The 115,343-nt window shown below is 56.5% G+C and carries 94 protein-coding genes and 14 pseudogenes (2 of these 108 only partly in view); 45 read left to right on the top strand and 63 right to left on the bottom strand.

What is annotated here, in order from left to right:
• The 6 genes from pobA to ACA070_RS11255 all read right to left on the bottom strand — a co-directional run.
• Positions 1-238 carry the start of a 4-hydroxybenzoate 3-monooxygenase gene (pobA, locus tag ACA070_RS11280; RefSeq protein WP_497451168.1) on the bottom strand. The gene continues 929 nt to the left of window position 1, outside the view, so only the first 238 of its 1,167 coding nucleotides appear in the window; it begins with the start codon at positions 236-238; its stop codon lies off the left edge, out of view.
• 307 nt (positions 239-545) lie between these two features.
• On the bottom strand, positions 546-1,253 hold the full coding sequence (locus ACA070_RS11275) for a 4-carboxy-4-hydroxy-2-oxoadipate aldolase/oxaloacetate decarboxylase (RefSeq protein WP_497451167.1): 708 nt from the start codon (positions 1,251-1,253) through the stop codon (positions 546-548).
• Positions 1,250-1,984 (bottom strand): 4-oxalmesaconate hydratase, encoded by a 735-nt coding sequence (gene galB, locus ACA070_RS11270; protein WP_497451166.1) that lies wholly within the window; start codon positions 1,982-1,984, stop codon positions 1,250-1,252. The genes ACA070_RS11275 and galB overlap by 4 nt, the downstream gene beginning before the upstream one ends.
• 26 nt (positions 1,985-2,010) lie before the next feature.
• Positions 2,011-2,904, bottom strand: coding sequence for a transporter (locus tag ACA070_RS11265; RefSeq protein ID WP_497451165.1), 894 nt, complete (start codon positions 2,902-2,904; stop codon positions 2,011-2,013).
• Positions 2,905-3,026: 122 nt separating this feature from the next.
• Positions 3,027-3,983, bottom strand: coding sequence for a PDR/VanB family oxidoreductase (locus ACA070_RS11260; RefSeq protein WP_497451164.1), 957 nt, complete (start codon positions 3,981-3,983; stop codon positions 3,027-3,029).
• Positions 3,976-5,316 carry a Rieske 2Fe-2S domain-containing protein gene (locus ACA070_RS11255; protein WP_497451163.1) on the bottom strand — a complete coding sequence of 447 codons (1,341 nt, stop codon included), beginning with the start codon at positions 5,314-5,316 and terminating at the stop codon, positions 3,976-3,978. Before ACA070_RS11255 ends, ACA070_RS11260 begins: the two co-directional genes overlap by 8 nt.
• A gap of 281 nt (positions 5,317-5,597) precedes the next feature.
• Here ACA070_RS11255 and ACA070_RS11250 point away from each other — a divergent pair, with 281 nt between their 5' ends.
• From ACA070_RS11250 to ACA070_RS11230, 5 genes are all read left to right on the top strand, one after another.
• Complete coding sequence (locus ACA070_RS11250; protein WP_497451162.1) at positions 5,598-6,542, top strand: LysR family transcriptional regulator; 945 nt, start codon at positions 5,598-5,600, stop codon at positions 6,540-6,542.
• Positions 6,543-6,843: 301 nt separating this feature from the next.
• Entirely contained in the window at positions 6,844-8,031 is a 1,188-nt protein-coding gene (locus ACA070_RS11245; protein ID WP_497451161.1) for an OmpP1/FadL family transporter, read from the top strand.
• A 28-nt stretch (positions 8,032-8,059) separates the two neighbouring features.
• Positions 8,060-9,535 carry an aldehyde dehydrogenase gene (locus tag ACA070_RS11240; RefSeq protein WP_497451160.1) on the top strand — a complete coding sequence of 492 codons (1,476 nt, stop codon included), beginning with the start codon at positions 8,060-8,062 and terminating at the stop codon, positions 9,533-9,535.
• A 21-nt stretch (positions 9,536-9,556) separates the two neighbouring features.
• Positions 9,557-11,158 (top strand): GMC family oxidoreductase, encoded by a 1,602-nt coding sequence (locus ACA070_RS11235; protein ID WP_497451159.1) that lies wholly within the window; start codon positions 9,557-9,559, stop codon positions 11,156-11,158.
• A 28-nt stretch (positions 11,159-11,186) separates the two neighbouring features.
• Positions 11,187-12,317 carry a methyl-accepting chemotaxis protein gene (locus tag ACA070_RS11230; RefSeq protein WP_497451158.1) on the top strand — a complete coding sequence of 377 codons (1,131 nt, stop codon included), beginning with the start codon at positions 11,187-11,189 and terminating at the stop codon, positions 12,315-12,317.
• A gap of 262 nt (positions 12,318-12,579) precedes the next feature.
• Here the strand turns inward: ACA070_RS11230 and zapE are convergent, their stop codons facing one another.
• Entirely contained in the window at positions 12,580-13,590 is a 1,011-nt protein-coding gene (gene zapE, locus ACA070_RS11225) for a cell division protein ZapE (protein ID WP_497451938.1), read from the bottom strand.
• A gap of 108 nt (positions 13,591-13,698) precedes the next feature.
• Positions 13,699-14,778, bottom strand: a complete 1,080-nt coding sequence (locus ACA070_RS11220) for a Rieske 2Fe-2S domain-containing protein (protein ID WP_497451157.1) — start codon at positions 14,776-14,778, stop codon at positions 13,699-13,701.
• Between the two features lie 641 nt (positions 14,779-15,419).
• Here ACA070_RS11220 and ACA070_RS11215 point away from each other — a divergent pair.
• Both ACA070_RS11215 and ACA070_RS11210 read left to right on the top strand, forming a co-directional pair.
• The gene (locus ACA070_RS11215) at positions 15,420-15,761 is read left to right on the top strand and encodes a MarR family winged helix-turn-helix transcriptional regulator (RefSeq protein ID WP_497451156.1); all 342 of its coding nucleotides are present in this window, start codon (positions 15,420-15,422) and stop codon (positions 15,759-15,761) included.
• A gap of 582 nt (positions 15,762-16,343) precedes the next feature.
• A pseudogene (locus ACA070_RS11210) lies at positions 16,344-16,598 on the top strand (arylsulfatase); the annotation flags it as partial.
• A 282-nt stretch (positions 16,599-16,880) separates the two neighbouring features.
• Here ACA070_RS11210 and ACA070_RS11205 read toward each other — a convergent pair.
• Complete coding sequence (locus ACA070_RS11205; protein ID WP_497451155.1) at positions 16,881-18,158, bottom strand: OmpP1/FadL family transporter; 1,278 nt, start codon at positions 18,156-18,158, stop codon at positions 16,881-16,883.
• Positions 18,159-18,717: 559 nt separating this feature from the next.
• Here ACA070_RS11205 and ACA070_RS11200 point away from each other — a divergent pair.
• From ACA070_RS11200 to ACA070_RS11170, 7 genes and pseudogenes are all read left to right on the top strand, one after another.
• Positions 18,718-21,252 (top strand): arylsulfatase, encoded by a 2,535-nt coding sequence (locus tag ACA070_RS11200; RefSeq protein ID WP_497451154.1) that lies wholly within the window; start codon positions 18,718-18,720, stop codon positions 21,250-21,252.
• 116 nt (positions 21,253-21,368) lie between these two features.
• Complete coding sequence (locus tag ACA070_RS11195) at positions 21,369-22,511, top strand: formylglycine-generating enzyme family protein (protein WP_497451153.1); 1,143 nt, start codon at positions 21,369-21,371, stop codon at positions 22,509-22,511.
• Positions 22,498-22,653: pseudogene (locus tag ACA070_RS11190) on the top strand (transporter); the annotation flags it as partial. The gene ACA070_RS11195 and the pseudogene ACA070_RS11190, both read left to right, overlap by 14 nt.
• A gap of 48 nt (positions 22,654-22,701) precedes the next feature.
• Positions 22,702-23,387: pseudogene (locus ACA070_RS11185) on the top strand (DUF3313 domain-containing protein).
• A 111-nt stretch (positions 23,388-23,498) separates the two neighbouring features.
• Positions 23,499-23,880, top strand: a pseudogene (locus ACA070_RS11180) (hypothetical protein).
• A gap of 13 nt (positions 23,881-23,893) precedes the next feature.
• Positions 23,894-24,352, top strand: coding sequence for a glycine zipper 2TM domain-containing protein (locus ACA070_RS11175; protein WP_497451152.1), 459 nt, complete (start codon positions 23,894-23,896; stop codon positions 24,350-24,352).
• 307 nt (positions 24,353-24,659) lie between these two features.
• Positions 24,660-25,415, top strand: a complete 756-nt coding sequence (locus ACA070_RS11170; RefSeq protein WP_497451151.1) for a bestrophin-like domain — start codon at positions 24,660-24,662, stop codon at positions 25,413-25,415.
• Positions 25,416-26,022: 607 nt separating this feature from the next.
• Here the strand turns inward: ACA070_RS11170 and ACA070_RS11165 are convergent.
• From ACA070_RS11165 to ACA070_RS11155, 3 genes and pseudogenes are all read right to left on the bottom strand, one after another.
• Positions 26,023-26,469, bottom strand: coding sequence for a GNAT family N-acetyltransferase (locus tag ACA070_RS11165; protein WP_497451150.1), 447 nt, complete (start codon positions 26,467-26,469; stop codon positions 26,023-26,025).
• Positions 26,470-27,001: 532 nt separating this feature from the next.
• Complete coding sequence (locus ACA070_RS11160; RefSeq protein ID WP_497451149.1) at positions 27,002-27,313, bottom strand: hypothetical protein; 312 nt, start codon at positions 27,311-27,313, stop codon at positions 27,002-27,004.
• Positions 27,314-27,871: 558 nt separating this feature from the next.
• Positions 27,872-28,033: pseudogene (locus ACA070_RS11155) on the bottom strand (con-10 family general stress protein); the annotation flags it as partial.
• 263 nt (positions 28,034-28,296) lie between these two features.
• Here ACA070_RS11155 and ACA070_RS11150 point away from each other — a divergent pair.
• From ACA070_RS11150 to aac(6'), 3 genes and pseudogenes are all read left to right on the top strand, one after another.
• Positions 28,297-28,854: an ATP-dependent Clp protease proteolytic subunit gene (locus ACA070_RS11150; protein WP_497451148.1), complete on the top strand. Its 558-nt coding sequence runs from the start codon at positions 28,297-28,299 to the stop codon at positions 28,852-28,854.
• A gap of 115 nt (positions 28,855-28,969) precedes the next feature.
• Positions 28,970-29,220: pseudogene (locus ACA070_RS11145) on the top strand (DUF1652 domain-containing protein).
• Between the two features lie 124 nt (positions 29,221-29,344).
• Positions 29,345-29,800 (top strand): annotated as a pseudogene (aac(6'), locus tag ACA070_RS11140) (aminoglycoside 6'-N-acetyltransferase).
• Between the two features lie 447 nt (positions 29,801-30,247).
• Here the strand turns inward: aac(6') and ACA070_RS11135 are convergent.
• The 7 genes and pseudogenes from ACA070_RS11135 to ACA070_RS11105 all read right to left on the bottom strand — a co-directional run bounded on the left by ACA070_RS11135 (position 30,248) and on the right by ACA070_RS11105 (position 35,244).
• Complete coding sequence (locus ACA070_RS11135) at positions 30,248-31,279, bottom strand: sensor histidine kinase (RefSeq protein WP_497451147.1); 1,032 nt, start codon at positions 31,277-31,279, stop codon at positions 30,248-30,250.
• A gap of 9 nt (positions 31,280-31,288) precedes the next feature.
• Complete coding sequence (locus ACA070_RS11130) at positions 31,289-32,764, bottom strand: ATPase domain-containing protein (protein WP_497451146.1); 1,476 nt, start codon at positions 32,762-32,764, stop codon at positions 31,289-31,291.
• Positions 32,761-33,195, bottom strand: a complete 435-nt coding sequence (locus tag ACA070_RS11125) for a hypothetical protein (protein ID WP_497451145.1) — start codon at positions 33,193-33,195, stop codon at positions 32,761-32,763. The genes ACA070_RS11130 and ACA070_RS11125 overlap by 4 nt, the downstream gene beginning before the upstream one ends.
• 100 nt (positions 33,196-33,295) lie before the next feature.
• Positions 33,296-33,832 (bottom strand): hypothetical protein, encoded by a 537-nt coding sequence (locus tag ACA070_RS11120; RefSeq protein ID WP_140678747.1) that lies wholly within the window; start codon positions 33,830-33,832, stop codon positions 33,296-33,298.
• Positions 33,833-34,015: 183 nt separating this feature from the next.
• Positions 34,016-34,144 (bottom strand): annotated as a pseudogene (locus tag ACA070_RS11115) (transcriptional regulator); the annotation flags it as partial.
• Between the two features lie 181 nt (positions 34,145-34,325).
• Positions 34,326-34,520, bottom strand: a complete 195-nt coding sequence (locus tag ACA070_RS11110) for a hypothetical protein (protein ID WP_497451144.1) — start codon at positions 34,518-34,520, stop codon at positions 34,326-34,328.
• Between the two features lie 484 nt (positions 34,521-35,004).
• Entirely contained in the window at positions 35,005-35,244 is a 240-nt protein-coding gene (locus ACA070_RS11105; protein WP_497266481.1) for a DUF1652 domain-containing protein, read from the bottom strand.
• 175 nt (positions 35,245-35,419) lie between these two features.
• Here ACA070_RS11105 and ACA070_RS11100 point away from each other — a divergent pair, with 175 nt between their 5' ends.
• Positions 35,420-35,629: a hypothetical protein gene (locus ACA070_RS11100; RefSeq protein ID WP_497266483.1), complete on the top strand. Its 210-nt coding sequence runs from the start codon at positions 35,420-35,422 to the stop codon at positions 35,627-35,629.
• Positions 35,630-36,182: 553 nt separating this feature from the next.
• Positions 36,183-36,620, top strand: coding sequence for a PRC-barrel domain-containing protein (locus ACA070_RS11095; RefSeq protein ID WP_497451143.1), 438 nt, complete (start codon positions 36,183-36,185; stop codon positions 36,618-36,620).
• A gap of 297 nt (positions 36,621-36,917) precedes the next feature.
• Here the strand turns inward: ACA070_RS11095 and ACA070_RS11090 are convergent, their stop codons facing one another.
• From ACA070_RS11090 to ACA070_RS11080, 3 genes are all read right to left on the bottom strand, one after another.
• On the bottom strand, positions 36,918-37,229 hold the full coding sequence (locus ACA070_RS11090) for a hypothetical protein (protein WP_497396778.1): 312 nt from the start codon (positions 37,227-37,229) through the stop codon (positions 36,918-36,920).
• A 274-nt stretch (positions 37,230-37,503) separates the two neighbouring features.
• On the bottom strand, positions 37,504-38,199 hold the full coding sequence (locus ACA070_RS11085) for a VIT1/CCC1 transporter family protein (protein WP_497451142.1): 696 nt from the start codon (positions 38,197-38,199) through the stop codon (positions 37,504-37,506).
• A gap of 498 nt (positions 38,200-38,697) precedes the next feature.
• On the bottom strand, positions 38,698-39,867 hold the full coding sequence (locus tag ACA070_RS11080; RefSeq protein ID WP_497451141.1) for a sensor histidine kinase: 1,170 nt from the start codon (positions 39,865-39,867) through the stop codon (positions 38,698-38,700).
• A 499-nt stretch (positions 39,868-40,366) separates the two neighbouring features.
• On the opposite strand from ACA070_RS11080, the gene ACA070_RS11075 reads away from it, so the two are divergent.
• From ACA070_RS11075 to ACA070_RS11065, 3 genes and pseudogenes are all read left to right on the top strand, one after another.
• Complete coding sequence (locus tag ACA070_RS11075; protein WP_497451140.1) at positions 40,367-41,059, top strand: DUF421 domain-containing protein; 693 nt, start codon at positions 40,367-40,369, stop codon at positions 41,057-41,059.
• A 68-nt stretch (positions 41,060-41,127) separates the two neighbouring features.
• Positions 41,128-41,355: pseudogene (locus ACA070_RS11070) on the top strand (DUF4062 domain-containing protein); the annotation flags it as partial.
• 1 nt (position 41,356) lies between these two features.
• Positions 41,357-41,899 (top strand): MFS transporter, encoded by a 543-nt coding sequence (locus ACA070_RS11065; protein WP_497451139.1) that lies wholly within the window; start codon positions 41,357-41,359, stop codon positions 41,897-41,899.
• A gap of 14 nt (positions 41,900-41,913) precedes the next feature.
• Here the strand turns inward: ACA070_RS11065 and ACA070_RS11060 are convergent.
• A pseudogene (locus ACA070_RS11060) lies at positions 41,914-42,879 on the bottom strand (GlxA family transcriptional regulator); the annotation flags it as partial.
• 314 nt (positions 42,880-43,193) lie between these two features.
• Here ACA070_RS11060 and ACA070_RS11055 point away from each other — a divergent pair.
• Together ACA070_RS11055 and ACA070_RS11050 are read left to right on the top strand one after the other, a co-directional pair.
• A complete protein-coding gene (locus tag ACA070_RS11055) occupies positions 43,194-43,478 on the top strand; it encodes a hypothetical protein (RefSeq protein ID WP_497451138.1) in 285 nt (94 codons plus the stop codon).
• Positions 43,479-43,880: 402 nt separating this feature from the next.
• Positions 43,881-46,238 (top strand): annotated as a pseudogene (locus ACA070_RS11050) (tetratricopeptide repeat protein).
• Positions 46,239-46,342: 104 nt separating this feature from the next.
• On the opposite strand, the gene ACA070_RS11045 reads toward ACA070_RS11050, so the two are convergent.
• Together ACA070_RS11045 and ACA070_RS11040 are read right to left on the bottom strand one after the other, a co-directional pair.
• Complete coding sequence (locus ACA070_RS11045; protein WP_497451137.1) at positions 46,343-46,732, bottom strand: DUF4345 domain-containing protein; 390 nt, start codon at positions 46,730-46,732, stop codon at positions 46,343-46,345.
• 91 nt (positions 46,733-46,823) lie between these two features.
• The gene (locus ACA070_RS11040; protein WP_497451136.1) at positions 46,824-48,857 is read right to left on the bottom strand and encodes an alkyl/aryl-sulfatase; all 2,034 of its coding nucleotides are present in this window, start codon (positions 48,855-48,857) and stop codon (positions 46,824-46,826) included.
• Between the two features lie 169 nt (positions 48,858-49,026).
• Between ACA070_RS11040 and ACA070_RS11035 the strand changes: the two genes are divergently transcribed.
• From ACA070_RS11035 to ACA070_RS11010, 6 genes are all read left to right on the top strand, one after another.
• Entirely contained in the window at positions 49,027-49,986 is a 960-nt protein-coding gene (locus ACA070_RS11035; protein ID WP_497451135.1) for a LysR family transcriptional regulator, read from the top strand.
• Positions 49,987-50,145: 159 nt separating this feature from the next.
• The gene (locus tag ACA070_RS11030) at positions 50,146-50,946 is read left to right on the top strand and encodes a PaaX family transcriptional regulator C-terminal domain-containing protein (protein ID WP_497451134.1); all 801 of its coding nucleotides are present in this window, start codon (positions 50,146-50,148) and stop codon (positions 50,944-50,946) included.
• A 45-nt stretch (positions 50,947-50,991) separates the two neighbouring features.
• The gene (locus ACA070_RS11025) at positions 50,992-51,987 is read left to right on the top strand and encodes a fatty acid desaturase family protein (RefSeq protein WP_497451133.1); all 996 of its coding nucleotides are present in this window, start codon (positions 50,992-50,994) and stop codon (positions 51,985-51,987) included.
• Positions 51,988-52,105: 118 nt separating this feature from the next.
• The gene (locus ACA070_RS11020; RefSeq protein ID WP_497451132.1) at positions 52,106-52,555 is read left to right on the top strand and encodes a hypothetical protein; all 450 of its coding nucleotides are present in this window, start codon (positions 52,106-52,108) and stop codon (positions 52,553-52,555) included.
• Positions 52,556-52,878: 323 nt separating this feature from the next.
• Entirely contained in the window at positions 52,879-54,537 is a 1,659-nt protein-coding gene (locus tag ACA070_RS11015; protein ID WP_497451131.1) for an arylsulfatase, read from the top strand.
• Between the two features lie 140 nt (positions 54,538-54,677).
• Positions 54,678-55,685: an HAD family hydrolase gene (locus ACA070_RS11010; protein WP_497451130.1), complete on the top strand. Its 1,008-nt coding sequence runs from the start codon at positions 54,678-54,680 to the stop codon at positions 55,683-55,685.
• Positions 55,686-55,741: 56 nt separating this feature from the next.
• On the opposite strand, the gene ACA070_RS11005 is transcribed toward ACA070_RS11010, so the two are convergent.
• Positions 55,742-56,527, bottom strand: coding sequence for a transporter (locus ACA070_RS11005; RefSeq protein WP_497451937.1), 786 nt, complete (start codon positions 56,525-56,527; stop codon positions 55,742-55,744).
• Between the two features lie 233 nt (positions 56,528-56,760).
• On the opposite strand from ACA070_RS11005, the gene ACA070_RS11000 reads away from it, so the two are divergent.
• From ACA070_RS11000 to ACA070_RS10985, 4 genes are all read left to right on the top strand, one after another.
• Complete coding sequence (locus ACA070_RS11000; protein ID WP_497451129.1) at positions 56,761-58,029, top strand: OmpP1/FadL family transporter; 1,269 nt, start codon at positions 56,761-56,763, stop codon at positions 58,027-58,029.
• A gap of 47 nt (positions 58,030-58,076) precedes the next feature.
• Positions 58,077-58,754, top strand: a complete 678-nt coding sequence (locus ACA070_RS10995; RefSeq protein ID WP_497451128.1) for a DUF3313 domain-containing protein — start codon at positions 58,077-58,079, stop codon at positions 58,752-58,754.
• A gap of 63 nt (positions 58,755-58,817) precedes the next feature.
• On the top strand, positions 58,818-59,246 hold the full coding sequence (locus ACA070_RS10990) for a YajG family lipoprotein (RefSeq protein WP_497451127.1): 429 nt from the start codon (positions 58,818-58,820) through the stop codon (positions 59,244-59,246).
• A gap of 14 nt (positions 59,247-59,260) precedes the next feature.
• The gene (locus ACA070_RS10985) at positions 59,261-59,719 is read left to right on the top strand and encodes a glycine zipper 2TM domain-containing protein (RefSeq protein WP_497451126.1); all 459 of its coding nucleotides are present in this window, start codon (positions 59,261-59,263) and stop codon (positions 59,717-59,719) included.
• A gap of 21 nt (positions 59,720-59,740) precedes the next feature.
• On the opposite strand, the gene ACA070_RS10980 is transcribed toward ACA070_RS10985, so the two are convergent.
• Positions 59,741-60,796, bottom strand: a complete 1,056-nt coding sequence (locus tag ACA070_RS10980; protein ID WP_497451125.1) for an AraC family transcriptional regulator — start codon at positions 60,794-60,796, stop codon at positions 59,741-59,743.
• A gap of 83 nt (positions 60,797-60,879) precedes the next feature.
• Between ACA070_RS10980 and ACA070_RS10975 the strand changes: the two genes are divergently transcribed.
• Both ACA070_RS10975 and ACA070_RS10970 read left to right on the top strand, forming a co-directional pair.
• Entirely contained in the window at positions 60,880-62,472 is a 1,593-nt protein-coding gene (locus ACA070_RS10975) for a GMC family oxidoreductase (RefSeq protein WP_497451124.1), read from the top strand.
• Between the two features lie 291 nt (positions 62,473-62,763).
• Complete coding sequence (locus ACA070_RS10970) at positions 62,764-63,519, top strand: bestrophin-like domain (protein ID WP_497451123.1); 756 nt, start codon at positions 62,764-62,766, stop codon at positions 63,517-63,519.
• A gap of 446 nt (positions 63,520-63,965) precedes the next feature.
• Here ACA070_RS10970 and ACA070_RS10965 read toward each other — a convergent pair whose 3' ends face one another.
• The 4 genes and pseudogenes from ACA070_RS10965 to ACA070_RS10950 all read right to left on the bottom strand — a co-directional run bounded on the left by ACA070_RS10965 (position 63,966) and on the right by ACA070_RS10950 (position 68,402).
• Positions 63,966-64,298, bottom strand: a complete 333-nt coding sequence (locus tag ACA070_RS10965; RefSeq protein ID WP_497451122.1) for a hypothetical protein — start codon at positions 64,296-64,298, stop codon at positions 63,966-63,968.
• A 490-nt stretch (positions 64,299-64,788) separates the two neighbouring features.
• Complete coding sequence (locus tag ACA070_RS10960) at positions 64,789-65,097, bottom strand: hypothetical protein (protein ID WP_497451121.1); 309 nt, start codon at positions 65,095-65,097, stop codon at positions 64,789-64,791.
• A gap of 706 nt (positions 65,098-65,803) precedes the next feature.
• Positions 65,804-67,032, bottom strand: a pseudogene (locus tag ACA070_RS10955) (nucleoside recognition domain-containing protein).
• 164 nt (positions 67,033-67,196) lie between these two features.
• Positions 67,197-68,402 (bottom strand): MFS transporter, encoded by a 1,206-nt coding sequence (locus ACA070_RS10950; RefSeq protein WP_497451120.1) that lies wholly within the window; start codon positions 68,400-68,402, stop codon positions 67,197-67,199.
• A gap of 153 nt (positions 68,403-68,555) precedes the next feature.
• Here ACA070_RS10950 and ACA070_RS10945 point away from each other — a divergent pair, with 153 nt between their 5' ends.
• The gene (locus tag ACA070_RS10945; protein WP_497451119.1) at positions 68,556-69,482 is read left to right on the top strand and encodes a LysR family transcriptional regulator; all 927 of its coding nucleotides are present in this window, start codon (positions 68,556-68,558) and stop codon (positions 69,480-69,482) included.
• 201 nt (positions 69,483-69,683) lie between these two features.
• On the opposite strand, the gene ACA070_RS10940 is transcribed toward ACA070_RS10945, so the two are convergent.
• Positions 69,684-71,114, bottom strand: coding sequence for an IS1182 family transposase (locus ACA070_RS10940; RefSeq protein ID WP_497451118.1), 1,431 nt, complete (start codon positions 71,112-71,114; stop codon positions 69,684-69,686).
• 494 nt (positions 71,115-71,608) lie between these two features.
• Here ACA070_RS10940 and ACA070_RS10935 point away from each other — a divergent pair, with 494 nt between their 5' ends.
• Positions 71,609-72,202, top strand: a complete 594-nt coding sequence (locus ACA070_RS10935) for a papain-like cysteine protease family protein (RefSeq protein WP_497451117.1) — start codon at positions 71,609-71,611, stop codon at positions 72,200-72,202.
• A 663-nt stretch (positions 72,203-72,865) separates the two neighbouring features.
• Here the strand turns inward: ACA070_RS10935 and ACA070_RS10930 are convergent.
• The 7 genes and pseudogenes from ACA070_RS10930 to ACA070_RS10900 form a co-directional block, all read right to left on the bottom strand.
• On the bottom strand, positions 72,866-73,015 hold the full coding sequence (locus ACA070_RS10930; protein ID WP_497451116.1) for an NAD-binding protein: 150 nt from the start codon (positions 73,013-73,015) through the stop codon (positions 72,866-72,868).
• A gap of 313 nt (positions 73,016-73,328) precedes the next feature.
• Entirely contained in the window at positions 73,329-73,805 is a 477-nt protein-coding gene (locus ACA070_RS10925; RefSeq protein WP_497451115.1) for an Xre family toxin-antitoxin system antitoxin, read from the bottom strand.
• 187 nt (positions 73,806-73,992) lie between these two features.
• Complete coding sequence (locus ACA070_RS10920; RefSeq protein WP_458509467.1) at positions 73,993-74,211, bottom strand: BPSL0761 family protein; 219 nt, start codon at positions 74,209-74,211, stop codon at positions 73,993-73,995.
• 704 nt (positions 74,212-74,915) lie between these two features.
• Positions 74,916-77,735 carry a TrlF family AAA-like ATPase gene (locus ACA070_RS10915; RefSeq protein WP_497451114.1) on the bottom strand — a complete coding sequence of 940 codons (2,820 nt, stop codon included), beginning with the start codon at positions 77,733-77,735 and terminating at the stop codon, positions 74,916-74,918.
• A gap of 443 nt (positions 77,736-78,178) precedes the next feature.
• A complete protein-coding gene (locus tag ACA070_RS10910) occupies positions 78,179-78,382 on the bottom strand; it encodes a hypothetical protein (RefSeq protein ID WP_497451113.1) in 204 nt (67 codons plus the stop codon).
• Positions 78,383-78,827: 445 nt separating this feature from the next.
• Positions 78,828-79,187 (bottom strand): XRE family transcriptional regulator, encoded by a 360-nt coding sequence (locus ACA070_RS10905; protein ID WP_497451112.1) that lies wholly within the window; start codon positions 79,185-79,187, stop codon positions 78,828-78,830.
• Between the two features lie 467 nt (positions 79,188-79,654).
• Positions 79,655-80,212, bottom strand: a pseudogene (locus ACA070_RS10900) (class I SAM-dependent methyltransferase); the annotation flags it as partial.
• Between the two features lie 179 nt (positions 80,213-80,391).
• Between ACA070_RS10900 and ACA070_RS10895 the strand changes: the two are divergent.
• Positions 80,392-80,778 carry a hypothetical protein gene (locus tag ACA070_RS10895; RefSeq protein WP_497451111.1) on the top strand — a complete coding sequence of 129 codons (387 nt, stop codon included), beginning with the start codon at positions 80,392-80,394 and terminating at the stop codon, positions 80,776-80,778.
• 3 nt (positions 80,779-80,781) lie between these two features.
• Here the strand turns inward: ACA070_RS10895 and ACA070_RS10890 are convergent, their stop codons facing one another.
• The 5 genes and pseudogenes from ACA070_RS10890 to ACA070_RS10870 form a co-directional block, all read right to left on the bottom strand.
• Positions 80,782-82,209 (bottom strand): sigma-54-dependent transcriptional regulator, encoded by a 1,428-nt coding sequence (locus ACA070_RS10890; protein WP_497451110.1) that lies wholly within the window; start codon positions 82,207-82,209, stop codon positions 80,782-80,784.
• A complete protein-coding gene (locus ACA070_RS10885) occupies positions 82,178-83,671 on the bottom strand; it encodes a sensor histidine kinase (RefSeq protein ID WP_497451109.1) in 1,494 nt (497 codons plus the stop codon). The genes ACA070_RS10890 and ACA070_RS10885 overlap by 32 nt, the downstream gene beginning before the upstream one ends.
• 102 nt (positions 83,672-83,773) lie before the next feature.
• A complete protein-coding gene (locus ACA070_RS10880; RefSeq protein ID WP_497451108.1) occupies positions 83,774-84,805 on the bottom strand; it encodes an SCO family protein in 1,032 nt (343 codons plus the stop codon).
• Between the two features lie 26 nt (positions 84,806-84,831).
• A pseudogene (locus ACA070_RS10875) lies at positions 84,832-85,131 on the bottom strand (copper oxidase); the annotation flags it as partial.
• A gap of 184 nt (positions 85,132-85,315) precedes the next feature.
• Positions 85,316-86,764: an ATP-binding protein gene (locus tag ACA070_RS10870; RefSeq protein ID WP_497451107.1), complete on the bottom strand. Its 1,449-nt coding sequence runs from the start codon at positions 86,762-86,764 to the stop codon at positions 85,316-85,318.
• A gap of 292 nt (positions 86,765-87,056) precedes the next feature.
• Between ACA070_RS10870 and ACA070_RS10865 the strand changes: the two genes are divergently transcribed.
• The 6 genes from ACA070_RS10865 (at position 87,057) to ACA070_RS10840 (ending at position 94,926) form a co-directional block, all read left to right on the top strand.
• Complete coding sequence (locus ACA070_RS10865) at positions 87,057-88,403, top strand: hypothetical protein (RefSeq protein ID WP_497451106.1); 1,347 nt, start codon at positions 87,057-87,059, stop codon at positions 88,401-88,403.
• Positions 88,404-88,438: 35 nt separating this feature from the next.
• The gene (locus ACA070_RS10860; protein ID WP_497451105.1) at positions 88,439-90,685 is read left to right on the top strand and encodes an Ig-like domain-containing protein; all 2,247 of its coding nucleotides are present in this window, start codon (positions 88,439-88,441) and stop codon (positions 90,683-90,685) included.
• 61 nt (positions 90,686-90,746) lie between these two features.
• On the top strand, positions 90,747-91,208 hold the full coding sequence (locus ACA070_RS10855; protein ID WP_462026623.1) for a curlin: 462 nt from the start codon (positions 90,747-90,749) through the stop codon (positions 91,206-91,208).
• Positions 91,209-91,235: 27 nt separating this feature from the next.
• Entirely contained in the window at positions 91,236-92,684 is a 1,449-nt protein-coding gene (locus ACA070_RS10850; protein ID WP_497451104.1) for a curlin, read from the top strand.
• Positions 92,685-93,211: 527 nt separating this feature from the next.
• Complete coding sequence (locus tag ACA070_RS10845; RefSeq protein ID WP_497451103.1) at positions 93,212-94,552, top strand: hypothetical protein; 1,341 nt, start codon at positions 93,212-93,214, stop codon at positions 94,550-94,552.
• Positions 94,549-94,926, top strand: coding sequence for a hypothetical protein (locus ACA070_RS10840; protein ID WP_497451102.1), 378 nt, complete (start codon positions 94,549-94,551; stop codon positions 94,924-94,926). The genes ACA070_RS10845 and ACA070_RS10840 overlap by 4 nt, the downstream gene beginning before the upstream one ends.
• A 914-nt stretch (positions 94,927-95,840) precedes the next feature.
• On the opposite strand, the gene ACA070_RS10835 is transcribed toward ACA070_RS10840, so the two are convergent.
• The 19 genes from ACA070_RS10835 to mnxG all read right to left on the bottom strand — a co-directional run.
• Complete coding sequence (locus ACA070_RS10835) at positions 95,841-96,707, bottom strand: CsgG/HfaB family protein (protein ID WP_497451101.1); 867 nt, start codon at positions 96,705-96,707, stop codon at positions 95,841-95,843.
• 31 nt (positions 96,708-96,738) lie between these two features.
• Entirely contained in the window at positions 96,739-97,158 is a 420-nt protein-coding gene (locus ACA070_RS10830; RefSeq protein WP_462026621.1) for a curli assembly protein CsgF, read from the bottom strand.
• Complete coding sequence (csgE, locus tag ACA070_RS10825) at positions 97,155-97,550, bottom strand: curli production assembly/transport protein CsgE (protein ID WP_462026620.1); 396 nt, start codon at positions 97,548-97,550, stop codon at positions 97,155-97,157. The genes ACA070_RS10830 and csgE overlap by 4 nt, the downstream gene beginning before the upstream one ends.
• Positions 97,547-98,086 carry a type II secretion system protein gene (locus ACA070_RS10820; protein ID WP_497451100.1) on the bottom strand — a complete coding sequence of 180 codons (540 nt, stop codon included), beginning with the start codon at positions 98,084-98,086 and terminating at the stop codon, positions 97,547-97,549. The genes csgE and ACA070_RS10820 overlap by 4 nt, the downstream gene beginning before the upstream one ends.
• Positions 98,061-98,435: a type II secretion system protein gene (locus ACA070_RS10815; protein ID WP_497451099.1), complete on the bottom strand. Its 375-nt coding sequence runs from the start codon at positions 98,433-98,435 to the stop codon at positions 98,061-98,063. Before ACA070_RS10815 ends, ACA070_RS10820 begins: the two co-directional genes overlap by 26 nt.
• A 4-nt stretch (positions 98,436-98,439) precedes the next feature.
• Positions 98,440-98,913, bottom strand: a complete 474-nt coding sequence (locus ACA070_RS10810) for a type II secretion system protein (protein ID WP_497451098.1) — start codon at positions 98,911-98,913, stop codon at positions 98,440-98,442.
• Positions 98,914-98,915: 2 nt separating this feature from the next.
• Entirely contained in the window at positions 98,916-100,766 is a 1,851-nt protein-coding gene (locus ACA070_RS10805; RefSeq protein ID WP_497451097.1) for a secretin GspD/PilQ domain-containing protein, read from the bottom strand.
• Positions 100,763-101,281, bottom strand: coding sequence for a hypothetical protein (locus ACA070_RS10800; RefSeq protein ID WP_497451096.1), 519 nt, complete (start codon positions 101,279-101,281; stop codon positions 100,763-100,765). Before ACA070_RS10800 ends, ACA070_RS10805 begins: the two co-directional genes overlap by 4 nt.
• Complete coding sequence (locus ACA070_RS10795) at positions 101,281-101,829, bottom strand: GspMb/PilO family protein (protein ID WP_461958248.1); 549 nt, start codon at positions 101,827-101,829, stop codon at positions 101,281-101,283. The genes ACA070_RS10800 and ACA070_RS10795 overlap by 1 nt, the downstream gene beginning before the upstream one ends.
• Complete coding sequence (locus ACA070_RS10790; protein WP_497451095.1) at positions 101,816-102,361, bottom strand: PilN domain-containing protein; 546 nt, start codon at positions 102,359-102,361, stop codon at positions 101,816-101,818. The genes ACA070_RS10795 and ACA070_RS10790 overlap by 14 nt, the downstream gene beginning before the upstream one ends.
• 1 nt (position 102,362) lies before the next feature.
• The gene (locus ACA070_RS10785; protein ID WP_497451094.1) at positions 102,363-103,166 is read right to left on the bottom strand and encodes a hypothetical protein; all 804 of its coding nucleotides are present in this window, start codon (positions 103,164-103,166) and stop codon (positions 102,363-102,365) included.
• On the bottom strand, positions 103,147-104,853 hold the full coding sequence (locus tag ACA070_RS10780) for a GspE/PulE family protein (RefSeq protein ID WP_497451093.1): 1,707 nt from the start codon (positions 104,851-104,853) through the stop codon (positions 103,147-103,149). Before ACA070_RS10780 ends, ACA070_RS10785 begins: the two co-directional genes overlap by 20 nt.
• Before the next feature lie 84 nt (positions 104,854-104,937).
• Complete coding sequence (locus ACA070_RS10775; RefSeq protein ID WP_497451092.1) at positions 104,938-105,471, bottom strand: response regulator; 534 nt, start codon at positions 105,469-105,471, stop codon at positions 104,938-104,940.
• Between the two features lie 219 nt (positions 105,472-105,690).
• Positions 105,691-106,644 (bottom strand): peptidylprolyl isomerase, encoded by a 954-nt coding sequence (locus ACA070_RS10770; protein WP_497451091.1) that lies wholly within the window; start codon positions 106,642-106,644, stop codon positions 105,691-105,693.
• Between the two features lie 14 nt (positions 106,645-106,658).
• On the bottom strand, positions 106,659-108,209 hold the full coding sequence (locus ACA070_RS10765; protein ID WP_497451090.1) for a cytochrome c/ABC transporter substrate-binding protein: 1,551 nt from the start codon (positions 108,207-108,209) through the stop codon (positions 106,659-106,661).
• A gap of 9 nt (positions 108,210-108,218) precedes the next feature.
• Positions 108,219-108,839 (bottom strand): SCO family protein, encoded by a 621-nt coding sequence (locus ACA070_RS10760; protein ID WP_497451089.1) that lies wholly within the window; start codon positions 108,837-108,839, stop codon positions 108,219-108,221.
• Positions 108,836-109,492, bottom strand: coding sequence for an SCO family protein (locus ACA070_RS10755; protein ID WP_497451088.1), 657 nt, complete (start codon positions 109,490-109,492; stop codon positions 108,836-108,838). The genes ACA070_RS10760 and ACA070_RS10755 overlap by 4 nt, the downstream gene beginning before the upstream one ends.
• 13 nt (positions 109,493-109,505) lie before the next feature.
• Positions 109,506-111,458, bottom strand: a complete 1,953-nt coding sequence (locus ACA070_RS10750) for a YncE family protein (protein ID WP_497451087.1) — start codon at positions 111,456-111,458, stop codon at positions 109,506-109,508.
• Between the two features lie 185 nt (positions 111,459-111,643).
• On the bottom strand, positions 111,644-115,343 hold the 3' portion of the coding sequence (gene mnxG, locus ACA070_RS10745) for a manganese-oxidizing multicopper oxidase MnxG (protein WP_497451086.1). 2,132 nt of this gene lie beyond the right edge of the window; only the last 3,700 of its 5,832 coding nucleotides appear in the window; the start codon falls outside the window, past its right edge; its stop codon occupies positions 111,644-111,646.

Below are 115,343 nucleotides of genomic sequence, written 5' to 3'. Positions count from 1 at the left end.
TAAAGAACAATTCAAAACCTTCTTGAACCAAACCATCGCGATCCATGCGTTCACCGACTCCGGCTTCACGCAGAATGTCGACCGTACACTGTTCTAGAACACCCGCACGAATCCGACCAAGGACATAGTCTTTGCTTTTAGCCTCAATAATTACATTATCGATACCTTGGTTTTGTAACAGTTGACCCAGCAGATGACCTGCCGGCCCACCGCCGACAATAGCAACTTTGGTTTTCATCGCAACCCTCTCTATTATTGTTGCCATATCACAACTGACAAGGAAAAAATCCATGCGCGGTTTGAAGCGAAACCGCCATTCAGACGTCCACACCCAAACTAGCGTTTTACTTATGCGGGGCGATACCGAGCCAACCGCGAATAAAATCGATACCTACTGAGCACCGTAAAACCTTCCGTTCCTACGCCACACCAAAGAAGATCTTCCGATAAGTATTAAGTATAAATTTGTTTTCGGCAGTAATATTCAATGCTCGATGACTTACTAAAGACTGGCGCCCGACATTCAGCTTGCCGAGCCCCTTTAACTAACACCCTGACTTTTGGTACTGATTCAAGTCGTCGTAATAAACCAACCCATGTTCCTGCAAAGTTGGGCGCATATTATAAATGTCCAGCCCGAGCTCGCCGCTGGACAGTCGATTACGCTTGCCGATCTCCATTGCTTCGCGTTGCCTGGCTGCAACACGGACTTCTTCCACGCGTAGGTGAGGCACCACGACCACTCCATCATCGTCTGCCACGATGGCATCACCCGCAACGATGTAAGCCCCAGCGCAGACAATTGGAATGTTGACCGATCCCAGGGTCGCCTTGATCGTACCCTTGGCATTGATCGATCGCGACCAGACTGGAAAACCCATTTCAGTCAGCGTCGAAACATCTCGACACCCCGCATCAATAATCAAGCCGCGTACGCCTTTTGCCATAAGTGAAGTCGCGAGCAGATCACCGAACATACCGTCATGGTTTTGCGAGGTACAACCTACAACCAGGATGTCTCCGGGTTTGCACATTTCCACCGCCACATGGAGCATCCAGTTGTCACCAGGCTGGGCCAGGACCGTCACCGCCGGGCCAGCAATCGCTGCGCCCTTGTAGATCGGCCGCATGTAAGGCTGAAGCAGGCCGCTACGACCCTGCGCCTCATGCACCGTAGCCACGCCCAACTTCGCCAGTTCCTCGCCAATTTGAGTGGAGAATCGTGGAAGGTTTCGGATCGCGACCCCGCTCATGACAAATCTCCTGTTACCCGCGGAAAGGCACTCTGATAGCCCTCGGCGTAAATAATGTCACGCTGGGCCGAAATTCCGATATTTCGCTTGGCCTGAACTCCACGCTGCAAAGCGACTCGGGTGTAGTACTCCCAAAGATGCTCCTGCCCGGCCATGCATTTGATAGCGGCCAGTTTCTGATCCCACACTGATGTGATATCCAGCAGCACGTCGGGTTTCCACTCGCACTGTTCCGGTTGGTGCGGTTCGAAACTGTAGACCGGTGGGGCGCCAACAATTTTTTCTCCGGGACGATAACCTTCCGCCTGAGCAATGATGCGCGCTTCCTGGGTGAGGTGCGTGGCCAAGGGATGGTCGTAGTTGTAGGGATCTTTGAGAGAGTGACTTAATGCAAATGCCGGCTGCACCCGACGAAACACATCTGCCAGGCGAAACAACACTTCCTTATCGGCGCGCATCGGATAATCACCGATGTCAAAAAACTCGATACTGGCGCCCAAAATGTCCGCTGCGGCCTGGGCTTCCGCCTGGCGCCCGGCCTTGACCTTGTCTTCGGTCATTTCACCCTTGCGCCACATTTTTGCCGACTCACCGCGCTCGCCAAAGGACAAGCACACGATGTGAACCTTGTAGCCCTGTAGGGTATGCAGAGCAATGGCCCCAGCGGCGCGCCAGACAAAATCGGCGGAGTGAGCGCTCACCACCAGGGCGGATTTTTGTTCGTTTGACATGTTGGAGTTCCTTTGTCTTTCAATAATCAGAAGAGGTAGCCAATACGTACAAAGCCTGAGTAATCGAACTTGTACCCGCCATCGACTTGCAGGTCGCGCGTGAGCTCGGTGTACAGCTGCACGTCGGGCCTGATCCAGTAACCCAGTCCGACACGCGCCCGGGTAGAATCCGAACGCCTGCCGGTATCAAAGCCGTCCAGTGTCGAATCCCCTCCCCAAGTTCGGGTCAGCCCTACTGAGCCGGTGACCTTGTTGGCAAAGGTGTAACTGAGCCAGGGTTGCAGAGTGAAGACAGGTTCTTGCTTGAACGTGCGATTGACTGGCGTAGATTCCTTATTATCGCTATGCCAAATGACGTCCCCGGTCAGCTCGGCACGCCAGGCACCGAAGCTCTCTGAATAACCGGCTTGCAGTGCTGCGGAAAAGCGGTTCTGTCCCATATTGACGCTGCTGTCATTGTCATAGCCGCCCGCGGGCAGGAACAGATAGCCAGTGATCCCCAGATAACGCTTATTCACCGTGTCGTTGAGAGGCCATGCGGTGAACGCTACGAATGGATCAGCCAGGCCGGAATCATCACCGATGTGGTTGCCGTTCACTTTCAGTTTTTGCGAACCGAAAGGAAGCCCGAGTTGCACCTGAACCCTCGTCTGGTCTATATCGAACATGTGGAACAACCGAACCAGTCCGATCCGTGTGTCCAGCTGCGTGTCGTGGTCGACGGTCGCGCCCTCTTCCGGGTGATATTCAGTTGCCCGTCCACCTCCCAGGTAAAGCATTGCAATGCTGCTACCGGCCGGGGCCGGCACGTAGGCACCGGGAGAGACGTCCAGCGCCAAGACCTCCGGAAGAAACCCGAGTGCAGCGACAGCGCCGATCGGGACAGTGGTTTTCCGTATGCTGCGAGGTATAGAAATCATGCGTTGTTCTCCGTTGTTGTTTTTGTTCGGAATACACGATCGTTGTACTGGTGACGGCGAGCCAGGCCACCAGGCTAAGGAGCAAGGCCGACGAGCGAATGTGATCACTCGCCGGTTGCCGATTAAAGATCGAGGACCAGACGCTTGCTTTTGGCGCGTGAGCAGCAAGGTGTGAACTGGTCGTTGGTGGCTTTTTCGCGATCACTCAAGTAGAAATCCCGATGATCCGGAACCCCTTCCAACACCTTCGTTACACAGGTGCCACAAATGCCTTGCTCACAGGAAACCGGGATCTCGATACCCGCCTCCAGCAACACACTCAGGACCGTTTGCTGTGGTCCGACCTCTAGTACCTGGCCAGTGCTCGCCAGTTGGATCTCGAACTGATCACCACCTTGTTCTTCACCGCTAACTGGGGCGCTGAAATACTCGCGGTGTAGATTTGACTCTGGCCAATGCAGCTCGCGCGCAACACCGAGTACGAAGTCCATGAACCCGCCGGGCCCGCAAATGTAGAGGTGCTTTTTTGGGTCCGGGTTACAGAGCAAAAGCCTGACGTCCAGCCGTGCCTGACCGTCATCGTCGTCGAACTGGCATTGACTGCTATCGCAATAGGGCCCCGCCTCCAATCGTTTGACGAACGCTGCGCTGGAGGCGTTGCGGGCGAAATAAAAGAGGGAAAAATGTTGTCCTCGGTCACTCAGGAATTCCGCCATGCTGAGGATCGGGGTGATGCCAATACCTCCCGCGAATAACAGCGACTGACCAGCGCTCGCGTCCAATTCGAAAAGGTTGCGTGGTGCACTGATCAATACTCTTTGACCGACGTGCAGCTCTTCATGCATCCCTTTGGAACCGCCTCGGGATTCTGCCGTTTTCAAGACACCCAACTGATAGCGATGGCGTTCTTGCGGGTTATTGCAGAGCGAGTACTGACGGATCAGTCCGGGCCGGATTTGAACGTCGATGTGCGAGCCCGCCGTGAATGGTGGTAAAGCGCTGCCATCGGAGGACTGGAACTCGAACAGGAAAATGTTCTCTGCTTCCAGTTCCTTATGGGTGAGGATGACCTCAAACATCACGACCTCCACTCGCTTGCGGGGCGAACAGGTGCTCGTCCTCGGCGTGGATACTGCAGAACGCCTCTTGGCTGGTATTGGGATCAATGATGCCGGTGATCACTACCATGTCTTTGAAATTGTTTTCTTCATGGGTGCGCACGACTCCACGTGGATCCTTGCCTTCGAGTACATCTCGAGCGCCCTCGTCGAGCATCCGGCGGGCACGCATGATCGCCACATCCGTGGTGCCCAAATGTTCATGGATATGGTCGTGGATAACGCCTTGGGATTGCGTAATGGCAACATCGTGCACCGAGAAACACTCGCCCATGCCCAGGTAAGTGGCCTCTTGCATCGACCCGCGATCTTGCATGAAGAGCGGATCTTCGGCTCGCAGCATGCGATCGCTCTCGTCTTTCTCCGCACTGTATTGCTTATCCAGGCTTTCCTTATCAAGTTGCCCGCTGCGGTGATAGATGAACTCCCAACGCCAGTGCGCGTGATCATCGATTGGGACATCCCACAACATGGTGAGGCCGCCATCTCCCAGATAGCCTTCGTATCCACCGACGGCGCAGGCGTTAGGCATGACGTAATTGGTGATTCGGATTGAGGTATCGCGGGTTTCACCAATTGTGCGCTTGGTATAAAGACGAACACCGAACCGGGTGTCTTCGATACTGATGATCGGACGTGCCTTGTTTGAAAATACACCCCACCGCGCCTGCATGGTTTCATCGGTAAGATTCACCTGATGCAGATAGGAGGTATGCACAGGGTCAATGTTGCCTTCACTGGCTTGAAGCCAATTGCAGTCACCGCGCCAGCGGCAGGTGTAACGGTGCTCATTGCCGCCTGCCAGCGCCGGATAACGTGGAAAAAGCGGCGGCTCGCCTGGCCCCATATAGGCCCAAAACGCACCTGCAGCTTCATGCAGTGGATAGGATTTAATTCGTACCTTGTCCTTGGCGGTCGGGGAGTTTTCAGCCGGTTGATCCAGGCATTTACCTTTACTGTCGAACAACCACCCGTGATACGGACAGCGCAAGCCTCCGTCTTCGATACGGCCCAACGCCAAGTCTGAACAGCGGTGCGCGCACTTACGATTGATCAGGCCGACCGTCCCTTCATTGTCGCGAAAGAGCACCAGGTCTTCGCCCATGATCCGCACGGGAAAGGGCGCCGAGCCAAGCGGCACTGCGCCCGCCAAAGCGATGGGCTGCCAATAGCGGCGCAATAGTTCACCGGCCGGCGTTCCACGATTGGTGCGCGTCAGATATTGATAGCGCCCAGGACCGCGTTCCTTGGGAATGCTGTCTTGAACCACAGAGGTCAGGCTGGTCGGGTCCATCGGTTAAATCCTGTTATCAAGTAACTCGCCACCGGAAGGAGGAACTCCTACGCAGGCGAACGGTTACGTTTTTATTGGAGACTTACGTGTCGTTGGCTGAGGTCAACAGTGAGGCCTGGTGACGGGCCCGATCAATGGCGCCCAATGACTAGCAGCTATGCAGAATTTGATAGCGCTGCTCGATCTACTGACAGTTGTGATAGGTGCCGCAGGGGTGCATCCTGCTTTGTATCGCAACGACAAAATCAACCAAGTCCGACAAGAAAAAAAACAGGAGTGGAATGGACATCAAGCAGCTTGAATACTTCAGGCAGGTCGCCGAACTCGGCAGTTTCAGCCGTGCATCGGCGTTTCTGGATATCGCTCAGCCGGCACTAAGCCGTCAGATCCGACAGCTGGAAATCGAACTGCACGCATCACTGTTCGAACGCACTGGCCGTGGCGTTACGCTGACGGCGGCAGGTACTCGGTTGCTAAAGCATTCGCGAGCCATCCTTCGGCAAATCGATCTTGCGCGAGCAGATATCGATCAAAACCGGGATATAGCCGAAGGGCGACTGGTGCTGGGTTGGCCTCCCAGTTTTAGCCGCACCGCCACGGTGCCGTTGGTGGAAGCGTTTCGGGAACAATTTCCACGTGTGACGTTGTGCTTGGTGGAAGGTTTGTCGACGCATATTCTCGAGTGGCTGAGCATTGGCCGCCTCGATTGCGGCGTGGTGTACAACACCACGCCGACGGCGAATGTGGATCTTTTGCCACTTTCCGAGGAACCCCTATTTCTGATTTCTCCGCGTGCCCCTGATGACACCTCCACTTTCGGAGGATCCATCAAGCTCGAAGCGCTCGCAGAGCTGCAATTCATCATGCCACCGCATCCGAACAACATTCGTCTCTTGCTTGAACAGGCGCTGGCGACGGTAGAGAGAAAAGTCAAAATTCGTTATGAGATAGAAAGCATTCCTGCGGCCCACGAACTGGTGCGGCGCGGATACGGCCATGTCGTCCTGCCCATGAATGCCATAGATGTGGACCTCTGTCGCGTAGACAACCTGCTCAGTGTTCGGGCGATAGAGCCTGAACTGGTCACTACCCTTTGGCTGGCCACCTCTACTCACCGCCCCTGCAACCTGTTGACCCAGCAAGCTTTGAGGATTATCGACTCCGTCATTCGAGAAGAGATCCGGCACCGTTCGGTTGCCCTGCGTTCGTTGATGCTCCCCAGCTGAGCCATGCTTTTGTTCGATAACAGCGATGCGCCAGATCGCATTGCTGGTGTCCATAGGCCTCCCTACCATCGGTACGTGTCTAATTCCTCTTGCGGACAAGTATCTAACGGCAACTAAGCAATAGCTTAGTTGTTGTCCTAGATCGCTTTTCCACGGATCTGACACTGATGGGTATCAGAATGCTTACGCAGGTTGAGCATTTCAGCTACCTGCGTTCGCCCCAAAAATCAAACTAACGCCTACCCGGTTCTCGGCGTAGTCACTTGCTGTCGCCTCACCATAAAAATAAAAGAGAGGAAACATGAACACTGCGTTCAAGCATCGCTTTGTCCGAAGTTTTGCATGTTGCATGAGCGGACTCGCGTTGGGTGCTTCAGCCCTGACGCACGCTTCAAACGGTATGTACTCCGATGGTCAAGGACTAAAAAGCACGACGATGGGGGGGGCTGCAATTGCATTACCGCAGGACGCCATGGCCGCGGCGTCCAATCCGGCAGGCATGGCGTATGTAGGCAATAGAGTTGACGGCGACGTTCAGATATTCATTGGCAGCAATGAGGCAAGTTATGGCTCCCCTGACAACCGTCTGCGAGGTCATAAAACTGCCGTCATTCCCGAATTCGGTTTCAACTACGACCTTTCACCAAAGTGGAGCGTCGGCGTGTCTTCGATTGGAGCTGGAGTGGGCTGGGATTACGATGGCCCGCTGTTTCAGAATCAGGGATTGCCACGGTTTCAGGCAATGTTTAAACAGGCCGGCATCGCGCCTACGGTAGCTTACAAAGTCACTGACAGCTTTGCGCTGGGTGTTTCAATAACAGCAGCCTATCAGTCTCTTTTTATTCGTGGCGCCGCGCTGCCGACACCCGTCGGACCAGTCATTTTGCCGAATCATGGCACTCAAGGCGCCTGGAGTTATGGGTTCCGCTTGGGCGCCTTGTGGACACCCATAGCGCCCTTGACCCTGGGTCTCTCCTATATCAGCAAGCAGAAAGCGAGCAGCTTCGACGGTTACAAGGATGATCTGTTGGCAGTGGCCGACGGGAAGCTCGACAGCCCCGAGATCCTCGGTGCCGGCTTGGCCTGGCGACCCACCGGCAAGCTGACCGTTGCCTTCGATTATCGGTTGATCCGCTGGTCTGGTGTTGAAGCATTAAACAGCGACCAGACCTTTGGCTGGCGTGATCAGCACAACATGCGCCTGGGGCTGGCCTATCAACTCAATGAGCAGTGGACGGTTCGTACGGGTATCAACTACGCCAACCGTCAATTAGCCAGTGATTCCCTCGTCGCCAACATCCTGGTGCCCGGGATGCTGCACAAATCTTACAGCGCCGGTGTGACACGCACGGTAGGTGATAACGGAGAAGCGACCTTCGGCCTGGTCAAGGATATCAGTGAGCATGTCACCGGCACTGGCAAAAGCAGCGGATCGACCCTCGACATCAAATACGGCTACGTCGTAATGGGTTATGGCTACAAATTCTGATCAATATCGCCAATCACCGGGAGTTGCCATGAAACAACCTATCTTCGACTTTAAAAAAGAACTGTCGGACAATGTTCGCTCACGATTCTATATCGCGGGGAAGTGGATGCCGGCGCACGGAGTTCAGCGCTGTGTGCTGATTGACCCTTCGACCGAGGCACCCTTATGCGATGCACCTTTGGCGAATTTTTCCGACATAGATGAAGCCGTCACTGCAGCCCGTGAGGCTTTCGATGTCGGACCTTGGGCGCGTATGACAGGCCCGCAGCGAGCAACACACGTGCGCAATTTTTCAGAGATCGTCAATGATCGATTGCAACTGCTGACTCGTCTTTGGACAGCCCAGGTTGGAGCGCCGGTGGCTTTTGCGAACCTTTTCACCAGCTTCGCGCCGACTGCGTTCGACTACTATGCGCATTTGGCTGAAACATTCGATTTCACTCAAGTACGCGAGACGCACCAAGGCAGCGCCAATGTTGTCCATCATCCAGTGGGAGTAGTCGCTCTTATTGCCCCCTGGAATGCGCAGTTACCTATCCTGGCTTTCAAACTTGGAGCCGCACTCGCAGCGGGTTGCACGGTAATTATCAAATCCCCCCCTGAATCCCCCTTCGATGCCCTGGTGTTGGCCGAGTGCGCCGAAGAAGCGGGCATTCCCGCCGGCGTGATTAATGTTGTCACAGCAGATCGTGAAGAAGGCGCCTACCTTGTGGCGTCGTCCGGGGTCGATAAGGTCAGCTTTACCGGCAGCACTGCTGTAGGCAAAGACATCGCGAATGTCTGTATCAAGCGCATGGCACGGTTTACCCTGGAGCTGGGCGGCAAGTCAGCCGCGATTATGCTAGATGACGCCGACCTGCAAACGACTGTCGGAACTCTGGTCAATTTCAGCATGCCGTTTTCTGGGCAAATATGTTTCTCTCAGACGCGGCTTCTGGTGCCCCAATCCCGATATGAAGAGTTCGTGGCCGCCTATACGCAGGCAATCGCCAGCCTGACAGTCGGCGATCCTTGGGACGATGCGACTCACATGGGGCCGGTGGCCAGCGCTGTCCAATATGAGCGGATCCTGGCCTACATTCAGATCGGCCTTGAAGAAGGAGCGCGCATCGCCGCAGGTGGCGCGCGGGTCGAAGGGTGTGAGCAAGGTTACTTTATTCAACCAACCGTATTCGTCGATGTAACACCTGAAATGACGATTGCACGCCAGGAAATCTTTGGCCCTGTGGTGGTGATCATGGCCTATGAAGATGAAGCACACGCGTTGCGCTTGGCCAATGACAGTGACTTCGGATTGAGCGGAAGTGTATTCAGTGCCTCTACCGAACGAGCCGCTGCCTTCGCCCGCCAGATCAAAACCGGCAACGTGAGTATCAACGGCTTGCAGTTGGCGCCCAACGTGCCCTTTGGTGGTTTCAAGCAATCAGGCATGGGACGTGAAGGCGGCCCGGAGGGGTTGGAGGCATTTCTCGAATCTCAAGCTATCTACTTCCCCGCTGCCTGAGCCTCCAATCGTAGGTAAATTATGAAATACGACTACATCATCGTCGGAGGGGGCAGTTCTGGCTGCGTCGCGGCGAACCGTCTGGTCGTGGACCACGGCAAGCGAGTGTTGTTGCTCGAGCAGGGCGCAGTGGACAAAAGCATCCTTCTAAAAATGCCTGCCGCAACATTCAAGATGCTTTTTGAAGGAAGTCCTTACGTCAAGCAATATGAATCCGAACCGCAGCTGCGAATGAACGGACGGATAGTGCGAGTGCCACAAGGTAATGTCATGGGCGGCGGCAGCTCCATCAATGCCATGGCCTACACACGTGGCTCGCGCCAAGACTACGAGCGTTGGAACACGGCGCTCGGACAACCGCAATGGGGCTGGGACGTTTTGCTGCCCTATTTCAAACGCCAGGAAGGTAATCAGCGTTTCGATAACGATGCTCATGGTGCCGAGGGGCCGTTGAAAGTTTCCGATCCTCGTTACCGGGTTGAGGCCGCCGACATTTTCGTGCGCACGATGCAGCGGATGGGCCTGCCGTTCCGGTCTGATTTTAATGCCGGAGATCTCTATGGCGTCGGTTACTTGCAGACGTCCACTTGGCGCGGTGAACGTAGCAGCGCCTCAACCGCGTTCGTCAAACCGATTCTGGCCAACCCGTTGCTGACAGTCATTACCGGCGCTCGCGTTGATAAAATCCTCTTCGACAATAACCGGGCCGTGGGAGTCGAGTATCAGCTCAAGCGAACGATGCATCAGGCTTATGCCGAGTCGGAAGTACTCTTGGCTGCTGGGGCTTTTGCGACGCCGAAATTGCTCATGTTGTCCGGCATCGGTCCTGCCCGGCACCTGAGCCAGCACAGCATCGACGTGCGAGTCGATTTACCGGGGGTCGGGGAAAATCTGCAAGATCACAACACGGCATTGCTGACGATGACCACCCAAGGCGCCTACGGCTACTACGGTGAAGACAAGGGCTGGGCAGCGGTGCGGAACGCGCTGCGTTACTTTGCGTTTCATGATGGCCCCGTTTCCTCGAATGGAGCCGAAACGATGGCTTTCATCAACCTGCAGGATCCGCTATCGGATCCGGATTTGCAGATTTACGGGGTCGGTGTGATGTGGCCCATGGAGGATGAAGAGAATGTAACCCATGGTTTCACCTTGATGGCCAATCTGGTGAAACCGCTGTCACGAGGAACTGTGCGTTTACGCTCGGCTAACCCTGGTGACGACCCGCTGATCAATCCTAACTGGCTTAGCGATCCCCGTGATTGTTCGCGCCTATTGCGGGCGCTCAAATACTTGCGCTCGATTGCCGCGACGGAACCATTGGCCGGCATTATCCGCAAAGAGATTCAACCGGGTGCTGATGTGCAGACGGACGAGGCGCTGCTGGCGTACATCAAGCGCACAACCGAGAGCAATTACCATCCTGTCGGCACATGCAAAATGGGCCCTGATTATGATCCGATGAGTGTACTGCACGGGGATTTGCGTGTGAGAGGGGTGACGGGCTTACGGGTCATTGATGCCTCCATGATGCCCAACATCATCAGCGCCAACACGAATGCAGCGGTAATGGCCGTGGCGGACAGGGCCATCAATCTGATGATGACCGTCACACCCATCTGAACACCATCGTTTTCGCAGGGAATCTCGAATGAATGTACGAATGAAACAAGCTATGGCTGTCGTGACATTCGCGCCGGCGTCAGTCGCCGTCTTCGGCGCAGTGAACACTGAAGAACTTTTTTCACGATGGACTTTCATGCTGCTGGCCATTGGATTGTTCTTGTCATCATGGCAAGTGAACCGGTATTTGACGAAGCTGCTGGTAGCCTTTGAACACGCGGTAACTGTCGCGCAGAGAATGGGCTGCGGCGATTTCAGCCAGGAGCCAGTTGCGGCAAGTTGGGGTCGTGGGTGGCAGCTTGCTCAGTCGCTACTGGATGCGCAGTTAAGTTGGCACGCGCAGTGTTTCCAACGCAGCGAAAAGAATCAAACATTGCGGGTCTCGGCCCGATCACTGAATGACCAGGTTCTTTCCATCGCCCACAACACCGGGAGCCAGGCGAATGGCGCTCAGACAATGGTGCAATTGTTGGACTCTATGGGTGTCGCCATCAGTCATATTGCCGGCCAGGCAAGCAACGCAAAAGGTATTTCAAGTCAATCGGAGCTCTTGGCCGATAAGGGTAGCGATGTAATCGCCAATGTTATCAGTGGAGTGGAAGGTATTGTCCAGGCTGTCCATCAGTCTTCTACCCGGATTGTTGCCCTCGGGCAATCCTCCGAGGAGGTCCGGTCAATTATTCAGGTCATCAGAGGCATCGCCGAACAGACCAATCTGTTGGCATTGAATGCTGCCATTGAAGCGGCGCGGGCAGGAGATGCGGGGCGTGGATTTGCAGTAGTAGCCGATGAGGTTCGTCACCTGGCTGCCCGCACCGCGCAGTCCACCAGGGAAGTGACTGACATGATTGAGCGCATAAGGACCCATACAACGCAGGTGGTCGACAGCATGCAAGCTGCAGTAACGCGTGCGAATGATGGCGTCGCACTGGCAACAGAGGCGGGACTCGCCATGCAGCATATCCGCGAAGGCGCACATCGCTCAGCAATAATCGTCGACGAAATTTCTCAGGAACTGAGTAATCAGACGCATACGGCAGCCGAAATATCTTCGCGGGTAGATGGCATGGCAGTAAGGTCTCGCAACAATAACCTCTCCATACAGAATCTAGCATTAGCCTTACAACAACTGGAAGTGGATGTTTTGTCAGCCAGTTAGTTAATGTGGCAACCGATTGCCTACATAAACTTGTTTATAAAACACACATATAAACGTTACGTTAATAGTGTGTGGTCGCCGAGATCTCTCGCAGTGTTTGGGATACTCATGAAGCTTATGATTTTTCTATTACTGTACATTCAAGTAGTAGATCATCCACACAGCGCGCGCCCCCCAGAAATTGTGACGGGTCTCAGTCGACGATTGGTTAGCCCCACGAGCGAATAGCGTTTCTGTAGAGCTTCCTGCCAGCTTTGAGCAGTCACTCCAGTATCCGCAATTGCTGAAGCCGACTGCATGTTCGTGCGGAGTCGACATGTGCGCTAGCCATCAACAGTGCCTGCGGAACAACATCGGTCACTAAAACTAACTGAATACCGCCGTCGTAAAGAATGTCGACTAAATTGAGGAAGCGCTGCTGAACGTCGACCCGCTCACAATTAATTATCGGTACGCCGGTTATGACCAATCGTTCGAAGGTTCGATTGAGCCAGAGGAAATCGGAGCTGGAACGTGGCATGCGGCATAGTTCATCAAAGTCCACCCAAGCGGTGGCTTGCTGCCAGGCCAACAACATCATCAGGCGATGATTGACCTCAACCGGCACGTTACGCCGGGCTGAGGAATCGAGCTGCAAGCGTCGCTCAACCCAGACCGCCTGAGCATCAGCTGCGACCTGAGCCAATTCACCCCAAATATAGCCGCCGTCAGCATCAAGCCGGTAATCCTTGCCACCGTCCAAATGATAAATTTCAAACCGGAACTCAATCATCTCGATTGTCGGCTTGAAGCGGTCCCGATAAAGAGGGTTTGGACACAGCGTTTGAGGGGCGTAGTTGGATGTTGCAACCACTCCGACACCGTGATTGATCAAAAGCGCGAGAAGACGGCCGAGCAAGATCGCGTCACCAATATCGTGCACGTGAAACTCGTCAAAGCATAAAAGCCGGGTGCCCGCTGCTATTTCGCTCGCGATAAGCACCAATGGATCTGGCTGACCCATGATTTGTTTGAGACGTTCCAGAACGTCTTGCAGAAAGGCATGAAAATGCACGCGCCGTTTCTTCTCTACCGGAGCAGCGGCGAAGAAGGCATCCATCACAAAACTCTTACCGCGCCCTACTCCACCCCACAGATAAACGCCAGCTTTCGGAGCACGGAGCCGAACCCGCCGCTCACGTCGCCAGTCAGCAAGCCAATGCTCGAGAACCTTTATGGCGGCCCGCTGGGAGGGGTCGATGCCATAGCCTCGAGCGGTGAGCCTTGCTTCCATATCCTGTTCGACTTGCGACGAGATGGGCTCACCCTCTTTTTGCACTGCAGCTGTAGGCCTTGAAATAAAAAGGAATCAGGACGGGCCTCAGCCGCGCCGAAAGCACTCTCAGTCGGATACCTCGCACAGCCGCTGAATGATACGGCGGGCCCGATTGGCCCCAATATCCACATGGATGTCGATCATCGGCGAGGCATCGAATTTGCGCATGTTCTGATACTGAGACTCGATGACTACCTTGTCTTCCTCAAAGGTCATCACTGTCTGCTCAAGTACTTTCGCCATGATCACATCCTGGTCCTGTGTCGGATTACTGGCCATAGTCCAGAAGTAGTGGCAACTAGTTTCAGTTTCTGGAGTGATACCGTGGAAACCGCGCATATGAAAACCGCCGCGCTCAGGATCGTCCATAGACTCCGTTCCCTGATCCACACCCCCCGTCCAGATACGTAGATGGTTTACGAAAAACTCGATCTCCTGCCAGCGGTCGATCCGCCCCTTGAACGGATAGGCCGCGCTGTACGTCGGCGGGGGCTCGGATCCGGGCATATGGCGCACCACTCGTACAGTATCGCCCTCGGCTTCCACCTTCATCTGAGCCTTCATGTGGACGCTGGCATTGCCACCGATAGTGCGAAGATGGACATATCCCAAATGGCTAAGATCCATCAAGTTGTCGTGAACAAGCTGCCACGGCGCGTCGTAGTGAAAGACACCGCCATCAAACAGATATTTACCACTGCCATGGACGTCGTAATCAGGCGGCTCATGAGTCGGAGCGGGATTCCCTTTGCTGCCAAACCACATCCATACAATGTGATTTCGCTCCCGCACATGCCAGGCCGATACCAACGCCTTAGTAGGGATTTTATCTTGCCCGGGAATCTCGATACACATGCCCTGTCCGTCGTACAGAAGGCCGTGATACCCGCAGCGAATACCCTGCGCTTCTAGCGTTCCATCGGACAACGGAAGCGCGCGGTGACAGCAACGATTTTCCAGTGCAGCCACTTGCCCATCGGCCGTTCTAAACAGCACTACAGACTTATTCAGAAGCATTCGACCCACTGGTTTATCTTTCAGCTCCGAGCCGAGCGCAGCGACATACCATTGATTCAGAGGAAAACTAGAGGGGCGGTGCTCGACTTGGCTCGACTTTATATCGAGTTTTTCAATGGATACAGACATGATGCTTCTCCACTTTTTATGATTATTAAAGGCATAGACCTGCACACGGAGGTTAGAAGTCAGGCCAAGGACCCTCAGACTCCGCTTCACGCTCTGGCCAGCAGGTTCAGACCAGAGCTTGACACTGCGCCGACCGACTTGAGTGTGGCGTTTTGGCCACGGGTAGCGCATCGCGAAACTGGCGACGCCGGGGCGGCGCTCACCAAATCAAAATGCCGAGTCACGTTCTGGCGGCGATCTTGTTATTAACTACACCCATGCAGACCAATAAACAGCACTTTCTCAATCAGCAAAGCGCTGGCGGACGTTTTTTACGACACCGTGGCTTTTTATTGCCATGGCACCGACTAGGTAGAAACTGATACTCAGTCAATTTGGTTGCGGTGTCAACCATTTCTGCATGAATAAATATTCTTTCGCTTCCGTCTCCCCGTGGCTGATTGTGCCGAGGTAACATCCCGCCCCAGCGTGGCTAACCCAGCCCGTCGTTCCTTAATCAGAGAAGCAACATGCCTCACTCTCCGCATCTCAACTTGTCCCGTTATGTCCCTGGGCTACTCACGTTCCTTTCGAACAAGCTCTCGTCAGGTGCGTCGACTTGCTACCGAAAACACTTCGGCGTAGGGGTAGTGGAATGGCGGATGCTGTCGATGCTGGCTGTGGAAAACCCCATATCCGCCAACCGGATCAGTCAGGTGATTGGGCTCGACAAGAGCGCGGTGAGTCGTGCGCTTCAGGATTTGGCAAATGCGGGCTACGTAAAAGTACAGGCCGATGAAAAAGATGGACGCCGCAATATGGTCAGTCTTTCAGTCGAAGGTGAGGCACTTCATGACCAAATTTTCGCAGTAGCGATTGAGCGGGAAAAGCGACTTCTAAGTGATCTCTCCCCAGCCGAAATCGATACTCTGGTGAACTTGCTCGGGCGCTTGCACGCACAGGTAGGGTACGTTAACGAGTACGAGCCAGAGAACGACCACTAAGCGCTCTAATGGTGGCTCGAAGAGATTTCTGTGGATGTGAGCTCTACCAATCTGTCTCCGTCGCACTGCGCACCTCACTAGGTACGACGCTCGACACTCAGTGGCTCATTCGCCGAGAGTCATTTCCCGCAGTGTCAATGCGCGAGGTGTATGGCAACTACCGTAGAGGCCTTCCATACATCGGGATCGGGCTCGAACGTTTCACGCCAATCACGAACGGAGGGATCTTGGCGCTGGAGGTGTCGGTAGCTTTTGTTTTGTAGCTGACGCACACGAGTGTTGCAGCCGGTTACTAGGATGGATCAAACAGCCCTGATAGAAAAAGGTCGTACCGAAGCCGGTCGGTATCCGATCGGCTTTCTTTCTCGGATGCAAATTGCACCCTTGACCACCCGTTTGCGTTACATATGCCCCCATTTGCGTTCGACCTGACCAGTCAAATGCACCGTATTTGTACAGCAATATTCGCGGAGACATGACCGGCAGAGAACGGCCAAAAGCAGTCAGTCCGACTGGACACTCGGCACTCTCGTTTCAGCCATCGATGTCCAAATAAGAGCCACAAGTGCTGGTGGAAACCAGCTTGCAATTCTGACCAAGTTGCGACTTGACCCGTTTGAACGTACCGGCTGGCCGGAGAACCAGACGGCTGAGGGTTCCCAGCAGTATTTCGACTGGTTCAAGTATCAGTTCTGGCGTTTCGTGTTTGTCCAGCAGCAAGTCGCCAAACTAGCTGAAACGGCGATTGAATACCCACCTATGCAAAAAGGCGCGAGCTTCAATCTCGATTCTGTCAAAGCCAAGATCGAAGCGGCCCGGGCGGCGATGGCCAAGTAAGCGGTCGAATACAAGGGTGGCTGGTGCTGGCCACCCGCGTTCGTGACTGATATTGCTGAGGTCACCCTATGCGAATAAATGCATCCGCCCTGCCCGCACCCAACCTGTTTGCCATGCGCTGGGTGAGTCCGTCGTGGAACCCGAATGCTTAGGAGGGTTGAACCGCTTACTTCAGAAGCACCTGCGTATCGTTTGTCTCAACGCGACACCAACACACCATTTATGGGACAGGTTGATGGGGCCGTACTCCTCGGGTGGAAGTTATCTGTTCGATTGTCCGGTTCAGAAACGCCAGGTCATGTTGCCCGTGAGGGCATGAATCCAGGCATCGCTGAACTCGCCCGAGGTGCGATCGCCAGACAAGGTTTTTGTCTGATCTACAGCCATATCGCCCAGCCAGAGGGAGACCCAGCTGAAGTTCACGTCAGTGTTCTGGTCCAGGGCATAGCTGAGTCCGGCAGCAAAGCGCCAGGCATCACCCATAGGAACAGTAAAGGTCCGGTTGCCATCGGAGACTGCCGAGGTGTCATAGGCGATACCGAAATTCCATAACAGATTTTGCGTCTGCTGGTATTGCGCACCCACAGCCAGTTGATAAGTGTCCTTGAAGTTGGCATCAACGGTACTCGATTGCGCACCGGCAACTGAAGTATCAACTTCGACGTTAATCTCACCAAACTCTGACCAGTCTTGCCAGTTCGCCGTGGCCAATAATGCCCATTGACTGTCAAGTTGCTGATACAGACTAAGGCTGGCAGTTTGTGGAACTTGCATATCAAGCTTGGTATTAAGACCATTGAGTCGATCCATCGATGGGCCAGTGCCGTTCACATCCAGACGATCCTCGAAGTCCAGATCGACCTTGCTGGTATAGGCCAGGCCAATCCGTGTACCAGGCTGTGGCGCATAGATCACGCCAAGATGGGCGCCATAGCCCAAAGTGCTGTCTTCGTACTTGTATTTACCGTCCGAGCGCTCAGTCAGACCGAATGGCCCGCGATTGATCGCCGCCTCTGATTGCAACATGCCGTACATGGCCTTGAACCCGCCCCCCGCCGACCATTCATCGTTGAAGCGATAGGACACGCTGGGGACCAGTGACAGACCGGCAATACTGGCGTTTTGCACGAAATAACGTCCGGACCAGTCATTGTCGTAGTTTTCTGCCAGCCCGAAGTCGCCATAAGAGCCAAAGCCGACGCTCCACTGCTCATTCAATTGGTGGCTGATGAAGAAGCTGGCGGCCGGTATCGGGTCGAGCACATTGCCGCTGCCGGTACCTGGAGTATTGGTTGCACCGTCCCGGTCAAACGTCAGGTTGCCGAAAAGAATCTGGGCGCCGGCGCTGATCTGAGTGCCAGCCAAGTAACTCAAACCAGCAGGGTTACTGGCGATCGTTGAAGGGCCCTGCGCCCTAGCCGCTGCGCCGGCGTTGGCCAGCCCGGTGTTGTCCGTGGCGATCTCATACAACATGAGCCCGCCGGCAACTCCCCGCTCACTGATGGAAAGTGTCAGCAGTGCAAGGGCAGTGATCGACAATGCAATTTTGTTCGACTGCATGACGCCCCTCACTGAGGATTTTTAATCACTATGGTTCAGGTAAAATTGCAACCGGTTTCTTTTGGCGAACTTAAGTATTGCTGAGGATTCGATATTGTCCATATGTCCATATGTCCATGTGTAATAACGGCGCCCAGCACCAAATGTGGCTGACCTGATATCAATGGCTGATGCTCTCGAATGAGTGAAACTGTTAACTAAATGAGACACCGAAAGGCGTTATGGCCGTGCACATTAGAAATACTTAAAGCGCTGAAAAAATCGCAGAGGTCATTTGTCTGTTGTGACGAAGAGCGCCTGAAACAAACTCAGCCCACTTGGCTGGACGAGCGAGATTATTGATCTATGCTGAATCATCAATATCGTCCACAAGCGGGTGTGATATTCGATGTTTGCGTTGATCGTGTTTTCCGCGCCATATAAATACGCGGTATGCGTAACGCACCTTCTTTAGGCCCATCAATTCCAAAACAGAATTAAAGCTATAGCGACTTAAGTGTGTTGCCTGGTTCGGCGTCGCACGCCGCCTGGGTGATGGATCAAACATCTAGGAGGTCCTATGCGCAACGTCAAACTGGACATCGACTCACCAAAAGGCGGACTGCTCAGCATCTTGGTATTCGCTATTTCCGCAATCGTCATGCAGCAGGCCAGTGCGGGCACCGATGAGATTAACGGTGTACCGGGCTCGCCCAGCGCCACGCTGAATATCAGCGGTGAACAGATTCCTGCACCTCCCTCAAAATTCGAAGGCAAGATCGAGCGTAACGCTGCGCAATCCAAACCCTACTGGCCGCCTCGTATCGAGCCACACAAGGGAGCGCCAAACGTATTGCTCATCATCACTGACGACACAGGTTTTGGCACACCCAGCACTTTTGGTGGGGTAATACCCACTCCTACCCTTGATCGGGTCGCTCGGGAAGGACTGCGCTATACGAACTTTCACTCGACAGCATTGTGCTCGCCCACTCGCGCGGCGCTACTTACTGGGCGTAACCACCATTCAGCTGGCTTCGGCGTCATCTCTGAGCAATCATCTGGCTACCCTGGCTATAACAGCATCATCCCACGCGATAAAGCGACAATCGGACGAATGCTTAAAGACAACGGCTACCGCACTGCGTGGTTCGGCAAAGATCACAACGTTCCCACCTTTCAGGCGAGCCAGGATGGCCCCTTCGACCAGTGGCCGGTCGGAATGGGCTTTGAATACTTCTATGGCTTCATCGGTGGCGACGCCAACCAATGGGCGCCGAACCTGTTCCGTAACACCACCCAGATCTACCCGTTTGTAGGCAAACCCGGCTGGAACTTGACCACGGCGATGGCCGACGACGCAATTGCCTATGTGAACCGCATCAATGCGCTTGCACCCGACCAGCCGTTCTTCGTCAAGTACGCCCCCGGAGGTGTCCACGCGCCACACCACCCGACACCCGAGTGGATCGAGAAAATTAGCAAGATGAGGTTGTTCGACCAGGGCTGGAACAAGCTCCGGGATCAGATTTTCGAAAACCAGAAAAAGCTCGGCGTGATTCCAGCCGACGCCAAGCTCACGCCGTGGCCTAAAGACCTGCTCAAAGATTGGGACACGCTATCGCCGGACGAACAAAAAATGTTCATCCGCCAGGTCGATGTATTCGCAGCGTACGTCGCTTATACCGATCACGAAATCGGCCGTGTCATCCAGGCAGTCGAAGACATGGGCAAGCTCGACAACACCCTCGTCATTTACATTAGCGGCGACAATGGTGGTAGCGCCGAGGGCACGTTGCTCGGCACGCCAAACGAGGTCGCAAGTTTCAACGGTGTGGACGTGCCGGTCGCCGACCAGCTCAAGAGCTTCTACGATGATTGGGGCTCCGACAAAACCTACAATCACATGTCGGTGGCGTGGTCTTGGGCATTCGACACCCCCTTCTCCTGGACCAAACAGGTTGCCTCACATTTCGGCGGCGTGCGGCAAGGCATGGCGATCATGTGGCCGAAGGTGATCACGGACAAGGGTGGTATCCGCAACCAGTTCCAACATGTCATCGATGTCGTACCGACAATCCTCGAAGCGACGCAGGTCAATCAGCCCAAAGTGGTCGATGGCATCACGCAGAGTCCCATCGAGGGGACCAGCATGATGTATACGTTCAACAAAGCAAATGCCGACGCGCCCTCGACCCACAAAACTCAATACTTCGAAATGATGGGCGACCACGCGATCTATAACGACGGTTGGATCGCCAGCTCGAAAGTAATGCGACCACCATGGATCATCGTCGGTAACGTGAGCCAGGACCCGGCCGCTTTTCCCTGGGAGCTCTACGACCTCAATAAGGACTGGACTCAATCCGAAGACGTCGCCGCCAAATATCCAGAGAAGCTGAAGGAAATGCAAAATATCTTTTGGGCAGAAGCGGAGAAATATCAGGTGCTGCCACTCGACTCGACGGTTGCGACGCGATTGGTGACGCCGCGTCCGAGCCTGACTGCCGGACGTAACGTGTTCACATGGACGTTGCCGCTGACGGGTATTCCGAACGGTGATGCGCCCTCCGTTCTCAATGCCTCTTACACTTTCAAGGCCGAGGTCGATGTGCCAACCGGCGGTGCCGAAGGCATGTTGATCACCCAGGGTGGTCGTTTCGGTGGGTACGGTTTCTACCTGCTGAAGAACAAACCGGTGTTCCTATGGAATCTGGTGGACCTCAAGCGTCAGCGCTGGGAGGGACCCGAGCTCACGCCCGGCAAACACACACTGGAGTTCGACTTCAAGTACGACGGCCTTGGTATGGGGACGCTGGCGTTCAACAATATGTCCGGCATCGGACGCGGTGGCACCGGAGTGCTGAAAGTGGACGGCAAGTCCGTTGCGGAGCAGAAGATGGAGCACACCATCCCTCTGATCCTGCAATGGGACGAAAGCCTCGACATTGGTTCAGACACGCTTACCGGGGTGGCCGACCAGGACTACCAGCCGCCATTCGCCTTCACCGGCAAGATTGACAAGATCACGTTGACGATCAACCGGCCAAAGCTGACGCCTGAAGACGAACAGAAGCTGTTACAGGCGCAACGGGATAACAAGACCAGCGAGTAACGGGTACCGATGGTGATCCGAAGACGAGGGGGCTGGAGGACGTTTCGGTCGTGGCACCGGGCGATGGCCAATAGTTTTGCAGTGGTCACCGCCAACAGACACCAAGGGGAACGCAGATGCTCATCAGGAAACGGAGTTTAGGCATCGCTTTAGTCGCAATCGGAATAGTGTCTGCCTGCCTGGCTTTTACTGTGTACCAGGACATTCGCGGTCCGTTGCCTTTGACACTCGGTGATGGGAAAAATGGCCCCCTGGATATGGTCTGGATTCCTGCTGGCGAATTTTTGATGGGTAGCGATCATAAGCAGGCGCGACCCAACGAGGGGCCGGCTCACAAGGTTCGACTCGATGGCTATTGGATCGACCGCTACGACCTCACCAATGCCGATTTCGCCCGTTTCATTTCTGAAACGCATTACGTCACCACCGCCGAACGCAAACCCAAATGGGACGATCTGAAAGTTCAGCTACCGCCGGGTACTCCTGAGCCGGACGACAGTGTAATGGTACCTGGGGCATTGGTTTTCGTGGGCACAGACAGACCAATCCCGCTGAATGACTTCAGTCAGTGGTGGGCATTTGTCCCAGGGGCCGACTGGCGCCACCCGTTAGGCCCCGACAGTACAATCGAGGGCAAGGAAACCCATCCGGTTGTTCAGGTTTCACGCGAGGATGCACAGGCGTACGCGGCATGGGCTCATAAGCGCCTACTGACGGAGGCCGAATGGGAGTACGCCGCCAGAGGCGGACTGGAACAAGCGAACTATGCGTGGGGGAATGATTTCTCGCCCGGTGGAGAAAAGATGGCCAACACCTGGGACGAGGTACAACCGTTTCCCGTGACCGAGTCCAGCAATAAATTCAAGATCGGTACCAAACCGGTAGGCAGTTACAGACCTAACGCCTACGGGCTGTACGACATGTCCGGGAACGTTTGGCAATGGGTCGCCGATTGGTATCGTGCCGATGCGTTTAGAGTTGGGCTCAAGCGTCAGTCGGCTGGTGAAGTAGCGGTTAACCCGGTGGGTCCATCCGATAGCTATGACCCAGATCTCGGGGTAACGGCCAACGCACCGCAGCGTGTGATTCGCGGTGGATCCTTTCTTTGTAGCGACAGTTACTGCACGAGCTTTCGAACCAGTGCCAGGCAGGGCGCGGATCCTATGAACTCCATGTCGCATCTCGGGTTTCGCTTGGCGATGAGCAATGACCAATGGGAAAAGAACCAGACTCAGCCACGCGCGGGACCAGGACACTGACGTGAACTTCAGCGGGGTCTCCCTCTGGCTCGGCGACATGCCGGTGGATCAGACAAAAACCTTGTCCGGCGATCGCACCTCGGGCGAATTCAGCAATGCGTGGATTCATGCGCTCACGGGCAACATGACCTGGCGTTTCTGATGTTCTGTTGACGACTAATACGACTTAATCCAAGGAGCATAAAGCACTATGAACCAGTCCCGAAAATTGCTCGTCGGCGCCGCTCTGACCGGGGTTCTGCTCGGCGGTTGCACCTCGAAAGTCACCGAGCGTGAGCAGTACTCCGGCTACCTGTCCAACTACAACAACCTACAAGAAGTCACCACCCCCCAGCGGCGGCACTGCGATGCGTTGGGTGGGTCCGTCGTGGTACCCGAATGCGTATGACACAGTGGCGTTCAACCGGCTGGAACTCTATCCGGCACCTAAGCCCAATGAGCGGGTCAACCAGCAGACACTTAACGATATCCAGAACTACATGACCACAAAGGCCAAAGGCGTGCTAGGTCAGAAATACCGGCTGGTATCCACTACGGACGCAGCACCGGCCGGGTCGAAACCCTTGATCCTCCGCGCGGCCATCACCGGGGTAACCGCTTCGAACGAAGGCATGAAGTGGTATGAAATAGTTCCGGTCGCTGCCGTGGTCGGGGCGACACAAGCGGCCACCGGCCACCGGCCACCGGGACCAAGACACTAACTTGTTCATCGAAGCTGAGTTTATAGACGCAAACACCAATCAGACCGTTGCCAAGGTGGTGCGCAAGGTGTTCGGTAGCCAGCTTTCGAACGAGAGCGAGAAAATCACCACCAAGGACTTCAAAGCCGCGATCGACAAATTGAACGCCGATCTCTGGGCTTTCATCCGTAGCTAAGCCACGCTTCAATCGTCAACACTCGTTGGCGGTTGAATATCCCTCAACGAGAGGACACCCGACATTTGAGCTTGTTCATCGCTTCGACTCTAAACATTACACTGGCCATTACTGAGCGCAGCGCTCTTCGCGAGCGTACTCGCGCTGAGTGCTTGCGCAACGGTCGATGCCCAGACGACTGCTTATGTCAGGGTTGAACACCCTGCGCCAACGTTGGCCAGCGAAGTACAGATATTACGTGTGGAGCCCCTTGGCCCAATGTGCGACTGGGCGAAATACTGATCGATGCCAGGTGTCGACCCGGCGGCGCCGATCACGCAGGTCGAACAGAAAATTGCGTGAACAAGCAGCCACTCTCGGCGCAGACGCAGTGGTCGTCGTTTACGACCAGATTCAGCCCGTCGCCGCCTACGTGACAGGCCCACTGTAGAGCCGTGACATAGAAACGATCCAGGGACGCAAGCTCAAAGGCATTGCCATCCGATTTCAATAATGAGGTGCACAGAATGAAAACAATCTTGTCCTGGCTGACGCTTACGTTGGTGGTTGTGCTGATCAGTGCCTGCTCCACCGTGGGATCAACCGATGGCGGTGCCGGTGAAGTCGAGATTCGCTCAGGGAAGATCGAGCATATCTCGCTGACGCAGATGCAGACCAATCACGACAGTGGCGTAGGCGCTGTTCTCGGTGGCCTTGGCGGTCTTGGTATCGGTAGCCTGATCGGTCGTGGCACCGGACGCGACGTCGCCATGGTTGCGGGCGCTCTCGCTGGCGCTGTCGGCGGCAATTACGTGGAGAAGAAAAAATACGACCAACCGATAGAAGCGCAACAGATCATCGTGCGGGTCAAAAGTGGCGTGCTGGTATCGGTTACCCAGCCGATCAATCCATCCCTCGGTAAAGGCATGAATGTTTATATCCAAGGCTCAGGTAATGACGCTCGAGTGGTACCGCAAGGCGGTTAAGGTTCACTAGGTGTTCGGTATTCCTCCGAACAATATGCCTTCAACAGTTACACTTGGAAATCACCGTATTAGTACCATGACAAGCAACCTCCGAAGACATGAGATCGAGGTCGACAACTGATGGGCATGGAAGGTTTGGCGCTGAAATCGCACTACACTCCACCACAGCAGTAAACGATTTATACGCGCCGCTCGCAACGCGGTTCGAACGGACTGCTTGGCATGGTTGACTCGCGATTTGCATGCGGCGCGAGCCTTCCTCACTACGGCAGGAATTCCGAGGTGATTCGATGCGCAATTTTCTCTCATGAGCCATGTAGCTATCGGACTCATCGCCTTCGTCGCTATCTTCGGCGGCGCTCTTGTTGGCATCTTTTCTGCGAGGGTTTTGCCCGAGCATCACCTCAGCAATGAGTCGCGCAATGCGATCTCCGTTTCAGCGGCGATTGTCGGCACGCTTTCGGCCTTGGTGATCAGCCTGATGATCTCGACGGCAAACAGTTCGTTCTCGACACGGTCGAGTGAAGTATCCAGGATTGCCGTCGACATCGTCCGTATTAACCGAGTGATGCTGCGTTACGGACCAGAGGCGGAGGATGCCCGCACTAAGCTGCGCCTCTACGCGAGGGCGAAAATGCAGGAATTGTTTCCAGCGACGGGTAAACCCTTACATTCAACTGAAACGACTGTCGGAATGATGGAGGCGATACAGGAATCGATTCTATTGCTTGTTCCGACTGATCCGAGACAGCGCTGGCTTCGCTCGCAGGCGCTCACACTTTCAGACGATGTTTTACAGGCGCGCTGGCTGCTGGCGGAACAGCGTGCCAGCAACATTCCGATGCCGTTCCTGATCCTGTTGATCTTTTGGCTTAGCCTGGTTTTCGCCAGCTTCGGTTTGTTCGCACCTCGAAATGCCACGACTATCGCCGTTTTCTGCCTCTGTTCGGTTGCGGTTTCGGGAGGCATCACAATGATTCTGGAGCTGGACTCGCCCTTCTCCGGCCTCGTCCATGTCTCCGGTGAGCCGATGCGCCAAGCGCTGGCCGAGATCATCCGTTGATTAATTAGTCGAGGACGGGGTCGGTCAGCACATAAAATTCGCTTAGCCGAAGACCTCGTTATCCCCGGAACCGAGACACTCGAATATCTCCTTTTAGCGGTGACTGCATGGCCGGATCGATTGTGGACTGTCACGATGGACCTGTTTGGGTCGTTCTCTGCCGGTCTGGGCCACGAAACGTGCTGGTCAAATCCGATGCAAATGACTGGTCAGGTCAAATGCAAATGGGTGGGCAAGTCTGTGCAATTACCCAGCAGGCAACATAGGTCGTTTAGCGGACAACGGCGGCCTGAAATATGCCCTAATTTTGCCCTAAACGTCTCAGTGCGATTGGCGGCATTCGGCCGGTCGTGACAGGCAGAAAACGGCCAATTCCCGCCGATGCTGACCGGCAGCTATGGCTCGATTGCTGCCCTTCGCAACAGGCAGGAAACGGTAATCTGTGCTGACCACTGATTGCGTCCGAGGCGATCTCACTGTATCGACGCAACCGGCGAAAAACGACCCATAGCTGCCCGTCCCGGGATGCAGCAATCGACCCTAAGCAGCCATTCAGGACTCTCCTGCACGCATGAGTGATCGTAAGCATTGAAAGACTATCCATTAGTCATTTGATATGTCGGTAGACCTTTGTTGTGCGCAACGAGAATCCTGCCCCCTCGTATAAACGATGGGCAGATTCACGATCTGGGTTGGATGTTAAATCCAGTGTTTTCGCGTCGAGGTCATGGCTTTTTTCTATTGCTGCTTCTATGAGTGCTTTGCCGATCCCTTGGCCTCGAACACTGGCATCTACTACGACGTCTTCGATCCACGCACGAACGCCTGTCGGAATACGAAAATGAATTAAGGTTAGCGCCCCCAAAATGCTTCCTCCACTTGCTGCTCTCACGACTAATAAATGGGAGCATTCGGAATCCACGATCTGCTTCAAATCTTCCATTGTCATAGCTTGAGCGTTTTTGGAAAGCTGCAGGAGAAGGTCATTCAGAGATCTGAGCAGTATAGGATCGGTCTCTTGAACCACCTCGACAATAGCGGATTGGTTTGTCATTAGAGATCCTCAAGTGAAGGGGGGGTAAAGCTTCAACGGTTCATTCGACACATTATCCCAAAGGTTCTGCGAGTGACCGCTTCTGGCCGTTTCTGCCTATCGCGAATTACCGGTTTGGCTCGATTACAGCCGTTCGTGGCGGGCAGAAAAACATCGCTCGCAGGGTTGCTCCGTGGCGTATGGAACCCGATCGCTGCATATATGACTAACGAGTGAATCTTAAAAGTCAGCGAGTAATCACATGCATATGTCAGAGACGTACCAGATCATGGAAGCACTATCTGCCAATGACGCGAACCTAAAGCTTCACGAGGGATGGAAGCTCATTAGCGTCGTGGTGACCACACATCCAAATGGCCAGCTTCACCCATGCTACATCCTTGGTAAATCAAAAGCGGTGCATGAAGCCCCTTCATCAGATTGATCGTGGTTAGATACGAAAAGCTATTCGATTGAAGCCCAAAAGCTCGCGCGTCATGCGGGCTTTTTTGATGCGACATCTAGGCTCATCACGTGACTCTAACGATTTTGGCTAGCGAATGAGACTAACGGCGGTGGCACGGATCAGAATTTCTTCCTGTTGAAAACGCTCTTCAAGATCGCGCTTGAAGCTTTGCCACCAAAGCCGATCAACAGCTTCAACTATGACCTCATAAACGATGATGTCGTCCTCTGCACGCTCGTTATCTTCCTGCAGTGAAATACCTTTCGCCGGATTGCGAGTGAAAGCAGTCACTCCTCCGAACTGCTCGGCCAACTGCTCGCGTACACGGCGAAAAAGCTCGATGGGCTGAGGCGTGCCATCGTTCGTGTTGAGCGGCAAAAAAATCTCGATCAGGTGCATTTGGATAACCTCGATATCTTAAGAGGTCGTTTCGTGAAGGCAGATGCCTGTTCATAGGATCACTTATGCCGCCTCTCGCAGGAAAATTTCGATGGACGTTGAGCACCAATTCCTTCGAAAGCGGTAAAGCGATGTTTAAAATCCTGGTGATCGGCACGCGCCGCTACGATAGTGCCCACACCCCAACATATACGTTGCTGAGTTTTGAGCCAAGACTCGGATCTCAGTATTGGCCGGTAATACGAAATCAAGCCCCAAAGGTTCGGGGCTTGATAGCGTAAGACGGCATCAGGATTTGCGTCCTCCACCTCCGCTCATCCCATCGTCCTTGCTCCCCATATCAGATGATTTATCGCGGTCATCGGAAAGAGTGCTATCGCGTCCGCTTCCTTTTCCACCGGGGTTGGATTGATCAGCCTTATTGGATTGTTGTCCGCCTGAAGCCTGGCCGCCTTTTTGGCCTCGTTTGGACATGTTTTCTTTATCGTCGGCGAATTCGCCTCCGCGATTCGTACCCTGCCCGCCTCCGGACATGCGATCGCTATCGCGGGATTGTTGTCCGCCGGAAGCTTGACCACCTTTTTGGCCTGCTTCGGACGCGCGTTGTGGATCGTTGGCAAAATTTCCGCCTGAGGCTTCTCCACCTTTCTTACCGGCTTCGGAAGCCTTGTCACGGTCATTAGAAAAATTGCCTGGATTTTTGTTTCCTGTATTAGCCATTTTTGTTCACCTCTACATCGTTCGCACGAGCATGGGCTCGTCTAATTCGGAGGACGCACAAAACAGAAAGTTTGAACGGATTATTGGGCTTGCGACGAGTGGATTTGGACATTTGGTTCCATAGAAAAAGCGTGCATTCGATGGATGGCGTGTGCCTAATAGACGCGCAACTGACGTCGGATTCAGATCAGAAGGATCGATGTTTACTAGACTTAATAATTCGTAGAAGTCCTCCATGTTCATCACACTCAGGAGGTCAATCGATGACTGAACACATCGTGCACTTTCATTGCCAGATAGATCAGGGAACGACTGAACGCTTCCGGGACTGTTGCCTCGAAGCCATCGATCACGGCGCCACCTCTTTGCTCCTCAATCTGTCTACAAGCGGGGGCAGCACCAACTTTGGCTTCACCCTCTACACGTTCCTGAAATCATTGCCAGTACCGCTATGCGCGATCAACGCGGGCAACATCGAATCAATGGGCATCATCATGTTTTTGGCAGCAGGCCGCCGTATCACCTCGCCCCACTCACGCTTCCTGATTCACCCGATGAATTGGTACTTCAGCCAAAAATCAGTCGACCATCAGCGTCTGCGTGAATACCTGTCGAGCCTCGACAACGACCTAGCGCGTTACGTACAAATTTTCACACTCGAAACTGCTGACGCAGAGACCAAACTCGATATTTTCCATTGCCTTTCGGCGGAAGAGAAAGTTATCGCTGCACATGAATCCCTGGCCTACGGCATTGCTCATGAGATGCAGCAGATGGTATTCGCCGATGATGTAAAACACTGGAAAGTAAGTGGTGGATGAGGGCGCTGCGGTCGTCATAAGCAGGCAGTTTAGAAAGACCGAAACACTAGCGCTTCCTTACCATAACCACATAAGACAAAAGTCATTTGGATGACTTCCGTCGAAACAAGCGGCCATGCTATCGACTTTAGAAATCCGCCACTTAGTGGAGCAAAGTTTTCTGCCCTCTCGTTGCGAATGCACCGTTGATCCAGGAGCCGCTTTGACGGCACGTTTTTTCACGATGCTTCGAATCAAGAATTACTCGTCGTCACTGAAATCTCGGTGACTCAGCTCAAAAATGGGGACGCCATCGCAAACCTTGTTGCTGGACTAAAACAAAATCTTGAACTCGTTACTACTGCTCCTGGCTATACAGCCCCTTAAACTGATTCTAATGCTACGCTTTGATTTCGTCGAATAAAGATGAAAGGACTCCAATCGGAACCTCATTCCTCAGATGGAGGATAACCTATGATCTTGGGCAATTATTCCTTCGCATGTTCCCTCAGTGATCAAACGCTGCACTTTGCTCAACCATAACGGTTGGCTGCCCCTACGTGTTGCCTTGTGGCCTGATTCCGCCCCGGACAATGACCATGACAAACGAACGATACTGAGCGAGCCAGAGCGCTATCTGGTACTGATCTTCGTTAATAAGAACGGCAACGCTCTAGGGTTTGCCGAGGCGTCGATCCGAGCGGACTACGTCAACGGTACAAGCTCCTCACCCGTGGCCTTTCTCGAAGGTCTGTACGCCCGGCCCGCCGGTCGGGGCCAAGGCATAGCACGGCAACTCGTGGTGGGTATCCAACTGTGGGCAGAAGAAATGGGCTGCACTGAACTGGCTTCGGATGCACTGCTGGATAATTAGGGAAGCCATGCCATGCATGAGGCCTTGGGCTTCGCAGAGACCGAACGGGTGATTTACTTTTTGAAGCCTTTGGGGCTATCAAAGCGTAGTTAGTAGCATTCAAGGCCTGACCCGTTGGCCACACGACCGCTCTTTTTTCGCTCAGTGACCCAGAAGTTTTCTCCGACCTAAAGGATAGGAGAGTTCGGTAGCGATGACTCATTCAGTTGAGAATTCCAAGCTGCACACGCGTCCGAATGTTGGTTACAGCGGCACACCATCTTTCACCGGAAAGCTCGCGAGTTGCGACCAACATCATCATTCGGTTAATAGCCGCATCCAGGTCTAAAAGCAGCTCATGAGATTTAAATCTAAAGTCGTCCGCTGCGTTCATGTCGGATCCTGTGCTCAGCGGGTCTGATTCCAAGTTCCGCGTCGCAGTCCCACCAAGAATCTAATTGCGGTTTTTAATGGATCAGCCCGAGCGATGGACGTAATCATTTTTTCTGGCTGGAACAGGGCGTGTCCCCTGGAATCAAATGAATCGCTGTCCACGCCTTTTTATCCGCTTGAATGGATCACCATCGGTAACGTGACCACGAATTCGCTACCCATGCTATCACCCTCGCTCATACCGGTAACTTCGCCGCCGTGCGCCTCAACCAACTCGCGGACTACTGTCAGTCCGATGCCCAAGCCAGAGCCATTGAATCCGACGGCATGCACGTCTTGAACATAGGAGTCGAAAATAAACGGGAGTGTATTAGCGGAAATGCCTATTCCATTGTCGGAAATGGTTATCTTCAAAACGTCGGACGCTACCGTTACGGATAGTTCGATTCTACCGTGGGTCGGTGTGTATTTAGCCGCATTTGCCAGAAGGTTGTGGAGAATCTGCGCGAGGCGCCCCGGGTCACCATTGACCATCAAGATGCCGTTGGGAAGATGGGCGTTGAAATGCTGCTCTTGTGCGTCCATTAAAGGGCGGCACGCATCAATGGCCTCACGCAGAATTTGAATCATGTCGACATCGCGGCGATTGAGTCGTAACTTACCAGTGCTAGCACGGGAGACGTCCAGCAGATCGTCCACCAGCTGTGACATATGTTGCACTTGGCCTTCGATCAACTCCCGCATCCGAGGCAGCTCGTCGCTAGGCATCCGCACCATACGCTCTGCAATCATACTGATGGGTGTTAATGGGTTACGTAGCTCATGGGCCACCGTCGCCAGTATGCTTTTTTGCTGACTCAGTGCGCGCTCGGCTACAGCCTGAAGGTCTTGAGCACTGAGCGCGGCTATGACCAGTTGTGCATTAGCTTCACGCAGCTCCTGGTACAACCGTTGCTCTTCCAAGCGTGGGGCGACTATAGCGTCAGACTGCACCAGCAGTTTCGCCGGTACTGGCTGCTGATTAGCCTCAATCACCTGCTCGACCTGCTGACTATCCACCAGCCGGCTGCTGGCGTCGCTCAACTCTTTTTGAAGTGCTGCCAGCACGGCGCGTGCTTCAACGGTTTTCTGGCCAAGCAGGAAGAGTTCGTGAGCGGCATTAGCGATCTCACGCTCATTCGTGCCATCGACATTACTCATGAGTCGGGCTCAAGCATTTTTATCTCCTGGATTTGATACACCTGAAATCCGCTTTGTGGGTCGGCCTCCGAGCAGACCTTCTTGTTCATGAAGCATTTCGCCAATCTGCAAGCCGTTTTCATCGACGCGGTACAAGCGCAGCTCATCGGAGTGGGCACTGGCCCGCATCTTGACCACGGCCATGATGCGCAGTAAGCGGCTCTCTACTTCAATATAGCGTTGGACAATGATGGCGTCAGTGAGAAATGCCGTGCCGTAAGGGCTGAAACGCAAGTCGGTGTAGCGGTCTTCCAGCTCTGAGGTCATCAGCACACTGACCCCGGCACTGGTCAGCGCGGTGACCATACGCGACAGCGATTCACGGAAGTCTTCGCGGAAGGTCGGCGCCAGCGCCAGTTCGAAGCCCGACAACGAATCGATCACCACCCGGGTGGCTTTCAGTCGGCTGATCTCGCTGAGCAGCAACTGCACGATTTCGTCGATGGACAAGTCCGGTGCGCGACTGTCCACCAAGCCGACCTGACCGTTTTGGATCAATTGAATGAGGGCGGCATTTTGAAAATGATTGGGCCGTTGTTCGAACACCGCGATGACGCCGGTTTCGCCGTTGCGTGCGCCTTCGGCCAGGAACGTCGCCGCCAGGATGCTTTTGCCCGACCCCGACGGCCCAGCCACCAGCAAGGAATAACCCCGAGGTAGGCCTCCACCGAGCATTTCGTCGAGCTGCGGGACACCCATTTTTAGGCGTTTGATCGGGAACTCCAGAGGCACTTCCGTCAGATTTGACGCTGCAGGCGAGAAGACCTTTATCCCCGAGGGGCCGATGCGGAAGGTGTGCAGCCCCGGTAATGTTGGCTGTCCGCGCATTTTCATGATTTCTATTTTGCGCACCATCGAGTTGCGCTGAACGCTCTGGCGCAGCCAGATCAGGCCATCGGCCACGGTGAAAATCGGGTTGGTGTCGGTTTCGTTGAAGTATTCGCCAATCAGGAAGGTCGTCGCCTGCCAGGTGGTCATCAACATGCCCAGTTGCTGAACGAACTGCGGCAGGTTGTTGTTGGGGTTGTCCTGAGTCTGGCTGGCCAGCACCACCGAACGGAAAGAGTCGACGAACACCAGCGCCGGGGAGTAAGCCTCCACCTCGCTGACGATGCGCCGCAGCACTTCGTCCAGATTTCCGGCCAGGGTGTCGTCGGTCAGGTTGATATAGCGGATCGACTGGTTGATCGCTTCGCTGTCGAAAAAGTCGAATTGCTGCTGATAACGCAACATCTTCAGCGGCGGCTCGCCCAGTACGGTAAAGAACAGCGCCGGGCGCTCGGGCGTGGCCAGGGCAAACATCATCTGGTGCGCCAGGGTAGTTTTGCCGCAACCCGGCGGGCCGGCGATCAGGTTGAACGAAAACTCCGGCAGTCCTCCGCCCAGCACCTCGTCTAGCCCTGGCACACCGGTGGCCAGGCGGTTGATAGTCACTTTGGTGCTCATAGCGAATTTTCCTGCGAAGGGGTGTCGCTCAATAAAGGTTCCCACATACCACGAAGCAAACGTGCGGTGAGCGAGGGTCCGATCAGCGTGGTCAGCAGTGCGTAAAAGGTAGTCAGCAACACTTCACCTAAAAACAGCGCATCGGCGTCGCTTTGCTCAACGATTACGGATTTGAGGGCAATCAGATCCATGCCTGCCTGCGCTCTGTCACAGGTGCCGGCCAGTCGCGGATGAGTGGAAACGCACAGATTGAGGCTGCGGCGATAAAGCGCGACAACCCCTTGCTGGCCGATGATGGGCCTGAGGGCTGCGTCCATATCCTGCAAGGTTGAAATAATTGCGTGGGCGGTCTTTGCAAGATCAGCAATGTCACCGACCCGGCGCGCCAGAGAAGCTACGATCTGGCGGCCCTCTTCGCTTTCCCTGGACATGGCTCACTAATTTTTGATGGGCACCTATCGATGGTACACCCTATAACCTGTGATCGAGTTTTCATTTGGGCGCAGAGCTGATGATGTCCGAATATCTCTCTCAAGCACCTAGTTTGGTGATTTGAATACAAACCGACCAAATGCCAAGCAATACCCAGAACGTCGCAAAGATCCAAGGTGTGCGCACCGAAAACAGCAACGCCTTTCGATACCCCTTTTGCGTGGACTCTCTCTCACAAAATAAAGGCGATTCGTCATACGCCAACCCCATTAAAGGCTCGCTATGCAATAGCTCACTCTGCTTGAAATGCCAATGGCCGATAATGTCGTATGCCGCACGAATACCGGGCCAAGCATTCAACGAACTTAGCACTCCAAGCAACGTAAGAAACGGTGGTACTACCAGCGTGAACAACTTGCCCCATTCGGGGTTGAGATTGCCCATAGAAGAGGCAAATGCGATGACCAAAAAAGACTGAGATGCCAAAAAGGCGTCAGTTCGATTAGCCAAGATGCTGGTTTCGTACTGAATCTCTCTTCGGTAAAAATCCAAGCGCTCCTTTGGCGACCCGAACATCCTTGCATTGTGCTCGTTTAGTGCGGTGTCACTTATCTGGGAAGTCAAAATTCTCGGCACGGTGGGTTCATCCTTATCAAACATGTGAAGCCGGCTTACCACCCATCCCAACCTAATTGAACTGGATTTCTCCCACGTTAGCATTGGTACTCACTAACATCTGTGTTAGCCGGACGTTTATCCGCATTCCCCGCAACGCCAACAAAAATGGCCCTCTCGGGCCGTTTTGTACTCAAACTAAACTCACTTGGAAAGCCGGGACTCGACGGTGTCGGAGCCGTGTTCAGCGTTCCATTCTTTAAGACCCTTGTGGTTACCGCCTTTGGTTTCGACGACCTCGCCAGTATGCGGATTTTTGTAGAATTTTACCCGCGAGGCTTGCTCAGCATGTCGCAGATGACAACTGTCGCCACTTCGTACTCATGATGTATTTCTAACGCTTTTGCTAAAAACACTCCTTGCCGACTCATAGGACTCTCTTGCATCAGACAAAAAGCATTGATCGAAATTGTCAATCTCAGCTAGTGAGCCCGTCCTTTTCAGAATCTGCAATTTAAATATTTGTGTTATGCGTATTCATAAAGGCATCCCAGCTTTCATAGGCGTCGTGCTGCCTCTTGCTGGCAAAATCCCAGTCGGGGCCTGAAACGCATTTGGATGTGACCAGCGTCATCATTTCCATCGTAGCGGCGTCGAGTTCTATCAGGAGCTCGTGTGATTTCATCCTGAAATCTTCGATCGATGCCATTAGCTTTGCCTCGGCGCGGAGGTCACCGCCATTGAGAAACAACTGCTCCTCGAGCGGTGGAGTACGAACACGCCAAATAATTCATACCTTCTGATCGCTGGTTCGTTTAGCCCCGAACCTTCTCCGTCAAAGTCAGCCGCTATAGCAGGACGGAAGAGTCGTGCATGAAATAAGGGAGCGGCCCGATCTTTGTCCCCGCGTTTGAAAGCGACGCGGATCAGTCGATGTCGCCGACAATGCGCACAGCGCGCTGGACGCCATCGACAGAAACGAAAAGTTCATCAAACTGACGCTCGCGGTATTTATCTGATAGACCCCGCAACGGTACCGCCATCAACCACCTACCTGCACAAGCCTTGGTCATTGGACGACTTGGTAATCGCGGTAGCGTCTCTCCTGCAGCCTGATTACCCCATTCGTAAGATTTGAGTCGTTGTTGGCCTGTTAGCTCTGATGCTCCCAAGTCCACCATTTGCCCTCGGGCTCACGCACAGATCGCTTGGCGCGCTGCCATTTCAATTCTGAGTTCGCCAATCAAATTTGAAATCGCCCGACTGGACGTGAGATCCGATGCCAACACGCCGGGGACAAACAGTTCCACGCGGCCAGAGGAAGGCTCAATCATCTTGATCAATAGCGAACCTTTGGGATTCACGGAGCAGGTGCAGGAGCGAGGTAATAAACCGCTTTCAATGATATGTCGGAGCTCAAGAGAAGAAATCATGGGGTACGTCCGAAGGAAAAATTCCTTCTCAGTCTTGTCTATGAAGCCCAGTAGTCAAGGAACGCGCCGGAGTAAATTCACGACCAATTGTTTCCCGTCCACTGGCCTTGAGCTGACGCGGCTGACTATTCATTTTTTATACTGCTAGGCTTGGCGTTTTCATGGAGGAACCTTGATGCCAAATTCAGATTTGCTCCCTTCCCTGCTCTTCAAAATCAATCAAAACCAATTAGCTCTTGAGGCCGCCATCATGGAGCTGACGCTCTGGGTCGAGCAACGTGGTTCTGCTGAAGTCGCCGGCAACGTTCGCGGTGCTTTAGACACGATTAGCAAAAACGAGGAATTCATCAATATGAGTCTTGCGGTGCTTATGTCACCTGAGTGACCTGGCCAAAACGCTATCAGTGGCGTCGTTCAGTCAATACTGCGCCAAGGATCGCGTGAGTAATGAGACAAGCTGCCGAGGCTATGTATCGTCCTCGTGGCCGAAGAATTTGGGATCAAGCACCAACGCGCGTAATGGCTTCAAACGTTTCTCGGCGAGATCAGCTTGCCGGGAGCATTCAGTGGCGTCCCCGGCAGCGCCCACAGCCGTCGCCTACTCATTCAAATAAGTTTGGTCACAGCAGTGACCAAAACTTAATCTTTATATTTATGAAGTTATATTCAAGCCGGAGACGTAGTTGCCATAATGGGAAATCGTTTAATCTAGATGTCTACGATATCGATCTAGTTAATACCCATAATAAAAACAAAGCATCACACATGGATAGCACACTAATTAAAAGCTGATTAACTTTTTTACTTCCAATTTGCCATTCGTCGTCATGCAGAAGAAAAATTCAACTTTTTCGAAAGCGGGTGACTCTCACTAATACAGCCATCAAGGTGGTGGGTGCATTTTCTGATTGATTGGCGATTGCTGATAGGAGATAGTAATGAACTACGAAGATCGTGATACCTATGGCATGTACAAAACCAACCTCCTACGAGATACCAGCTCTGAGGAACAGGGGCCTGGCCCCGACCTGATGGGGGCAGACACACTCATTGGAAATGATGTTTATAACCATAATGAAGAAGACTTGGGAGATATCAAGGAAATCATGCTGGATGTTCGCAGCGGTAGAGTGAGTTATGCTGTTCTCTCTTTTGGTGGCTTTCTTAGCATGGGAGAAAAACTGTTTGCGGTACCCTGGAATGCATTCACACTCGATACAGTAAATAAGCGCTTCGTACTAAACGTAGAGAAAGAACGCTTGGAAAACGCACCAGGTTTTGACAAGGACAATTGGCCTAATATGGCCGACGAATCTTGGGCAACTGAAATCCATTCTTTCTATGGAACTAAACCGTTCGATTACGATAATGTCTAGATACAAAGTATCGACAAAAGCTAACTGTCCATAACCAAAATGAAGAGTGATGCGCGCCGAGCAAACAACGACATGTTAAGATTGGTCGTTGGTGGCCAAACCCTAAGGCGCGCATTGCGGTGAAAAAGCGCTAACAACAAGGGTTTAGGGTGGATTCTGCTGACCGCCGTCGAATCTAAGGCTAGCCCAGCCGCATCGTACCGGAAAGCTATTCGTTTGAAGTCCAAAAGCTCGCGCGTCACACGGGCTTTTTTTGATGCGACATCTAGGCTCATCACGTGACTCTAACGATTTTGGCTAGCGAATGAGACTAATGGCGGTGGCTCGGATCAGAATTTCTTCCTGTTGAAAACGCCCTGCAAGATCGCGCTTAAAGCTTTGCCACCAAAGCCGATCAATAGCTTCAACCATGACCTCATAGACGATGATGTCGTCCTCTGCTCTCTCGTTATCTTTCTGCAGTGAAATACCTTTCGCCGGATTGCGAGTGAAAGCCGTCACTCCTCCGAACTGTTCGGCCAACTGCTCCCGTACACGGCGAAAAAGCTCGACGGGCTGAGGCGTGCCATCGTTCGTGTTGAGCGGCAAAAAAATCTCGATCAGGTGCATTAGATAACCACAGCAGCCCACGGCTGTAAGTAATGCGATTCCCCTTGGGCCCCCAAGGCCTGCGTTTCAGTTTCAGCTTCTGTTCCAGCTTTCAATCCTGTGGGATTAAAAAGCTAAAGAAAACAGAAGAAAAACCGGCGGCATCCTATCGGATAAAGGTGTGTGGGGGCAGCGCTGCTTTTCTCTTGCCTTCAAATATATAAACCCTGTTCCATCCTTGTATAAAGGCCCACTCTCACCATCAAGAATTTAATTCTGGAACCCGCTCCGGGTTTTATACTGTGGTTCCCAACAGGGTACCGACTCCTGCTGCCACCGCCATCGAAAGTGCACTCCAAAAAGTCACACGTAAAACCCCATTTTTAATATTTGCCCCGCCGACCTTGGCCGCCAAGCCGCCAAGGATAGCAAGGAAGACCAACGACGCGACGACGATGACTGGGATGAGATGTTCTTGTGGAACTACTACGACCACGAGTAATGGTAGTGCTGCACCTACGGCAAAGCTTAGCGCAGATGCAAGAGCAGCCTGTAATGGCTTTGCACTCATCGCATCGGTGATTCCCAACTCATCTCGGGCATGCGCCCCCAAGGCGTCGTGATCCATTAGTTTAGTCGCGACTTCTTCTGCAAGCGGCACCTCAAGTCCTCGCTCAACATAAATTCCTGTCAGTTCACGATTCTCGCCCTTCGGATTTTCCTGAATCTCAATTCGCTCCGCCTCTAGGGCAGCCGCTTCCGTGTCGGCTTGGGACTGCACGGAAACGTACTCTCCGGTAGCCATCGACATAGCACCGGCGACGAGAGCAGAGACACCCGCTATAAGGATGCTGTTGTGAGTTGCGTGAGAGGCGGCTACGCCCAGAATCAGACTTGAAGTTGAAACGATTCCGTCATTGGCCCCCAATACGGCAGCGCGCAGCCAACCAATGTTGTCTATTGGGTGTTTCTCTTTATGATGCGCTGCCATTCTGGAATTCTCCGTGTGAAAAATTGCATTAGGTCAGGTCTCTGGCGTCATGAGCACCGTGAGATTCATGTTGATGAACGGAGATCCAATCACCGGTAATGACTGAATCAACCGATTAAATTTCAGAAAGATGCTTTACGCTGCCAGCATGTCCAGAACATACCGATCACGGCAAAAAGCCATTACGATAGTACATCGTGTTTAACAAAAAAGGCCCTCGAAGGGCCCTTTTGTACTCAAACCAAAATCACTTGGTCAGCCAGGACTCGATCTTGTCTGAGCCGTATGTCGCTTTCCGCTATTTCAAATTTTGTGATAGTCGCCCTTGGTTCCACGACCTCACCCGATTCCGGATTCTTGTAAACCTACCTCGCGAGGCTTGCGGGTGCCCGATTGCGGCAGGCAGCCGGAGCGCGACGACCAGCCTGTAGATCAGGCAGGTTGAAGATGTCCTTCAAGCTGTTGCCGTACTTGGTAAGTAAAGCGAGAAGCTTCGTTTCAAATTTGAGGACGCAAACTCAACATCGGAGAAAAAATTATCTGAAACGCGGTGCCGCCGATGTTTGCGTTGGGCTGGTGACTTAGCGAGCCACCCAGATTTTTAACAAGCGAAGTAATTACTTTCATTCCCAACCCTGACATTTTATCCACACCAAAGTCGGCTGGAAGTCCCTTGCCATTGTCACTTACGGTCAGGCAATACTGATGTTCATATGGTGCCAATTGTACATCGACCTTGGTGGCCCCATATTTTAAAGCATTTGTCACCAATTCATTTACGATAAGGCCGAGTCGACTGAGTTGTTCGCTCGCCAAGGCGAGTGGAACGGCTTCGACCGAGATAGCTACCTGATCCCTACAACCTAACATTGCTGATAAGCCAGAACACAGTTGAACCAGATAGTCAGCACTATCGAGCGTCGTGGCAGCCTTACCGACGTTAATATGCTGATGCACATTTGCTACTGCAAATATTTTGGCAGCCGCTCTTGAAATCTCCTTAGCCGCTTCAGAGTTGCCCAGCTGAACACTCTGAATGCTCAGCATTGACACAATCAAATGGAGGCTATTCATGACTCGATGGTCAATTTCCTCGGCCATCAAGTGGGAATGATTCAGCGCTGCTTCCTTCTCAGCTATGGATCGCATGGCGGAAAGGCGCAGTTCAAGCTGATCCATTACAACGCTAGCAAGATCCGCCAACGTGTCTATCTGATCTTGGGTAACCGTGCGCGGCTGCGTGTCCAGCACACATAACGTACCGAGATTGAAGCCGTCGTGAGTATGCAGCGGCACACCCAAATAAAATTGAAGACCAAATTCGCCTGCGACAAGGGGATTAGAAAGCGTTCGAGGATCATGCCTAGCGTCTGTTACTAACCAAGGCCCATTCTGTAAGATCGCGGAGGCACAGAGTCCTGGATTGCGGGAAATTTGATTTGCGTCGAGCCCATGATGGGATTTGAACCAGATTCGATCTGTATCGACGATGCTCACGATTGCTATCGGAGTACCGAGAAGGCGCGCTGCTATTGCGGTCACACGATCAAATGCGCCGTCCGGAGGGGAATCAAGGATGGCGTACCTACGAACGACGTTCATTCGAAGGGATTCATCTGGAGCTGTTTCACTGGAGCTAACGGAATGAGGCGTGGTGTTCGCAGTCATTTTTACTCCCGAACGGCTCAAGGTCACTGCTTTAAGTGGGTTATCCGATGGAATGCCCGCTTTCAAACCGTTGCACCAAGGTCGCACTCGATTGATGGTCTGGATGGCAGCAGAACGATGTATGGTCTCACGTTTGTATAAGCCATGTCAGGCACGCACACAAACCGCTTCAATCAGTGGGGTGGTGGCAATGATCCCGCTGCCCGCAGGTCACGCCCTTACCCACCTACCGGATTGTAAAATCCGTGCCAGGGAACCGACAAGCACCAACAGGGCAGATTCCGCGCTTGCGCGAGTAAGCCTTCCGGTGAGTAACGGATGGTGCAAACTGGCTCACCATTCTTTGGCGAATCGAGGCTAAGGTTCATGTATTGGAGATTCATTCCACGACTAGCCCGTTTTCATCGCCCCCGTGGAGCTACTCAGAGGATGTAACGCTTTAGATGGGCAGGACTCACACAATTCAATGATTATCTAAAAAACCAAAAAAGAGGTGATGATGTCTCCCTTTGATATTCAACGGATGTTGATAGATGAGTTTCCACTAACATTTTTGCTAGAGGTAGGGTTTCGGGCAGCTTTTGCCTTTCTTGCCGTTTTCTTGTTCTTAAAATCAAGTGGCCGACGCGGGATAAGACAGCTCTCACTTTTTGAGTTGGTCGTGATTTTGACGTTGGGCTCCGCTGCCGGAGACGTGTCCTTCTACCATGATGTACCACTGTTGCCCGTTGCAGTCGTTTTCCTCACGCTGTTGCTGCTCTATCGCATGACGGTTTGGATCATGACCAAAAGCAAGAAATTTGAAGCATGGATTGATGGTCTACCTGTAACCGTCATTCGCAATGGCTTATATGAACTTAAATCCTTAGAGAAGCTGAATATTTCATCGAGCGAAATATTGATGGAGCTTCGACAACGGGGCGTTGAGCACTTAGGCCAAGTAAGATTGGCGCTTATGGAAACAGATGGCGACATCAGTCTTTATTTTTACGATCAAGAAGACCTGCGCCCTGGCTTGTCAGTCCTACCTTTAGAACATCGTGCGGAGTTTATAAAAGTGCCCGCTTCGGGACTTTATTGCTGCGTGAGTTGTGGCTTTGCACAATCTATTCTTGAAGAACACGAAGCACGCTGCTCGCGGTGCGATCATGACATCTGGTCAAAGGCGCTGAGCACCCAACGCTGTAGGTGATGGTTGCTGGAAACAATCCCACCAGGCATCAGTCAAATCCACAGGCGCCAGCATTTTGAGGGGAACAGATGAAGGTATTCATAAGCTCGGTGGTAAGGGGATTTGAGCAATTCAGAGCGGCTGCCAAGGACGCCGTAGAAGCTCTGGATATGAAGCCGGTCATGAGCGAGCATTTTGGAGCCCGCACCTATTCTTCCGTGCATGCCTGCCTGACAGAGGTTGATCAGTGCGACGTCTTTGTCCTCATCTTGGGCGCTAACTACGGCTACGAGCCTGAGCCGGGTCTGTCGGTTAGCCTTGGCGATTGCCTCTCACCACACTCTAGAATTCGACATTAGCCCCTTCGTGCTGGGCCTTCTGCTGTCCTCCTTTTTATGGCTTTACCTCTTCGCACTCATACCCATGGGAATGCTGGAGGATCGATACGATACTCGGCTGGTCAACGCCTGGGGCATCGGCGTCTGGTCTGTCGCCCCCCTCCTCTCTGCAGCATCAGAGGGTTTCTTCTCCATGCTGATCACTCGTTTGCTAATGGGTGTCGGAGGGTCGACTTCGTACCCCGCCGGGGGACGCGCTCTGCGCGAATGGGTACCTGCCGGCGAGCGCGGAATGGCGACCTCACTGTTCCATGCCGGTAGCCTGATAGGCCCGGGGATTGCTGCGTTGGGCCCGAGCATTGTCGTCAACAGTTACGAATGGCGTGTTGCCTTCGTCATAACTGCCGCTGTTCGATTCTTATGGCTGGCTGCCTGGCTGATATGGTTCAGGCAACCTGAAGTCGCGCGCTGGTTACATCCGCTTCAGGCGCTGCTCGCTGTCGTTAGGAATCTTGCTGCCTGAGCTAAGAGGCATAATTAAAACTTTAGCTGGGAAGGGGTGGATGGCTCGGCAATGTGCTCACTGCCGCCCGCCTTCGGGCCTGGCCTCATTTCACGGAAAAACATTCGCCGATACTCAGAAGGCGATGTGCCGAGGTGAACGCCGAACTGTTGTCTCAACGACAAAGGCGTTCCGAAACCCGCCTCACCGGCGACACACTCGATAGGTAGGTCGGTCGTTTCGAGCAGCTGTTGTGCTCTGGGGACTCGCTCAGCATTCAACCATTTAGAGACGGTACTGCCAGTGGCCTCCCTAAAGCGACGAGTAAACGTGCGCCTACTCATTTTCGCCATGTCTGCCAGGACGTCGAGCGATAGATCACTGGCTAGGTTCATTCGGGCCCACGCCAGTACTTCAGACAAATGAGTCTCACTAGATAGTTGCGGCACAGGATGTTCTACGTATTGAGCCTGGCCTCCTTGCCTATGCGGCGGCGTCACCAGCATCATCGCGGTGCGATTCGCCACATCAGCACCGAGCCGCTGGCGTATCAGATGCAGGCAACAATCGATTGCCGCCACGGTTCCCGCAGAGGTCATGATATTGCCATCAATGACATAGAGCACCTCGGGCCTGAAACGAACTTCAGGGAAGCGACGCGCAAACTCGTCTCTGACTGCCCAGTGAGTGGTTGCTTCTTTGCCATCAAGCAGCCCGGCATCTCCGAGCACGAATGCTCCCAAACATAACCCGACTATGAGCTTTCCTTGGACATTAGCGAGCTGTAAGGCTTTCACAAGCTGTGCAGATGCAGCGACCGATTGATCGCCCCACGCTGGAATGACAATTACATCAGATGCCTCCATCAGTTCCAGGCCATGAGTGACCTCCAAGCCGATGCCTTGGTCGCTACTCACCATACCCGGCGACTCTGCGCAGTAGCTGACCTCGTATTGAGGTTCACCAGGTGCGGATTGAACTGTCCCCAGCACCACTCCCGGCCATAAGGGGACGTTCAACGATCAGCCCGGCTAGAATCTACGACTTCTTCTCACTAGCTAAAGAGGTACTGCTCTGTGTTTAACCGCTATGTAGCCTCCCGCGAGAGGATGACCCAGGACTTAGGAAATGCGCGTTTGCTGCTGGGTCAGCGACTTTCCGTGATATTGCATGACCAGTACTACTTCAACGATGAGAAATGTCCGGAAGACATAGGATCGTTAGAATGGCGGTTTGGCGAACATCAGACCGTTTCGATGTACTTGCTAGCTGACGGGGAAGTGTCGGGGCTGACCTATCAGACCTGGAACCCCCCATGCCCTTCGAGCTTGACGCAGCTAGCGCCTGTTCGTGGCGTAGAGAAAATCTGCTTTCCGGTTTATCCGCACTCTCTCTTGAAGGAAAGATCATCACTGAGGTTCAAGGAGTTGTCGACAAAGGATGGGACCAGGAGGCTCGGCTTGTAGCCTTCAAAATAACCTTCGAGACCGGCGACTACCTGATCTATCTCAACCAGGGTGACGATGCAGTCGTGCTGATCAACGAATCGCCCGAGAGTGTGGCGCGTATCGAAACCAGCTTGGTGACTTCGCTGGAATGACAGCTTTGGCTCGTTTTTCGCCGGTTGCGTCGATACAGTGAGATCGCCTCGGACGCAATCAGTGGTCAGCACAGATTACCGTTTCCTGCCTGTTGCGAAGGGCAGCAATCGGCCAATAGCGGACGTTGGACCGAGTCCGCTGCCGGTGGATTCGGACATTCATAGGGTCTACGCTTGGGTCTGGGCAGAGCCATAGCGAGACAGAACTAGACAGCTTTTGTGGATCGATCCAAAGTCTCAAGATTAATCGCGGGAAGGAGTTGAAACTGAGTACGGCATCGCGATCAATAGGATTGATCCGACTATCACATAGATTTTTGACAGTCACCGGCCATCCGGCAAGGCTGTTCTGAACTTGAACGCGCGCTTGATAACAAACGCATCTGGGCTATGGAAGTCGTAATGCCGAAAGATAAAAATAAAACGGTTATCGATTCGCAACCGACGACGATTAACAGCTATCTGTTTCCCGTCACTATCGGCGTTCTGCTCATGGCCGTTGTGGGCATCGGGTGGTTCCTGTTCAGCAGCAAACCTGCTCCTGTGACTTATGCGCCGGTTGGCACACCGGTCGTCCAACCGGCCACTCCACAACCTGTTGCCGTAGTGCAGGAAAAAGCGCTGGCAAAAATGGTTGATGAGCAGCAATGTCAGGGTTGCCACAGCGCCCAAGTCAAGGACTGGCAAGGCTCCCATCACGAACTGGCGATGCAGGTAGCCAACGCTGAAACCATGCTGGGCGACTTCAACAACGTCACCTTCCATGCGGAAAAAGAAACCACCCATTTCTCCCGCAAAGGTGACGGATTCTGAGTCAACACCCCCGGCATCGATGGCAAGAACGCGGACTTCCAGGTCGCTTACACCTTTGGAATCTCGCCGCTACAGCAATACCTGATCGAGGTTGGCGACGGTCGCTTGCAAGCTCTGGGCGTGGCTTGGGATACCGAAAAAAACCGCTGGTTTCACCTCTATCCAGGCCAGGGCGTGAGCTTTAAGAACCCGATGCACTGGAGCAAACCGAGCCAAAACGCCAATTTCATGTGCGTCGAGTGCCACACCACTGGTTACAAGCGCAATTTCGATGCGGCAAAAAATACCTTCGACAGTCACTGGAACAGCCTCGGTGTCGGCTGCCAGGCGTGCCATGGCCCAGCCTCCAATCACCTGGAATGGACGGCGAAAAAAGGTGACTTGATCCACGCCGGGTTTGCCGTCGACCTCAAGGACAAGAATGCCACCGTCGAAATCGAAACCTGCGCACGCTGCCACTCCCGCCGCGCGCCGCTGGGCGATGGTTTCACCGTCGGCAATCGCCTGATGGATGACTACCTACCGAGTCTTCTGACCCGTGAACTCTATGCCCTAGATGGCAAGATCAAGGATGAAGTATTCGAACATGGCTCCTTCGCCCAGAGCAAAATGTCCGACAAGGATGTGCGTTGCAGCAATTGCCACAACCCCCATAGCAACGAACTCAAGCCGCCGGGTAACGGCGTATGCCTGCAATGCCACGACACTGCCGGCAGGACCTCGGTGGAAGGTGTTGATGGCAAGGGCCTGCAAGCGAAGAATTACGATTCCATCGAACACACCCGCCACACCATGGGCCAACCCGGCTCGCAGTGCGTGGATTGCCACATGCCCGGCAAGTTCTACATGGGCAACGACTTCCGGCATGACCACAGCTTCAGCATCCCTAACCCGGAACACGCAGCGAAACTCTGCACGCCGGACGCCTGCCTGACCTGTCATCAGGGCAAGGCCGGCAACAAGGTCACCGCACAGTTCAAGCTGTGGAACGCCTCAACCAGCCCGCAAGCGCCGCACTACGATGAAAGCCTGTGGCTGATCCGCAACGGCCAGCCCGGCGCGGCACAAGCCTTGTACGAGCAACTGCAACGCAGCAACCTGCCGTCGATTCAACGGGCAACCTTGCTGGCGGAACTGGCGCTTTATCCCAGCGGACAGGCGATTAAACTGGCCACCAAGGACTTGAGCAACCCGGCACCGCAAGTACGCGAAAGCGCCGTTCGGGCGATAAGCGCGCTCCTGCCACCCCCGGACCGCGCGCCACTGTTGACGCCGTTGCTGGGTGATCCCGTAAAGGCCGTACGCATCGCCGCAGCCCGAGATTTGTTGAGCGTGGCTCGCACTGGTTTAGACAGTGCACAGAACAAGTGGAATGCGGCCATTGCCGAATACGAAGCGGTACAGAAGAGCCTAGCCGAACGCGCCGAAGCCAATCTCAACCTGGCCATGCTCTACCAGGCCAGCGGTCGCAGCGGCGAAGTCGAAGCTCTGCTGCGCACGGCCCTTAAGCGTGACCCGGATTTCTACCCGGCACTGGTGACGCTGGTGCAATGGCTGGAAGCGGGCGGACGCAGCCAAGAAGCTCAGACGCTGCTCGCGCAAAGCCTGAAAGAACACCCGGCGGCCGCCCTGCTGCACCATACCAAGGGTTTGTCGCTGGTGCGTGCGGGTAAAATGGATCAAGCCATGCTGGCTCTGCGCAAAGCTGCGCAACTGGAACCCGAGAACGCCCAATACGGCTACGTCCACGCCGTGGCGCTGCATGACAGCGGCAAGGTTGAGGCGGCGTGTGAGGAACTGGAAAGGCTGTTGAAGGTGCAGCCCGCCAACCGCAATGCGCGGCAGGCGTTGATCCATTACTACCTCAAAGGTGGGCAGGAACCGAAGGCGCAGATGCTCTTGCAGGGCTGGAAGAAAATGAACATGGATGATCCATCGTTGAAATGATCCGTCGCGTCCGCCTTACTCACTGGCGTTCCGCACTTTGCCCACTGCATCCTGGCCCCTGGTTCTTTGAGGGGTAACAGCTTAGATTTTCGTTAAGCGCGGATTTATTCGCTGTCGCGAAGTCGCAACAACCAATAGGCGACCGGTATGACCGCCAACTCTATTCCTGCATAAAGTTGAAGCAGCATCGAGGGTAATCCATCAATCATGAAGCTGATTAAGCGACCAAGAAAAAGTCCACTGCAAAAAATGAGAACCGTGAGGATGGCGGTTCTGTGCAGTTTTGGTTGAAAGGCACAGACCAGCCAGAATGTACCTAACGCGAGGTACAGGCACATAACAGCGCGGAGAATGTGAGCGATGTTGAGGTCGAGTGCATCCATACCTAAAAATGTAAGGGCGAACCAGGTTGGGCCCACGCCGTAGATCAGCGCAATGCTGCCTACAGTGAGGAATGAGATGATCAGAAAATACTTTTTCAATGCAGCGTTCATGAAAGTCCTTCGCAGGTGTTGAATGGGCGCATCCAAATAACGGACGCACCCAGGTTGCTGACTCTTTGGCGGAATTAAGTTCGCCGCCCCGTTACTGCCGAGTGCCCGGCAGCAGTTCAAAGTCCGTGGTAAACGGCGTCATGGCCGCCATTAGCCGTTTGAACGGTGTGTGATTACCTTCGAAGCGGGCCTTGCCGTCCTTGACGAGCTGATCGAAGTTGGTCTTCCTCGCCATCACGCCTTCAAGCGCAGAGCGATCGAGGGTGATGGTCAGGTCGGCGTTTTTGGCCTGCTGCCCCTTGATGCTGGTCAGTGTCGAGTTGCTCAACTCGACCACGAATTGCTCACCATTGTCCGGCGTCTGGAGATTCAGGATGAAGTGTTCACCCGCGACTTTGCTGCCATCCAGGCTGATGCCGAGGTACTCCAGCCACAACTCTGTGCTCATGGCGCGGATCATGTCAGGTCCACCGGTTTTTGGCGGTACGCCTTTGGGCACGCCGTGGCGCAGTTCGTAGGCCGCGGCAAGGAAGCTGTTGCGCACGCCGGCACTTTCCTTCTGATAGCCGACCTGCTCATAGACATCCGCCAGCAGGTCCTTGGCCTGGCTGTTTTGCGGCTCTGCATACACCAGTTTATTGAGGATCTCGTAGGCTTCGCGGTATTTGCCCTGGTCGAACAGGGATTTGCCCTTGGCCATGATCTTGTCCGCCCCCCCCATCATTTCGACATACAGCGGTGCCGAATCTTTCGGTGAAAGCGGCATCAGCGTCGCAGGGTTGGCATCCCAATAGCCCAGGTAGCGGTTGATCACTGCACGGCTATTGTGCTCTTCCGAGCCGTGGTAGCTGTGCGTCGCCCAATTGTTTTTCAGGCTTTCGGGCAGCTTGTAGACGTTTTGAATCTCGTTGACGGTGACGCCCTGGTTAGCAGCGTGCAGCACGGCATTGTTCAGGTTGGCGTAGGCATCGCGTTGCGCGCGCATTACTTCTTGAATCCGCTCATTGCCCCAACGTGGCCAACTGTGGGACGCGAGCATGACATCGGCCTGTTGTCCGTAACGATACAGGGCGTTGTTGATGTTCTTCGACCAGACCAGCGGATCACGGACCAGGGCACCGCGCAGCGTGTAGATGTTATGGATCGTGCCGGTTATGTTCTCGGCGGCCCAGAACGCCTTGAACTGCGGAAACCAGGTGTTCATTTCCGATGGCGCTTCGGTGCCCGGAGTGTTCTGGAACTCCATCACCACCCCGTCAACGGTCAGGATCTCGAAATCTTTCTCGATATAGCGATTGGGCTCAATCAGCCCCATGGCGCCAATCGAGGCATTTTTCCCTATGGCCATGTCGACATGGCCGTATGGGCTGTGCGGCAACGTCACACCGTACTGCAAGAAGGCGCGCCGGGTCATGGCAGTACCGGCGTAGACGTTTTCAGCCACGGCATGCTCCATGAAACCTGTCGGTGCTATCAGCGGGACCTTACCGCTGCGCACATCTGCTTCATCGACCACTCCGCGGATACCACCGAAATGGTCGGCATGAGAGTGAGAGATTACTACCGCCACGACCGGGCGCTTGCCGAGTTTTTCATTAATGAAGTCCAGGGCGGCCTTGGCGGTTTCCTTCGACATCAGGGTATCGAACACAATCCAGCCGGTATCGCCCTTGATGAAGGTGATGTTGGCCAGGTCAAAACCGCGCACTTGGTAAATCTTCTCCGGAACGACCTCATACAGACCGAAGGCCGTGTTGAGTACTGCCTGGCGTTGCAGGGACGGATTGATACTGTCGTAGTCCTTGCCTTCCAGCAGGAAGTTATAGCTGCCCATGTTCCAGGCGACATTCCCGGCCTCGGCCATGATCTTGTCGTAGGACGGAGCAGCGATGAAGCCTTTTTTCGCTTCTTCAAAGTCGCGCTTGTCCGCAAACGGAAGTGCCTTGCGCAAACCATTTTGCAGCTCGATCGTGTAAGGCGAAGGCGCTTTGCCCTTGCTGTCGAAATGCGCATTGGGTGTTGAGGCTGGATCAGAACTTGCGCCGTTTGCATCGGCAGCAAAAATGGCCTGGCTGACGCCACCAAGTGTGATTGCCAGTGCCAGATGAAGGGTCTTGTTGTACATGAAATGGTTCCTGCGCCAGAAGGTTTGCCAATGAGCGTCAATGCCGTTGAGTGCCCATAGCGCTTGTTTATGTGCGTCGTCAGCTTGACCAGTACGGCCATGAATAGCATATTCATTTCATTACGAAAAATTCCGTTTTGATGCTTTTAGATAACACAAAGGTTATGAGATGACGCCACGTCGCTTACGTCAGTTTTTGGCATTGATTGAACATGCGCACTTTGGTCGGGCAGCAAAAGCGTTGGGGGTTTCCCAGCCGGCACTGAGCAAAAGCATCCAGTTACTGGAGAGTGAACTGGGGGTCACGCTGTTCGATAGACGCACCGAAGGCGTCGTGCCGACTGCGTTTGGTCAATTGCTTCGTGAAAAGAGCCAGCGCCTGTTGATGGCAGAGGAGGACCTGCGGCGAGATATCGCCTTGCTGGCGGGAGGCGATATTGGAGCACTGAGGGTCGCGTTGGGTCCCTACCCAAGCATCGCCAGCGGTTATGCCAGCATCGCGCGATTGCATGCTCGGCATCCTCAAATCAAGGTCACTGCACATGTCGCCGGTTGGCGCGATGTTGCTCATCAGGTCGCCACAGGGGCAGTGGATCTGGGGATCGCCGAAATCAGCACGTTGCAAGGCAGGGAAGAGTTCACCTGTGAGCTGTTGGGCGAGCATGAGGGTCGTCTGTTTTGCCGTCCCGGCCATCCGCTGCTGTCGCAACGTCGTTCACTGACGTTGGCGCAAACGCTCGATTACCCGTGGGTGGCCTCGCGCATTCCGCTGCGGCTGGCGACCCATTTGCTCCCGGCTACATTGGGCTGCGCCGGTGCTTATGATGCGGTGACGGGGGATTTTGTACCGGCGATCGAAATAGACGTGCCGATGCAAATCGTTAGATTTGTCGAGAACAGTAATGCCCTGGCTTTAGGGAATTTATCGACTTTTGAGCAGGAAATCATGGCGGGAGAAATCGTACCGTTACCCATCCATGACCTCGCACTGCGCACCCGTTACGGCTTCATCTACCTTAAAGAGCGCTCACTGCCAACCGCGGTAGAGGTTTACATGAGGGAAGTGAGGGCCGTGGAACAAGAAATCTGTCAGCGGGAAATCCTTCTCGCCAAAATGAGGACGGAGTGAATACAGCGGTACACCTGAAGGACATCACCCGATAGTCGCTATAGCTTGCTGCACCTCTTCCCGCGTCGCCCTTGATCATTACTGAATTAATATTTTATTTGCCGATTGTGTAATGTTACCGATCGCGCTAAATTCCATCCAATAGCGTAATGACTTGGTATGACTATGAAACCTTGCGTAAAAAGCCTGGTGCTCGAACTGCTGGTCGCTAAAAACGGCATTCCCTTGCAGGTCAGGGAAGCCATTGCCGCGTGTGAGCTATTTGGAATCAGTGAAAACAACGTCCGGGTCACCCTGGCGCGGCTCACTATTGAAGCACTGCTTGAAGGTGCGGGGCGCGGAAGTTATCAGCTGGGACCACAGGCCAAGGACATTTCGGCGCAGTTGTTTGGGTGGCGTAGCGTGGATCAGCATCTGCGGCCGTGGGACGGTAGTTATCTGATGGTCGCGTGCAACGCCTTGGGGCGCAGTGACCGCAACATCTTGCGCCAGCGTGAACGTTCGTTGCACATGATGGGTTTCGCTGAGCTGGACAAGGATCTGTACGTGCGCCCGAACAATGTCGAGCCTGATGTCGAGTCGTTGCGCCGACACTTGATTGACCTCGGTCTGGAGCCCGCCGCCTTGGTTTTTCAGGCCATGGGCTTCGAAGATACGCAAGCACAGCGAATACAAGGTCTGTGGAATGGCGAATTGCTTAACGACAGCTATCGCCACAATTGCCAGCAAATGGAGAGCTGGGCATTGCGCGCCGAGCAACTGAGGCTTGATGCGACCGCACGCGAGTCTTTCATCCTCGGCCGCGAAGCCATCCGCCAGATAGTCTTCGATCCCCTGCTGCCGGAACCCTTGGTCGATGTGGCTGCGCGCACTGAATTTTTTGCCTGTACCAAACGTTTCGTGGATCAGGGTCACCAGATCTGGCGCACCTTTTTGCAACAGCCCTTAAGACTCAACTGACTCATCACCCAGGCTGGCTACAGGCCTTTGATGTAGAGGATAGACATGCATAACAAGACTAAGATCAGCGATATTCTCAGCCGCGATGAAATCAAATCTTTTAGCGAACGCTCAGACTGCTGGGGCGCCTGGGCGGTGGGTTCTACCTGGGGTGTGCTGGCCTTGACCTTTATGGGTCTGGCCTGGGCCCGCGAACTTTTGCCCGGGTGGGGATTCAGCCTCGCCCTGATCGTGGGTGTCGTCATTATTGCCGGACGGCAGTTGTGCTTCGGTATTTTGCAGCACGACGCTGCGCACGGCACTTTATTCAAGACCAAATGGTGCAATGATGTTTTGGTTGACTGGTTGTGCGCCCGGCCGATCTGGAATGAGCTGCGCAAGTACCGTCCCTATCATCTTACCCATCACGCCAAAACCTCTACCGTCGACGATCCCGATCTCTGTCTTGTGGCGGGGCTGCCTACGACTCGCCGCTCATTGATGCGCAAGTGTTTGCGTGATCTTTCTGGTGTTACCGGCCTCAAGTTCCTAGTGGGACGATTGCTGATGGACGCCGGCGTACTGCAATGGTCGCTGACCAGTGATATCCGCCGCCTGCCACAGGAAGGTCGTCATTGGTGGGACTACCCACGGACTTTCTTCAGAAACGCCAGCGGTATGCTGCTCACCAATGGCCTGCTCTTCGCTGCATTCTGGATCAGTGGAAATGCCTGGATGTACGGCGTTTGGGTGCTGGCCTATATCACACCGTTCCCGCTGTTCATCCGCATTCGCTCCATGGCGGAACATGCCTGTCTGGAATCAAGCCCGGACGTACTTCGCAATACTCGCACTACACAGGCTGGTTTGATCGCCCGCGCTTGCGTGGCACCTATTCGGGTCAACTTTCACATTGAGCATCATCTAATGGCGTCAGTGCCGTATTTCCGCTTGCCACAGTTACATGCGCTTTTGCGCGACCGTGGCGCCGTTCCGAAACCACCCACTTACTTGCAGGTGCTCCGGCAGTTGAGCGTTCGGGTTTACAAGTCTGATCGATAAACCGGGGTTTTCAGGAATTTGGGGGGCTATAAAAGTAGATGCTCATGAGCGCAACGCTATTAATGAGCTATACCCAATAGTCCCCCCACCGCTCTTCTTCCATTATTGGAGGTTGGCAATGAAACCCTGCTCCCCCCTGGCTACGCTGTTCGTCACCGCGATCCTCTTTGGCTGCACCAGCTCATCAAACCATTCAATGAACCTTCCTCTGGCAGCGACTCACAAAAATCCGGGGCATGTTGCCAATACCACGTTGACCGGCGTAGGCAATCAAACTAACTTTGACTTCAACGTTACAGGCGTTCCAATCGGAACCATCATGCCTCCGCGCTTGTACACGTTCATCAATAAAGGCAGTTGTCAGCAACCAGGACCAGCCGCCTACGCAATGAACGACAAGGTCGACACTCAATCCGCCACTGGTGACGGCGGTTGGAGCTTTTACAGAAGCGCGCCGATAACAATGCCAGATCTGCTCTCGGGTAATTATTCGGTTGTCGTGCGAACCTCACCCGAAGATGGCAACGTCGATATTTTTTGCGGCGATATAGCGCAAGCAACTCGATGACGCTGCTTAGTTCGTTTGGAAATAGAGACACCACCATATCCGGTGATTTCAGTGCGGTTTATTGGATTAATAGTGGGTGTACATACAGCTTGTAACCCTGGCTTTACATGCTGCCCCAAAAACATTACGAGCGACATGTTCAACCGAAAAAATCGCACTAGACTCCTTCTGCGCCTTAACCCGTGCAAGGTCAGGCAAATAGCGGGAATGATTCTGTACGCAGTAACTAGGCGAATTGCTCGGTGGTCAATGCACCAAGAATCAATGTAGATGTGCACTTATCACCTGGTTGATAACACCATGAAACAACGAGGAATCCTGGTATGGAACAGCTATCGGATCGTTTCAGGCTATCTATCGTGTTTGCTGCACTTTTGTCACTGAACGGACTTGCCCACGCGGCTCAAACGGAAAAGACCAATATCCTGTTTATCGTCTCCGACGATACCGGCTACGGCGACCTCGGTCCCTACGGAGGTGGGGTCGGTCGAGGAATGCCTACGCCGAGCATCGATGAGCTGGCGGCAGAGGGGGTCACTTTTTATTCTTTTTATGCCCAGCCAAGCTGCACGCCTGGTCGGGCGGCCATGCAAACCGGGCGTATTCCCAATCGTAGCGGCATGACCACCGTCGCCATGCAGGGCCAGGGCGGTGGCTTGCCGGCGGCCGAATGGACCTTGGCCTCGGTGCTCAAGACCGGCGGCTACGACACCTATTTCACCGGTAAATGGCACTTGGGCGAAGCGGATTATGCCTTGCCCAATGCGCAAGGCTACGACGTGATGAAATACGTCGGCCTGTACCACCTCAATGCCTACACCTATGCCGACCCCGAATGGTTCCCCGACATGGACCCGGAAACCCGCGCGATGTTTACCAGGGTGACCAAGGGCGCGATGTCCGGCAAGGCGGGCGAAAAGCCGATCGAAGAATTCAAGGTTAATGGACAGTACGTGGACACGCCTGTCGTGGATGGCAAACCCGGTGTGGTCGGTATCCCCTTCTTCGACAACTATGTCGAAAAAGCCGCACTTGAGTTTCTCGACACAGCGGCCAAATCGGACAAGCCGTTTTTCATCAACGTCAACTTCATGAAGGTGCACCAGCCGAACATGCCGGCACCGGAGTTTGTTCATAAGTCCATGTCTAAATCCAAGTACGCTGACTCCGTGGTCGAACTGGATACCCGCATCGGTCGCATTATGGACAAACTCAAGGCGCTTGGGATGGATAAAAACACCCTGGTGGTTTACACCACTGACAACGGCGCCTGGCAGGACGTTTATCCGGATGCTGGCTACACGCCGTTCCGCGGGACCAAGGGCACAGTGCGTGAAGGCGGTAACCGAGTTCCGGCGATTGCCGTCTGGCCAGAGAAAATCAAACCAGACACAAAAAACCACGAGATTCTTGGTGGCTTGGATTTGATGGCGACGTTCGCCTCTGTTGCTGGCGTGAAGCTGCCTGAGAAAGATCGCGAGGGTCAGCCGATCATCTTCGACAGTTACGACATGACACCCGTGCTCACCGGCACTGCCCCTTCGCCACGCAAAGAGTGGTTCTACTTTACCGAGAACGAATTGACCCCGGGTGCGGCCCGTGTTGGAAACTATAAGGCCGTGTTCAACTTGCGCGGTGACGATGGCGCGCATACCGGTGGTCTGGCGGTGGACGCCAACCTGGGGTGGAAAGGCGCAGAAAAATATGTGGCCACCGTGCCGCAAGTCTTTGACTTGTGGCAAGACCCGCAAGAGCGCTATGACCTCTTCATGACCACCTTCACGGAGCGTACCTGGACGATGGTGCCGATCACGGGCGCGATCATGAAACTGATGAAAACATACGTCGATTACCCGCCGCGCAAACTGCAAAGTATGGGTTATGACGGTCCTATCACGCTCTCGGAATACCAGAAATTCCAATCCGTGCGTGAGGCTCTGAAGAAAGAAGGCGTCAACCTGCCGATGCCAGCCGGCAACTGATCAATCAGCCGAAAAATGGCGATCTCAATAGAGGTCGCCACTTCGCAGCTTGAAGTTGGCGAACATCCACCACGCGTGAAAGATAAAGCAGTGGATATTTAATGGTCCACCTTCTCGCCCGGTTTTAAGGGGAGTAGTCCATGAAAGACATCTTGTTGGTTCGTCCGGCAATGCGTTGGCTCTGGCTTGTCTTGTTGTGGCCGATGCTGCTGCAAGCGGCCGAACCTTTACCCTCTTGGCATGAAGGCCCTTCCAAAAATGCCATTATTGAATTCGTCCAGGCAGTGACGGCGGATGGCTCCAAGGATTTTGTGCCACCGGCTGAACGCATTGCAGTGTTCGATAACGACGGCACGCTGTGGAGCGAACAGCCCATGTATTTTCAGATGCTATTCGCCCTTGAAGAGGTCAAACGCCTGGCACCCCAGCATCCTGAATGGCAACAACAGCAGCCGTTCAAGGCAGTTCTGGAAAACGAACAGAAAACGTTGGCTGGCAGTGGTATGGAGGGACTGATGAAGATCATCGATGCCACCCATACCGAGATCAGTACTCAAGCCTTTTTGGCCAATGTCCGAGCATGGCTCGCCAAGGCCGTGCACCCCAAAACCCATAAGCCCTACACCGAAATGGTTTATCAGCCAATGTTGGAATTGCTCGCCTATTTGCGAGCTAACGGCTTCAAAACCTACATCGTGTCCGGAGGCGAAGTGGAGTTCATGCGCGCCTGGGCAGAGGAAGTGTATGGCGTTCCACCGGAGCAGGTGATCGGGACTACCTTCACCGCTGAGTATCAATATAACGCAGGCAAGCCGGTGATCATGCGCATGCCCAAGCTCGCTCATAACGACGATGGGCCGGGTAAACCCGTCAGTATTGACGCCGTTATAGGCCGCCGCCCGATCTTCGCTTTTGGTAACTCCGATGGCGATCAGCAGATGTTGCAATGGACCGCCGCGGGCGACGGAAAACGCTTCATGGGACTTGTGCATCACACCGATGCACAGCGTGAATGGGCGTACGACCGTGATTCAAAGATCGGCAAGTTGGACAAAGCGTTGGACGAAGCCCAGGCGCAGAACTGGACGGTGGTGGATATGGCGAAAGAGTGGGTGAAAATCTACCCTTTTGATACCGCGGCGCCGTGAAACCTATTGCCTCTACCGCTTCACTGCGGCTTGGGCTGTGACGATTGTAATTGGAGTTATTTGGGAAACAACAGCGTAAATGCCACCCGAAATCCCCAGCCCTCAGCACCGTCTTTCGGGCTGTCAACCCAGTAACGAGGACCTGCTTGCAGGCTCATGGGTTGATGACCCACTTTGAACAACTGGGTGACGGAGAGATTGATCGGCACTGACCATTCGCGGGTTTGCCAGTCGTAGGTGGATTCGGTGTTGATGCCATAGGTGGTGTAGGTATGGGTGGTGTAACTAAAGAACGGTTGCAGGAAGGTTTGGTTGATTTTGTCTTTGTCATCGGGCGGGCTGTTTTCCAGCGACCAGATGTGGTTAGCCAGAATGCCGCGGGTCCAGCCATTACTTTGTTTGAGGGCAACCACAGTGGGACCCGCCCCCCATTGTTCACCGCTCAACAGGTCATCGCTGCCGGTCGGCACCAGAATTGCCGGCCCCGCCCCCCAGATCCACCCGCTCGCGGTTGGGTGCTTGGGTGAAAAAAAGAAGCTCTGGGTCACGTCACCGATACCGGATTTGTCCGCCTGCCCACCAGGTACCAGGCCATGCTGATCGATAACGGGCAGGATGGTTCGGGAAATAAGATTCCACTTGTCGTTGAGGCTGAATGGCAGCACGGGCTGGATATTGGTGACGCTTTGATACCCCTCGCCACTGGGGCCAAGTTTCTGGTTCCAGTTGTATTGAATAGGCACGCTGTAAAGCGCAGCAACCGGATTCAGGGCTTGTTTCGCCAGCTCGGCCTGGCTATCGGCGGTAAGACCGATCGTGGGCCAAATCACTGTCAAAGCCATAGGAGTCGTGAGGAGAATGCAAATTTTCATCAGTAGCTCCTTCTCGATATCGAGAATATGGACTACGAATTAAGGGGGGCGTGGGCGAATAAACCGGCCCCAGTCAGCGTAGTTCAGGTTCTCCCGACACATGCCAATTCGCCTTCAGAAGTGCGTGGGGCAACGGGTGGTGAATCCAAGGACAGGAGGCCGCCAGCATCCCTAATTCGGAAACGATGTTTGTCGAGGTTCATATGCAAACCAGAACAACAGCCTTACCCGCCCTTACGCTTCTTGCGCTGTGCTCTCAGCAAACCTGGGCTGGCGGCATCATGCTTTACGAAATAGGCACGGATAACGTCGGCTTGGCCAACGCCGGTGCCGCCGCACGGGCTCAAGGCCCATCGACCATCGCCAGTAATCCGGCGGGCATGAGCTACCTGCCGGGCACGCAGATCACCGGCGGTTTGCAGGTGCTTTATGGCGACCTGACCTTCGACCGCGATTCCGATACCAACGTCTCGGGCAGCGGCAGTGGCAACGCTCTTGATCCCATTCCCGGCGCCAGCTTTTTCATCAGCCACGAACTGGATGACCACTGGAGCGTCGGCTTCGGTCAGTACGGTGACTTCGGGTTGGCGGTCAATTACGACAACGCATGGTCAGGTCGTTACTTCGCGCAGAACGCCAGCCTGCTTGGTTTGTCGATGGTGCCGAGCGTGGCGTACCGCTTTAACGAGCGGTGGTCAGTGGGGCTCGGCGTGAGAGCCATGTACGGCATGTTGCAAGCACAGACCGCCATTGACCGCTCGCCGTTCGGCTTCACCGACCGCAGCGACGGGCAGTTCAAGTACAAGGACCAGGATTGGGGTTTTGGTGCCAACGCGGGCGTGATCTACGCCCCACAACCCGGCACGCGCATCGGTCTGACTTACACCAGCAAAGTCGACCTGGAATTCGAAGACGGGCTGGACGTCAAGGGCGATGGCCGGTTGCTGGAGCGGGTCAATGGCACCAACACCCAACTGGATATGACGGTGCCGCAAACCGTCACCTTGAGTCTGTTCCAGCAACTCGACCGGCAATGGGCGTTACTGGCTTCGGTCAACTGGCAGGACTGGTCGGAGTTCGGCGACATCGCCGTGCAGGTCGATACCACCGCGCTGGGATCGCAATCGAGAACCGTCGATGCCAACTTCAAGGACACCTGGCATCTCTCCCTCGGCACGCAATACCAGGCGACCGAGCAACTGTTGTGGAACTTCGGTGTGGCGTATGACAGCAGCGCCGTCTCGGACAGCAACCGTACCTTTACCGTGCCCATGGGCGAATCCTGGCGCATTGCGACAGGGGCTACCTATGCTCTGAACAAAGACACCGATGTCAACGTCAGCTGGGTCATGACCTGGCTCGGCGACATGCCGGTGGACCAGACCAAATCCGTGTCGGGCAATCGAACTTCCGGCCAGTTCGACAACGCCTGGATTCAAGCCTTGACCGGAAACATGACCTGGCGATTCTGAAGTACCGCCTACAAAAAAACGATACTACCCAAGGAGCACATACCACCATGAACTTGTCCCGAAAATCACTTATCGGCGCCGCATTGTTCGGGCTCTTCCTCGTTGGTTGTACATCGAAAGTCACCGAACAGAGCCAGTATTCCGGCTTCCTGCCCAACTACAACAACCTGCAAGAAGTGACCACCACCAGTGGCGAGAAGACCATGCGCTGGGTGAGTCCGTCGTGGAATCCGAATGCGTATGACACAGTGGTATTCAACAAGCTGGAACTCTATCCCGCACCCAAACCCAATGAACGAGTCAACCAGCAGACGCTGGACGAATTGCAAAACTACATGACCAGCAAAGCCAAAGGCGTGCTGGGCCAGAAATACCGGGTGGTGTCGAACGAGAGCACAGCACCGGCCGGGTCAAAACCCCTGATCCTGCGCGCAGCAATCACCGGAGTCAGCGCCTCCAACGAAGGCATGAAATGGTATGAAGTGGTTCCGATCGCGGCCGTGGTGGGAGCCACGCAAGCTGCCACCGGTCACCGCGATCAGGACACTAACCTGTTCATCGAAGCCGAGTTGATCGACGCGAAAACCAGCCAGACCGTCGCCAAAGTTGTACGCAAGGTATTTGGCAGTCAGCTGTCGAACGAGAGCCAGAAAATCACCACGAAAGACTTCAAGGCCGCCATCGACAAATTGAATGCCGATCTCTGGGCGTTCATCCGCAGCTGAGCCCTTTTTCAACCGCCAACACGGGTTGGCGGTTGAACAAACCTCAAGCAAAGGACAACTGACATGTGGACCTGTTCATCGCTTCGATTCTCAACATTGCAAATGCCGTTACTCGCCGCAGCGCTCATCGCCAGTGTGCTGATGCTGAGTGCATGCGCGACGGTCGATGCCCAGACGACCGCGTACGTCGGGGTTGAGCATCCCGCGCCGACCCTGCCCAGCGAAGTCGAGGTATTGCGCGTAGAACCTACGCGATCCAATGTGCAACTGGGCGATATCCTCATCGATGCCAGTGTCGACCCGGCGCCGCCCATCACTCAGGTTGAACAGAAACTGCGTGAAGAAGCGGCCAAGCTTGGCGCAGACGCGGTGGTCGTCGTTTATGACCACATTCAGCCAGTCGCAGCTTACGTGACTGGCCCTCTGTGGAGCCGTGACATCGAAACGATCCAGGGACGCAAGCTCAAAGGCATTGCCATCAAATACCAATAACGAGGTGCACAATAATGAAAGCTATCCTGTCCTGGCTGGCGCTTACGTTGACGACAGTGCTGATCAGTGCCTGCTCGGCCGTGGGATCAACCGATGGTGGTGCCGGTGAAATCGAAATCCGCTCGGGGAAGATTGAGCAGATTTCGGTAACGCAGATGCAGACCAATCACGACAGTGGCATCGGCGCCGTTCTCGGTGGCCTCGGCGGTGTCGGTCTTGGCAGCCTGATCGGCCGCGGCACCGGGCGGGATGTCGCCATGGTGGCCGGCGCGCTCGCCGGTGCTGTTGGCGGGAACTACGCAGAGAAGAAAAAGTACGACCAGCCGATAGAGGCGCAACAGATCATCGTGCGGGTCAAAAGTGGCGTACTGGTGTCGGTTACCCAGCCGATCAATCCATCCCTGGGTAAAGGTATGAGCGTTTATATACAAGGCTCAGGTAATGATGCCCGAGTGGTACAGCAAGGCGGTTAAGGTCAGGGCAAGGGTCAGGTTTCATCCAAGTAACTGACGACGCCTGGCTCCCGGCGACATTGCAAACCAGCGCCTGCAAGCACGATTGAACACACTCTGTTCGCTGTAGCCGAGGAGACCGGCGACCTGGGACATCGGCATGTGCCTTTGCGCCAGATAGTGGTCGGCACGGTCGCGGCGGAGGGCCTCCACCAAATCATCGAAACTTTGCCCGTGCTCGGCCAACCTTCGTTGCAACATACGTACATGCATACCGAGCTGCTCGGCAATCAATGGCAATCGGCAACGCTGTATCGGCATCATGCGCAGGACCAGGCGCTCTACTTGATCGACGACATCCGATGTCGCTTGCAAGTCGAACTGGGCGAAATACTGCTCCAGTGCCTGATGCAGGAAGGGGGCCTGCTGCTCGATGCGCTGACTCAGTTGTTCGTCACGCAGGACGAGTGCGTTGCAGGATTGGCCCCTGTAAACCGTCGTTTTGAAATAACGCCGGTAACGTGCCTGCACCAGTGACTGATGGCTGGAAAACAGAACGGACTGAGCAACGAAATCGGCGCCATACAGCAACTTCATGCCGTTATGCGCCATCCCCATCGCCAGTTCCTCCATTTGCCGGCGCGGGCTCGGTCCGGACAACCGGATATCGATGACCAGACGCGGAGCGTTGGCCTCGCTCAGATCGAGATCCAGCCGGATGCCCGGGCTGTGGTAACCGATAAACCGGATGATTTGCGCCAACGCCTCTCCCGCCGTGGCGCACGTTCGGGCAATCACCGCAATGGGCCCGAGAATATGCAAGTCCTGATACTCGGCCATGCGCAGACCAAAATCGGAGCACTCCAGCTCTCGCGCAGCAAACTCCAGCAGGTCTACTAAGGAACGTAATGGCACGCGCGCGTCCTCGTCCATCAACAGGTCCGGGTTGATGCGGAAGCGTTCAAGCATGAGGTCAGCTTGCCCGCCGAGCTGGCTCGTCACTTCACGGAATCCGGTGAATGACGTTGTTCGGATTAAAGAAGTCATGTCATCAAATATCAAATAAATGTCATGAAAGGTCAATAACACTCTGGGCATACGCGTTAACAATCCATCCCGACACATCCCCTACTGCTTCCTGACGAAGCAGCCCCAATTTGCTCGCTCGGGATCAATCTGTGATGGAATTCGACTACGTAATCATCGGCGCCGGCTCAGCCGGCTGCGTCCTGGCTAATCGCCTAAGTGCAAATCCCAATGTCACCGTCTGTTTGCTGGAGGCCGGGCCGGAAGACCGCTCGCCATTGATCCACGCACCCGTGGGAGTCGCGGCGATTGTGCCGAGCCGACATGTCAATTGGGCGCTCCAGACAGTACCTCAGCCTGGCCTGAACGGACGTCGTGGCTATCAACCTCGCGGCAAGGCGCTGGGTGGCAGCAGTTCAATTAACGGCATGGTTTATATCCGTGGACATCACAGTGACTTTGACGACTGGCAGGCCCTGGGTAATCCGGGATGGTCGTTCTCCGATGTACTGCCGTACTTTCGCAAGAGTGAAATGAACCACCGCGGGGCCTGCGACTATCACGGAGCGCAAGGCGAGCTTTATGTCGGCAGGAACCCGATGCATCCCGTCACCCAAGCCTTTATCGAGGCGGGACAGATGGCCGGACACCGCCATAACCCTGACTTCAACGGCATCGACCAGGAAGGTGTCGGCCAGTTCGACGTGACTATCCGCGACGGTCGGCGCTGGAGCACGGCCACCGCTTTCCTCAAACAGATTCGCCAGATCCGCAAGAACCTTACCGTGCTGACTTCAGTCGCCGCCGAGCGCATCGTACTGGAAGGCAAGAAGGCCGTCGGCGTGGAGCTGCGCATCAAGGGCAACCGCCAGACCATCAAGGCTCGCCAGGAGGTACTGCTCAGTGCCGGATGTTTTGGTAGTCCGCACTTGTTGATGCTCTCGGGAATTGGCCCGCAGGCGGAACTCAAGCCTCAGGGCATACCTGTGCAGCACGAACTTCCCGGCGTTGGGCAGAACCTGCAAGACCATCCGGATGTGGTGCTCCGCTACAAGAGCCACGATAGGTCATTGATGGGAGTTTCCCTGCGCGGTGGCGCAAAGATGGGCAAGGCACTGATCGAATATGCCCGGCATCGAAGCGGCCCCTTCGTCAGCAACTTCGCCGAAGGCGGCGGTTTCCTGAAAACCGATTCCGGACTTGCTCGCCCGGATATCCAGCTGCATTCGGTGATTGCGATGATTGACGATCACAACCGCAAGCTGCACTGGGGGCATGGTTTCAGTTGCCACGTTTGCGTATTGCGCCCCAAGAGCATAGGCAGCGTTGGCTTGCAATCGAATGACCCGAGCGCCCCACCCCGCATCGATCCCAACATTCTGGGGCATGACGATGATGTGGAGACCCTGCTCAGCGGATACCGAATGACCCGGGAGATTATCCAGCAAGCCCCAATGGCACGTTACGGTCTGAAAGATATGCACAGCGACGGGATATATGGTGACGAACAACTGATCGAGCTGTTGCGCCAGCGCACCGACACCATTTATCACCCGGTCGGCACCTGCAAAATGGGAACCGACGAGCAGGCGGTGGTGGACAGCCAATTGCGTGTGCATGGGATCGAGGGACTCCGCGTTGTGGATGCCTCGATCATGCCGACACTGATTGGCGGCAACACCAATGCCGCTTCAATCATGATTGCCGAGCGCGCCGCCGACTGGGTGTCCGCGAGCGGGCGATCCTGACTGTCAGTTCGCTAATAGGGCCGCCTTTGGAGCACTTCGCGAGCGGCGGCTTTGAGTCCAGGCTGTGTGAAAACGCCCAGGATTGTCTAACCGTCTGGACGTTAAGATCGTAAGGGAGACGATCATGAAGCGATTCATTGTAGGCGCGGCGCGGATGTCTACACTTCACCAGTGCGACAAAACGATTTAAGTGAGCCGCTTGCATTGCAATTTAAAAGACATTCCTCGCTGCGGCCGACTTTCCCGACGAAAGCATGAACGCCAAGGTGAAGTGATGCGCACTTTTCTCTCATGAACCATTTCGGTATTGGACTGATCGCCTTCATGTGTATCTTTGGTGGCGCTCTGATCGGCATTTTTGCTGCGCGATCTTTGCCCGAGCATCACCTCAGTAATGAGTCGCGTAACGCGATCACAGTGTCGGCGGCGATTGTCGGCACGCTGTCGGCATTGGTGATCGGCTTGATGATTTCAACGGCGAACAGTTCATTTTCGTCACGGTCGGCTGAAGTGTCCAAAATCGCAGTGGACATCGTCCGCATCAACCGTTTGATGCAACGTTACGGACCTGAGGCGGATGGTGCGCGTGCCAAGTTGCGCACCTACGCCAGTGCGAAAATGCAAGAGTTGTTCCCGGTGGCTGGGGAACCTCCTCGATCAACCGACGCGACTGTTCAGATGATGGAGGCGACACAGGACTCGATTCTAATGCTCGTTGCGACTAATCCGAGGCAGCGCTGGCTCCGCACGCAGGCACTCACGCTTTCGGACGACGTGTTACAGGCGCGCTGGCTGCTGGCGGAACAACGTGTCAGCAACATTCCGATGCCATTCCTGATTCTGCTGATTTTTTGGCTTGGACTCGTTTTCTCCAGCTTTGGCTTGTTCGCACCTCGCAATGCCACGACGATCGCCGTTTTCTGCCTCTGTTCGATTGCGGTTTCGGGAGGCATCACCATGATCCTGGAGCTGGACTCGCCCTTCTCCGGCCTCGTCCATGTCTCCGGCGAGCCGATGCGCCAAGCTTTGGCCGAGATCATCCGGTAACTGATTAGTCGAGGGAGGGTCCAGTCATCGCATCAAATTTGCCTAGAAGATCTCGCTATATTCGGAACTGTTACACACGAATGTCTTTTTAGGGGTTACGGTTGGGTCGATTGCTGTCCATTTCTACTGCTATTTCCGGCTTCGGGTTCTATGTAACCAGGGTCAACTCAAATAGCGACTGGAGAATTGTCCAGAATAGTTATGCCAAGGTTACTGAAGTGCTCGGATTAGCCAAAAATTCCAGACGCGCTCCTACCGACTGTCTTGGGATTTTTGCCTCTCGCCACCGTCAGCCAAGGGTCGTTTTCTGCTTGTCACCAGCGTCAACTTTGGGTTGATTACCGCCAGTGACGTCCAGGACGGGAGTCCTTCCAGCGAGGTCGTTCGGGTTAGCCACCAAATGAAAGCCTTTCAACGACTAGCCCGTTAGTCTCGTGAAAATCCATCTACATCGACTTGATCGAAACCACTTCCACAAATCGGAATTTTTTCCTAGCCACCCTAGTCGCTTCTTGCTCAGCTAGGAGGGTGCTCAACGTATCGGCCTCATGGACCATCTCGTGCGTCTTGCCTTCAAATTCATTGCCCACCCGAAGCGTGACTTTTAGCCTAGGTGTAAATGCTTTCGCGACCTTCTTTTTCTCTGCCACCTTCGTCGACTGCGCGATCACGATATCCGTGAGAGGCTTTTGCACAGGAGGCGCATTGTCCTGCGCAACCGGCTCGTCAGCACCGAACAGCGCCCGGCGCATCTCTTCTTCAGTTAGTTCTGGGCTCATGCCGATTCTCGGAGGGATGTTATGAATAGCTAGTACGATTCTATCAGCATGACGAATTTCTCCAGTAGCGAGTCTCCTCTTGATCAGCTCTAACACCTGGCGACCGTGGCTGGAGGATTTAGGTTCGCTGTGTATCGATGCTGCCACGTGAGACCGAACCACAGCTGACTGAGGCGACAGGCGGCAATCGGCCAAAAGCAGGCATTAGACGCGTGTACGAACCCAGCGGCTATTCACTGCTCTAAATCCCGCTGTCTGCCGAAGACGTTCACGAGCGCCGACGCCCTATTGCATCGGTCTCGCTGATCCCGTCTCGCACCACCCCGAAAGCATGTGAGGTCAGGGTGCGGGGGCTGCCGGTGTTGATTCCGTACGTCGCACTATCCGGCCATCGACGTCCAGGCCTTCCCAAGGGCTGCCCTGGCTACAGGTAAACTCGAGGCGTAAAAAAGCCCGCGTTGAGCGGGCATCGGAAATCGTCCGAACTAATTCAGGCACCTGATTCAGGGTCACTCGCAGGCATACCGCGAGCTTCCTCATCGTTTTCGTCCTGATCGTCCATCTGTGGGTCGGCGTCAGGGTTATCGATTCGACCGCTCTGTCCAGCTTCTGGATGCTCACTCGACACCGAGTTATTTGCATCCACGTCAGTCATGTCTTCGTCGACAGGAGCCTCGTCGTCTGGAGGCAGCGGAACTTCGGGCTCGTCCCTCTTGGGGGCATGGCCGGTTTCGTTGTCCGTCGTGCGCGTTTCGGGCTGCTGTGATTTGTTGCCAGGTGCGTTCTCGTCAATTTCCATGCTGAACCTCCGTACTGATGCGCGGGATGTCCGTGCTTGAACATGAGAAACGGCAAAGCGTTACAAGTGCAGCGCAGTGGACGAACGGAGAAGAAAAACCCGGCTCACTGGCCGGGCTTTCTCTCCTATCTCCTATCGTCTGAAAGCGGTGTCTGTTCATCCGCCTCTGGGGTAGTCCTCTCACCAGGATCCTTCCAGTCTTCTGGACGATCATCGCTTGGATTTTTCAACGGATCGTATTTGTTCGGATCGTCTGGATCTAGCGTCGGCTCATCTGAACCTGGCTCAGGCTTGGATGGAACAGAACCTTGTGTTTGGTTTTGAAAACTCGAATCGGTAGACATACCCACCTCACCAATGAGGTCCAGCTTTTCTGGGCCGTAATAGTTTGAATTTGGCAGGTGAAAAGTGTGCGACTGAGCAGATGAGCGGGCAGTAAAAAGCCCAGCGGGCGGCTGGGCTTTTGGAGTTGCACGGACTTGCCCCCCATCGGCATCACAACTGACCAGTCATTTGCAGCCGACTTGACCAGCGCACGTGGGAATGACGACCGGCAGAGAACGGCCAGAAGCTGACTTTTGGGTTTTTGATGCCGACCGTCGGCGTTGGCCTTTTGTTGCAACGCTTGAGCGCCAGCAGTGCCCCTTTGCGGTCGGGGACGTCGGCGATAGTCACCGCAACAGCATGGGGTATCCCTGGGTGTCCATTAGCCGAAAAACCAGTAGCACACCACAATCGAGGCCACCACCCCGACCAGATCCGCCAGCAGGGCGCAGCCCACGGCATGGCGGGCGCGTTGCAGGCCGACCGAGCCGAAGTACACCGCCAGCACATAAAAGGTGGTCTCGGTGCTGCCCTGCATGGTCGCGGCGACCAGCGCCGGGAAGCTGTCGACGCCGTGGGTCTGCATAGTCTCGATCAACATGGCGCGCGCCGCGCTGCCGGAGAAGGGTTTGACCAGGCCGGTGGGCAGCGCCTCGACGAAGCGCGTATCCCAGCCCAGGCCCTCGACCAGCCAGCGGATTCCGTCGAGCGCCAGGTCCAGGGCACCGGAAGCGCGCAGTACACCCACGGCGCAGAGCATGGCGATCAGGTAGGGTAGGAGGTTTTTCGCCACCTCGAAACCTTCCTTGGCGCCCTCTACGAAGGTCTCGTAGACCGCCACCCGCTTCAACGCGCCCAGCAGTAGGAAGATCAGAATCAGGCCGAACAGGGTCAGGTTGCCGAGCAGCGAGGAGAGCGCCGCCAGCGCGGTCGCTGAGAGCCCGGCGAGTATCGCCATAAAGCCACCGAGCAGCAGCGCGCCCGCGCCGAACCAGGCCAGTAGCACAGGGTCCCAGAGTTTCAGGCGCTGCATCACGGCCACCGACAGCAGCCCGCTGAGGGTGGAGACGCTGTTGGCCAGCAGGATCGGCAGGAACACTATGGCCGGATCCGCCGCCCCTTGCTGGGTGCGGTACATAAAGATCGACACCGGCAGCAGGACGAAGGACGAGGCGTTCATCACCATGAACAGCACCTGGGCGTTGCTCGCCGCGATGTTGCTCGGGTTGAGTTCCTGCAAGGCCTTCATCGCCCGAAGGCCGATGGGCGTGGCGGCGTTGTCCAAGCCCAGGCCGTTGGCGGTGAAACTCAGGGTGATCAGGCCCAGGGCCGGGTGGCCACGCGGCACTTCCGGCATCAAGCGGGCGAACAGCGGGCTCAGCAGGCGCGCCAGCACATCGACCAGGCCGGCCTTCTCGGCGATGCGCAGGAAGCCAAGCCAGAGCGTCAGGGTGCCGAACAGCAGGACCATGACTTCGACCGACAGCTTGGCCATGGCGAACAGGCTTTCGACCATGGCGGCAAACACCGCCGGGTTATCCCCCAGCAACCAGCGGGAAAAGCCGGCAATCGCCGCCACCACGAAAAACCCAACCACAAGCCGTTGAGCATAGTTATCCCCCCGTTTTAATTGGCGGGATAATAGCGTGGCTTAGCAGGCCGGGGTGTGCCTATAAATCTGAGTGGCGGTTGGGCGGTTATCTACGTTGGCGACCTAAAGCGGACATTTATAAGGTGATTTTTTGATACCTCACCGTCTTTCTCATTGCTGCCCTTCAATTAGGATCCATATCCGTTGTAGCGCTCAAATTGGAAGCTCCCAGGAAGTAAAACATTCCACCAGCAACAATGAAGAGCGCAAGCATGTAGAAGATGTAGTGGGGAGGCTGAGTCGCCAATACGACTCCGCAAAGCACCGGTCCCAGTGCCGCGCCGAGGTTGGACAGGTTTTGTGCTCCGTAATACATGCCGCGCAGGTTGGCCGGAGCGATTTTGTCGATGAACATGTACTCGGCGGGGAATACGATGATCTCGCCGACCGTGAAAATGGCTATGGAAATGACCCAGAGCAGAATAGAGGTCGACAGGGCAAAACCCGCCAACCCCATCATGAACATACTCAGTCCCGCGGCCAGCCACAGATTCAGATGTCTGTGAGAGATCTTCCTGCCTATGGAGTATTGCAAGCTGATCACCATCAGCGCATTGGTCGCCACAACGGTACTGATGATCTGGTAGGTGGATTCTGGTGTAGTAGTGACCACCAGATACTGCGAGAGATAAGCGGTGAACTGGCCAAAGACCACCGCACTGAGCAGCCCACCAAGGGTGAAACACACCAACCGATAATCCTGGAGTAACAGTTTTCCCACGACCAGAAACGGTACTGGTTTCTGAGCTTCATCGGTAGCGTTCAGGTCTCTATTGCCCCAAACGAAATAGATGAAGAAGAATCCTGCTCCAAGCCCGGCAGATAACAGGAATGGCAAGCTGATATCCAGCTTGGCCATGCCAGCGCCAAGAAACGGGCCGACGGCATACCCGATATTGGTCAGCGTGTATTTGATCGAGAAAACTTCGCTGCGATCAGTGATGGGAAGCAGGCTGCCAAATCCTGATTTGACCGCGATATCAATGACCGCATAAGCCAGGTTGATCAGTACCAGGCAGCTGTAGAACAGCCAAAGATCGCGAGCCAGAAACGCCCCGAGAAACCCCAGCGTGAACACACCGCTTAAGCCCAGGATCAGCCGGTAACTGGACATCTTGTCGACAAGAAAGCCACCGTAAAGACTCAATAACGATCCGATGATCAGTGTGTTGCCAATAACCAGACCGATATCGGCGACGCTCAAGCTGAAACTGCCGGAAAGGTAAATGACCAGATAGGGCAAGGTGATTGCTCGCGCCAGGGTCAATATCAGGGACGCCGACAGCAGCAAATTTATTGTTGTCGGATAGTTTTTTAGCGTGGTCAGCATCCTTGCCTCATCGTTCAGCAGGTTGTGTTTATGGTGTTCGTCAGTCGCATAGTGTTGATTGATGCGCGAATCAAGCTTACTGGCGAATTGTGTTCTGATTTATGATGTTTTTTATCAGGTCGACAGAACTCAATTCATGAATGCGGGACGTCCATGTTTTCCTCCGAACGATTAAAGGGCATTGATGTATTTGTCTGCGTCGCCGACTCCGGCAGCTTCAAAGGCGCCGCCGAGCGGATGAGTCTGACGGCTTCGGCAATCAGCAAAGGGATAGCTCGACTGGAGAGCAGGCTTGGGACTCGGTTGTTCCATCGAACAACTCGAAGCTTGTCACTGACGGATGCGGGGATTGCGTTCTATCGCACATGCACAGGTGTGCTGGCTGACCTCGAAGAGGCTGAGCTGTCCCTGCTTGCCGAAAACACTGAGCCTCGTGGCAGGATTCGCATTGACCTTCCAGGTGCATTCGGCCGCCTGCAGGCACTTCCGGTTATTCTGCGATTTGCCCAGGAACATGCGCTGCTGCTCCCGCACATTTCGTTTTCCGACCGTTTCATCGACCCTATTGAGGAAGGTGTCGATATCGTCGTACGCATCGGTGGTTCGGACGTTTGGCCCGCCGCATTGGAACACCGCTACCTGGGCAGTGAGTGGCATATCTTCTGTGCGTCTCCCGCATATTTGAGTAAGCACGGCACGCCCGTGACCGATCGCGATCTGGAACAGCATCAGTGCATCGCTTACGGCTGGGCGGATGGAACGGTTAGCCCTTGGAGTTTTGCAGGAAAGCACCCGGGCGAAATTGAACGCAGGGCGATAGCCGCAAAGTTCGTTGTGGGAGATGGCGAAGGTCTGGTGATCGCGGTATCGGCGGGATGCGGGGTCGCGCAGTTACCTTCATGGTTGATCAAACGACAGCTTGAAGAGGGGACATTGGTTGAAGTGCTTCCCCACTTGGCAACCGATGGCCTGGCGATCAATCTGATTTGGCCAAAGAGCCGTCAGGCGCTTCCCAAGGTCAGTGCATTATTGGAGGCACTTGCCGCTGGTTTGGTGCCGTCTGCTAGAAAAATCCAATGACAGCTATGGGTCGGAAACAGTCGCTTATGGACGGCTGCTTTTGGCCCAGAGTGTGTAAAAACGTGAGATTGGGTTTTACATCGACGCTAGGAGACCGTGCTTACGTTTCGCAAACTGATCAAGTCCGTGACATTTACAGGAGCAGTTAAAACCGCTCAATAACTTCGTAGAGTCTTTTGGATGGGGTAAAAATGCCGGTTTTTACGCCGTTAACGCCTTCATCAAACCAGTGGTGCCGATGATTTTCATAACCCGCTTCAGGTTGTAGGCAAGCACATTCAAGCTCATCTCTGCGCTTACCCCGTTAAGCTTTCGGGTCAGAAAGTGCGTCGCACCCATCCATTGCTTGAGCGTCCCGAAGGGATGCTCAACAGTCCGTTTTCGGATCCGCATCATCTCCGGCGCGTTGCTCAGCCTGTTCTGCATTTCCTCCAATACGACCTCATGCTCCCATCGCCGAACTCGCCGTTCCTTGCTCGGTGTGCACTGCGATTTCAACGCGCAGCCCTGGCATTTCGAACTCCAGTAACGATGCAATTTCAGGCCTTTTTCAACGTAGGAATAGTGCCAGATCAGCGACTCTCCAGCCGGGCAAATGTATTCGTTTTTTGCCGCGTCATAGATGAAGGCATCATTATTGAAACGCCCGTCAGCCTTGGCTCCTGAGGTCATCGGCTTAGGCACATAGGCGGTAATGCTTGCATCGTGACAAGCCAGGATTTGTTCGCTTTTGAAGTAACCTCGGTCAGCCACTACCGACAACGTATCTGACGCCATTGCCTCTCGGGCCTGCTTGGCCATCGAGCTGAGTTGGTCGCGGTCAGAGCCGACGTTGGTCACCTCGTGTGCAACGATCAAGTGGTGCTGAGTATCGACCGCTGTCTGCACGTTGTAGCCGACGATTCCCGTGCCGCGCGTCATCATGGAGCTGCTGTCTGGATCGGTCAGTGAGACCTGTTTATCCGGCGATTCATTGAGCTGGATTTCGATCGCCTGAAGCTCTTTCATTTGAGTTTTGAGCTTGGCAATTTTCTCTTCCAGCCGCACGGCACTGGGCTCGGAAGTTGTTGGTTCTTGCCGATCGGCAGTATCGAGTGCCGTCAGGTAACGGTTGATGCTCGATTCAATTTCTTCCATTCGCCGCTTCAGTTTGGCGCTGGTGAAATTGCGGTCGCGGTTGTTGACTGCTTTGAATTTACTGCCGTCGATGGCGACCAGATTTTCTCCAAACAGTCCCAACTGCTGACACAGCACAACGAACTGGCGACAGACACCTCGGATGGCCTTGCTGTTGTCTTTTCGGAAGCTGGCGATGGTCTTGAAATCCGGCATCAAACGCCCGGTCAACCACATCAGCTCGACGTTGCGTTGAGCTTCTCGCTCCAAACGGCGGCTCGACTGGATGCGGTTGAGATAGCCGTAGATGTAGATCTTCAGCAGGATCGCGGGGTGGTAAGCCGGCCGGCCAGTATCTGCGGGAATGGCACCTTCAAAACCCAGATTGACCAGGTCAAGTTCGTCGACAAAGACGTCGACTACGCGCACCGGATTGGTATCGCTGACGTAGTCGTCGAGGCTCTCGGGAAGTAAGGTGCCTTGGCCTCGATGTTCACCTTGGATAAAGCGCTTCATGGGCGATCCCTGCGATGAAATCCTCAGAAATCATAGCAAGTGTTCGCGAAGGTGTTTTTACACACTCTGGGCCGATTTCTGCCTGTCGCGACCGGCTGAAACCGACCCTATGCAGCCGGTGAGCATCCCTGTCCCAGTAGGTCGGCAAAAACTTGAGGGCCCGGGCTGCGGCCCCGAATGGTTCCCATGACGGCATGCTTGATTTACGAGGAATACCGATGGGCTGACAACGCCCACTGAGTGGGCCAAAACGAGTGCTCCGGGAAAGCACTGCTAGATAAGCCGTCTTTAGGCTTGTTTGCCTTCGAAAATGACAGCGGCCGAGGAAGGTTGCGCAGATTGCGACAGTTTTCAATCCCTGAGATCAACCCCAACGACCGGCCGCATAACTGCTATACCAGAGGAGTGGTGAGCTGCGGATAGGTATCAACGCCCCTCTGTTATCCCACCCCCGTACAACACTTCTCGCAGCCAACGTTTGAGGAATAGGGAATATGAGTATTTCACTAACACGAAGGAACGTGATAATCGCGGGGGTCGGCGCGATGCTAACGGCATTTGTTCCGATAGCCAATGCTGAGCCTGTTGGCATACCTGGCTTCAAAAAACACGCGAGACAACAACTCACGCAAGTCTGGTGCTGGGCAGCTGTTATTCAGACCCTACTGGACTATCGGGGTATCGAGTGGAGCCAGCCTGAAATCGTCGCAGCCATGAAGGGGCATGTGACCATCGAAACAGCAACCGATTATGAGATGTCAGCATTCCTCAATTCGTGGGGATTCACTCACGGAGGCATACCCTGGCGATCATCAGCTAAATTTTCTATCGGATCGCCTTCGCCTGAATTGACTGTTTCCGAGCTGCGAGCCAAACGCCCCATCATTCTGAAGTTGCGCCTGTCGCCGACCATGGATCACGTGGTAATCGCGTATGTCGCTAACGTGCTTGCCAGACCTGGACAACATGACGAACTGAACAGCGTTACCTACATCGATCCTGTTGACGGCGACATCCATCTGATGACCGGAAAGCAGTACGTGTCGAAAGTAGTCGGACACTGGCTTGTCGATATTGAGAGCGCTTGAAACTCCTAAATGTGACGCGAGCAGAATTCGGGGCGGCCCCAAATTCTGCCTCGGCCGCATAGGTCAGCACTTCCCATTGCAGTGAGGCGGCAACATCAGCGACTGCCACTGATGTTGGTCCAATTGCCGTACTTACTGGCCTCGACCACGCTACAGAGCCCTTCCCTCCCTTCGGCGACCAAAATCCCTTGTTCAATTGCAAATCATCACGCTCGGGCTAATTCATATGGCCAGCTGTGCGGTGATCTATCTCATTGTAGGGTTCGGCGCGCACATAGTTCTTCGGACGAGACCATCGTCAGCCAAATGGGTCAGTTGCACCTCAGGAACAACGATCGTGTTTATCGCTGTCGGTTTGCTCGCCGAGCGGATGCTGGATAGCGACGAGAGTCTGCTATCGACAGCTATGGGTCGTTAACCGCCCTTGGGGAGAGGCAGAAAACGGCCAAAAGCGGGCCAGGACACATTGTTAACAACTTCGTAAACTGTGTAGGCTATCCGCCACCCTGATCGAAAGGTAGACCTCGGACTCTAAGCTCGCGAAATGCATGCAGGTGTCCGACGCTCATTAAGGTAGATAGAGAACTTCAATGTTGGCTTTAGTCTGCGAGACTGCGTGCTCTAGCCAACTCTGCAAGTACGGACCAGTCCTTCTCCGCCAGTCTAGCTTCCATAGCTAGCTGCATGATTTTGACGTACGACTTCGGTCGCGGGCAGGGCTAAACCCTTTGAAGCAGCCACACTCAGGGCCAGGTTCGCATCCTTCAAGCCGAGCGACAGCTTGAATCCTGGGTCGTATGTTCGCGCTGCCACATTAGCGCCATACCGACGGTAAGCGCGAGCACTACAGGAGGCAGAGGGGAATTGAGTGAATCAATCCGTGCCTTAGGCTGCCGGCCCTTTGGGTAAGCGTCAGCAAGTTCTTGCTGACAACGACACTGGGGGAATGCTGGTAAATTCCGATGCGATCGGGGGGGGCTCGGTGGCTGCATTTCGTACCTGGCGCGCTGCTTACGCTGTGCGTAGAGCTTTAGGCTTAAGTAAACAATTATTGTCCTTGCGGCTGTTTTATACGTTTAGTGGAAAGATTCCTTTCCCTAACAGCGTGCACCTCGCCATACCCTCATCAGGCTGGACCTCCCCACTCAAGGGCCTGAAGGACACGGCGAACTTGTTTGGCCCCTATCTCAGTTTCGCAGAGCATGATCGGTGCAGTCCCTCCGAGCGCTTTATTCGGTGTCGACATCCAATGTGCGGCAGTCACTGGTGTCTCTAATATCTCCTCGGCCAAGTGACTGACCACAGCAATTCTGTCCAAACGCTCGGAGGCCACAGGATCAAGGTTCTTGTGCGCGCGCCGCCGTCGTTCAAGCGCCGAAGTTGATGCATTGAGCAGCGTTTCCAGGTGGCGGTCTTGAAGGTCAAAGGCCAAGCGAAAAGCCTGGATGAGGTCAGCGGGAAACCCTACTTTTATTTGGTACAGCCGCTCCGATTCCGTCAGCGGCGCTCGATCGGAACTGAATCGCCAAAAGGCCGCGATGCCGTCCTCTCGGGACACCTCTTGCTTTTTTGCCGGACGTCGAGTCGCAGTTGAAGTGCTCATTAACACTTCCCCCAATGATTGCCCATCCAAAGGAATATGAGCTAACGCCTGTCTAACCGGAAGCGCCATTGAGCGCCAGTGGAATTCCATAACGCCCTAGGTCGATAAGACGATGGAGCCATTTACCCTCTACGTATCCACAGACCAGGATCAGCGGCTTTGGGCTGATGATGAGTTGCCACTGCGGTCAGTCGATGCTGGAGCTCAGGAAGGGCTCGGTCAGTCGGTCGACCCTTCGCTCTTCGAGCTGCCCGGCCCGCAGGATCTCGTTTGCATTGGGATAATGCCGTAACAGCTGGCGGGCCTGACGTCGCATGGACGCTGAAAGCGCGGAATCTTCTGCAAGCTCGACCAGAAAGTCTCGCGTCTGGATGAGTGCGCGCGTGCGCTCGTTGGGCATTGTCATGGTGTCCTCCTCGTACACACCGTGCACGGTCCAGCCGCTCTGCGCTTGATGGCATCCGACGCAGTTTCCTGCCTGGTAAATCGCCTACAGCCTACACCTAAACCAAGACGGCCCATTGAGTCTATCGCCGGGATCGGCCCGGGCTTTTCGAGAATCAGGCCCCTGTCCTCCTCGGCGTACCGTCAATCAAGGCCACCGGGCAAAAACCGCAGTGAGGTTTGAGAATCTTGCTTTCTCAAACCTGTTATTTCCCTCGCAAATTCGATCAATGGTGGGTGCTGTACAAGTGTAATTACATGCCCTATAGCGCAGTACGAATTCGTCCGTAGTGCGGTCATTTTGACTCCGATACATTGCGGCGCCAAGTACCAAAAGCCGCGCCGCATCGACATAGCGCAGCGCACTGTGCGCATCGGCCAGCCGACATATTGATCAAGACTTTCGGGCTCCATCGATTACGCGTGGCCCAAATGGCAAAACCATGGCGCAGCGAATATCCGCTACTGAACACAGCGCTGCAAGGCCATCACGTTGAGGGTACGTGTCCGATGGTCACGGTGGTTTTCCACTAGAAAGAAAAAGGGCTAGGCCCACGCCCAACATCAATCGGCTAGTTTCAAAATACACTCGACACAAATCGTCACTTCGAAAAGCCCACCAAGACCTCAGCTACAACAAGAGCCGATCACGGCAGGCACTCCCCATCAGAAATTGTACTTATCGAAACGACGCTTAAAGGCTTCTGCCGATCCTTCCATTATGTCGAGCACTGCGGTCGTAGTATCAATCTGATCAAGCCCACCCACGGCCAGTCTGGTACCTCGTCCCTGCGCAACCGCCAAGGCACACACCAGGTCCGTATCGGCATTCACGGGAAGGTTGGCGTTATGAGTGGCCAAGATCAACTGACGCTGATTTTTTACCTTGCGCAATAACGGCACCAACTCGCGATAGATAAAATTGGAATCCAATTCGTCTTCCGGCTGGTCAATGATGATCGGCCCTTCCCCTTTGGCCAGGAGTAAATTCAACACGGCCGTGTTGCGCTGCCCTTCTGATAAGGCATTACTCTGCACACTTCCCACCAACGTGCGATCCGCCCGATACAACTCAATGTCGACCCGCTCTTCAACTCGGGTCAGTCGGGCATTGCGCCATTGATGCTTCTGTTCGTTGAAGTAAAGTTTTAGCTCTCCCTTATATTCCAGCAGGGGTAATGGCAACGCACGATCATCGGCCAGGATTTCTCGAATATGCGCCCAAGGCGAATCAGCCTCGGGATGAACCTCTTTCAGGTGTCGCAAAAAACTTTCAAACAAAACCTTGCCAATGTGCTCCCACGCTCGCCCCAACCGACTGCGACCATCGGGCGCCATGAGGTTCCATGCTTGAAGAAAGCCTTGATCATCCGCCATTTGTTGAATGAGCACGCGAATGGAGCCTCGAGCCTTGTCGCTAATCTCTGCGGCCACCCGCTGTCGAACCGCAAACTGTCGAACCCATAACAAGCTCATGTCGTGTAACGCTACATTCAGGCGGTCGCGTTGTGGAGTCAGGACGTCCAGGCGCTTTTGCTTGTCTTGCAACAAGAGCTGCTTGGCCTGACGGGCTTTGTCAATTTCCTGCAGGCGCGCCACATCCTGTGGTTGTAAACCCCGTTCATGACACGCAGTCAGAAAAGCTTCTTTGGTGCCATCCAACTCCACCGACACTTGATCCCAGCCGTCCCCTTGCTCAAACAATTGAATCGCGTCTTGGCGCATCTGCTGCGCCAGCGCCGCCACCTGCGCCTGGTAACTTTGTCTAAGCGTGTCGGTTTTTTGCGTCAGCGCATTGAACCAATCGGCTCTGGGCCATGCCTCAACCCGCCCGTCATTGAGAACGCCGCGAGCGGACAACTCCTCCGCAAGTGTGGATAAGCGATTGATATCCTCAGTCACTTGGATATTGACCTGCTCGACGTAACGCCGTGCAGTTTCCGCTCGCTGGTACTGTTGAGCCTCCGCCAACACCTCACTGCGAGCTTGCCATTGCCGATTCAATTCCTGCAGCTCTTGATTGAGCACCTTCACCTCCGCGCTCAAGGCGCTGAGCTGATCCATGGCGGCAAACAGTTGCTGAATCTCCGCGCGCAACGTGTCCTCTTGCCCTTTGAGCCCTTGCAGTTCCGCCGAGCACGCCTCATCAATCATCGTTAGTAGGCTGCCGCCGCCATGCACACCGGTGAGTTCACTGATTTGCTGCTGGCTGTAAAACTGAACGGGCAGCTGCCGCAGATACACCGAAAAGTCGTGGGCTTCTCCTTGGAGCAACGCGTGTCCCAGCGGAGGTCTCAGCGAGATGATGTCGACCTGACCGGGAATACTTTCCCAGCCCACTTGTATTTCAGACTCATCGGTGTAGGTGGCTTTTACCCGGTCGAACTTGGCGCGCACCGAATCCGAGAAGACGTCGCCCTGATCCCTGCCGAAGGCGAACCGAAGGAGCTCCAACGCCGTAGACTTTCCGGTGCCCCGGCCGCCAATCACCGTATTGAGATTGGGTGAAAAGTAGATTTCCAGGTCGGCAAGGTACTTGAGGCCCCGGCACTTCAGAAATACGATCCGTGGATGGGTTTGCTCATCGGAAGGGCGCGGGGCTTGCAGACGAAGTCGTGATTTGGCATCCAGAAACGCTTGCCGTAACGAAGACACCGAGGGTTTGGAGGACTTGACCCACGTGTGACGATAACCCAGCGCATTCGGGAGCGGTCGACCCTCTGCATCTGCTTTCAGCGACTTGGCATCCGAGGACTGCACATAGGCCGGTTGCAGGCCCACACGCGACCAATCTTTGTTACGCCCCTCAAGAATGGCGCGGTATTTCTCTGAAATGGGGTACCCGGTCAACTCCAGTGCGAGCAAGCCTGGCAGCTGATAGTCATCAATATTCCGCGAAGCTGATAACAATCCATCTTGCTGGTCGGCATGCGCCGCGATCACGATTCCGCCATGCTCCTTCTGCACCGTATCGAGCAAGGTTTTCATGCTGATCGCCTGTTCGCCTCGGCGAAGCGCTGCGGGTTCTCCCCCCTTGAAGCGCTGGTTCTCCGCCAAACCCAACTTGATCAGGATCATGTTGACGCGCTGCACGTGGCGCATTTTAGTCGCCGGATCGAACAGGCATAGGACGTGGTAGCCGATGTCGACTTCAAAACCGGGCAGAATGACAAGGGGCGCACGGTCAAGCTCCTTGGCGACCGATTTATTCTGCTCAACCAGGTGAGTGAGGAACCAGTCACGTGGTTCGGATTTTTCCGCGAAGTTGTGGTCGGTGATGCCAATCACTTCCAGTTCAAGTTCATGGCAGCGTGTGAGAAAGCGCTTGGCTTTGCTCTGAATATCTTGCTCGTCAGGTACACCATTTTGAAGGGGGCGCCGAGGACTCAAGAGACGCAAGTCATCATCTGCCCAGTGCTTGTTGTCCTCGGGTGTCTGCACCTGAAAATCTGTTTTAAACCAGTGCATACCTCGATATTCGCTCACCCGACCTCCTTTTCTCTCGCGAGCTTGTGCAATTGATGTCAGCCGTATTTAGCATGGAAGAAGCGCTTTACTCACAACCCCGATGGGAAATTCACAATACACGCTCTAAGGACAAAAGAAGATACGCCCGGCAGATCATCCGGCTGGGCTAGCAGCAGCCAACGTGGACCCGCGGCAGGCCAGTCGGTGCCGGCTCCAAGACCCCGTGAGCAGGGGATACCCGTAAACGCGCTCACCTGCGCCCCCTTAAAATACCAATCCCTTCTGGTACTTGGATCAGCCTCTCTACCACTAGGCGAGTGCCCTGGCTGGTGGAGAGCCGTGCATAAGGAGTTTTACCCAAGCAGCGCCTCTTGGATTGCTGAGCCAGCGTCTGGCTTTGCTTCCCAAAGAGCACCTAGGCCGTAACGGTGATGTGCGCATAACGGAACAAGCGATCACGCTCAGAGCTGACCGCAGGCCAACCGAGTGGCGAGGATAGTAAGCGAAATGATCTGGTTGCTGGGCGCACCAAGGTTGCAGCGTGTCTCGACACTCGCACTGGAGAAGCCCGCCGTGATGAACTTGAGGATGTCCTGCTCAGAATCGGGGATCCGCAGCCACGTTTCCAGCTGGGAAGCCGCTTCGTGCAGCACTTCAACCTCCATGGGTCGCCTTTGGGCTGAGGCCTCGTGCAGAAAGCTTCCAATCATCACTGTTGGCCGTGAAGGTGACGGGGTCGCCTTCCTTCAGTCACGCCTGAAGTGTGCCCCCCCTCCCCTCGCGTCTGTTAAGCCGATCCATCAACTTCCGCGCCAGTTTCGGGTCGGCGACGCAACGGAGAGTGAGCTGCCGCCTGAAGTCGGCACCCCGCAAGTGATCCGACCGGTTCCAGGTCTCCGTCCACAACCAGAGCGAGATCCAAGAAACGATTCGCCTGTGCCGAGCGCGCCCTCAACACCTGCTGAGCCTCGGCTTTGAACTACTCGGCGAGATATCACTTGGTCGTTTTGACTTTGCGCTTACCTTTCATCACGGTACTCAAGGTGAGTCACGAACGTTGCTCCTTAAATGGTATTGAGCGGACCTCATCGGTCGTAGGAAATGAGGCAATCACCAATCGCTGCTCTTATTTTTGTTTGAGCCAGTAGATTCGGATTCACTGGAGACAACGCGCCGCCCCGAAGCGCGCCGCCTTTTTTTGCCTTCCATTTGAATGATTTGTAGAGGACTGGGCCGCACCTCTTCCACTAATGAACTCAGACGCTCCAGTTCACCGATGGCCCGTAATACGGCGATCAGGTTGATCAAAGTGCCTTTGCCCTGACTGAGTAACAGATGCAACGTCTGACGGCTGATCGCGGCATTTTCGGCCACCGTTTCCAGGCTTATGTTTTTCCTCAAGCGTAACGCTTGAATACGTGCCCCTACCGTGATGCCGAGGACTTGATCGGTTTGAGCTCGAAGTCGCATAACGTCTACTTCCCTAGACCTTAACTGTTGTCTACGCACTTTACGTTGTGAATTCTAGACAGTACACACGGAACCAGACGCTACCCGCTCCACTGTGCGGGTGCATCACAGCCCCGCACGCCTACGGAAGTTTGAAAACCGCAAAAGCCCGCCTTTGTCCCTTGGCGTACCGCGAATTGGGCGTGCTCGCCTACGGACGGCGATCAGGTTTGAGAATCTTGAATTCTCAAACCTCATCAATTGCTCGCCAGGGCGATAAAAATGCATACGAAGGATTTGCTATTTCCTAACCACTGGATAATCAAGCAATCACTTTACACTTACCTGAATGCCCAGTGATCGCAACTCTGATGTCAATATCTCAATGTCAATTGATCAAAACCAAACCAAGCCAAGACCCCGTCTCTCCTAAGTTTTAGCCAAGTTGAATCGTTTTGACACGATGTGTCTGCCCATAAAACGATGCAGTACGCGCTGTCCAGGCGATAAGGATCGGCGGCCTCGGGGTCGAACATTTCCAGGAAGGGATGGGTTTCGTACACCACCAATGCACCGCCAGGTTTGAGGGTCTGGGCGACATGGCGCAAGAACGCGCCGATGTCCGGCATCCAGTTCAATACGCCGATGGTGATCAGCGCCACATCGAAGCGCTCATGAAGTTCAGTCGGCAGGTGATGAATGTCGGCCTCGATAAACTCGGGCTCATGCGGCGAGAGGCAAGCCAGTTCTCGCGCCTGATCGAGAAACGCCTCGGACTGATCCACGCCCACCACCCTGCACGCCCCCAGCGCAAACAGCGAGATACTTTCCCGCCCGTTGTTGCAGCCCAGTTGCACCACGTCCTTGCCATCGACGCCGACCTGCTCCAGCACACCGCGGAGTGTGTCGTCGATGCAGCAAAAATCGCGCTGACTGACCGCCTTCACCAGGGCCCGCCAATCGGGGGTGTCTTTATGGTGTCGGGCGGAGTCGTTCCAGGCATCGCGGTTGCTGGCTATGGCTTTTTCTTTGGTCGGCATTTCCATTGCGCACTCCAGAATTCGGCTTTTGTTTGACCGGCACGAGTCTAGATCAGGGTGCTGAGAAACCCCATTGGGCGTTTGTTGGAATGTTGTAATCCGGGCATCGCGAACGCGAGCCCGTACGGCAGCTATAGTTAATGGCCTTGGGGAAGTGCGGGAAAACCGATTTCGCAGGTGTTGCCATGAAAACAACTGATCTGACGCTGATGTTCGCCCTTAGCCTGACCGCCATCACCGGCGCCCACGCGGACGATACGCTGACACCCACCACCGATTACAGCAGCAACTTCAACTATTACGGGGCTGACCAGCCCTTCGCCCACCCGGTGCCGCCCTCCCTGAGTACGGTGCCGCCTCGGTCATACATCCCGACGGCCCCTCAGGATTTCATCCCGATTGCCAGCCAGCATGAGTTCTACGACTCGGTATTGCCGACGGTCGCGGATGCCTCCGTTCGAGTGTTCATCCGCTCCTACGATCCGGAACGTGGCGTCTACGTCAACGAAGAAGTCTTCGACCCCCGGTGCGTGCTCGAATGCCTCAGCCGTCAAAGTGTTACGTTGCAATAAGGCTCACCACTGGCGTTTGTCCGGGCGTGCGAGGCCGAGTTTCTCGATCCGGTAACGCAGCATGTCGCGGCTCAGGCCCAGCAGCCGTGCAGACTTGGTGACATTCCAGTCGGTCTTGTCGAGCATCTTGCGCACCATGTCGCGCTCGACTTCCGGCAGGTTCATCGACTCGGTGCCGTTGTACACCGGCCGCGGCTCGTGGTGCTGTGCTTCCTGCAGGATGATCGGGTCATCCACCAGGCTCAGGCACACGTTCAGCTGATGGGCCGCAATCGTATCGCTCTGCGCCAGCAGCACGGTTTGCTCGAGCATGTTGCGCAATTCGCGCACGTTGCCCGGCCAGCTGTAGCTGAGCAGCAATTCTTCAGCCTGGTCGCTGAAATGCAGGTTGGGTTTGCCATAGCGTTTGCCGTGGATCGCCAGGAAGTGCCGGGCCAGCAGCAGGATGTCTGCGCCACGGGCATACAGGCGCGGAACCTTGATCGAAATAATGCGCAAACGGAAGAACAGGTCACGACGGAACTTGCCCTGTTGCACCATTTGTTCGAGGTTGCAGTTGGTCGCGCTGATCACCCGCAAATCGACCTTGCGCTCCTTCACCGAGCCGACCCGGCGGATGGTCCGGTCTTCCAGCAGCTTCAGCAGTTTGGCTTGCAGCAGCAGGTCCATTTCACCGATTTCGTCGAGAAACAGCGTGCCGCCATCGGCCGCTTCCACCAGGCCGACTCGGCGGTCCTTGGCGTCGGTGAAGGCGCCCTTCTCGTGGCCGAACAGTTCCGACTCCACCAGATTGGACGGGATCGACGCGCAGTTGAATTCAATGAACGGACCTTTGCTGCGCGGACCGTCGAAGTGCAGCGCCCGGGCCACCAGTTCCTTGCCGGTACCGGTCTCGCCTTCCACCAGCACCGGCGGCAGGTCGGTATTGGCCATGCGCCGCTCGGCGTCGAGCAACTGGGCAATGGTGTTTTTCAAGTATTGCATCGGAGCCGATACTCCGATCAATGCCTGTACTCCTGACTTCTGCGCCTCGCGCTCCTGATAAAACGACAGCGTGCGCTCCATTCGATCAGTGGCCAGGGCCTTGTCCAGCAGCAGCTTGAGCTCCGGCAAGGCCACCGGTTTGGTGACGTAATGAAAAGCGCCCTCTTTCATCGCCACCACGGCATCTTCGACGTTGCCGTAGCCGGTCATCATGATCACTTTCAGATCCGGCGCGCTGATGCGCAGCTTCTGGATCAGGTCGTGACCGCTCATGCCTGGCAGCGAGTTATCGGTCAACACCACATCAGGGGTGAACGTACTCAGTTTATCCAACGCCTCTTCAGCCGAGTGGCAGACCGTCACCTCGAAGTCTTTGCGCTCCAGGTAGGTCTGAATATTCTCGGCCAGGAGTTCATCATCCTCGACCAGCAGTATGCTGTGCTCCATAGTCCCCTCCCGTTGCCACTTTGAAATTGAGACAGACGCGGGTTCCTTCCTGCTCCTGGCTGGTCAGTTCGACCGAGCCTTCGAAACGCTCCATTATTCGTTTGACGAGGGCCAGGCCAACGCCCAACCCTCCCTGTTTGGTGGTGAAAAACGGCTTGAAGACCATCTGTTGCTGCTGCTTGGTCATGCCTTTGCCGGTATCACTCAAGGTCATCCGCACCTGTCCGGATCGGGGCTGTTCGATATCGATACTGAGCATGCCGCCCTTGGGCATGGCTTCCAGGGCGTTGGCAAACAGGCTATTCAGAATTTGTGTGAGCAGCACCTGTTGGCTGACGATCGGTGGACAGGTTTGCGGTGTGAAGCGCACTTCCACGTTCGAGCGTTTGATCAGTGCGTCGAAAGCACTCAGGGTGTCATCGATGGCCAGCACCAGGTCCACCGTTTCGTAGTCATCGTTCATGGGCCGCAACGACACCAGCAACTCCCGGACCCAGCGCGACATGCGATCGACCTGGCTGATGATGTCGCCAATGTTCTTTTGCGCATTCTGGCTGGCGATTTCCTGGGCCAGTTCGGCGCTGGAGCGAATGTTCGCCAGCGGATTGCGCAAGCTGTGGGCGACCGCCGAGGACATTTCCCCCAGGGCGACAAAGGTCTCGTTAGTGATCAGTTGTTTCTGCTGGCTCTGCAGCAGCATGGACGCACGCCGCACAATCCAGAACAACCCAAGGTAGATGACCAGACCACCGACCAGGGTCGCCAGCCAGATTGCCCTGAAGCCACGCTGGATGCGCTCTACCAGATCCACCGGTTCCTTGTAGATCTCGACCATGGCCATGACTTTGCTTTTGTCGGCATTGAACATCGGGATGTAGTTTTCGATGAACAGGTGTTCGGGCTCACGCAGCAGTTTCTGCTCTGGACGCTCGTCGTCGATCTCGTGGTAACTGGTGGACACCGCCTCCTTCATTTCAAAGGATTCGTCGAGTTCATCATCGTTTTCGATGCGCACACCGATCAGCTGCGGGTTGGTCGACCAGACCACGGTGCGATCCAGGGCATACACGTTGGCCAACAAAATATCCGGCAGATGTTTCACATGATCGAGGAACTCGCCGCGCGAAGACGCTCGGGCTGTCGGGGTCACGTCGGGATAAGCGTTGTCATCGCGCGGGTCGAGCATTTCACCCATGGTTCTGATCGGGTTGATCGAGGCATGGCGGATTTCCGCATCGCCGATGGCCTGAACGAATTGCGCGGTCAGCATGGAGTCGCGTGCGATGCTTTCGGTGACCACGAAACGAGTGGAAATGTAGCCGAGCCCCGCCGCCACGGCGGCGATGATGAAAAAGCTGGCTAACGAAAACCAGCGCAGCAGATTGAACTGTCCGCCCCGGCTCGGCTTCCCTGCTGCCGGTGTGTCCGGCGCAGGAATTTTTTGTTGTTCCAGCGTCTGCATGAGAGTGTCCTGGAGACTTGCATCAAGCCTTTTCAGCCGCGTCAGGGATCAGTGTAGGTGGCATTGATCGTGGTTGACGGCTTCACTGATAGTATTTCGCCGCTATGGCACCTGCGCCGCTTGCAGCGGTTGTTGACGATCGGTTTCTTCCTGCAAAAATCCCATAATTGACTGCGCCGCGTTCTCGTCCAGACGCAGGTTGGGCATCGGGATTTTGTCGAAACGTTCAAACAGCTCCACCGCAATCGGGTCCTTTTCCGCGAGCATGCGGTCCGGTTCACGAATCCAGCGGCTGAGCCAGGCCGGGTCGCGCCGGCGAGTCACGCCGATCAGGTCCGGGCCGATGCTGCGCAGACCGATGCCCTGACCGTCCAGCGGCCCCAGGCTGTGGCACGACGCGCAACGGGTGCGAAACAGTTCTTCACCATTGCTTGGCGGGCGAATCTCGGGCGCATCGGCGTAACTTTCTCCAACGCTGGGTTTCTTCCAGTTCTGCAAGGTGTTGGCCAACTGATCGGCGAGGATCCACGGGTTCTCGAACGGCGAGGCTTTCATCCAGCGGCCCGTGGACTGGTTACCGACGATCAGGCTCAGGTTGTGGTCTTTGTTGCGTCCGTTGTCGACGCCTTCGATGAACAGCCCGAGTTTTTTGCGCAGATCGGTGACGTCTTCGAATTCGCCGGTCAGAAACTTCCAGCCCGGCCCGACCTTGAAGCGTTGCGCGTAAGCCTTCAGCACCTCGGGCGTGTCGCTGAGCGGGTCGATGCTGATGGAGTAGAAGAAGATGTCCTGGCCGACCCGGTCGCCCAACAGCGTTTGCACCTGACGCAGGCGCGCGGTTTCCAGCGGGCAGGAGTCGCTGCACGAAGTAAATATGAAATTGATCACCACCACCTTGTCCTTGATCAAGTCATCGAAGAACCGTACCTGCCGACCGTCCTGATCGGTCAGCAAGGTGTTGGGGAAGTAATCGCCGCCCCAGGGTGTCGCCGATTCCGTTGGCGCCAGTACCCCTTCGCGAGCGAGCAGCACTTGAAGGGCCAACAGACAGGTGACCACGACCAGAATCAGGTGCATGCCCAAGGCGCGGGAACGCGGCGTATGCACGGGTGTGTCGGCTCGGCTGCGCTTCATTTTTTCACCGCCACTTGTGGGCCGAAGGTCAGCCCCGGTTGACGCATAAAGGCGTCGAGTGCCGAGCTCGGTGGCGCACTGCGGGCCGCATTGGTGGGGTCCTGCGGTGGCAACGGGCCAACGGCCGCCAGTGGGGTGGGGTAATTGAAACGGGTCTGCACCGACGGCGGCAGGATGTTTTCCTTGCGCGTCGTGTCTCGGCTGCCTTTGACGTCATCGATGGGGCTGGCATGCAGAGTCGCTGTGCTCAGCGTCATAGTGAGCAGGACGCTCGCGGGCGTTATCAGGCTGACCCATTTGAAGGGGTGCCGCGCTTTTCTGTCCATCACCAGCCACCTCGAAGTCGTGAAGGAGGTAGTGGTGGTTTTGCAAGGACCTCGCCAGATTTGTAACAGATTTGTAGAAAACCAATAACGTCGACAAAACAATGGTTTATCAACACCAATGCGTCATGACCGGAGAAACGACTGGGGCCTGGCACCCGCTAACGGGGAAAGTTCATACCCATTGTCAGGGAAAACGTTGGAACGACAGACGGACAGACGTGCCCTCGCCTTCACGGCTGCCCAGGGTCACCGCGCCGCCAAAACGCTCCATGATCCGCTTCACCAGCACCAGCCCGACACCCAGCCCGCCTTGCTTGGTGGTGAAGAATGGGCGGAACGCCATGCTGCGCTGTTCTTCATTCATGCCCTTGCCGGTGTCACTTACGACGACGCAGATGCCCCGGGTATCGGTCGGCTCCAGGGTAATGGTCAGCATGCCACCCCCGTCCATCGCTTCCACGGCATTGGCCAGCAAACTGTTGAGGATCTGCGTGAGTTGCACTTGTTGGCTCAACACCATCGGCGTCTCCTGCGGCTCGAACACCACCTGCACCCCGGCCTTGGCAATCTGATGCTCGAAGGCCATGAGACTGTCATGCAACGCCGCCACCAGGTTCACCGGCTCGGCCTCGTCGTTGAGCGGGCGTAACGACTGCAGCAACTCCCTGACCCACTTCGACATGCGATCCACCTGACCGATGATGTCGTTGATGTTCTTGTGGGCCGGGCCATTGTCGAACTCCAGGGCCAGTTCGGCGCTGGAGCGAATGGTTGCCAACGGGTTGCGCAGGCTATGGGCAACTGCCGATGACATCTCCCCGAGCGCGACAAAGGTTTCGTTGGTGATCAGTTGTTTTTGTTGGGTCTCCAGCAGGATCGCTGCCCGCCGCACGATCCAGTACAGCCCCAAATAGATCAGTCCGCCGCCCAGGGCCGTGGCCAGCCAGATCAGCGCCAGGCCGCGCTCCATGCGGTCGATCAGGTCCTTGGGTTCCTTGTAGATTTCGACCATCGCCGTGACGGTATCGCCATCGGCATCGAACAGCGGAATGTAGTTCTCAATGAAGATGTAGTCCGGCGGCGTGACGAACTTCTGCTCCATGCGGCTTTTGTCGATGCTGTGGTAACTGGCCGACACCGGCGTCTTGGAAGAAAAGGCCTGGTCGAGGTCCTCGTCAGCATGGATCGTGGTGCCCATCAGTGTCGGGTTGGTGGACCAGATCACCATGCGGTCAGGGGCATAAATGTTGGCCAGGATCACGTCGGGCAAGTGCTCGATATGGTCGAGGAATTCGCCACGGGCACTGGCCCGGGCCAGTGGGTCAACGTCGGGAAAGTCTTTGTCTTTGCGCGGGTCCAGCAGCTCGCCCATGGTCCGCACGTTGGGGATCGAGACATGGCGAACCTCGGCCGAGGCGATCGCTTGAACGAACTGGGACGTGAGCAACGCATCGCGCTGCACACTTTCGGTAATCACAAAGCGCGTGGACACCGCGCCCAGCGCGACCGCCACCGAACCGATCACCGCCATGCTGATGAGCGAGAACCAGCGCAGCAGATTGAACGGCTGTTTGCGCGAGCTCAAGCGGACATCGCCCTCTTCTTTCTGGAGGGTTGTGGTCTGACTGGTCATGGACGTTGTTCCCGGAAAGTCCCTATAGGGTTATAGCCCACTGTCTGGTCTTTGCCCGACTTCGGGTTTTGTCCCCCCCACCGATTCCCCGGATAACCCACTGCCCCCATCCACCCCCAATGCTGGGGACAGTTGCCCGCTTACGCATTTGGCGCCGTGAAGCCACTCGCGCGCCGCACGCCTTCACTGCGGGCCTCTGCCGGCTGTTTTGAAAGATTGGTATGGAAGTTGCCGAAGCCCCTCTCGACTGACCCATCCCTACGGGGCAGGTACTTCGATAGAGGGAATACTCATGCACCCTTTACTGTCCAAAACGGCGGCCGCTCTGGTCGTCAGCGCTTTAGCCCAAGGTGTTGCCCAGGCAGCGCTGTTTGCCGTAGACCCCGGTCCCTATGTGCCAGCCAACGGCTCGTTCGCCGCCTGGTATCAGGACAGCCATGGCCGAACCCTCGACCTGTGCCTGTCCAAGGCAGTCAGCTCCAGGGTTGCCAGTACACCCGGCGCGCCGGCCTACATGTGCCTGTTGGGCGCGACCCCCGGGGTTTTCGACGATACGCAGCCCATCGTTTTCCCGACCAACTTTCCCGATGAGTCGTTCTGGTTCACCGGCGACGGCTCAATCGTCGATGCCGCACGGGGCATCGACCTGACCTATGTCAGCGCCGTGGAAGCCGCCTTCGCCGCTGAAGAACCGGTAGAAGGCGACCAGGTCAGTTTTGGCCGCATTCGCATTCGGGTGGACGTGCCCACCGCCGGTGTCTACACCATCACCCACCCCTATGGCGTCGACATCTTTGACGTTCCTGCCGGTGGGACTCGCGCCATCAACATGACCCGCGACATCGGCATCGGCACGCCGAAAACCTACGACGGCGCCCTCAAGAGTGACATCGGCCCGTTCCTGCGCAGCGTCAACGGCCCCTATACCGAAACCAACCCGGTCACCGGCTCGGCCGAGCAATTCGTCGGCGATCCGAACCTGGAAGAAGCCTTCACCGGCAGCCCTTTCAATACCAACTACATCCGCATCGAAGGGCCTAACGGTCTGGACTTGCGCACAACGGTCATGGCCATTTCCGGCAAATTATCGAACGTGGTCCGGCCAACCCCGATGATCACCGAGCGCAGCACCTACTCGCGCAAGGCCGGTGAAAGCGCACCGGTGGCGCAGCAGGATGTGTTCGTCATGGCCCCGCCGCCACCGGCCACCGTGACCCTGGACAGCAACAGCCCGGCGCTGAACCTGACCGAGGCTGATACCTCCGGCCACTGGTATGCCCAGTCCGCCACCAACCCGACGTTGCCAAGCACCCTGGTGGTGACCGCCGACAACCACCTGGCCATTCCCACCAGCACGCCAACGACGCTGTCGATGCCACTGACGGACCTGGTGGTGATCCAGACCGCCCAGTACAGCTTGAGCACCGCGCAAATCACGGTCGTGGCTTCGACCAGCGATGAAACCTCGCCGCCGGTACTCACGGCCACCACCGGCACCGGTGTCGCCATCGGCGCCCTGAGTGGTGATGGCGCAGTGAAATCCCTGGCGACCGGCATCTCGCCGATTCCACCGGCCAAGGTTCGAGTGACGTCATCCAATGGCGGCAGCGACACCGAAGAAGTGGTCATCGTGCAATGAACGCACATATGCCCAGATCCTCATCAGGAGGCATCATGAACAAATTGCCACGCCTGGCGCTCAACGCCCTGGGACTGACTCTATCGCTGTCCGGCAGTGCTTTCGCGCAACTCAATGCCGTCGACCCCGGCCCCTACACCTTCGCCACCGGGAAATTCCCGATGTGGTATCAGGACAGCAATCTGCTGTCGCTGGAACTGTGCCAGTCGCGGGCGACCAGCTCACGGTCGCCTGGTGCACCTGGCGCGCCTTCCTACATGTGCATCCTCAATCCGGAGCCCGGGGTTTACGACGACACCCTGCCGATGGTGTTTCCGGATAACTGGCCACCGGAAACGTTCTGGTACCTCGCCGAGACCACCATCAATGATGTCGGAGGTTATGGCGTGGATGCCTACGTGGCCGGGATCGAAGCGGCATTCGCTTCGGAAAACCCTGTCGACGGCGACCAGGCAAGCTTCGCGCGGATTCGTCTGCGGGTGAACGTGCCTGTCGCCGGGACGTACACCATCACCCACCCGTACGGTGTGGACACAGTCAACGTCACCACGCCGGGCCGTCGGGCGATCAACATCACCCGCGACATCGGCATCGGCGCACCGGGCAATTTCTCGGGTGCCCTCAACGGGGAGGTCGGGCCATTCCTGCGCAGCGTCAACGGCCCCTACACCGAAGTGAACCCGGACACCGGCGCCATCGAGACGTTCGTCGGCGATCCGAACCTCACCGAAGCGGTCACCGGCAGCCCGTTCAATAACAACTTCCTGCGTGTGCAGGGGCCTGCAGGGACCATCCAGACCAATCTCTTTACCGTGTCCGGCAAAGTTCTCGACAACCGTGCGCAAACCCCGGTGGAAATTGGCCGCGCCACTTACCGCCGCACCTCTTCAGGCCCGGGCACCAGCAGTACCCGGGTAGAAGTGTTTAGCAAATCAACCAACGGCTCGAGCCTGTGCTTCCGCGAAACCGTGGCCCTTGTGCCCGGACCACCGCAGACGCCCTGCCTGACCAACATGCTCGGCGACAACAATGGGCAGTTCTTCGGCCATCGCCTGACGGGCTCCACCGTGCCTTCGGTGGTGGTGGTCACCGCCACCAATCCGGCCGGCACCACCCGGCCGACGGCAGTGTCGAGCAAGGTCACCGACGTAGTGAAAGTCCAGACCGCTCGCTACAACTGGAGCAGCCACAGCCTGCTGATCGAGGCCACCTCGTCCGACGAAGTGGCGGTGCCGGACATGGTCGCTCAGGGTTACGGACGTCTGTCGAAAACCGGCACCCTGCAACGCCTGACCATTGCTGATCTGACCCAGCCACCGGCAACCGTCACGGTCAAATCCGCCTCGGGCGGCACTGACACCGAGCCTGTCGTCGTGGTGGGCTCCGCACCGGATACCGGCGAGAACCAGGCGCCGCTCTCCGTCGCCGACACCGGCAGCACCAGCTTCGGCGTACCGCTGACCCTCAACCTGCTGGCCAACGACAGTGACCCCGACGGCGACACGCCGCTGAGCATCACCGCGCTGACCCCACTGGCTGCCGAGCAAGGCACCGTGGCATTGAGTGGCACGGCAGCGGTGATCTACACCCCGCCTGCCGTGGTCAATGCACCGCTGACAGCGACCTTCACCTACAAGGCTCAAGACGTCAAAGGCCTGGCCTCGACCGCTCCGGCGACCGTGACCATCACCGTGGCGCCTAACCAGCCTCCGGTGGCCGTCGCCGACAGCATCGCAACCCTGGGCGTGGCAGTACCGATCAGTGTGCTTGCCAACGACACCGATCCGGAAGGCAACGTGCCGCTCACCGTCGCCAGCATGCTCCCACCGCCAGCCGGTCGCGGCACCGTCACCACTGACGGCACCGTCATCACCTACACCCCACCGGCCACGATCACCACGGCCTTCACCACCACCTTCACCTACATCGCCCGGGACAGCTTCGGCGCCCTGTCGACGCCGGCGACGGTCACGGTGCAAGTCTCGCCACGGCCTGCTGCGGAAACCTTCGCAGTGACCGGGGCCACGGTGTCGGCCCGCTCCAACAACCGCTTCACCTGGGACTTTGCGGGCACCTCATCGGTGATCACCGGCAACACCATCACCGTACAGGTCACCACCCCGACCGGGCTGGTAACCCTGGGCACCACCACGGTGCCGGTGACCGGTCGCTGGCGGTTGACGGTGAGCAACAGCACCACGGTGATCCCGTCGGCCAACCCGACAGCGACCATCCGCTCGTCCCAAGGCACCGTGCGTACGGTAAACATCATCGCCAACTGAGCCCTCGCCCCACCCGCCGATTTCGGTGGGTGGGGCCAGCCTCTTCCCACAGGACAACGCCATGAAAACGCCGACCGCCGCCCTGCTCTGCCTGCTTCTGCTTTGCAGCAGTGCAGGCGTGCGCGCCGACGATTTGATGGAGAACGACGACCTGGCACCTTCCGCCGATCTCGGCGAGTTGCCTCCACCGGTTGGCCAGCAGGCGCTGATCGACCAGAACGGCCAGGCCAACGTGGCGTTGCTGCAACAGAACGGCCAATCGTTGCTCGGCACCATTGTCCAGTCGGGCAGTAACCAGGAAGCCTACATCCTGCAACAAGGCAGCGACCTCATGGCAATGATCACTCAGCAAGGTTCCGGCAACGCCGCCTCAATCACCCAAAACGGCAGCCACAACCGTGCGCAGATTTCCCAGAACGGTAATAACAACGACGCCAGCATCGACCAGGCCGGTACGGGGCTTTCAAGCGCCGTGACCCAGTCGGGTAACGGCATGAGCGTTTCGGTTAAACAATATCGCTAAAGCACTGCACCACTTGGAGGTTTCATCATGTTCAAACTGACGCCCCTCACCGCCGCCATCCTGGTCATTGTCAGTGCCCAGGCGATGGCCGACGACAGCGTTTCCACCCAGGACCAGCTCGGTACCGCCAACGTTGCCGATGTGAAACAGACCGCGGCCCCGTTCAGTACCGCCACCCAACAACAACTTGGCCAGGGTAACGATGCCGCGGCGGTGCAAGACAATGCCACCGGCACCATCACCCAGGACCAAGTCGGCGACTACAATGCCGGTTACGCTGAGCAACTGTTCGAGAACGGCGGCCTCATCACCCAGCAACAGGTCGGCAGCGGCAACGTCAGCCATGCCAGTCAATCGATCGGCATGGGCGAAAACCAGGCGCTGCAACAACAGTCGGGCAGCGGCAACTTCTCGTTCATCTATCAGGACAGCCAGGAAGCCACCCAAGGCCAGACCTTCCAGTTCGGTGACAACAACGAGGCCAATATCGAGCAGATTCAACTGGGCATCGCCAACAACGCGACGATCATCCAGTACGGCACCGCCAACTACGGCACCGCCGAACAGATCGCGCACATGGGCGGCGAGATCGGCATCAACCAGGCCGGTGAAGGCAACTATGCCTATGGCGACCAGCGCGATGGTAACGGCGGTATCGTGACCATCAACCAGTTCGGCGACTTCAACGGCAGTGAGGTCTGGCAAGGCGCACAAACCGCGAGCGAGGCCACCGTCAACCAGTACGGGCAAGCCAACGAAGCCGTGGTCGACCAGAGCTTCGGCCAAAACAACTATGCCCAGGTCCTGCAAGTCGGTGACGTCAACGCCATCTACGCCGACCAGTTCGATTCCGTCGGCTCGGTACTCGCGCTGTACCAGCAAGGCACCGGCAACGTGCACTTCACCTACCAGAGCGGCGACAGCCATGTGCTGACCGCCACCTCCGTGGGCACCGAAAACAAGGTCTACGCCAGCAACTGGAAAGGCCCGCAACTGGGCGGCCAATTCGGCAGCAACCAGATTGCAACCGTCACCCAGGCCGGCAACGGCAACATCGCCAGCTTCAAACAGGATGGCGTTGGCCACATCATGACCACCAACCAGACCGGCAGCGGCAACAAAACCACCATCAGCCAGGCCGATTCCTATAACGAGCTGTACTTCGACCAGAACGGCAGCGACAACATCCTGATCGCCGACCAGCGCGGCACCACCAACCTGGCCCAGGGCACCACCAACGGCACGGGCAACACCACCGAGTTCGACCAGTCGGGCACGGGCAACCAGGCGTTCACCACGCAGCTGTATGGCAGCGACAACATGATCACCGTCAAACAGGCTGACACCATGAACGTGGCTTATGTCACCCAGGGCGGTACCGGGAACATTGCCAGTGTTGACCAGAGTGGCGTGACCCAGATGGCGAATGTTCAGCAGTTGGGTTCTGACAACCGGGCGACTGTGTTGCAGCAATAATTGAGAGGTCTAAAAAACCGCGGCCCTTGGGGGAGGGTCGCGGTTTTTTTTTGCTTGATGGAGAGGTGTCACCTTGAAGCCAGCACGCCCCCACATTTGATATCCATGGGACACAGATTTTGTGAACGACAAAAATCCCCTGTGGGAGTGAGCCTGCTCGCGATGACGGAGTGTCAGCCGACATGAATGCTGGATGAAATACGGCAATCGCCAGCAGGCTGGCTCCCACAGTTGGACCAAGTACATCTGAGACAGACTGGTCGACCCTCAGGTCGCCATCGCGAGCAAGCTGGCTCCCACAGTTGATCTTTTAGGGACACAGATTTTGTGTACGACGAGCCCCCCTGTGGGAGCGTGGCTTGCCCGCGATTGGCCCCTCAATCCCGCCCATCACTTGCTGACTAACCACCCTCCCCCAAACGCCGCCAGGATTTCGGACTTGCCCTACAAGTTTTACCGATTCCCCCGGCATCCACCCTTGAGCCCCATCGCCAAAGTGCCCCGTTTCCAAGGACCGGGCACAAAACGTGACAAAACTCATCCCCCAACTCCAACTCGTCGGCGAGCGCGGCCAGGTACTCGACAGCCATCAAGCTGCCGACGCTCTTCGCCAAGCCCTCAACTACCCGTACGACTTGCAAGGCTTCGACGACCTGCTCAATGCCGTGGGCGCCAACAGCTCCAACTACATGCAGGCCGCCCACCAGCAGAAACTGATCAACGCCGTGAGCAGCGGCGATTGGGCAGTAGTCACGCCTCGCGTCAATCCGGAAAACGGGGGCGGCTCATGGAATGGAATCAAGACCCAACCCGAACCAACCCCGGCGCAACATCTGGTCGAAGATCACGCCTTCACCCAGCCCAAACCGGCAGAGTCGGGCTTTCACATTGTTGAAAAGCCCATGAGTCTTGAATCACTGGAACGCTCGCTGTACGAGAACTCGCCAAGCGATGCGTTACGTCGCGAATTCCGTTCGCTCAATCGCCATCTGGGTGAACACGTGAAGCCGGGGCAAATGGTGATCTTCAGCGATTCACGGCATTACATGTGCCGGCGTGAAGAGGCGCAGATGATGATCGCGGCGCAGAAGGTCAACGACGCGCTGAAGGATCTGAGTGATGAAGAGGCTTCGTTCATGGTTGAGCACCATGAGGTGATTGAGCCGTTTTTGGGAGTTGGCTCGGGTGGATTGGGCGTAGCGTCGTTCATGGTTGGTCAGCACCTGGAAACGCTGAAAAGGACCCTCGAAGAACTTGAGCGTTTACATTCGGAACAATATCGCGAATACGGTCACCTTAAATCTCCCGATTTTTTTGCAAAGCGTAGGCGACTCATGACGAAACTGAATGCTGGTTTGGGGCCTTTGGTTCGCAAAGGCACAGGGATCCCGGATCATCCGAAGCTTAAACGTGCTTTGGGGCTTTCTACGCGTCGCATAGTTCACCATTGGGACAAAGCAGGCGCGCCTAGTCAGTTGCCCGGCTATGCCACCCATATCGATGGCGTGGCGCGAGCCTCCAAATACATAAAAACAGGTGGTTATGTAGCGATAGGTTTTGGCGCTGGTTCAGCGGCGATGAAAATTCACGAAACGTGCCGAGTCGGGCGCGAAGAAGAATGCCAAAAGGTCAAGTTTGTACAGGGCGGGAAACTCTTGGGGAATGTCACCGGAGGCGTTCTTGCGGGGGCCATTGGAGCAACGGTCGCTGAGGGCACTTGTTTAGCCATTGGCGCAGGGACTTATGGATTGGGCGGCATGGTTTGCCTGCTAGTGGTAAGCGGAATGCTAGCTGCGCAAATGGGAGACAGTGGAGGTCAAGCCGGTGAATACATCGGAGAGAAGTTACATGAGGTTATTGAGCAATGAATCTTGACCAAGTTATTGGTTTGTCGGGCATTCCGCTCTTTGCGCTATTTATTATGAACTGCGCATTTATGGCTTATGTAGTGACCTATAAATTCAAAGAGATACAAAATCACTTTGCAAATTCCCGTCTTGTTAATTCCCACCGAAGTGATACCAGTACGCCGATCATTTTCCGGGCCGGAAGCTTGGTGTTGATATGGTCGCTGTTGATGTTCAAGTTCTTCCGAGAGATGGATCCTGAGGCAATCGAGGAAGTTAAGCTCTTCCCTGGACATTTGAGGCCTTGGGTCATTGTTCCCGGCCATATCAATGCGTTTTGCCTCGTCTGGGGGGGCGGTATCTTGATATGGATTAATGTTAAGGATTACCTGTGATTACTCCCTCCCTGAATCCCATCCCCCTCGCTTCATGGAGGGTGGTTTTTCTACTAATTCATCAGTCAGGCAATCACTTTGCCGCCTTGAGCCAGGCGCTTAAAGGATTCTCGATAGGGATGGTCGAAAGTCGCTGTGATTGGGTTATCGCAGGAATGGACATATACACCTCAAGGATTGGTCGGCTACCAGGCCGCCAAGGTCAAGATCAAAAGATCGCAGCCTCGTTGCACTCGACAGCTCCTACAGGGAGATCAGTTACATCCGGGGGAGATTGGTCGGCTGTCAGGCCGCCATCGCGAGCAGGCTCGCTCCTACAAAAACGGATCGGCGTACACCGTCTGCTTCTCACACTCAACAGGCCGAGCGTTAGCTCGCCTGCAGCTCTTGATCTTGATCTGGCTTTTGATCTGCCCGCCCCTTCGGTAGGCCGAGTGGAGGCGTTCATCTGGGGGGTGGGCGCGCAGCGCCGTGCGGCGAAGCCGCACACATCGAGAGGAGGTTGAAGCGAAGCCAACCGGAGGCGATGCCCCCAGATGAATGCCGGAGCGAGGGTACGCCGAGCCTAGGCGAGGGGCCGGACGCTGGGGCGAAGACCTTTGCTTCCTTTGGGGCGTTTGCCAAAGGGAGTCGCCGTAAGGGCGAAACCATTAGCGGCCGTTACCGCAGGAATGGATATGTACACCTGAAATAGACTGGTCGGCTGTCAGGCCGCCATCGCGAGCAGGCTCGCTCCCACAGTTGGATGGGGTACATCTGGGAGAGGCTTTTGGCTGTCAGACCGCCTTCGCGAGCAAGCCCGCTCCCACAGGTGAACTGGGTACATCTGGGGGAGACTGGTCGGCTTTAAGGCCGCCAAGGTCAGGATCATCAGGCCAAAAGCAAAACCAGGTCGGCCCGAAGGCCGCCTCGGCTCATTCTTCCTCACCCTCAGGCACAACCTTGTTCTGAGTCAGGTAACGATCCAGCGTCGCATTGTTCTCAGGCGAAGAATTATCCCCCGCCACCTGCCACAATTTCCGCTCAATCCCCTGGGCCAACAGGTGCCCGACGGCCGACTCGATCGCCGACAACACACACAACTGCGCCGGCTCGTTAGTGGTGTAACCCACCTCAGCCTCAAGCAACTTCTTGAACTCGATAAACTTGAACACCCCGGCACTGCGGCCCACGGAGTAAATCGTCTTGCTGGTCATCACGTTCGCCAGCACCTGCCCACTGCGCACATCCACCGCACGAAGGTTCACCGAGACCTGGTCCACCCGATACTCCCGGGAAATATCAATCCCCAGATACCGCGCCCCTTCCCCGCCACTGCGCACGTTGGTGTCATAAGCGATGATCCCGCCTTCCAGCATCAGATTCGCCGCCTGCAACGGTGGCAGCTCGCCCTGAATATTCACCGGCGTATTAGGCTTCTTCTGCGAAGCGCGGATGATCTTGCGCTCGGTCAGCAGGTTCTGCAGCCCTTCACGTTCCAGCACCACAAACCAGCCACTGGCCTGCAACGCATCCATCAACATGCTCGCCGCGCCCTGGGTCACGCTGGTCGAGAACGAACTGGCCGGGGTCGGTTTGTACTGCCCGGTCTGGTCCCGGAAGCCGTACACCACCGCCATCAACCGGCCCTTGGGTCGTGGCATGTTGATCAAGTCGTAATAGGTCGACGCCCGAGGGGTCAGGGTCGGTGACTCGGTGTCCTGCTCGGCACCCACATTCTCGCGCAAACTGCACCCTTGCAATGCCGCCAACATCAGCCCCAGCGCTATTATTTTTTTCATGTCCGTCTCTCCCCATCGTCCCGTATCCCCGTCAAGGGGCTAGGCCATTCACCTGGATTTCCGAAATTTCACCGGTCGCTCGGTCGGTCACTTCAATGGTCAGTGCACCGGAGTCGTCGACGACGTTGACGATAAAGGCGTCGGTGGACAGGCTCCCGGTATTGCCCGTGGAGATGTTGTCCAGCAACTGCCCCAGCAGCCGCGATTGCAACTGACTGGTGAAGCGTTCAAGGGCCGAAGTCCCTACCACCGACGCGCGGTCTTTCAGGTCAGGATCGTCGTAATCGTTTTGCGCCTGGGCGTTGTTCAGCAACCAAGTGCCGTTCAACGGGTTGCCGCCGAACGAGGGGTTGATGGGCGTGTAAACCAGCTCCGTGGCGTGCACCAGGCTGCAACTTCCCAGCCCGATCAACCAGAGCCCGAGGTTCCGTGAGACTGTTTTCGTTTTCATAATTCGTCCCTCTCAAGGTCCGTAGTGTCTTGCAACAAGGCTTCCAGCTTGCGCTGGACAATCTGTCCGCGAACCCAGTCGGCGGCGTCATAGGCCTCGTCCTTGAGTTCCACGGTGTTCGGCGGCAGGAAGCGCCGATAAACCAGTCGCTGCTGATATTCCACGGTCACCAGGCTGCCCCAGCGTGCCGAAGGTCGTTCGCGTACCACCAGGTTGAAATCCATCGGGCTGGTGGCGCGCAGGCGTTCACTGAACGAGTAGTAAAAGTCGTGGCCGATGTGCGAGATCGTGTCATCGACGATAAAACCCTTCATTTCGTCTTCCTCGCTGGCGCTGGCGAACGTCGCTACACACGCGAGGATCAGGGCCGACAGCCATTGGCGGCGGTTCATGGCGTCACCCCCTGAGGCGATGCGGAGTGGCTTTTCGCCGGGCCCGAGGCGCCATCGAGGAAAGCTTTCTCGGCCACGAACTGCCAGTCCTTGTAGCTCGCCATGCCGGTAAAGTCCGACCACTGGCTGGGGAAATCCGACTGCTTCAGCGGCAGGTCCGTGGAAGGACTGTTGAGGCCGGTGATGCGCCCGTCGAACCCGCGCATCAGGGTCCATTCACCACCGCCAATCGGGTCCGGATACAGCTGGCGAATATGATGTTTGGCCGTTGGAAAACGCTCGTCCTGCAACAGGTCTTCAAGTTCTTTCGGGTACTGCGCCAGGCCTGGCGAACTGCGGTAATAACTGCGCAACGCCTGGGCGTATTGAGTGCCGACCCACAGCAACTGGCGTTCGCGATCACGGCGCGAGGCGGTCGACCACAACTCGCCGGCACTGGCCAGGCCCATGCCCATCACCATGATCAGAAACAGCACGCCCAGGTAAGTGAACCCGGCCTCGTCGGCGGGCTTACCACTCGGAATAAAGGCTGCCATCACGCGCCCTCCCTGTGGCACCGCTTTTGATATCGGCAACGCCGCCCGGTACGCCGTCAGGTGGCGATACCAGCACCCAGAGGTCCTTGCGTTCAGCAATCGGGTCCATCGGCGGGTTGCGCAAGTAGCGCTGCTCCACCAGTTGATCCAGGGAGTCGGGATAGCGCCCGGTGTCGCCGTAGTAGTGATCCAGTGCTTCGCGCATGGCCGACAGGCTCTGGCGCAGCGTGGTTTCTTTCGACGCTTCGAGGCTGTTGAAATAGCGTGGCAAGGCGATGGTCATCAGGGTCGCGATGATTGCCATGACCACCATCAGTTCCAGTAGGGTAAAACCCTTTTCCCGACGCATGTTCTCACCACTCCCGGTAGGCAATGCCGTTGAGACCCTTGCCGCGTGCATGGGAGTAAACGTCGAAGACGTCTTCGCCATCCCGCGGGTTTTGAGCCGTACTGTCGTAAGAGCGCAAGCCCCAGCCACCGTCGTCGTCACGCTTGACCGGTGTCAGCGGGTCATGCGGCACGCGCCGTAAAAAGTAGAACTTGGCGCCCTTGGCGCTGCGCACATCACGCACGCCTTCCACCAGCACTTGCAGGTTTGGTGGGTAGCCGCTGCTGTTCAGCGACTTCTCGATGTAACCGGCGTCGAAGGCGCGCTTGTAAGCGTCGATGGCGTCGCGGATCTGGTACAGCGCCGTGCGTAATTGCTGCTCTTTGCCCCGGCGCACCACGGTCTCGGTCAGTGGCGCGGCCATGCCGGCCAACAGGCCGATCAGGGCCAGCGTCACCACGACTTCGATCAAGGTAAAACCACGTTGCGAGGCGTTCATGATCAAGGCTTCTCGACGACAACAGGGGTGGAATTGGAAGCAACCGGCCGGTCGATGTGTTCGTTCTGAATCGGCGCTGGCATCCGGCGGTCAGGCGCCTGGATGTGCATGCTGGTTTCGGTGCCGGTAGGGAATTCCATATCCGACGGGCTCTGGTACGGCAGGTTGCGCACGATCCGCGGGGTGATGGAGAGCACCAGTTCCGACTTGCCGACGGTGTCCTTGTTGCTGCCGAACAACCGGCCCAGACCGGGGATGTCGCCAAGACCCGGAATCTTGTTGCCGGTGGCGCCATGATCGTCACGCATCAGGCCGGCCAGCACCTGGGTTTCGCCATCATGCAGACGCAGGGTGGTCTGGGCGTTGCGGGTGTCGACCTGAACCGGAATCGTGCCTTGGCGGGTCGGCTCCAGCGGCGTGGCGTTACTCACTTCCAGAGCGATCTTGATCGCCACTTCATTGTTCAGGTGCACGGTCGGTTGCACTTCGAGCTTCAGACCGACGTCCAGGTAAGTGACGCTTTCGGTAATGACCGGGCCTTGGGTCGACGGCACCGAGGTGGCGCTGATGATCGGCACACGCTGACCGATGTGGATACGCGCCTGCTCACGGTTGCTGACCCGGATCACCGGGCTGGCCAGGGTGTTGATGTCGTTGTCCTGGGCGTTGATTTTGGCCTGCGGCGAAGGCGAAATGGTGATCCGGCTGGAGTTGATGCCTTTGAGTTGATCGAGCAACGTCACCGCCGAACCGTCGCTGTTGACCACGCCGAAAGTGTTCGGCCATTGCAGGCCAAGGTCGAGAATCCGCTGCGTGGCGACTTCCATCACCTCCACTTCCAGCACCACTTCCGGGTTGGACTGGTCTTGGGATTGCAGGAGTTTCTCGGCCATGCGCACGGCGTCTTCGGAGTCACGCATGGTCAGGGTGTTGAGGCGTTCATCGACGAACACGTCACGGGTCTTGAGCATGGTCTTGATCATGTTCAGCGCGGTGTTGGCATCGATGCTGGTCAGGTAAAAGGTGCGCATCACCAGCTCTTGATAATCCTTGAGCTTCTGCGGCGAGTCCGGGTAGATCAGCAAGGTGTTTTCGTTCACCACTTTCTGGTGCAGCTGGTTCTGTTGCAGCAGCAGTTCCACGGCGTCTTCGATGCGCACGTCACGCACGAAGATGGTGGCTTTCATGTCCGGGCGCAGGTCCTTGTCGAAGATGAAGTTCAAACCGGCGACCTGGGACAGCACTTCGAAGATGGTTTTCAGGTTGGCGTCGCGAAATTCCAGGGTCACCGGGCGGTCGAGACGGGTGCGCAGTTGCGGATAAGGAATCACGTTGCGGCTTTGCACCAGACGGATATTGCTTTGCAGCTCGAGGGCGCCATCGTTCTTGGGGTCCAGTTCGAGGATTTGTTTGACCTGGCGGTCGGCGCCGTAGATATCGCCGCGACGCAGGTCGCCCCGGGCCAGTTCGAGTTTGTCATCCAGACTGCGCATGTGTTCGAGTTGGCGCAGGGAATCCTGGGCACGGCGGTTGTTCGGCTCGAGGGTCAACACCCGGCTATAGGCCATGCGGGCCGAAGCGAAATCACGCTGGGCGCGATCCATATCGCCCTGGGTCAACAACGCCGTCACCGCACGGGCGCGGCCGCTGGTCAGGGCTATGTGCAACTCAGTGTCGCGAGGGTTTTCCTTGAGCCCTTCCTCGATACGGGCCAGGCCGGCTTCGTACTGCCCCGACGCCATCAGGTCGGTGCCCTCCTGCTTGGCGACTTGCGCCGAACTGCACGCGGCCAGCGCTGCGCACAGGCAAACGCTCATCAGCGCTCCTTTCGTATTACGGCATGATCTGATCATTGCGTGCTCCCCACAGACAAGGTCTGGGACAAATGCAGAGGCAGGTAGATAAAGCTGAGTTCCACATCGGAAATCCCCTCGATCCGCCAGGTGTCGTCGATCACATCCCCTTTGCGCACGACGTATATTTTTTCGCCGTTCTGCAAAAACACTTGCAGGTCGGAACGGTCAGTCAGCTTGCCGATGAACTGGAAAGGCATCGGCGGTACGCTGGGGACTTGCACCACCGGGGTCTGGTTGACGGGTTGTTCGGTGACGCTGGCCAGCGTCGGTGCGGCCTTCCAACTGCGGGCGGCGAACAGGTCGCCGGACGGGCTCAGGTCTTTGATTGCCGCTGGCTTGCCACTGGCTGCTACGGCCGGCAGCGTGCCGCGGGTTTTGCTTTTGACGGGCGTCGTCGCGGTCGCGACCAATGCATCGCCTTCCTCCGACGGCATGAAGTAATCAGGCCCCCAGGTCAGCGCCGCGGCCACGCCGAAGAACCCCACCCAACCCACCACGCGTTTGGTATTCATCATGACCTCGACAGGTAAAGGGTCATGCGGATCCGCCCGGTCAGGTCGGTGTCGGCGATCTTTTTACGCTGGAACTCCACGTCCTCCACCACCACGGCCGGCAACTGGCCGAGCAACGCGTGCAGGAAGCGCCGCAGTTGCGGGTAGCTGCCGCGCACCGGCAGCAAAATCTGATAACGCGCCAGATGGGTCTTGGGGTCGATGCCCAGTGAGTATTCACCCCGTGCCAGGGTGATGTGTTCCTGGGCCGCCAGCGCGTAGATCTTGTCGATGGCCACGGTGGCTTGGGGCTGCGACGGCAACTTGCTGCGGAAGTCATCGAGCTGACGTTGCGGCACCACCGGGGCGGCGACACTGCCGTCTTCAACCTTGGCCAGGTACTCGCCGGCTTCGCGGGTCTGTTGGCTGAGGGTTTGCAACGAGTTCCAGTCCGGCATCAAGCCACCCAAGGCCCAGGCCAGCGCCAGCAGCAACATCGCCAGCCCTGCCAGGCCGGGTACGCCCAGGCCTTGCAGGTATTCGTGGACGATCAATCTAGAGATTTGCATCGCCGATCTCCCAGCTAGCCGACAGGTTGAATTGCACCGGTTGTTCCGGTGATTTCACGACGATTTCGTGGCTGAGCAGCGACACATCGGAGAGCTCGTCGCTGGCTTCGAGGCGGCGGTGAAAATCGAGCATCGCTTCCAGGTCCCGTGCCTCGGCGCTGATGCGTACCTGGCCTTTGCGGGCATCCGGGGTCAGGGTCAGCAAGGCAACGTTGTCGCGCGGCATGGCTTCGAGCATGGCGAACAGGCGCTCCCAGGGCCGGCGCAGTTGCTGCGAGACCTTGCGCATTTCCGCCAGGTTCTGTGCCTGCTCGCGGGTTTCGGCCGGGCTCAGGGTGACTTTGCTGCCGGTGTCGCCCGTGAGTTCGCGCTGGGCGTGTTGCAGATGGCCTTGCTGTTGCGAGGCCTGTTCGGCGACGTGCTGCTGGGCGATAAAACAGGTCACGACCAGCACCACGCCACCCGCCAGCAGGCTCCAGCCCAAAGGGCCCGAGCGGCGGCGCGGCTGAAAGTCGAGTGTCAGGGCGCGCATGTCAGGCCACCGCCCGGGACATGACGTACAAACAATCGTGTACGGATGTCCGGTCCTCTTCGAGGGTGCGCAAGTGCACACCGGGTACGTCGGGCTGCACGTCGATGCGCGCGGGAGCGTGCAGGTAAACGTTCAGCGGCCGGTCGCTGGTGGAGGCTTGCAACTGGTTTTCACGACCGATCAGCGCGGTCAGTGCGGCATCGCTGTCGCTGCTGCCCACCGAACGCACCGAGGTCCAGCGCCCTTCCCTGGCCAGCAGCAAGACACTGCGCACCGGCTCGGCGACCACGAACAGAAAGTCGCCGGCATCGAGGCTTTTATCGAAGTGATTGAACGCCGCCATCAGGTACGGCTGCACCGACCGCAGGCGCAGGCCGCGACCGCTGACCAGGCTGCGCAGACGCGCCAGCAAGTCTTGCGGCAGCGCGGTGGCGATCCGGTCGTAACCCGCCGGTTCAGCCGACAGCACCATGCTCCAGGGTTGAGTCGGTACGCCGTAGAGGTCTTCGAAACACAGTTGGGCAAATCCCAGCAGTTCGTCGGGGCTGGTGATCTGTTCGCTCCACGGCACCAGGCAGAAGCGGCTGAAGTGACCGGAGACCACCACGCTCAATTCCGCACCGGCAGGCGCGTGTTCGCCCAGCAAGCGATCGAGGGTTTCGAGGGCGACGGCCCAGGCATGGAAGCCTTCGTCGATAAAGCCGACGCTGCCCAGCCACAGGGTGTCGCCACCCTTGCGCTGGCCCAGGCCGACACCACTGGCGCCGAGCACGGCGACATAACGATCACGAGACAAAAGTGACACGATTGATCTCCTCGAGCGTGGTCCGCCCTTCCTGCACCAGTTCCAGAGCGGATTCGCGCAACAGGCGCAAGCCACGTTTGCAAGCGTGTGCCTTGATCTTCGAAACGGGTTGGCGCTCGACGATCATTTGCCGCAGTTCGTCGTCCAGGTGCAGCAGCTCGGCAATCGCGGTACGCCCGCGATAACCGGTGCCCCGGCAATGGCCACAGCCCTTGCCATGGACGAAGTGGTAGTGATCGACCTTTTGCGGGTCGAGCCCGGAGAGGCGCAGTTCTTCATCGGTCGGGTTGCTCGGCGCGCTGCAACTGGCGCACACCAGACGGATCAGCCGCTGGGCCAGCACCGCATTGAGGGCCGAGACGAGGCTGTAAGGGTCGATTTCCATCTGGGTAAAGCGGCCGATCACGTCGAACACGTTGTTGGCGTGAATGGTGGTGAACACCAAGTGCCCGGTCAGGGCCGATTGCACCGCGATCTGCGCCGTATCGGGGTCGCGGATTTCACCGACCATGATCTTGTCCGGGTCATGGCGCAGGATCGAGCGCAGGCCACGGGCAAAGGTCAGGCCTTTCTTTTCATTGACCGGGATTTGCAGGACGCCCGGCAGTTGGTATTCCACCGGGTCTTCAATGGTGATGATCTTGTCCACGCCGTGGTTGATCTCGGTGATCATCGCGTAGAGGGTGGTGGTCTTGCCGCTGCCGGTCGGGCCGGTCACCAGCACCATGCCGTAAGGTTCGGCGGCCAGCCGGCGCAACGCGCGCAGGGTTTCGTCTTCAAAGCCCAGGGCCTGCAATTGCACGCCACTGACCTTATCCGCGAGGTCCTGTTTGTCGAGGACCCGCAGCACCGCGTCTTCGCCAAAAATGCTCGGCATGATCGACACCCGGAAGTCGATCTGCCGACCGCTGATGCCGATCTTGAAGCGACCGTCCTGAGGCACGCGTTTTTCGCCGATGTCCAGTTCGGCCATGACTTTGACCCGGGAGATCACCTGCTCGGCGAACTCGCTGCCCTGGATTTTGCTGATGTTGTTCAGCACGCCGTCGATCCGGTATTTGATCACCAGGCCGCTGCCGGTGGTGCCCAGATGGATGTCGCTGGCGTGCATTTTCAGCGCGTCGTAGAGGGTCGAGTTGACCAGTTTGACCACCACGCTGGCGTCTTCGCTGATGCTGGTCAGGGACAGGCTTTGCAGGGTATCGATTTCGACATTGGCGTCGGCCTGGGCGTTGAGCGATTCCACCGCATGGAAACTCTCTTCGTGGCGCGCCAGGTAGGCTTTCAGGTCATCGGCATGCACCAGGTACAGCGGCGCACCGTGCAGGCAATCATCGATCCAGGCCAGACGCGACGTATCAAACGGGTCGGCAAACACGCCAATGACCGCATCGTCGTGACGCAGCAGGATGAATTCGCGCTTGAGGCATTGGGCCAGGGTGACCCGGTCGAACACCGGGGTGGCTTGAAACAGGGTGTCGGTGTCGAGCACCGGATAATGCAAGGTAGCGCCGAGGCGCTGGATGAAGGGCATGGGGGCCAGTTCGGACAACACCCAGAGGGCTTCCAGAACCCGCTCGCCGGAGCTGGTTGCCCGGGCTCGGGCCTGGACCAGCTGTTCACTGGAAAATCGCGACGGTACACATTCCAACAGCGCCGGTTCTACGGCAAGGGATAGACGGTCCATGGCTTGCTCTCCAACGCCGGGGGCTTTGAGCCCTGTCGACGCGGCAGGCCATTTCGGCGTATGCCGGAACGTCTTGTCGCGCCACTACTCCCCGGTGAGCAATTGTTCGTCGCCTGGTGCCTTGGAGGTCGATAGACTTCGTCGACGATCTGCCAGCACCCAACTGCCATCGTACAACTGCAGCGGGAAGCTTTCGGTCCTGCTCTGGCGTCGTTCGACGAATCCTTCGGATGGGCTCGCGCCTGTTCGGTTTTCCCGCTCCATCCCCAGAAGGTCACAAACTGCTCGGGCCAATTCCGCCATTGGAAACGGTTTGAACAGGATATGGCTGACTCCCAGTTGCCGGGCCCGCTCACAGACTTCAGCGGTTGGGTGCCCGGTAATCAGCACAAAATGGCACTTCCTGTTCTGGCGGACGGCATCGAGCACCTGAAAGCCTTCCATATCGGGCAAGCGGTAATCGAACACCATCACATCGGGTGCAAAACGTTCGACTTCGTCGATTGCCTCGGCACCGTCGTGAGCTATCCGGACTTCCAGTGCTTGCGCCTCGAGATAATTCTTGAGGTTTTCCGCCAGCAGCTGTTCGTCTTCAACAACCAGTATTTTGTTTAACAAGGTGGACTCCTTGAAACCGCAGGTCCGAAATTCGTGCCTGGGAGTACGCGCCTTAATTAGGCTAACGCACACTTCATGCCAGACTGAGCGTCGGTTCTTGGCCGATTCATCTCTTTGATTTTCATGAAAAAATCTTTTCGTTCAGGAACCCCGTCCCCCAAAGGCGGGGAAGCGCTCGGAATTGCCCCTGAAGCTTTCCCCACATTAGGGGGGGAACCTTCAATCGTCGTCAATCCGTTCGATTCGGTTGCTGGATCGCAACTGCGCCAGAACCTGCAGACGAGCCTGATCCTTTTGCTGTCGGGCAAGGTAAGCCCGAACCATTTCAAGCCCCTGAGTTTCTGAGACATCGGTCGCCTCCATGTGGTTCTGCAAGTAGATCAAATGCCAGCCCAGCGGCGTACGCACCGGCGCGCTGACGGCGCCCGGCGCCAGGGCAAATGCCGCTGCTTCGAATTCCGGCATCATGCGCCCACGGGGAAAATAGCCCAGATCCCCGCCTTCGGTGGCGGAAGCATCTTCGGAGCCGGCCCGGGCAACGCTGGCAAAGTCCTCGCCCTGGCTGATTTTCACCCGCATCTCCTCTAAGCGTAGCCGGGCTGTTTCAACTGTGGCGGCATCGGCGCCCTGTGGCACTTTGACCAGGATGTGCCGCGCCTGGATTTGCTCCGGTGTGCTCATTTCGGCGCGGTGTTCCTCGTAGAACGCGCGGACCTGTTTTTCGTCTGGCTCAGTGACCTTCAGGAGGTCGGCAAAGACTTGCTGCGCCGCCAGCTCACGGCGTGTGTACTCGATAAAGGTGGCTTCGTCGAAACCGGCGTCTTCGAGCCTGCGGGCGAACACCTCGGCACCACCGATCGCTTGCCGCGTCTGCTCAACCTGGCTTTGCACCACCTCGTCGCTGATCTCCACCCCGCGCTTGCGCGCCTCTTGCCACAGCAACTCTTTGTCGATCAGGGCGTCCAGCGCTTTCTTGCGCAATTGCTTGTACGCCGTGGGGTTACGAATGCTGCCCACCGCCCGGCCCTGGTCCTCCAGGTACTCGGCGAAATAACGCTCCAGGCGGAACTCGGAAATAACTTCGCCGTTGACTCGCGCGGCGGCCGGGCCATTACTGGCGAACGCCATGGGGCCCCACAGCGTCAGCAGGATCAGCAGAGTCTTGAGGTTCATCATCAGGCCTCCCGTCAGGGTGTCGCGGCAATGGGTTTGTACGGTGCAACCAGATAGAAGCGCTGGTCGGGCAAATCTACGGTGACGATATGGGCACCACTCAAGCCCAGCCGGCGACCCGGACCGAAGCTGATCAGTGGGGTCAGCCCGGTGTCGAAATCGTGCAACCCTTCAAGGGCGCTGATGAGCTTCTCGTGGCTGGCGTCGCGCCCGGCCTGTTTCATGCCTTCGCTGAGCAGCAGCATCGAACTGTAGGCGCCGACTTGCAGCACTGCGTGTTCACCGCCCAGCCCCTGGTTCTTGCGCAATTGCGTCAAGGCCAGGCGCCCGGACAGCGTCCAGTCACTGGGCACGAACGGATAGGCCAGAAACACCCGCCGGGAAAAACCACTGGGCAATTGAAACAGGTCGCCTGCCACCTGATTCGACGCGGCGAACAGGTACGGCACCTGCCCCGCCGTTTGCAAGCGCTCGGCAAGGCGACTGAAACCGCCGCCGTTGCCCAGGTAAAACACTGATCGCGAGCCCAGCGGCAACTCTTCCGGCGCCGAGTTGTAGGCGTGCAACCGCACTTGCTGCCAGGCGTGATCTTGCAAGTACTGGCCGAGGTTCTGCGCCGCCAGTCGTTGGCTCGGCTCATCCGGGTAGGTGATCAATGTCGGCCCCTGGAGCAAGCGCAAATTGGCAGCACCGTAGTCGGCCAGGGCGATCAGTTGTTCACGCAGCCCGGACAGCGGTTCGAAAATCTGCCGACTGGTCTGGGCCATGCCCTGCAGCGAGAGCGGCCCGATCAGCGGAATGCCGGCGCGTTCCAGCCGCGTAGCCAGCTCTGTGTCGAGCGCAGGTGCCAGCGGCGCGATCAGGGCGAACACTTGCTCCTTATCGATCAAGCGGTCCAGCGCCTGTTCGGCACTGGCGCGGTCCGGGCCCGGATCGAGGATGGTCAGGCGCAATTGCCGGCCATGAATCCCGCCCGCCTCGTTGATCCGCGCCACGCTGCCCTTGAGCACCGCCGCCACCGTCGCGCCCTCCTCGCTCAACGGTCCGTGACTCGGCAACAAGGTGCCCAGGTGCAAACTGTCCGCGGTCAACCCCGGATCGCGGTCCTCGGCCACGCGCTTGAGGTAGGCCGTGAGGTTGCGCTGATCATTCATCGACAGCACGAACCGTGGCATCGCCGGGTCCAGCCGATTGTTCGCCGAATCACGCCCTTCCTGGATCGCCCGGGCGAGTGCGCCCTCGGTGTAGGCCGGGTAATTGCGACCATTGACCTGCTGCTGACCGTAACTGCTGGAAAGGCGCGACCAGCTGATGTCCGGCGGCCGTACCCCGCCTTCGGGCCGTCCCTGGGCATCGGCGCCATGGCAATTGGCGCATGGCAGGCTGGTGGCCGGCAGCAGCATGCCTGCCGCGCCCACCCGGGCCATGATCGGCTCACCACTCCCCGACACACCCTCGCGGTACAGCCGTTTACCGGCGCTTTCGCTGGGGCTCAGCGGCAACGCACTGGCGGCAAGGCTGATGCCGCCGAGAAGGAGCAGACTGAGGGCGAGGGCAATGTTCATGGCGCAGGCTCAACGACCGGCCACGGGCATTGTCAGCAACTGCAAGCGCTGGGCAATGGCGGCGGCCGGTGCATCGGGACGGATTTTGCTCCAGCGTTTGTTGGCCACGTCACCGACAATCAGCTGCGTTGAATGCTGCTCGGGGGTCGGCACAATCTGGCCGATGCGCCCCAGTACAAGGTCCATTTGCGCCTTGTCGCCGGTGAGAAAAAGCCAGTGGGGGCCATCGACGCCCTGCTTCAAGGTGTAAGCCTTGAGTACCGCCGGCGTATCGCGCAGCGGATCACTGGTAAGGGAGATAAAGGTAATGCCATCGGCCTTGTCGCCCAGCACCTCACGGACTTCCTTGAGCTTGCGGGTGATCAGCGGGCAGGCATCGTTGCAACTGGTGAAAATCACGTTCAGCAGCACTACGCGGTTTTGCAGCGCGTCGCTGTAGAAGCGCAGCGTGTTGCCGTTCTGGTCCTGCAACGGTGTGTCGGTGAACCAGGTTTTCGCATCCCGCGTGCCGCTGGCCGGTTGCTCGGCGGCCACCGGCGACGTGGGCTCCTGGTGTCCTTCGTGGGAAAACGCCATAAAGCTGATCACGCAAAAACACATCGTCAGGAAGATCAAAAGGAGGGCTTTCATGGCTGATGCTCCATGGCAATGGCAGTGTGTTTGGCGTGAGCGTTGCGCTGGCCGCTGAGTTTCTCGACCTCACGTGTGAGTACCGCCGGGTCGGTAAAACCGTAAAAGCGCGTCCAGTGGCGGCTGTTGCCGTCACCGACGAGGATCAGCGGCTGATGGCTTTTGAAGTCACCGCTGAAAGAGCCGAGGCCCTTGAGGGTTTCGTTGATCGACTGCGAGCTGCCGGTCAGCCAGCTCCAGCCCGGTCCCTTCTGGAAGCTGCGGGCGTAATCGTTGAGGCGCTTGGCGTCATCACGCTGCGGGTCGATGCTGATCGACACCAGCTGCACCTCGTCGCCGACCCGGGCACCGAGTTGCTTCTGCACCTTGCCCATGATCGAGGACACCACCGGGCACACCGTGGTGCAACTGGTGTAGATGAAACTCATGACCACAATTTTGTTGGTCACCAGATCCTTCTCGAGTCGCACCGGTTTGCCGTTCTGGTCCACCAGCGCCACGTCGGCGAATTTGACCTGGGCGCTCTCTGAACTGGCGCTTTTGGCCGGCATGTCGTGCCCGGCGTGCTCGTCCGCCGAGTGCGCCAGGGCTTGGCCGATGCCGACGGCCAACAGGCAGAACGTCAGCAGTCCACGGTGTGCGAATCGGTTCATGTCGGTTTCCTCTTCAGTGGGCATCGCCGGGCAATACCCGAACGCTGGCAAAGGTCTTGTCATCGAAACTCGCGCCAAGGGACGCCGCGCGCACGTGCAGGTACCAGGCGCCGTTCTGGTCGAGGGTCACCGGGGCTTCGTAGATGCCGTTGCCCACTTCAAGGGCGGCGACTTGCTGGGCCCGGGATGTCGGGGCGCGGAAGTAGCGCACCTGAACGTCCTTGACCCCACTGCGTTGTGCCTTCTGGTGGCCCTGGACAATGCGAAACCGCACGGTGTAAGGGCTGCCGAGGGCGGCCGTGGATTTGTCGAGCATGAACTCGACTTTTGGCACGCCTGGGAGTTTTGCGAGGTTTTTGTCTGGCTCAACCAACGCGGTGAAGCAATGGATGATGTTCGGTTGGTTGAGCAGGAACGCCACGTCGAAACGCCCGGCGACTGGCAGTTTGATCCGCGAACTGTAGAGCCCTGGCTCGACCTCGCGCAGGCTGCGGTCGATGACCATGGCCGCCCGCGCCACCTGCCCGCGATTGGGGTAGCCGGACATCGGCGCGTTCATGCCTTCGGCGTAGAAGTAGGTGGTGTTGTCCACCGGGTTGACCACGAACACCGCGTTGTCGTCCCGCGACACCGCCAGGCTTGAGGCCAGTGGCAAATCACCGGCCAGGCGTGGCGCCTGAGGCCCGGCTTCGAAGCCCTGGCTGATCGGCGTGCGGCCTGCGCCCAACGACGAGAGGTTGACCATCGTGACCTTGGCCGAGGCCAGCCCGCGTATGTAGGCGTAGGCTTTGGTAAACACCACTTGGTACGGTTCGGCGGACACGTCCAGTTCATGGATCATCGAATCGGTGGCCGCGTCGATCACTGCTGCATGGTTTTCCAGGGTGTTGAGGACGATGCCGAAACGCCCGTCCGCGCTGAACCCCATCGGGCCCAGGCCCTGTTTCATCTTGATCACCCGCCGTACCGCGAGGCTGGCGGTATCGACCACGGTCACGGTGCCGTCCTTGCCATCGGCGACATACACCGCCAGGGACAGCGGCGAGTACGCGACCGAGAGCGGGTGCGAACCGGTCTTGAGTTGTTTGCTGATGGTCAGGCTGGCGATGTCGATAATGCTCAGCGTGCCGTCGTCGCGGTTGCTGACGAAGGCAAAACGGCTGTCTTTGCTGAAGGTGATTTCGTGGTGCCCGGCGCCGGTGGCCAGGTGTTTGAGCGGCTTGAGGCTGCGGGTGTCGATCACCGTGACGCCCGACTGCTCGACGGTCTTGGCATTGTTGCCGACCCACAGCAGGCGCTCGTCCGGTTGCAAGGCCACGCGCACCGGGTTGCTGCCGGCGGCGACCGAATCGATCACTTTGAATTGCTCGCTGTCGATCACCGCCACTTCATCGGCGGTCGGCATGGAGACGAACACCCGTTTGTTGTCCTTGGGTGTGGTCCAGTCCATCGGCGGTTGCTTGATGTCGATCCGCGCCATGGTGCTGGTGATGCCGCCCACCGACACCGATGGGTCGACCACCGAGACACTGGCGTCGCGGTTCATCACCAGCAGGAAGTAGCTGTTCAGATCGAGCATCGGCCGCGCACCGATGCTCGATTTCAGGAACACCCCGACGCGGGATTTGCAGCTTTGCTCGCGGCCCTGGGCCTGGTCGGCGGCAACGGTTTCCGGATCCAGCCAGGCACCGGGATTGACGCCCGACAACGGCTGGCCCGAGGCACTGTCGCTGACGCGGAACTGCACGTCGGCAAACTCGCCTTCACGCAACACGCCATCCTCGGCCAGCGGCTTGACCTCAAGCGCCACCGAAATCCCGTCACGGGAGAGGTTCTGACTGCTCCAGGTGTCCGGCAGCGCGACTTCGCTCAGCAGGTTGGTCGGCGCGGTGCGCCAGACGCCGAAGCTGATCAACGCCACCCCGACAAACAGCGTAAAACCGGCGAATCCGATAGTCCTGTTCATAACACGCTCCCCTTACAGATCTGTGCCTGCCTACTCTTTGCCCTGATAGAGCTGGTGTAGCTCCTGTGGGAGTGAGCCTGCTCGCGATGAAGTCACCTCGGTTTTTCGTGGTGAGGCGAATGACGCCTTCGCGGGCAAGCCTCGCTCCTACAGGGATGGGGTGGTGTCAGCACCCATCCCTGGCTTTACGGTGCCGGTGCCGGTTCAGGTTCGTTGGTCACCCGCAACACCCCCCAAAGCCCGGCGGTGTTGCCGTAGGCGCCGTAGTCGCGGTACAGGTAATCGCCCGGTATCGCGTTGCTGCCCCCGGCGCTCGGGTGCATGAAGCTGAAGTGCGCCGCCGGCAGGATGCTTTCACGAGCGCCGATGTACATCGACATCGGGTTGTAGCCAAACCGCACCGACCCCACCCCTGGCGTGGACATCGGATAACCACCGGTATCGCTCTTCTCCGACTGGAACGGGTTGACCGACCAGACGTGACCGTCCAGTTGGAAGGTCGTGCCGCGACTGCCACCGCTCGGCATCATGATGTGGGTGCGGAACGGTTGCCCCGGTTTCACATACAGCACCGGTGTCTGAGGATCGCCCCCGATCAGCGCATTGCTATACGCCATATGGGCGTTAGGCACGTCACCGTAACCGGCACCGTCGGCGTGCCCGAACGGCGCATCCGGCGCCAACCCGAAGCGGAACCAGATCGGCTCGGCCTTGTAGTTGATGGCCATGCTCGAGTTGTCCTGTGGATCGGTCGGTACACCGAACCCTTCGGCGGCAATGCCTTCCACCGGCCGACCATTGGCCCAGCGGATGTTCAGCGCTTTCTGCCAGACCATCGCAAAGTCGCGGTAAGTGGTCTGCCCTGGCGCCGTGACCGTTGCGTTGGTTTTACGCGCATCCTCAACCCAGGTTGCGCCGACCGGCAGGATGGTCATCGCCCCGCCCAAGCCTTTCTGCGGTTGTTTGATGAGGTCCGCCGGGGTGATATTCAGTCCGCCGAACTCCACCGCCGTGGCGTTGATGTTGTCGACACTGCGGCCCAGTTGCGTGACCGGTTTGCCTTCACGTTCCAGGTGCCCGGCGTAGTACTGATAAGTACGGGTCGGGTACGCGCCGCTGTTGCCGATGCGTGGTGGCACGGTCTGGATCGGGTTGGCGCCGACGTTGGTGCCGTCGGATTTGGTGATGTCGTACGCCAGCAGTTGCGCGTGCAGACCCACGTGGCTCGACGGCCGCATCAGGTTGTTGGTGAAGATGGTCGAGCCCTGGCCATTGTTGCGATCACGCTTGACCAGCCCTTGCATCACGGCAGTCTGGGTGAGGTCGGGCATGACCACAGGCAAGCGGTTTTCCAGGGTGACGTTGATGCAGTCACCCGCCGCTGCGCGCAATACCAGCGGCTCCACCGGTACACCTGGTTTCATTTTGCCGGTAACCGGATCGAGGTCGGATTTGCGCACGTACAGGATCGCGGTCGGATCGTGCAACGGGCCGCTTTGACCGCCGACGGTGATTGTTTCGCCATCTTCAGGATCGACCACGGTGACCTGCGGGATATTCACCGGCCGCGAGTTGAACACCAGGGTGCCACCCGCCGGATTCAACGGCCCACCCACGTGTTGCCCGATGCCGGCCGGATCGCCGATGGTCAGGTTCAACGGATTGCGCAGGATGTCGTTGGCCAGCGCCGCAACCACTTCATAGTTGCGTTGCACGGTCGGCCGGGTGCCGATGCCATTGGGGTTGGCGCTGATTCGAGGGCAGGAACCATCGAATGCCACGGTATTGCGCATGCCCGCTGGTTTAGGGTTGTTCGGCACGGCGAACAGATCGCTGCGCTGGGCCGTGTAGTTGCGCATCACGCCCCAGATACCGTTCCAGTAACCTTCAATGGAAGCGTCCATCGAGTACAGGTAGTCCCCCGTGGTCGCCGCCGAACTGGAAAGCATCGAGACCGGTGCATTGAAGCCCATCTGTTCGGAGATACCGACCATCTGCGACGCGCGCCAGCCGGAGTTGGAGCTGTTGCCGAAGCCGGAACCGCTTTGCAGCCATTTCACGCCGTGCAGGGTCACGTTGTGCTCTTCTTCGTGACCGCCGGCATGCACCCGCAGCCGCACGTTGTCACCGGTATAGGTGCGCAACATCGGGGTGAACGGGTCACCCGGCTCCGCGCCGCCACGGTTGACGTGTGGCGGGAACAGCGTGGTGCCGCCGGTTGGGCCGGTGGCCGCGGTGACCAGGTTAGGCGCCAGGTTCATCGCCGGGATGGCGCGGTCGGTGCGGCTTTGCATGGCGTACGCCAGGTCACCGCCGAGGCCGTCGGCCTGCATGCCGCGCTTGCCGTCCGGGCCGACCTTGTTCGGGTCGTACACCCGCAAGGCCAGCGGTTCGTTGCGGTAGTTGACCACGAACATGCCGGGGTCATCGACCGAGATCGCCTGTGGGCATGGCCGAGTCGGACAACCCGGCACCATGCCGCCCTGCACTTCAATGATGCCGTCGAGCAAGGTGCTGGCGTTGTTGCGCACCGGCGGGTTGATCGCGTAGCGGAAGCTGTCGGCGGTGGCCGGGAAGGCTTGCGGATCAGGCACGCCGTTAGGACCGGCGCCCACATACACACCGGCTTCATAGGCGTGCTGGAAGTCGCTGTATTCGAGGAAGAACTCACGGAAGCTGTCGTTCTTGCCGTCGCCGTCGATGTCACCGGTTGAAATCACCGCTTGCCACGACGTCGGCCCACCGTCCTGGCGCGCACCGCTGTACAACGGCTCGCCGGTTTCAGCGTGGAACCAGGTGGAACCGGCCGGTTCAGCCAGCACGGTGGCGTACAGACCAATCTGTTGGTGAGTCGATGGGCCGAGGTGGTCGTGGGTGAAGATGGTCCCCAGGCCACGGTCGACACCTTTGGCGTTCACCACCGGATCGACAAACCAGCGCTGCATCGCGGTGCGCGCACCCACCCAGTCGGCCCGGCCAAATTGACCGAAGTACGGGTGATTTTTGGCTTTCGGACAGGCCGGGGTGCCGTCACGAGGATCTGTGCCTGTGCACTGGTTGAACTCGCGAATGGCGCGGATGCGTTCTTGCACGGCCCCCGGGGAAAGCACGCCGTCTTCGTAGTTCCAGCCGTTGGCCGAACCGTCGGCCGCCGTCAGGTCCCATTTCGGCAGGTGAATGTGCTGGCCGATCACGTCGGTCGGCGTGCGCACCTGATAGTCGTCCATCTCATAGGTGGCCGGCACCAGGTTGGTTTGCTGGTATTGCACGCAGTCAAAGGTGTTCATGCGCATCACCAAAGGCTCTGGCGGACGCTGCTTGGTGATCACCGGCCAGGCGTCTTCCCACAGCGCCAGGATGCGCGCTTGCGGGAAGTGGTAGCCGACCTTGTTGTAGACCGCATCGAACTGGATGTTCGCCGCTTTGTAGACCCGTGGACGGTCAGCGGTGAACGTCGAGGAACCGGTGTAAGACATGCCGTCGACCCGTTCGCCGCTGGCAAACTCGCCAGTGCCGGCGCTGCTGGTCAGGCGTTTTTGCCGGTCATCCATGCACGGTTCGTAGTATGGCGCGCCGGCAATCGGCAAGGCACCGTTGGTGCGGAAGGCCTTCGCCACGATTTGATTACCGGGCAGCACGGCAAAACTTGGATGGTCTTTTTTGGCGTGGAAGGCCATGGCCGCCTGTTCGACTTCGGTGCCCTCTTCCGGCATGTAAATCGGTTTGGCGCGGGTCACTTCCTTGGAGAAATCCAGGGACGTGGTAATGGTGTTCGCCACGCCACCGGCGGAGAAACCGTCCAGGGAATGACGCCCCAGGCCGCCGTCCCAACCACCGGACGAAGCCGGGTCGAGGTTGGCCCACAAGGCGTTGCCACTGGTTTTC

The organism is Pseudomonas sp. LBUM1678 (assembly GCF_059695575.1).
This window is presented reverse-complemented; position numbering and strand designations above follow the sequence as displayed.

What these genes read in the sequence shown, in the direction of transcription:
- ACA070_RS11275 (WP_497451167.1), bottom strand. Translation starts at nt 1,253, where the DNA reads ATGAGCGGGGTCGCGATCCGAAACCTTCCACGATTCTCCACTCAAATT.
- galB (WP_497451166.1), bottom strand. Translation starts at nt 1,984, where the DNA reads ATGTCAAACGAACAAAAATCCGCCCTGGTGGTGAGCGCTCACTCCGCC.
- ACA070_RS11265 (WP_497451165.1), bottom strand. Translation starts at nt 2,904, where the DNA reads ATGATTTCTATACCTCGCAGCATACGGAAAACCACTGTCCCGATCGGC.
- ACA070_RS11260 (WP_497451164.1), bottom strand. Translation starts at nt 3,983, where the DNA reads ATGTTTGAGGTCATCCTCACCCATAAGGAACTGGAAGCAGAGAACATT.
- ACA070_RS11255 (WP_497451163.1), bottom strand. Translation starts at nt 5,316, where the DNA reads ATGGACCCGACCAGCCTGACCTCTGTGGTTCAAGACAGCATTCCCAAG.
- ACA070_RS11250 (WP_497451162.1), top strand. Translation starts at nt 5,598, where the DNA reads ATGGACATCAAGCAGCTTGAATACTTCAGGCAGGTCGCCGAACTCGGC.
- ACA070_RS11245 (WP_497451161.1), top strand. Translation starts at nt 6,844, where the DNA reads ATGAACACTGCGTTCAAGCATCGCTTTGTCCGAAGTTTTGCATGTTGC.
- ACA070_RS11240 (WP_497451160.1), top strand. Translation starts at nt 8,060, where the DNA reads ATGAAACAACCTATCTTCGACTTTAAAAAAGAACTGTCGGACAATGTT.
- ACA070_RS11235 (WP_497451159.1), top strand. Translation starts at nt 9,557, where the DNA reads ATGAAATACGACTACATCATCGTCGGAGGGGGCAGTTCTGGCTGCGTC.
- ACA070_RS11230 (WP_497451158.1), top strand. Translation starts at nt 11,187, where the DNA reads ATGAATGTACGAATGAAACAAGCTATGGCTGTCGTGACATTCGCGCCG.
- zapE (WP_497451938.1), bottom strand. Translation starts at nt 13,590, where the DNA reads ATGGAAGCAAGGCTCACCGCTCGAGGCTATGGCATCGACCCCTCCCAG.
- ACA070_RS11220 (WP_497451157.1), bottom strand. Translation starts at nt 14,778, where the DNA reads ATGTCTGTATCCATTGAAAAACTCGATATAAAGTCGAGCCAAGTCGAG.
- ACA070_RS11215 (WP_497451156.1), top strand. Translation starts at nt 15,420, where the DNA reads ATGCTGTCGATGCTGGCTGTGGAAAACCCCATATCCGCCAACCGGATC.
- ACA070_RS11205 (WP_497451155.1), bottom strand. Translation starts at nt 18,158, where the DNA reads ATGCAGTCGAACAAAATTGCATTGTCGATCACTGCCCTTGCACTGCTG.
- ACA070_RS11200 (WP_497451154.1), top strand. Translation starts at nt 18,718, where the DNA reads ATGCGCAACGTCAAACTGGACATCGACTCACCAAAAGGCGGACTGCTC.
- ACA070_RS11195 (WP_497451153.1), top strand. Translation starts at nt 21,369, where the DNA reads ATGCTCATCAGGAAACGGAGTTTAGGCATCGCTTTAGTCGCAATCGGA.
- ACA070_RS11175 (WP_497451152.1), top strand. Translation starts at nt 23,894, where the DNA reads ATGAAAACAATCTTGTCCTGGCTGACGCTTACGTTGGTGGTTGTGCTG.
- ACA070_RS11170 (WP_497451151.1), top strand. Translation starts at nt 24,660, where the DNA reads ATGAGCCATGTAGCTATCGGACTCATCGCCTTCGTCGCTATCTTCGGC.
- ACA070_RS11165 (WP_497451150.1), bottom strand. Translation starts at nt 26,469, where the DNA reads ATGACAAACCAATCCGCTATTGTCGAGGTGGTTCAAGAGACCGATCCT.
- ACA070_RS11160 (WP_497451149.1), bottom strand. Translation starts at nt 27,313, where the DNA reads ATGCACCTGATCGAGATTTTTTTGCCGCTCAACACGAACGATGGCACG.
- ACA070_RS11150 (WP_497451148.1), top strand. Translation starts at nt 28,297, where the DNA reads ATGACTGAACACATCGTGCACTTTCATTGCCAGATAGATCAGGGAACG.
- ACA070_RS11135 (WP_497451147.1), bottom strand. Translation starts at nt 31,279, where the DNA reads ATGAGTAATGTCGATGGCACGAATGAGCGTGAGATCGCTAATGCCGCT.
- ACA070_RS11130 (WP_497451146.1), bottom strand. Translation starts at nt 32,764, where the DNA reads ATGAGCACCAAAGTGACTATCAACCGCCTGGCCACCGGTGTGCCAGGG.
- ACA070_RS11125 (WP_497451145.1), bottom strand. Translation starts at nt 33,195, where the DNA reads ATGTCCAGGGAAAGCGAAGAGGGCCGCCAGATCGTAGCTTCTCTGGCG.
- ACA070_RS11110 (WP_497451144.1), bottom strand. Translation starts at nt 34,520, where the DNA reads ATGGCATCGATCGAAGATTTCAGGATGAAATCACACGAGCTCCTGATA.
- ACA070_RS11105 (WP_497266481.1), bottom strand. Translation starts at nt 35,244, where the DNA reads ATGATTTCTTCTCTTGAGCTCCGACATATCATTGAAAGCGGTTTATTA.
- ACA070_RS11100 (WP_497266483.1), top strand. Translation starts at nt 35,420, where the DNA reads ATGCCAAATTCAGATTTGCTCCCTTCCCTGCTCTTCAAAATCAATCAA.
- ACA070_RS11095 (WP_497451143.1), top strand. Translation starts at nt 36,183, where the DNA reads ATGAACTACGAAGATCGTGATACCTATGGCATGTACAAAACCAACCTC.
- ACA070_RS11090 (WP_497396778.1), bottom strand. Translation starts at nt 37,229, where the DNA reads ATGCACCTGATCGAGATTTTTTTGCCGCTCAACACGAACGATGGCACG.
- ACA070_RS11085 (WP_497451142.1), bottom strand. Translation starts at nt 38,199, where the DNA reads ATGGCAGCGCATCATAAAGAGAAACACCCAATAGACAACATTGGTTGG.
- ACA070_RS11080 (WP_497451141.1), bottom strand. Translation starts at nt 39,867, where the DNA reads ATGACTGCGAACACCACGCCTCATTCCGTTAGCTCCAGTGAAACAGCT.
- ACA070_RS11075 (WP_497451140.1), top strand. Translation starts at nt 40,367, where the DNA reads ATGTCTCCCTTTGATATTCAACGGATGTTGATAGATGAGTTTCCACTA.
- ACA070_RS11055 (WP_497451138.1), top strand. Translation starts at nt 43,194, where the DNA reads ATGCCCTTCGAGCTTGACGCAGCTAGCGCCTGTTCGTGGCGTAGAGAA.
- ACA070_RS11045 (WP_497451137.1), bottom strand. Translation starts at nt 46,732, where the DNA reads ATGAACGCTGCATTGAAAAAGTATTTTCTGATCATCTCATTCCTCACT.
- ACA070_RS11040 (WP_497451136.1), bottom strand. Translation starts at nt 48,857, where the DNA reads ATGTACAACAAGACCCTTCATCTGGCACTGGCAATCACACTTGGTGGC.
- ACA070_RS11035 (WP_497451135.1), top strand. Translation starts at nt 49,027, where the DNA reads ATGACGCCACGTCGCTTACGTCAGTTTTTGGCATTGATTGAACATGCG.
- ACA070_RS11030 (WP_497451134.1), top strand. Translation starts at nt 50,146, where the DNA reads ATGACTATGAAACCTTGCGTAAAAAGCCTGGTGCTCGAACTGCTGGTC.
- ACA070_RS11025 (WP_497451133.1), top strand. Translation starts at nt 50,992, where the DNA reads ATGCATAACAAGACTAAGATCAGCGATATTCTCAGCCGCGATGAAATC.
- ACA070_RS11020 (WP_497451132.1), top strand. Translation starts at nt 52,106, where the DNA reads ATGAAACCCTGCTCCCCCCTGGCTACGCTGTTCGTCACCGCGATCCTC.
- ACA070_RS11015 (WP_497451131.1), top strand. Translation starts at nt 52,879, where the DNA reads ATGGAACAGCTATCGGATCGTTTCAGGCTATCTATCGTGTTTGCTGCA.
- ACA070_RS11010 (WP_497451130.1), top strand. Translation starts at nt 54,678, where the DNA reads ATGAAAGACATCTTGTTGGTTCGTCCGGCAATGCGTTGGCTCTGGCTT.
- ACA070_RS11005 (WP_497451937.1), bottom strand. Translation starts at nt 56,527, where the DNA reads ATGGCTTTGACAGTGATTTGGCCCACGATCGGTCTTACCGCCGATAGC.
- ACA070_RS11000 (WP_497451129.1), top strand. Translation starts at nt 56,761, where the DNA reads ATGCAAACCAGAACAACAGCCTTACCCGCCCTTACGCTTCTTGCGCTG.
- ACA070_RS10995 (WP_497451128.1), top strand. Translation starts at nt 58,077, where the DNA reads ATGAACTTGTCCCGAAAATCACTTATCGGCGCCGCATTGTTCGGGCTC.
- ACA070_RS10990 (WP_497451127.1), top strand. Translation starts at nt 58,818, where the DNA reads ATGTGGACCTGTTCATCGCTTCGATTCTCAACATTGCAAATGCCGTTA.
- ACA070_RS10985 (WP_497451126.1), top strand. Translation starts at nt 59,261, where the DNA reads ATGAAAGCTATCCTGTCCTGGCTGGCGCTTACGTTGACGACAGTGCTG.
- ACA070_RS10980 (WP_497451125.1), bottom strand. Translation starts at nt 60,796, where the DNA reads ATGCCCAGAGTGTTATTGACCTTTCATGACATTTATTTGATATTTGAT.
- ACA070_RS10975 (WP_497451124.1), top strand. Translation starts at nt 60,880, where the DNA reads ATGGAATTCGACTACGTAATCATCGGCGCCGGCTCAGCCGGCTGCGTC.
- ACA070_RS10970 (WP_497451123.1), top strand. Translation starts at nt 62,764, where the DNA reads ATGAACCATTTCGGTATTGGACTGATCGCCTTCATGTGTATCTTTGGT.
- ACA070_RS10965 (WP_497451122.1), bottom strand. Translation starts at nt 64,298, where the DNA reads ATGAGCCCAGAACTAACTGAAGAAGAGATGCGCCGGGCGCTGTTCGGT.
- ACA070_RS10960 (WP_497451121.1), bottom strand. Translation starts at nt 65,097, where the DNA reads ATGGAAATTGACGAGAACGCACCTGGCAACAAATCACAGCAGCCCGAA.
- ACA070_RS10950 (WP_497451120.1), bottom strand. Translation starts at nt 68,402, where the DNA reads ATGCTGACCACGCTAAAAAACTATCCGACAACAATAAATTTGCTGCTG.
- ACA070_RS10945 (WP_497451119.1), top strand. Translation starts at nt 68,556, where the DNA reads ATGTTTTCCTCCGAACGATTAAAGGGCATTGATGTATTTGTCTGCGTC.
- ACA070_RS10940 (WP_497451118.1), bottom strand. Translation starts at nt 71,114, where the DNA reads ATGAAGCGCTTTATCCAAGGTGAACATCGAGGCCAAGGCACCTTACTT.
- ACA070_RS10935 (WP_497451117.1), top strand. Translation starts at nt 71,609, where the DNA reads ATGAGTATTTCACTAACACGAAGGAACGTGATAATCGCGGGGGTCGGC.
- ACA070_RS10925 (WP_497451115.1), bottom strand. Translation starts at nt 73,805, where the DNA reads ATGAGCACTTCAACTGCGACTCGACGTCCGGCAAAAAAGCAAGAGGTG.
- ACA070_RS10920 (WP_458509467.1), bottom strand. Translation starts at nt 74,211, where the DNA reads ATGACAATGCCCAACGAGCGCACGCGCGCACTCATCCAGACGCGAGAC.
- ACA070_RS10910 (WP_497451113.1), bottom strand. Translation starts at nt 78,382, where the DNA reads ATGGAGGTTGAAGTGCTGCACGAAGCGGCTTCCCAGCTGGAAACGTGG.
- ACA070_RS10905 (WP_497451112.1), bottom strand. Translation starts at nt 79,187, where the DNA reads ATGCGACTTCGAGCTCAAACCGATCAAGTCCTCGGCATCACGGTAGGG.
- ACA070_RS10895 (WP_497451111.1), top strand. Translation starts at nt 80,392, where the DNA reads ATGAAAACAACTGATCTGACGCTGATGTTCGCCCTTAGCCTGACCGCC.
- ACA070_RS10890 (WP_497451110.1), bottom strand. Translation starts at nt 82,209, where the DNA reads ATGGAGCACAGCATACTGCTGGTCGAGGATGATGAACTCCTGGCCGAG.
- ACA070_RS10885 (WP_497451109.1), bottom strand. Translation starts at nt 83,671, where the DNA reads ATGCAGACGCTGGAACAACAAAAAATTCCTGCGCCGGACACACCGGCA.
- ACA070_RS10880 (WP_497451108.1), bottom strand. Translation starts at nt 84,805, where the DNA reads ATGAAGCGCAGCCGAGCCGACACACCCGTGCATACGCCGCGTTCCCGC.
- ACA070_RS10870 (WP_497451107.1), bottom strand. Translation starts at nt 86,764, where the DNA reads ATGACCAGTCAGACCACAACCCTCCAGAAAGAAGAGGGCGATGTCCGC.
- ACA070_RS10865 (WP_497451106.1), top strand. Translation starts at nt 87,057, where the DNA reads ATGCACCCTTTACTGTCCAAAACGGCGGCCGCTCTGGTCGTCAGCGCT.
- ACA070_RS10860 (WP_497451105.1), top strand. Translation starts at nt 88,439, where the DNA reads ATGAACAAATTGCCACGCCTGGCGCTCAACGCCCTGGGACTGACTCTA.
- ACA070_RS10855 (WP_462026623.1), top strand. Translation starts at nt 90,747, where the DNA reads ATGAAAACGCCGACCGCCGCCCTGCTCTGCCTGCTTCTGCTTTGCAGC.
- ACA070_RS10850 (WP_497451104.1), top strand. Translation starts at nt 91,236, where the DNA reads ATGTTCAAACTGACGCCCCTCACCGCCGCCATCCTGGTCATTGTCAGT.
- ACA070_RS10840 (WP_497451102.1), top strand. Translation starts at nt 94,549, where the DNA reads ATGAATCTTGACCAAGTTATTGGTTTGTCGGGCATTCCGCTCTTTGCG.
- ACA070_RS10835 (WP_497451101.1), bottom strand. Translation starts at nt 96,707, where the DNA reads ATGAAAAAAATAATAGCGCTGGGGCTGATGTTGGCGGCATTGCAAGGG.
- ACA070_RS10830 (WP_462026621.1), bottom strand. Translation starts at nt 97,158, where the DNA reads ATGAAAACGAAAACAGTCTCACGGAACCTCGGGCTCTGGTTGATCGGG.
- csgE (WP_462026620.1), bottom strand. Translation starts at nt 97,550, where the DNA reads ATGAACCGCCGCCAATGGCTGTCGGCCCTGATCCTCGCGTGTGTAGCG.
- ACA070_RS10820 (WP_497451100.1), bottom strand. Translation starts at nt 98,086, where the DNA reads ATGGCAGCCTTTATTCCGAGTGGTAAGCCCGCCGACGAGGCCGGGTTC.
- ACA070_RS10815 (WP_497451099.1), bottom strand. Translation starts at nt 98,435, where the DNA reads ATGCGTCGGGAAAAGGGTTTTACCCTACTGGAACTGATGGTGGTCATG.
- ACA070_RS10810 (WP_497451098.1), bottom strand. Translation starts at nt 98,913, where the DNA reads ATGAACGCCTCGCAACGTGGTTTTACCTTGATCGAAGTCGTGGTGACG.
- ACA070_RS10805 (WP_497451097.1), bottom strand. Translation starts at nt 100,766, where the DNA reads ATGATCAGATCATGCCGTAATACGAAAGGAGCGCTGATGAGCGTTTGC.
- ACA070_RS10800 (WP_497451096.1), bottom strand. Translation starts at nt 101,281, where the DNA reads ATGAATACCAAACGCGTGGTGGGTTGGGTGGGGTTCTTCGGCGTGGCC.
- ACA070_RS10795 (WP_461958248.1), bottom strand. Translation starts at nt 101,829, where the DNA reads ATGCAAATCTCTAGATTGATCGTCCACGAATACCTGCAAGGCCTGGGC.
- ACA070_RS10790 (WP_497451095.1), bottom strand. Translation starts at nt 102,361, where the DNA reads ATGCGCGCCCTGACACTCGACTTTCAGCCGCGCCGCCGCTCGGGCCCT.
- ACA070_RS10780 (WP_497451093.1), bottom strand. Translation starts at nt 104,853, where the DNA reads ATGGACCGTCTATCCCTTGCCGTAGAACCGGCGCTGTTGGAATGTGTA.
- ACA070_RS10770 (WP_497451091.1), bottom strand. Translation starts at nt 106,644, where the DNA reads ATGAACCTCAAGACTCTGCTGATCCTGCTGACGCTGTGGGGCCCCATG.
- ACA070_RS10765 (WP_497451090.1), bottom strand. Translation starts at nt 108,209, where the DNA reads ATGAACATTGCCCTCGCCCTCAGTCTGCTCCTTCTCGGCGGCATCAGC.
- ACA070_RS10760 (WP_497451089.1), bottom strand. Translation starts at nt 108,839, where the DNA reads ATGAAAGCCCTCCTTTTGATCTTCCTGACGATGTGTTTTTGCGTGATC.
- ACA070_RS10755 (WP_497451088.1), bottom strand. Translation starts at nt 109,492, where the DNA reads ATGAACCGATTCGCACACCGTGGACTGCTGACGTTCTGCCTGTTGGCC.
- ACA070_RS10750 (WP_497451087.1), bottom strand. Translation starts at nt 111,458, where the DNA reads ATGAACAGGACTATCGGATTCGCCGGTTTTACGCTGTTTGTCGGGGTG.